The sequence below is a fragment of the Rhizobium sp. LC145 genome (assembly GCF_001005825.1).
Lineage (GTDB): Bacteria > Pseudomonadota > Alphaproteobacteria > Rhizobiales > Rhizobiaceae > Neorhizobium.
The window spans coordinates 1-115343 of sequence record NZ_LBHV01000009.1 but is presented as its reverse complement, the minus strand read 5'-3'; the positions used below and the strand labels follow the sequence as shown (position 1 = coordinate 115343).

The 115343-nt window shown below is 60.1% G+C and carries 104 protein-coding genes and 4 pseudogenes (1 of these 108 running past the window's edge); 42 read left to right on the top strand and 66 right to left on the bottom strand.

Going from position 1 to position 115343, the window contains the following annotated elements; translation table 11 throughout:
- Together YH62_RS22505 and YH62_RS22500 are read right to left on the bottom strand one after the other, a co-directional pair.
- Window positions 1-387: the start of an LLM class flavin-dependent oxidoreductase gene (locus YH62_RS22505; RefSeq protein WP_046796532.1), read on the bottom strand. It extends 951 nt beyond the left edge of the window; 387 of the gene's 1338 nt are visible here — the first part of the coding sequence; it begins with the start codon at window positions 385-387; its stop codon lies beyond the left edge, outside the window.
- Between the two features lie 18 nt (window positions 388-405).
- Window positions 406-1404 carry an MsnO8 family LLM class oxidoreductase gene (locus YH62_RS22500; protein WP_046796531.1) on the bottom strand — a complete coding sequence of 333 codons (999 nt, stop codon included), beginning with the start codon at window positions 1402-1404 and terminating at the stop codon, window positions 406-408.
- A gap of 439 nt (window positions 1405-1843) precedes the next feature.
- On the opposite strand from YH62_RS22500, the gene YH62_RS22495 reads away from it, so the two are divergent.
- Window positions 1844-2368: a flavin reductase family protein gene (locus tag YH62_RS22495; protein ID WP_245282162.1), complete on the top strand. Its 525-nt coding sequence runs from the start codon at window positions 1844-1846 to the stop codon at window positions 2366-2368.
- 129 nt (window positions 2369-2497) lie between these two features.
- Window positions 2498-3715, top strand: coding sequence for an SfnB family sulfur acquisition oxidoreductase (locus tag YH62_RS22490; RefSeq protein ID WP_046796529.1), 1218 nt, complete (start codon window positions 2498-2500; stop codon window positions 3713-3715).
- Window positions 3716-3719: 4 nt separating this feature from the next.
- On the opposite strand, the gene YH62_RS22485 is transcribed toward YH62_RS22490, so the two are convergent.
- From YH62_RS22485 to panC, 7 genes are all read right to left on the bottom strand, one after another.
- A complete protein-coding gene (locus YH62_RS22485) occupies window positions 3720-4181 on the bottom strand; it encodes an Rrf2 family transcriptional regulator (RefSeq protein ID WP_046796528.1) in 462 nt (153 codons plus the stop codon).
- Between the two features lie 94 nt (window positions 4182-4275).
- Window positions 4276-5130 carry a carboxylating nicotinate-nucleotide diphosphorylase gene (gene nadC, locus YH62_RS22480; RefSeq protein ID WP_046796527.1) on the bottom strand — a complete coding sequence of 285 codons (855 nt, stop codon included), beginning with the start codon at window positions 5128-5130 and terminating at the stop codon, window positions 4276-4278.
- 1 nt (window position 5131) lies between these two features.
- Window positions 5132-6673, bottom strand: a complete 1542-nt coding sequence (locus YH62_RS22475) for an L-aspartate oxidase (protein WP_046796526.1) — start codon at window positions 6671-6673, stop codon at window positions 5132-5134.
- A complete protein-coding gene (nadA, locus tag YH62_RS22470) occupies window positions 6670-7641 on the bottom strand; it encodes a quinolinate synthase NadA (protein WP_046796525.1) in 972 nt (323 codons plus the stop codon). Before nadA ends, YH62_RS22475 begins: the two co-directional genes overlap by 4 nt.
- 68 nt (window positions 7642-7709) lie before the next feature.
- Entirely contained in the window at window positions 7710-8636 is a 927-nt protein-coding gene (locus tag YH62_RS22465) for a hypothetical protein (RefSeq protein WP_348625781.1), read from the bottom strand.
- A gap of 72 nt (window positions 8637-8708) precedes the next feature.
- The gene (panB, locus tag YH62_RS22460) at window positions 8709-9530 is read right to left on the bottom strand and encodes a 3-methyl-2-oxobutanoate hydroxymethyltransferase (RefSeq protein WP_046796523.1); all 822 of its coding nucleotides are present in this window, start codon (window positions 9528-9530) and stop codon (window positions 8709-8711) included.
- Entirely contained in the window at window positions 9527-10402 is an 876-nt protein-coding gene (gene panC, locus YH62_RS22455) for a pantoate--beta-alanine ligase (protein ID WP_046796522.1), read from the bottom strand. Before panC ends, panB begins: the two co-directional genes overlap by 4 nt.
- A 313-nt stretch (window positions 10403-10715) precedes the next feature.
- Between panC and YH62_RS22450 the strand changes: the two genes are divergently transcribed.
- From YH62_RS22450 to YH62_RS22440, 3 genes are read left to right on the top strand one after another with little or no spacing between them, the layout of a single operon-like run.
- Complete coding sequence (locus tag YH62_RS22450; protein ID WP_046796521.1) at window positions 10716-12659, top strand: PrkA family serine protein kinase; 1944 nt, start codon at window positions 10716-10718, stop codon at window positions 12657-12659.
- A 22-nt stretch (window positions 12660-12681) separates the two neighbouring features.
- Complete coding sequence (locus YH62_RS22445; RefSeq protein ID WP_046796520.1) at window positions 12682-13962, top strand: YeaH/YhbH family protein; 1281 nt, start codon at window positions 12682-12684, stop codon at window positions 13960-13962.
- Complete coding sequence (locus YH62_RS22440) at window positions 13959-15515, top strand: SpoVR family protein (RefSeq protein WP_046796519.1); 1557 nt, start codon at window positions 13959-13961, stop codon at window positions 15513-15515. Before YH62_RS22445 ends, YH62_RS22440 begins: the two co-directional genes overlap by 4 nt.
- 22 nt (window positions 15516-15537) lie before the next feature.
- On the opposite strand, the gene YH62_RS22435 is transcribed toward YH62_RS22440, so the two are convergent.
- The 4 genes from YH62_RS22435 to YH62_RS22420 are packed head-to-tail and all read right to left on the bottom strand — an operon-like array spanning window position 15538 to window position 19900.
- Window positions 15538-16011, bottom strand: coding sequence for a DUF6152 family protein (locus tag YH62_RS22435; RefSeq protein ID WP_046796518.1), 474 nt, complete (start codon window positions 16009-16011; stop codon window positions 15538-15540).
- Window positions 16012-16071: 60 nt separating this feature from the next.
- Window positions 16072-18234, bottom strand: a complete 2163-nt coding sequence (locus tag YH62_RS22430; RefSeq protein ID WP_046796517.1) for a xanthine dehydrogenase family protein molybdopterin-binding subunit — start codon at window positions 18232-18234, stop codon at window positions 16072-16074.
- Window positions 18231-19247, bottom strand: a complete 1017-nt coding sequence (locus YH62_RS22425; protein ID WP_046796516.1) for a xanthine dehydrogenase family protein subunit M — start codon at window positions 19245-19247, stop codon at window positions 18231-18233. Before YH62_RS22425 ends, YH62_RS22430 begins: the two co-directional genes overlap by 4 nt.
- A complete protein-coding gene (locus YH62_RS22420; RefSeq protein WP_046796515.1) occupies window positions 19247-19900 on the bottom strand; it encodes a (2Fe-2S)-binding protein in 654 nt (217 codons plus the stop codon). The genes YH62_RS22425 and YH62_RS22420 overlap by 1 nt, the downstream gene beginning before the upstream one ends.
- Before the next feature lie 169 nt (window positions 19901-20069).
- On the opposite strand from YH62_RS22420, the gene YH62_RS22415 reads away from it, so the two are divergent.
- Window positions 20070-20981, top strand: coding sequence for an AraC family transcriptional regulator (locus YH62_RS22415; RefSeq protein WP_046796514.1), 912 nt, complete (start codon window positions 20070-20072; stop codon window positions 20979-20981).
- Window positions 20982-21123: 142 nt separating this feature from the next.
- Here YH62_RS22415 and YH62_RS22410 read toward each other — a convergent pair whose 3' ends face one another.
- The 9 genes from YH62_RS22410 to YH62_RS22370 form a co-directional block, all read right to left on the bottom strand.
- Window positions 21124-22005 (bottom strand): AraC family transcriptional regulator, encoded by an 882-nt coding sequence (locus tag YH62_RS22410; protein WP_170986326.1) that lies wholly within the window; start codon window positions 22003-22005, stop codon window positions 21124-21126.
- Complete coding sequence (locus YH62_RS22405; RefSeq protein WP_052760482.1) at window positions 21986-22699, bottom strand: formylglycine-generating enzyme family protein; 714 nt, start codon at window positions 22697-22699, stop codon at window positions 21986-21988. Before YH62_RS22405 ends, YH62_RS22410 begins: the two co-directional genes overlap by 20 nt.
- Before the next feature lie 3 nt (window positions 22700-22702).
- Window positions 22703-23740 carry an aldo/keto reductase gene (locus tag YH62_RS22400; protein WP_046796512.1) on the bottom strand — a complete coding sequence of 346 codons (1038 nt, stop codon included), beginning with the start codon at window positions 23738-23740 and terminating at the stop codon, window positions 22703-22705.
- A 130-nt stretch (window positions 23741-23870) separates the two neighbouring features.
- The gene (locus tag YH62_RS22395) at window positions 23871-24734 is read right to left on the bottom strand and encodes an AraC family transcriptional regulator (protein ID WP_052760481.1); all 864 of its coding nucleotides are present in this window, start codon (window positions 24732-24734) and stop codon (window positions 23871-23873) included.
- A gap of 155 nt (window positions 24735-24889) precedes the next feature.
- On the bottom strand, window positions 24890-26605 hold the full coding sequence (locus YH62_RS22390; protein WP_046796511.1) for an ABC transporter ATP-binding protein: 1716 nt from the start codon (window positions 26603-26605) through the stop codon (window positions 24890-24892).
- A gap of 8 nt (window positions 26606-26613) precedes the next feature.
- Window positions 26614-27789: an ABC transporter permease gene (locus YH62_RS22385; RefSeq protein ID WP_046796510.1), complete on the bottom strand. Its 1176-nt coding sequence runs from the start codon at window positions 27787-27789 to the stop codon at window positions 26614-26616.
- A gap of 19 nt (window positions 27790-27808) precedes the next feature.
- Entirely contained in the window at window positions 27809-28795 is a 987-nt protein-coding gene (locus YH62_RS22380; protein WP_046796509.1) for an ABC transporter permease, read from the bottom strand.
- Between the two features lie 27 nt (window positions 28796-28822).
- Window positions 28823-30931 carry an alpha-amylase family protein gene (locus tag YH62_RS22375; RefSeq protein ID WP_046796635.1) on the bottom strand — a complete coding sequence of 703 codons (2109 nt, stop codon included), beginning with the start codon at window positions 30929-30931 and terminating at the stop codon, window positions 28823-28825.
- Between the two features lie 107 nt (window positions 30932-31038).
- On the bottom strand, window positions 31039-32967 hold the full coding sequence (locus YH62_RS22370) for an ABC transporter substrate-binding protein (protein ID WP_046796508.1): 1929 nt from the start codon (window positions 32965-32967) through the stop codon (window positions 31039-31041).
- A gap of 234 nt (window positions 32968-33201) precedes the next feature.
- On the opposite strand from YH62_RS22370, the gene YH62_RS22365 reads away from it, so the two are divergent.
- Both YH62_RS22365 and YH62_RS22360 read left to right on the top strand, forming a co-directional pair.
- Window positions 33202-34200 carry a LacI family DNA-binding transcriptional regulator gene (locus tag YH62_RS22365; protein ID WP_046796507.1) on the top strand — a complete coding sequence of 333 codons (999 nt, stop codon included), beginning with the start codon at window positions 33202-33204 and terminating at the stop codon, window positions 34198-34200.
- 109 nt (window positions 34201-34309) lie between these two features.
- Window positions 34310-35170, top strand: coding sequence for a glycerophosphodiester phosphodiesterase family protein (locus YH62_RS22360; protein ID WP_046796506.1), 861 nt, complete (start codon window positions 34310-34312; stop codon window positions 35168-35170).
- Here YH62_RS22360 and YH62_RS22355 read toward each other — a convergent pair.
- The 7 genes and pseudogenes from YH62_RS22355 to YH62_RS22325 form a co-directional block, all read right to left on the bottom strand.
- On the bottom strand, window positions 35167-35991 hold the full coding sequence (locus tag YH62_RS22355) for an inositol monophosphatase family protein (protein ID WP_046796505.1): 825 nt from the start codon (window positions 35989-35991) through the stop codon (window positions 35167-35169). The two genes, YH62_RS22360 and YH62_RS22355, sit on opposite strands and share 4 nt — an antisense overlap.
- Window positions 35992-37011 (bottom strand): LacI family DNA-binding transcriptional regulator, encoded by a 1020-nt coding sequence (locus YH62_RS22350; protein ID WP_046796634.1) that lies wholly within the window; start codon window positions 37009-37011, stop codon window positions 35992-35994.
- Window positions 37006-37737: pseudogene (locus YH62_RS30545) on the bottom strand (glycerophosphodiester phosphodiesterase); the annotation flags it as partial. The gene YH62_RS22350 and the pseudogene YH62_RS30545, both read right to left, overlap by 6 nt.
- A gap of 2 nt (window positions 37738-37739) precedes the next feature.
- Entirely contained in the window at window positions 37740-38795 is a 1056-nt protein-coding gene (locus tag YH62_RS22340; RefSeq protein ID WP_046796504.1) for an ABC transporter ATP-binding protein, read from the bottom strand.
- The gene (locus YH62_RS22335; protein WP_046796503.1) at window positions 38795-39637 is read right to left on the bottom strand and encodes a carbohydrate ABC transporter permease; all 843 of its coding nucleotides are present in this window, start codon (window positions 39635-39637) and stop codon (window positions 38795-38797) included. The genes YH62_RS22340 and YH62_RS22335 overlap by 1 nt, the downstream gene beginning before the upstream one ends.
- A gap of 2 nt (window positions 39638-39639) precedes the next feature.
- Window positions 39640-40941 carry a sugar ABC transporter permease gene (locus YH62_RS22330; RefSeq protein WP_046796502.1) on the bottom strand — a complete coding sequence of 434 codons (1302 nt, stop codon included), beginning with the start codon at window positions 40939-40941 and terminating at the stop codon, window positions 39640-39642.
- Window positions 40942-41002: 61 nt separating this feature from the next.
- On the bottom strand, window positions 41003-42349 hold the full coding sequence (locus YH62_RS22325) for an extracellular solute-binding protein (RefSeq protein ID WP_046796501.1): 1347 nt from the start codon (window positions 42347-42349) through the stop codon (window positions 41003-41005).
- Between the two features lie 339 nt (window positions 42350-42688).
- On the opposite strand from YH62_RS22325, the gene YH62_RS22320 reads away from it, so the two are divergent.
- From YH62_RS22320 to YH62_RS22285, 8 genes are all read left to right on the top strand, one after another.
- Complete coding sequence (locus YH62_RS22320; RefSeq protein ID WP_046796500.1) at window positions 42689-43039, top strand: MbcA/ParS/Xre antitoxin family protein; 351 nt, start codon at window positions 42689-42691, stop codon at window positions 43037-43039.
- A gap of 9 nt (window positions 43040-43048) precedes the next feature.
- Entirely contained in the window at window positions 43049-43552 is a 504-nt protein-coding gene (locus YH62_RS22315; RefSeq protein WP_046796499.1) for an RES domain-containing protein, read from the top strand.
- 265 nt (window positions 43553-43817) lie between these two features.
- Window positions 43818-44708, top strand: a complete 891-nt coding sequence (locus YH62_RS22310) for a substrate-binding domain-containing protein (RefSeq protein WP_046796498.1) — start codon at window positions 43818-43820, stop codon at window positions 44706-44708.
- Between the two features lie 104 nt (window positions 44709-44812).
- On the top strand, window positions 44813-46327 hold the full coding sequence (locus YH62_RS22305; RefSeq protein ID WP_046796497.1) for a sugar ABC transporter ATP-binding protein: 1515 nt from the start codon (window positions 44813-44815) through the stop codon (window positions 46325-46327).
- Complete coding sequence (locus tag YH62_RS22300; RefSeq protein WP_046796496.1) at window positions 46324-47286, top strand: ABC transporter permease; 963 nt, start codon at window positions 46324-46326, stop codon at window positions 47284-47286. Before YH62_RS22305 ends, YH62_RS22300 begins: the two co-directional genes overlap by 4 nt.
- Before the next feature lie 10 nt (window positions 47287-47296).
- On the top strand, window positions 47297-48229 hold the full coding sequence (locus YH62_RS22295; protein WP_046796495.1) for a sugar kinase: 933 nt from the start codon (window positions 47297-47299) through the stop codon (window positions 48227-48229).
- A 15-nt stretch (window positions 48230-48244) separates the two neighbouring features.
- Entirely contained in the window at window positions 48245-49528 is a 1284-nt protein-coding gene (locus YH62_RS22290) for a D-tagatose-bisphosphate aldolase, class II, non-catalytic subunit (RefSeq protein WP_046796494.1), read from the top strand.
- Between the two features lie 106 nt (window positions 49529-49634).
- Complete coding sequence (locus YH62_RS22285) at window positions 49635-50651, top strand: LacI family DNA-binding transcriptional regulator (RefSeq protein ID WP_046796493.1); 1017 nt, start codon at window positions 49635-49637, stop codon at window positions 50649-50651.
- A gap of 135 nt (window positions 50652-50786) precedes the next feature.
- Here YH62_RS22285 and YH62_RS22280 read toward each other — a convergent pair whose 3' ends face one another.
- The 3 genes from YH62_RS22280 to YH62_RS22270 are packed head-to-tail and all read right to left on the bottom strand — an operon-like array spanning window position 50787 to window position 52931.
- Window positions 50787-51662, bottom strand: coding sequence for an amidohydrolase family protein (locus YH62_RS22280; RefSeq protein ID WP_046796492.1), 876 nt, complete (start codon window positions 51660-51662; stop codon window positions 50787-50789).
- Entirely contained in the window at window positions 51659-52126 is a 468-nt protein-coding gene (locus tag YH62_RS22275) for a MarR family transcriptional regulator (protein WP_046796491.1), read from the bottom strand. The genes YH62_RS22280 and YH62_RS22275 overlap by 4 nt, the downstream gene beginning before the upstream one ends.
- A gap of 10 nt (window positions 52127-52136) precedes the next feature.
- The gene (locus tag YH62_RS22270; RefSeq protein ID WP_046796490.1) at window positions 52137-52931 is read right to left on the bottom strand and encodes a crotonase/enoyl-CoA hydratase family protein; all 795 of its coding nucleotides are present in this window, start codon (window positions 52929-52931) and stop codon (window positions 52137-52139) included.
- A 147-nt stretch (window positions 52932-53078) separates the two neighbouring features.
- On the opposite strand from YH62_RS22270, the gene YH62_RS22265 reads away from it, so the two are divergent.
- The 6 genes from YH62_RS22265 (at window position 53079) to YH62_RS22240 (ending at window position 60720) form a co-directional block, all read left to right on the top strand.
- Window positions 53079-54935 (top strand): feruloyl-CoA synthase, encoded by a 1857-nt coding sequence (locus YH62_RS22265; protein WP_046796489.1) that lies wholly within the window; start codon window positions 53079-53081, stop codon window positions 54933-54935.
- Entirely contained in the window at window positions 54932-55693 is a 762-nt protein-coding gene (locus YH62_RS22260; protein ID WP_046796488.1) for an SDR family NAD(P)-dependent oxidoreductase, read from the top strand. Before YH62_RS22265 ends, YH62_RS22260 begins: the two co-directional genes overlap by 4 nt.
- A 283-nt stretch (window positions 55694-55976) precedes the next feature.
- A complete protein-coding gene (locus tag YH62_RS22255) occupies window positions 55977-57116 on the top strand; it encodes an ABC transporter substrate-binding protein (RefSeq protein ID WP_046796487.1) in 1140 nt (379 codons plus the stop codon).
- 83 nt (window positions 57117-57199) lie between these two features.
- Window positions 57200-58234: a branched-chain amino acid ABC transporter permease gene (locus tag YH62_RS22250; RefSeq protein WP_046796486.1), complete on the top strand. Its 1035-nt coding sequence runs from the start codon at window positions 57200-57202 to the stop codon at window positions 58232-58234.
- A gap of 3 nt (window positions 58235-58237) precedes the next feature.
- Entirely contained in the window at window positions 58238-60013 is a 1776-nt protein-coding gene (locus YH62_RS22245) for a branched-chain amino acid ABC transporter ATP-binding protein/permease (RefSeq protein ID WP_046796485.1), read from the top strand.
- Window positions 60010-60720, top strand: a complete 711-nt coding sequence (locus YH62_RS22240) for an ABC transporter ATP-binding protein (RefSeq protein WP_046796484.1) — start codon at window positions 60010-60012, stop codon at window positions 60718-60720. Before YH62_RS22245 ends, YH62_RS22240 begins: the two co-directional genes overlap by 4 nt.
- A gap of 93 nt (window positions 60721-60813) precedes the next feature.
- Here YH62_RS22240 and YH62_RS31040 read toward each other — a convergent pair whose 3' ends face one another.
- Window positions 60814-61134, bottom strand: a complete 321-nt coding sequence (locus tag YH62_RS31040; protein WP_046796483.1) for an MHYT domain-containing protein — start codon at window positions 61132-61134, stop codon at window positions 60814-60816.
- Between the two features lie 282 nt (window positions 61135-61416).
- Between YH62_RS31040 and YH62_RS22230 the strand changes: the two genes are divergently transcribed.
- Window positions 61417-62553, top strand: coding sequence for an alpha/beta fold hydrolase (locus YH62_RS22230; protein WP_046796482.1), 1137 nt, complete (start codon window positions 61417-61419; stop codon window positions 62551-62553).
- Between the two features lie 2 nt (window positions 62554-62555).
- On the opposite strand, the gene YH62_RS22225 is transcribed toward YH62_RS22230, so the two are convergent.
- The 8 genes from YH62_RS22225 to YH62_RS22190 are packed head-to-tail and all read right to left on the bottom strand — an operon-like array spanning window position 62556 to window position 71606.
- Complete coding sequence (locus tag YH62_RS22225) at window positions 62556-63440, bottom strand: ribokinase (RefSeq protein WP_046796481.1); 885 nt, start codon at window positions 63438-63440, stop codon at window positions 62556-62558.
- A gap of 14 nt (window positions 63441-63454) precedes the next feature.
- Window positions 63455-65260, bottom strand: a complete 1806-nt coding sequence (locus YH62_RS22220) for an ABC transporter ATP-binding protein (protein WP_046796480.1) — start codon at window positions 65258-65260, stop codon at window positions 63455-63457.
- Window positions 65261-65263: 3 nt separating this feature from the next.
- On the bottom strand, window positions 65264-66202 hold the full coding sequence (locus tag YH62_RS22215; RefSeq protein ID WP_046796479.1) for an ABC transporter permease: 939 nt from the start codon (window positions 66200-66202) through the stop codon (window positions 65264-65266).
- Complete coding sequence (locus YH62_RS22210) at window positions 66202-67176, bottom strand: ABC transporter permease (RefSeq protein WP_046796478.1); 975 nt, start codon at window positions 67174-67176, stop codon at window positions 66202-66204. Before YH62_RS22210 ends, YH62_RS22215 begins: the two co-directional genes overlap by 1 nt.
- Window positions 67177-67181: 5 nt before the next feature.
- Window positions 67182-68159, bottom strand: coding sequence for a nucleoside hydrolase (locus YH62_RS22205; protein WP_046796477.1), 978 nt, complete (start codon window positions 68157-68159; stop codon window positions 67182-67184).
- Complete coding sequence (locus tag YH62_RS22200) at window positions 68156-69115, bottom strand: nucleoside hydrolase (RefSeq protein WP_046796476.1); 960 nt, start codon at window positions 69113-69115, stop codon at window positions 68156-68158. Before YH62_RS22200 ends, YH62_RS22205 begins: the two co-directional genes overlap by 4 nt.
- A 39-nt stretch (window positions 69116-69154) precedes the next feature.
- Window positions 69155-70036 (bottom strand): dihydrodipicolinate synthase family protein, encoded by an 882-nt coding sequence (locus YH62_RS22195; protein ID WP_046796475.1) that lies wholly within the window; start codon window positions 70034-70036, stop codon window positions 69155-69157.
- Between the two features lie 19 nt (window positions 70037-70055).
- The gene (locus tag YH62_RS22190; protein WP_046796474.1) at window positions 70056-71606 is read right to left on the bottom strand and encodes an ABC transporter substrate-binding protein; all 1551 of its coding nucleotides are present in this window, start codon (window positions 71604-71606) and stop codon (window positions 70056-70058) included.
- Window positions 71607-71737: 131 nt separating this feature from the next.
- Between YH62_RS22190 and YH62_RS22185 the strand changes: the two genes are divergently transcribed.
- On the top strand, window positions 71738-72625 hold the full coding sequence (locus YH62_RS22185) for a LysR family transcriptional regulator (RefSeq protein WP_082118465.1): 888 nt from the start codon (window positions 71738-71740) through the stop codon (window positions 72623-72625).
- Window positions 72626-72643: 18 nt separating this feature from the next.
- Here YH62_RS22185 and YH62_RS22180 read toward each other — a convergent pair whose 3' ends face one another.
- Complete coding sequence (locus YH62_RS22180; protein ID WP_348625784.1) at window positions 72644-73885, bottom strand: type II toxin-antitoxin system HipA family toxin; 1242 nt, start codon at window positions 73883-73885, stop codon at window positions 72644-72646.
- Entirely contained in the window at window positions 73872-74468 is a 597-nt protein-coding gene (locus tag YH62_RS22175) for a helix-turn-helix transcriptional regulator (RefSeq protein ID WP_046796631.1), read from the bottom strand. The genes YH62_RS22180 and YH62_RS22175 overlap by 14 nt, the downstream gene beginning before the upstream one ends.
- A gap of 389 nt (window positions 74469-74857) precedes the next feature.
- Here YH62_RS22175 and YH62_RS22170 point away from each other — a divergent pair, with 389 nt between their 5' ends.
- Window positions 74858-75367, top strand: a complete 510-nt coding sequence (locus tag YH62_RS22170; protein WP_046796472.1) for a thermonuclease family protein — start codon at window positions 74858-74860, stop codon at window positions 75365-75367.
- Window positions 75368-75478: 111 nt separating this feature from the next.
- Here the strand turns inward: YH62_RS22170 and YH62_RS22165 are convergent, their stop codons facing one another.
- Entirely contained in the window at window positions 75479-75787 is a 309-nt protein-coding gene (locus YH62_RS22165) for a DUF982 domain-containing protein (protein ID WP_046796471.1), read from the bottom strand.
- 321 nt (window positions 75788-76108) lie between these two features.
- Here YH62_RS22165 and YH62_RS22160 point away from each other — a divergent pair, with 321 nt between their 5' ends.
- The 5 genes from YH62_RS22160 to YH62_RS30825 all read left to right on the top strand — a co-directional run bounded on the left by YH62_RS22160 (window position 76109) and on the right by YH62_RS30825 (window position 79179).
- On the top strand, window positions 76109-76558 hold the full coding sequence (locus YH62_RS22160; RefSeq protein ID WP_245282154.1) for a MarR family winged helix-turn-helix transcriptional regulator: 450 nt from the start codon (window positions 76109-76111) through the stop codon (window positions 76556-76558).
- A gap of 54 nt (window positions 76559-76612) precedes the next feature.
- On the top strand, window positions 76613-77359 hold the full coding sequence (locus YH62_RS22155; RefSeq protein WP_046796470.1) for an SDR family oxidoreductase: 747 nt from the start codon (window positions 76613-76615) through the stop codon (window positions 77357-77359).
- A 325-nt stretch (window positions 77360-77684) separates the two neighbouring features.
- A complete protein-coding gene (locus YH62_RS22150; protein ID WP_046796469.1) occupies window positions 77685-77924 on the top strand; it encodes a hypothetical protein in 240 nt (79 codons plus the stop codon).
- Window positions 77925-78161: 237 nt separating this feature from the next.
- The gene (locus YH62_RS22145) at window positions 78162-78341 is read left to right on the top strand and encodes a DUF982 domain-containing protein (protein ID WP_197082544.1); all 180 of its coding nucleotides are present in this window, start codon (window positions 78162-78164) and stop codon (window positions 78339-78341) included.
- 538 nt (window positions 78342-78879) lie between these two features.
- The gene (locus YH62_RS30825; protein WP_082118457.1) at window positions 78880-79179 is read left to right on the top strand and encodes a hypothetical protein; all 300 of its coding nucleotides are present in this window, start codon (window positions 78880-78882) and stop codon (window positions 79177-79179) included.
- 151 nt (window positions 79180-79330) lie between these two features.
- Here YH62_RS30825 and YH62_RS22140 read toward each other — a convergent pair whose 3' ends face one another.
- From YH62_RS22140 to YH62_RS22095, 10 genes are all read right to left on the bottom strand, one after another.
- The gene (locus YH62_RS22140; RefSeq protein WP_046796629.1) at window positions 79331-80641 is read right to left on the bottom strand and encodes an HlyD family type I secretion periplasmic adaptor subunit; all 1311 of its coding nucleotides are present in this window, start codon (window positions 80639-80641) and stop codon (window positions 79331-79333) included.
- Window positions 80628-82466, bottom strand: coding sequence for a type I secretion system permease/ATPase (locus YH62_RS22135; RefSeq protein ID WP_046796467.1), 1839 nt, complete (start codon window positions 82464-82466; stop codon window positions 80628-80630). Before YH62_RS22135 ends, YH62_RS22140 begins: the two co-directional genes overlap by 14 nt.
- A gap of 13 nt (window positions 82467-82479) precedes the next feature.
- Complete coding sequence (locus YH62_RS22130) at window positions 82480-83262, bottom strand: hemolysin (protein WP_046796466.1); 783 nt, start codon at window positions 83260-83262, stop codon at window positions 82480-82482.
- Window positions 83263-83352: 90 nt separating this feature from the next.
- Entirely contained in the window at window positions 83353-86082 is a 2730-nt protein-coding gene (locus YH62_RS22125; RefSeq protein ID WP_046796465.1) for a TonB-dependent hemoglobin/transferrin/lactoferrin family receptor, read from the bottom strand.
- A 128-nt stretch (window positions 86083-86210) separates the two neighbouring features.
- Window positions 86211-87227 (bottom strand): FecR family protein, encoded by a 1017-nt coding sequence (locus YH62_RS22120; RefSeq protein ID WP_046796464.1) that lies wholly within the window; start codon window positions 87225-87227, stop codon window positions 86211-86213.
- A gap of 78 nt (window positions 87228-87305) precedes the next feature.
- Entirely contained in the window at window positions 87306-87818 is a 513-nt protein-coding gene (locus tag YH62_RS22115) for a sigma-70 family RNA polymerase sigma factor (protein ID WP_046796463.1), read from the bottom strand.
- Between the two features lie 148 nt (window positions 87819-87966).
- A complete protein-coding gene (locus YH62_RS22110) occupies window positions 87967-89433 on the bottom strand; it encodes an FGGY family carbohydrate kinase (protein ID WP_046796462.1) in 1467 nt (488 codons plus the stop codon).
- Window positions 89430-90392 carry a transketolase C-terminal domain-containing protein gene (locus YH62_RS22105; protein WP_046796461.1) on the bottom strand — a complete coding sequence of 321 codons (963 nt, stop codon included), beginning with the start codon at window positions 90390-90392 and terminating at the stop codon, window positions 89430-89432. The genes YH62_RS22110 and YH62_RS22105 overlap by 4 nt, the downstream gene beginning before the upstream one ends.
- A complete protein-coding gene (locus YH62_RS22100) occupies window positions 90392-91213 on the bottom strand; it encodes a transketolase (protein ID WP_046796460.1) in 822 nt (273 codons plus the stop codon). The genes YH62_RS22105 and YH62_RS22100 overlap by 1 nt, the downstream gene beginning before the upstream one ends.
- A gap of 47 nt (window positions 91214-91260) precedes the next feature.
- Entirely contained in the window at window positions 91261-92241 is a 981-nt protein-coding gene (locus tag YH62_RS22095; protein WP_046796459.1) for a TIM barrel protein, read from the bottom strand.
- 431 nt (window positions 92242-92672) lie between these two features.
- Between YH62_RS22095 and YH62_RS22090 the strand changes: the two genes are divergently transcribed.
- From YH62_RS22090 to ugpC, 10 genes are all read left to right on the top strand, one after another.
- Window positions 92673-93614, top strand: coding sequence for a D-ribose ABC transporter substrate-binding protein (locus YH62_RS22090; RefSeq protein WP_046796458.1), 942 nt, complete (start codon window positions 92673-92675; stop codon window positions 93612-93614).
- Between the two features lie 68 nt (window positions 93615-93682).
- Window positions 93683-94306, top strand: coding sequence for a DUF2291 domain-containing protein (locus YH62_RS22085; RefSeq protein WP_052760478.1), 624 nt, complete (start codon window positions 93683-93685; stop codon window positions 94304-94306).
- Window positions 94303-95832: a sugar ABC transporter ATP-binding protein gene (locus tag YH62_RS22080; protein ID WP_046796457.1), complete on the top strand. Its 1530-nt coding sequence runs from the start codon at window positions 94303-94305 to the stop codon at window positions 95830-95832. The genes YH62_RS22085 and YH62_RS22080 overlap by 4 nt, the downstream gene beginning before the upstream one ends.
- On the top strand, window positions 95829-96905 hold the full coding sequence (locus YH62_RS22075; protein ID WP_046796456.1) for an ABC transporter permease: 1077 nt from the start codon (window positions 95829-95831) through the stop codon (window positions 96903-96905). Before YH62_RS22080 ends, YH62_RS22075 begins: the two co-directional genes overlap by 4 nt.
- A gap of 132 nt (window positions 96906-97037) precedes the next feature.
- Complete coding sequence (locus tag YH62_RS22070) at window positions 97038-97811, top strand: DeoR/GlpR family DNA-binding transcription regulator (protein ID WP_046796455.1); 774 nt, start codon at window positions 97038-97040, stop codon at window positions 97809-97811.
- A 404-nt stretch (window positions 97812-98215) separates the two neighbouring features.
- On the top strand, window positions 98216-99454 hold the full coding sequence (locus YH62_RS22065) for an extracellular solute-binding protein (protein ID WP_046796454.1): 1239 nt from the start codon (window positions 98216-98218) through the stop codon (window positions 99452-99454).
- Between the two features lie 92 nt (window positions 99455-99546).
- Window positions 99547-100446, top strand: a complete 900-nt coding sequence (locus YH62_RS22060; protein WP_046796453.1) for a sugar ABC transporter permease — start codon at window positions 99547-99549, stop codon at window positions 100444-100446.
- Window positions 100443-101318, top strand: a complete 876-nt coding sequence (locus YH62_RS22055; protein WP_046796452.1) for a carbohydrate ABC transporter permease — start codon at window positions 100443-100445, stop codon at window positions 101316-101318. Before YH62_RS22060 ends, YH62_RS22055 begins: the two co-directional genes overlap by 4 nt.
- 27 nt (window positions 101319-101345) lie before the next feature.
- Window positions 101346-102863 carry a DUF5060 domain-containing protein gene (locus YH62_RS22050; RefSeq protein ID WP_046796451.1) on the top strand — a complete coding sequence of 506 codons (1518 nt, stop codon included), beginning with the start codon at window positions 101346-101348 and terminating at the stop codon, window positions 102861-102863.
- Window positions 102864-102874: 11 nt separating this feature from the next.
- Window positions 102875-103960 carry a sn-glycerol-3-phosphate ABC transporter ATP-binding protein UgpC gene (gene ugpC / locus YH62_RS22045; protein WP_046796450.1) on the top strand — a complete coding sequence of 362 codons (1086 nt, stop codon included), beginning with the start codon at window positions 102875-102877 and terminating at the stop codon, window positions 103958-103960.
- Window positions 103961-103987: 27 nt separating this feature from the next.
- On the opposite strand, the pseudogene YH62_RS30820 reads toward ugpC, so the two are convergent.
- Window positions 103988-104225: pseudogene (locus tag YH62_RS30820) on the bottom strand (transcriptional regulator); the annotation flags it as partial.
- Between the two features lie 133 nt (window positions 104226-104358).
- On the opposite strand from YH62_RS30820, the gene YH62_RS22040 reads away from it, so the two are divergent.
- A complete protein-coding gene (locus tag YH62_RS22040; RefSeq protein WP_046796449.1) occupies window positions 104359-104826 on the top strand; it encodes a truncated hemoglobin in 468 nt (155 codons plus the stop codon).
- Here the strand turns inward: YH62_RS22040 and recX are convergent.
- The 8 genes from recX to YH62_RS22000 all read right to left on the bottom strand — a co-directional run bounded on the left by recX (window position 104813) and on the right by YH62_RS22000 (window position 112709).
- Window positions 104813-105367 (bottom strand): recombination regulator RecX, encoded by a 555-nt coding sequence (gene recX / locus YH62_RS22035; RefSeq protein WP_046796627.1) that lies wholly within the window; start codon window positions 105365-105367, stop codon window positions 104813-104815. The genes YH62_RS22040 and recX overlap by 14 nt on opposite strands.
- A 48-nt stretch (window positions 105368-105415) precedes the next feature.
- Window positions 105416-106108, bottom strand: coding sequence for an RES family NAD+ phosphorylase (locus YH62_RS22030; protein WP_046796448.1), 693 nt, complete (start codon window positions 106106-106108; stop codon window positions 105416-105418).
- Entirely contained in the window at window positions 106105-106515 is a 411-nt protein-coding gene (locus YH62_RS22025) for an MbcA/ParS/Xre antitoxin family protein (RefSeq protein ID WP_046796447.1), read from the bottom strand. Before YH62_RS22025 ends, YH62_RS22030 begins: the two co-directional genes overlap by 4 nt.
- A 59-nt stretch (window positions 106516-106574) precedes the next feature.
- Window positions 106575-108254, bottom strand: a complete 1680-nt coding sequence (locus YH62_RS22020; RefSeq protein WP_046796446.1) for an ABC transporter ATP-binding protein — start codon at window positions 108252-108254, stop codon at window positions 106575-106577.
- Window positions 108251-109147, bottom strand: a complete 897-nt coding sequence (locus YH62_RS22015; protein ID WP_245282153.1) for an ABC transporter permease — start codon at window positions 109145-109147, stop codon at window positions 108251-108253. The genes YH62_RS22020 and YH62_RS22015 overlap by 4 nt, the downstream gene beginning before the upstream one ends.
- Before the next feature lie 28 nt (window positions 109148-109175).
- Entirely contained in the window at window positions 109176-110090 is a 915-nt protein-coding gene (locus tag YH62_RS22010) for an ABC transporter permease (RefSeq protein WP_046796444.1), read from the bottom strand.
- Between the two features lie 69 nt (window positions 110091-110159).
- Window positions 110160-111668, bottom strand: coding sequence for an ABC transporter substrate-binding protein (locus YH62_RS22005; RefSeq protein WP_082118455.1), 1509 nt, complete (start codon window positions 111666-111668; stop codon window positions 110160-110162).
- Between the two features lie 288 nt (window positions 111669-111956).
- Entirely contained in the window at window positions 111957-112709 is a 753-nt protein-coding gene (locus YH62_RS22000; RefSeq protein ID WP_046796443.1) for a FadR/GntR family transcriptional regulator, read from the bottom strand.
- 211 nt (window positions 112710-112920) lie between these two features.
- On the opposite strand from YH62_RS22000, the pseudogene YH62_RS30815 reads away from it, so the two are divergent.
- Window positions 112921-113186, top strand: a pseudogene (locus YH62_RS30815) (type II toxin-antitoxin system prevent-host-death family antitoxin).
- Between the two features lie 649 nt (window positions 113187-113835).
- Here YH62_RS30815 and YH62_RS21990 read toward each other — a convergent pair.
- The 3 genes and pseudogenes from YH62_RS21990 to YH62_RS30810 all read right to left on the bottom strand — a co-directional run.
- Window positions 113836-114543, bottom strand: a complete 708-nt coding sequence (locus YH62_RS21990) for an AraC family transcriptional regulator (protein ID WP_245282152.1) — start codon at window positions 114541-114543, stop codon at window positions 113836-113838.
- Window positions 114544-114987: 444 nt separating this feature from the next.
- Entirely contained in the window at window positions 114988-115164 is a 177-nt protein-coding gene (locus YH62_RS21985) for a hypothetical protein (protein ID WP_245282151.1), read from the bottom strand.
- Between the two features lie 73 nt (window positions 115165-115237).
- A pseudogene (locus YH62_RS30810) lies at window positions 115238-115343 on the bottom strand (VapC toxin family PIN domain ribonuclease); the annotation flags it as partial.

Sequence of the window (115343 nt, the reverse complement as noted above, 5' to 3'; positions counted from 1 at the left end):
TTCAAGCGGCGTCGTCACCGCGTTCCAGCCCGCGCGACCGCCGCTCAGGAGATCGAGCGAGGCAAACTGCCGGGCAACGGTGAAGGGATCGCTGTAGGAAGTGGAGACGGTGCCTGCGAGGCCGATCTTGGAGGTGGCCGTCGCCAACGCCGAAAGCACCGTCAGCGGTTCGAACCTGTTGAGGAAATGCGGGATCGATTTTTCATTGATGTAGAGACCGTCCGCCACGAAAGCGAAGGCGATGCCGGCGGCTTCCGCCTTCAATGCCGTATTTTTGAAGAATTCCAGATTGACGCTGGCATCCACCGGGCTCGACGGATGGCGCCAGGCATTCATATGCCCTCCCGCGCCCTGCAGCATGATACCGAAACGGACCTTCTTGCTCATCTCATATCTCCTTAAAGATCATGCGGCTGCGGAAAGCGGCTTGCGCGCCAGAAGCTCGATGCAGGCTAGTCGCTCGTCAGCGCTCACCGCGGGCGGCTCCAGAACGAACTCCTCGATGCCGTGGAGTTGCGAAAGGCGTGAAAGCTCCTCGTGAATGCTCGCCGGCGTGCCGTGCAGCACGCTCGGCTTGCGTTCCTCGATGCGGTATTCCTTCGCGCCGGCCTGTCTGGCGAACTCCTCCGCCTGTTCTCGGCGCCCAAGACTCACCGACTGGCCGTTGTCCAGGAAGACCTTGAAGACCTTCAGCTCCCCGATCCGTGCTGCGGCATGTGCAGCGTTTTCGGATGCGAAAGCCGCAAGGGCCAGAATGGCCGACTTGCCGCCGCTTTCGCTTCGGAAGGTTTCGAGGCTGATGCGAAGGTTTTCCGGATCTCCGTTGAGATGCCCCGCGAAAACGAAACTCCATCCCCGCGCCGCGGCAAGGCGCGCGCTGTCCGGACTTGCCCCAAGCAGGAGACGCTCTGCCGTCACCGGGGGCTTTGGGCCTGCAAGCGGCACGGTGTCGTCCAAGTGGCTTGCGACGGCATCGTCAAGAAATGCGGTCAGATCGGCCAACTGCGCTTCGAATTCCGGCCGGGCGGTGCGATAGGCCTGCAGAGCGGCGGTGGATTTTGGCAGTCCGCCAGGGGTCTTCCCGATACCGAGATCGACGCGACCGGGCGCCAGCGACGATAGGAGGTTGAAGACCTCCGCCACCTTATAGGGGCTGTAATGCTGCAGCATCACTCCGCCCGAGCCAACCCGGATACGGGAGGTATTGGCGAGTATCCAGGAGATCAGAACTTCCGGGGCGGAACTCGCCAGCTCCGTGCTGCCATGATGCTCCGCCACCCAGAACCGGCGATACCCCAGCTCCTCGGCCCGCTTGGCAAGATTAACCGTATGGGTAAGAGCGGCAACGGCGCCCTCCCCCGTGGGAATAGGGCTTTTGTCGAGAAGGCTGACTGCGTACATCATGACCTCGCGGAGGCGGGTTGATCATGACCTTATTTGTCTATTAATTTAGTAGATAATGAAGGGAGATATTTCCGATTGTGAGAAAGAAGAGGGAAATCATTTTCCAAGTCGCGCCCACTTGCCACTCCTGGTTTTCCAATGAGCACGGCCTTCAAAAGGCTGGCCGCATATGACTCCTATCCGCAGCGGCGCGACATTCTCACGTCTTGAAGCCGTCGCGAACCCGCACCCGCCGCCATGATTTGGCGCCCGCCACGCCCTGGCAAGCGTTTCACCTTTTCTCCTCAAACAGCCCCGTGTCGCGGAAAAACCTTCTACGGCAACCGGGATCTTTATCATTATCTTGTTTGTCTACTTATTTAATAGACTTTAGCGTTCGACGGACATCAAGGAAGGAGCAGATTGCTCCCCATCATTTGCTGGAGGAATTGCCGTGGATTTGGCAGGAAGATTATCGATCGCACCCTCCCTTGCTCGGGAGAGCCTCGCGCCCGACGCCCTCAAGGCGGCAATGCGCCATGTCGCAGGAACCGTATCGGTCGTTACCGCCGGGGGAGAAGATGATCGGACGGGAGCCACCGTGACCTCCGCCACGGCTTTGTCGGTGGAGCCGCCGACGATGATCGTCAACATCAATCGCTCCTCCTCCACCTGGCCGGTCATCGAAAGGCATCGCCATTTTTGCGTGAACATCCTCACCGCGGAACATCAGGCCGTCGCCGACCGCTTCGCAGGCAAGGGCGGCGTAAAGGGTAAGGAACGTTACGCGAGCGCCGAATGGACCACGCTGGCGACCGGGGCTCCCGCCCTGATCGGCTCCCTGGCCGCTATCGATTGCGACGTCGAGGAAATCATCGAGCGGCATAGCCATGCCATCATCATCGGGCGCGTGATCGCGATTTCCCTGAGAGGCGGCTCACCCCTGATTTACAGCCATGGCCAGTACCGCAATCTGGAAGACTAGGGCGACTTCTCTCTACCGCAGCCTACTCGGGGCAAGATTAGTCGCCATCGGTCGCGCAATTGAAGATTTATTTCTTCTCGCGGCCTCTGCCGCATGGCTCAATGACGGGCTGGATCGGGGAGTAGAGCAATGAGCAGGGTTTTCCATTTGGCGGGAAAGATCAGGGCAGTCGCTCCATATCTTGCGACGGAAGACGAAGCCATCGAGGTGGCGAGCGCGCTGGCCGCCCGGCTTGCCGAAGGTTCAAGTCATCGCGATCGCGAACGCATACTTCCCTATGATGAGATGGAGCTTATAGCCCAATCGGGTCTCCTGGGGACCACCGTTCCATCCGAATATGGCGGCGCGGACATCTCAAACGCTTTCCTGGCCGAGGTGATCGCGATCCTGGCCGAGGCAGACGGCTCCATCGGCCAGATCCCTCAGAGCCATTTCTACATCCTCGAAGCGCTTCGGCTGAGCGGAACCGAAGAGCAGAAGAAATATTTCTTCACCCGCGCCCTTGCCGGCGAGCACTTCGCCAATGCACTCGCGGAAGCCGGAACGGGGGTAGCGGGAGATATCGAGACGCGGTTCGTGCCGGATGGCATGGGCTATCGCATCACCGGCCGCAAATACTACTCGACCGGCGCCCTTTTCGCCGACTGGATCGCGATCTTCGGCAAAGACCATCAGGGCAGGCTGGCGATGGGCATCGTATCGCGCCGGACGGACGGATTGACAATCACCGACGATTGGGACGGGTTCGGGCAAAGGACCACCGCAAGCGGTACGGTTCTCTTGAAGAATGTGTATGTCCCGGCCGACTCGGTCATCGGCTATCACAGCAGCCTGGAGCGGCATGCGCCACTCGGTTCCCTCGGACAGCTCCTGCATGCCGCGGTCGATCTCGGCATCGCGCGCGCCGCCTTTACCGACATGGTCGGCTTCGTTCGCGGAAAGTCCCGCGGAAACCGCAATATCGGAATTGAAACGGCGAGCGAAGACCCCTTGACCATAGCCCGGGCGGGTTCGATCGCCGTTAAGATCGAAGCCGCGACCGCGGTTCTGGAGCGGTCGGGTCGCAAGGTGGACGCGGCACAGATCAGTCCCTCGCCGGAAGCGGCCGTGGAGGCTTCACTCGCTGTCGCGGCGGCAAAGATCCTCACGACGGAAGCCGCACTCGAGGCAACCAACGGCCTCTTCGAGCTTGCGGGCACCTCCTCCACGAAGGAGAGCCTCAATCTCGACCGGCACTGGCGGAATGCCCGCACCCATACCGTTCACGACCCGGTCCGCTGGAAACACCACGCAATCGGGGATTTCCATCTGAACGGCAATGTTCCCCTGCCCAACGGGCAATTCTGAAACGCTATTTGCCGCCCGCGCGGATCTCGTCACCGTCCAGCAGGCCGCTCGAACGCTTGGCGACCATCTGTTCCAGCGTCATGTTGTCGAGGATGGATGCGATCGCGTCGCGCACGTCCGTCATGGAGTGCCTGATCTGACAATCTTCGGGATGATCGCAATCATCGCAGGGCTCGAAGGCGGTCTTGCTGGCACAACGGATCGGCGCCAGCGGACCGTCAAGGATGCGCACCGCCTGGCCGACATAGATCTGCGACGCGGGCTTTGACAACGCATATCCGCCGCCAGGCCCCTTTTTGGAGCGCAGGATGCCACCTTTGCGCAGCTCGAGAAGGATTGCATCGAGAAACTTCTTCGAAATGTTGTTCTGTTCGGCAATTTCGCTGATGAAGGCGGTCTTGCCAGGTTCGAGCTGTGCCAGGTGGATGAGCGCCTTGAGCCCGTATTTGCCCTTTTTTGTAAGCATCGACTATCGAAGTTCCATTTGGATATCTGCGGCCAGCCGGTCCGGCAAAGGCAGCTAACCGATACAGGAGCCGGCAGAAAGCTTCAACGACGCTTTATGGGGAAACAAAATCAAGCCCGATATCGAGTGTCGGCGCGCTATGGGTGATCCAGCCGATCGAAAGAAGGTCCACACCCGCCCCGGCGATTGAGGCTGCGCTCGAAGGGGTGATGCCACCCGAAGCTTCCGTAATGGCCCGTCCTTTGACGATCGCGACCGCTTCGCGCAACTCCTCCGGCGTCATGTTGTCCAGCAGCACGGCATCGACGCCGATATCCACGGCGTGGCGCAGCTGTTCGAGCGTGTCGACTTCCACCTCGATCTTGACCATATGGCCAGCCCCGGCTTTCGCGCGCCGGATCGCCTCGGCGACACCGCCGGCAATCGCAACGTGGTTGTCCTTTATCAACACTGCATCATGAAGCGCGAAACGATGGTTCATGCCGCCACCGGCGCGAACCGCATATTTCTCGAGAGCACGAAGTCCCGGTGTCGTCTTGCGGGTGCAGACCACCGATGCCCTCGTCCCGCTGATTGCAGCCACGATCTCCGCCGTGACTGTGGCGATGCCGGATAGATGACCCACAAAATTGAGAGCGGTCCTTTCCGCCGTCAGCAAGCCTCGCGAAGGGCCTTCGATCGTCGCGATGACGTCACCGGCCTTCACGCTTGCACCGTCCGGCACATGGCGGCTCATCACGATCGCCGGATCGATGAGCTGGAAGGCCAATTCAGCGGCATCGAGGCCGGCTATAACCCCAGGTTTGCGGGCAGCCATCACCACCGTCGAACGATGATCCGCAGGGATGACCGTCGCCGACGTGATATCGCCGGCGAGCCCCAGGTCTTCCATGAGGGCTGCGCGAACCGGCTGCTCCAGAATGAGCTTGGGAAGAGGAGAGAGAAGCATGTCAGGCGCTCCTGGCAAGCGAGTGGGAGAGGATGTCGTGGGCGGCTTCAAGCGCATCAGTGAGCCGCATGACGCGGCGCTGAGGCTTGGCGAGCTTGAGAGGAAAGTCCGTGCGCGCATGTGCACCGCGCGACTCCTGCCTGAGTTCCGCAAAGACACTTATCAGCAAGGCGACGATTGCCGGATCGGACGAAGGCCCCTCACACTCCGCCAGCGGCAGGAGCCCGGCAACCGCCTCGCGAATGGAAGCGGCGTTTCGCAGCACGCCCAGATGCCGTGACACAATGGGGCGGATGACAGCAAGGTCCGGCGAGGCCGGCAGTGGCTCCGATCGGAGGCCTCCTTCTGATTCCTGCAGCAGACCCGCGATATCGCGTGCGGCGCGCATGCCCATGACGGCCGCCTCGAGCAGCGAATTGCTGGCGAGACGATTGGCGCCGTGAAGGCCGGTGCATGCCGCCTCCCCCACGACCCAAAGACCGCGAACCGAGCTTCGGCCGCCGGCATCCGTCGCTACCCCGCCCATATGGTAATGGACGGCGGGACGGACCGGGATAAACTCTCGCGATGGATCGACGCCCGCTTCACGACAAAACCCGTCGATCGTCGGAAAGCGGCTTGAAAACCTCGCGCCCAGCGCCTTGCGAGCATCCAGAAACACCCGGCCGCCGCGGGCGATCTCGGCGCCGATGGCGCGCGCCACGACATCTCTGGGAGCAAGCTCGGCACCCGGCTCACGAGCGAGGAAACGCTCGCCCTTCTCGTTGAGCAGGACCGCGCCTTCGCCGCGGACCGCCTCGCTCACCAATGCCAACGGCCGCCTCGGAGAATCGAGCGCGGTCGGATGGAACTGCACGAACTCCATGTCGGCAAGCATGGCTCCCGCCCTTGCCGCCAGCATGATGCCCTGACCAAAATTACCGGTTGGATTGGTGCTTGCGTCATAGAGGCCGCCCAACCCGCCCGTCGCCAGCACGACCTGCGATGCCGGGAGGACCGCAGCACCGCTCGAAGTCGCGCAGAGCAGGCCCGCGACATGGTCACCATCCATGAGCAGCCGACGGACCTCCACGTCCGTCAGGATCGAAATTGAAGGCGTGTGCAGGACAGCCTGCACCAGAGCCCTGACGATAGCCGCACCGGAGGCATCGCCTTGTGCATGGACGATGCGGCGGCGGGAATGGGCCGCCTCTAGGCCGAGCATGAATGCACCCTTGCCGGCCCTATCGAAGCCGACACCGAATTTCTCCAGCAGGGCAATAGCCGCAGGTGCCTCCTTCAGGATCGATGCCGCAACGGCCGGATCGCAAAGCCCGTCACCGGCGGCAAGCGTGTCGGCCAGATGCAGGTCCACGCTGTCATCGGCACCAAGACTCGCGGCAATGCCGCCCTGCGCCCAGGCGCTCGACGTCCCGGCGCCGAGGCCAGCGCGGGTGACAAGCACGACCGGGCGCGGAGCGAGCGTCAGCGCCGTCATCAGACCGGCCAGTCCGCTCCCGACGACCGCGACGCAGCCGGCGAGATGATCGAGCTGCTCGGTCATACGGCGAGCATCCTTTCGACAGCGCGGCGCGCAGCGACGGCGACCGCCGGATCGACGATCACCTCGTGCCGGTTCTCCTCAAGCGCTTTGCGGATGTTGGAGAGCGTGATGCGTTTCATGTGCGGACAGAGATTGCAGGGCCGTACGAATTCCACATCCGGATGGTGGACCGCGACATTGTCGCTCATCGAGCATTCCGTCAGCAACACGACGCGGGCGGGCTTCTTTTGCCCGACATAATCGGACATGACCGCCGTGGAGCCGGCAAAGTCCGCCTCGGCCACCACGTCTGGCGGGCATTCGGGATGGGCAAGAACCGTCACGCCCGGATAGGCCTCGCGCAAATCCCGGACATCCTCAGCGCTGAACAGTTCATGCACCTCGCAATGGCCGTGCCAGGCGATGATTTCGACGCTCGTCTCCCGCGCAACGTTGCGAGCAAGATATTCGTCGGGGATCATCAGCACTTTCGGAACGCCGAGCGATTCGACCACCTGTTTTGCATTGCCCGATGTGCAACAAATGTCGGATGCCGCCTTCACCGCGGCCGACGTATTGACATAGGTGACGACCGGCACGCGGGGATGGGCCTGCCTCAGGAGCGCGATGTCCTCCGGCGTTATCGATTCCGCCAGCGAACAGCCCGCCTTCATGTCCGGGATCAGCACCGTCTTTTTAGGGTTCAGGAGCTTTGCGGTCTCCGCCATGAAATGCACGCCGGCGAGAACGATGACCTCGGCATCCACCTCGATTGCCTTGCGGGCAAGCGCCAGACTGTCGCCGACGATATCCGCAACGCCATGGAAGATTTCCGGCGTCTGATAATTGTGCGCGAGGATCACCGCGTTGCGGCGGCGCTTGAGGTCCAAGATGGCCTCGACATCGGCCTCATAGGCCATCCACTCGGCCTTGGGGATGACGCGGCTGACGCGATCGTAAAGTGAGGATGCCGAAATCGACGAGTTCATGCGCGACTCCTATTATACTCCAAGTGAGTATATCGAGAGCGCATAGATATTCTCAAACAGAGTTTATGTCAACTGCGTGAAAGAGGAAGTTTCGATCCCGATAGCGCCCGCTCTTCCAGCACCGCGTGGCGATAGCGGAACAGCTTGGCCGGCCGGCCGCCGGTCTCGCTTGTGACCTCGCCGGTTTCCTCGATGAGCTCCTGCTGATCGATCAGCCGGCGGAAGTTCGGCTTGTGCAAGGTAAGCCCGGCTAGAGCCTCGACGGTGCGCTGCAGTTGCAGGAGCGTGAAGCTTTCCGGCATCAGTTCGAAGACGACCGGCCGGTATTTGATCTTGGCGCGCAGGCGGGCAATACCGGTTGCCAGGATGCGGCGATGATCTGCGAACATCGCCCGGCCAGCCGAACCGGACCCCGGGGCCGCTTCGGCAACCAAGCCTGCTTCGTACATCAGTTCGTAGCGATGGAGGACAAGCTCCTCGTTCCAGGGAGCGCCCTCAAGACCGAAGGTGAACTCGACCCGGCGCTTCCGATATTCTCGGCGGGATGGTTCCGCCTCCGCCCATCTCTGCAGCCGGTCGGCAATTTCCGACAGGATTTCCGGCCTGCCCTTCCTATGGTCCTCCCAGGGAAAATATTCGTACCAACCATGCCAGCCGGGGTTTCCGGCACCCGGTGCCGCCTGCTCGCGCACAAGGCCGAGATAGCTGATCGAGATCGCCCGCCATCGGGCGCTTTCATGCGTGCGGTCGCGATCGGCAAATGTATAGAGCTGCTCCAGGTAGCCGACGGGATGACCCGTCTGGTCCTGCACCCATTCCCTCAAGCCCGCCTGCAGGCTCCTGTGGCCGAGCTCGAACGGTCCCGACGGCAGTGCCTCGCCCCGCCTCACGGTCATGACCTTCGGCTCCCCCTGGGTCGCTGCGATCAATACGGCTATGAGTTCAGCAAGGGCAAGTCCAGCCGTCACGCGGGTCACATCTCCAGTGGCAATCAAGCGCCTTTATAGCCGGCAACCGGCGAATTGACAGCGCGAACACATCGAGAGCCGGCATAGCGTCTTCGCCAGTCAGGACCGAGGCTTGAACGTATGTTCCGGTCCGGGAAACCGGCGGGAGCGGACGTCGGTAGCGTATTCCTCGGCAGCCCTGGAAATTCTCTGGCCGAGCTCGTCATAGCGTTTGACGAAGCGCGGCGTGAACTCATTGAAAAGCCCAAGCATATCGTCCGAAACCAGGATCTGGCCGTCGCATGCGGACGACGCGCCGATCCCGATGGTCGGAACATCGATCAACCCGGTCAGTTCGCGGGCGAGCGGCTCCACGGTCCCCTCGATGACCACCGCGAATGCGCCGGCGCCGCCAACCGCGCTTGCATCGCGCCGCAGCTTTTCGCCTTCCTGTTCAGAATGCCCAACCGAACGGTAACCGCCGGCCGTGTTCACCTGCTGAGGCATCAAACCGATATGTCCGAGAACGGGGACGCCACGAGCCGACAGGAAGCCGACGGTCTCGGCCATCTCCTCTCCACCCTCGAGCTTGATCGCGTCGCATCCCGTCTCCTGGAGTACGCGCACTGCGTTTCTGAAAGCGACCTCCTTGGATTCCTGATAGGTGCCGAAGGGCATATCCACGACCACGCAGGCCTTGCCCGCTCCCCGCATCACGGCCTGACCGTGCGCAATCATCATTTCAAGGGTGACGCCGACGGTGGTTTCCATCCCATAGAGAACCATGCCCAGTGAATCGCCGACCAGCAGCAGATCGCAATGGGGGTCGAGCAGACGCGCCGTCGGCGTTGTGTAGGCGGTCAGGCAAACGATCGGATCGCTGCCTTTCATCGCCTGGATATGCCGGGGCGTGAGGCGTTTTGGGCGCGTGGGAGCGCTCATCGCTCGGTCCTCCCTGTTTCGCCCTGTCGCGGATGAATGACCCTGTTGTCGAGCAGTCGAGTGGACCCGACGCGGACGAAAAGTGCGATCACCACGGGCTCGATGATGGAGGTCACGGGCCGCAGGGTCGTAGCATCCCTCACCGCGACGACCTCGGCGCTCGCCAAAGACTCGCGCGCCAGAAAAGCGCGCAGCTTCTCTTCCAGTTCCATGGGATCGGTCAAGCCATCCTCGACCAGTCGCTCCGCTTCGGCCAACGTCCGGGGCACGATCACGGCCGCGCGGCGCTCCGCCTCGCTCAGGTAGACATTGCGCGACGATAGCGCCAAGCCGTCGCTGTCACGCACCGTCGCGACCGCGACGACACGGACCGGCAGCGCGAGGTCTTCAACCATTCGTTTGATGATGACGACCTGCTGGTAATCCTTCTCACCGAAATAAGCGGCCTGTGGCTGGACGATGTTGAACAGCTTGCAGACGACCGTCGCCACGCCCGCGAAGTGTCCGGGCCGCACCGCACCTTCGAGTTCGATCCCAAGTTCCGGCACGTCTACGACCGTCTTCATCGGACGGGGATACATCTCCTCCACACCAGGGGCGAACAGGATGTCCACGCCGGCGCGTTCAAGCATTCCACTATCACGCGGCAGGTCGCGGGGATATCGGATGAGATCCTCATTGGCGCCGAACTGCAGAGGATTGACGAAGATCGACACCACCACAATGTCGCATTCGGCTTTTGCCCGTTCGACGAGCTCCATATGGCCGGCATGCAGATACCCCATGGTCGGGACGAAGCCGACGCTTTTTCCTGAAGCCGCAAGCTGCCGAAGATGGCCGCGTAACTCTTCGATCTTGCCGATAACACGCATGGCGTCTCCCCCCATGGCACAACTCTCAGTGCTTTAGTCAATTGAGGGGAGCTTCACAATCCGGTTCTGCCCGGTTCTGCAAGCTCGCGGCACGTCACGTCTTGAGGCCAAGAATTCCCTCTGAATGCGGTCAGAGACCATCAGGGGTATCTGAGCTGCACTGAATTTTTTTCCATCGATGCACTTTTTTGTGCATTGCCATTACACCGGCCCGGTTCTGTACTATCTTCATAATAATGATTCTCGGAAATTGCCGCATCACCTCTTATGGTTGCGGCATTGGGCTGTGGCGCAATCCTGACTGGAGGGGCCGATGCTAGGTGAATCCTTGTTGGACGCATTCACGCGCAACTACGAAGCGCGGCGCGAAGCCGACATGTCGATCGAAGAATACCTGTCTATATGCAAGAAAGATCCGATGGCCTATGCCAATGCCGCCGAGCGCCTGCTCGCGGCCATCGGAGAACCTGAAATCGTGGACACGGCGAAGGACGCACGCCTCGGCCGGATTTTCGCGAACAGAACCATCCGCACCTATCCGTCCTTCCCCGGATTCTACGGCATGGAAGATACGATCGAGCGGATCGTCTCCTTCTTCCGGCACGCGGCTCAGGGTCTGGAGGAACGCAAGCAGATCCTTTATCTGCTCGGTCCCGTCGGCGGCGGCAAATCCTCCCTTGCCGAGCGGCTGAAACAGCTGATGGAGGCCAATCCCATCTACGTCCTGAAGGCGGGCGAAGAGATGAGTCCGGTCTTCGAAAGCCCGCTCAATCTCTTCGATCCGGCCGCCATGGGCCCGCTGCTGCTCGAAGAATACGGCATTCCGACGCGGCGCCTCAGCGGCATCATGAGCCCGTGGTGCCTGAAGCGGCTCGATGAGTTCGGGGGCGACATATCGCGGTTCCGCGTGGTGCGGATCCAGCCCTCGAGGCTGCGGCAGATCGCGGTCGCCAAAACCGAGCCGGGCGACGAAAACAACCAGGACGTCTCGTCTCTGGTCGGCAAAGTCGATATCCGCAAGCTCGAGCACTATTCGCAGAATGACCCCGATGCCTATAGCTATTCGGGCGGCCTTAACCGGGCGAACCAGGGCATCCTCGAATTCGTCGAGATGTTCAAGGCGCCAATCAAGATGCTGCATCCGTTGCTGACCGCGACGCAGGAGGGAAATTACATGGGCACCGAGAATATCGGCGCCCTCCCCTTCTCGGGCGTCATCCTGGCGCATTCGAACGAAGCGGAATGGCAGGGCTTCAAGGCGAACAAGAACAACGAGGCCTTCATCGACCGCATCTGCGTCATCAAGGTGCCCTATTGCCTGCGCGTGACCGAGGAACAGAAGATCTACGAAAAGCTTATCGAGAGCTCGGAACTGGCGGCTGCCCCTTGCGCTCCGGCGACGCTGGAAATGCTGGCGCGTTTTTCCGTCCTCTCGCGCCTGCGCAAGCACGAGAATTCGACGGCGTTTTCCAAAATGCGGGCCTATGACGGCGAGAGCCTGAAGGAAACCGACCCGAGGGCCCGCAGTGTGCAGGAATATCGCGATGCTGCGGGCGTCGATGAAGGGATGGACGGCATTTCGACCCGCTTCGCCTTCAAGGTGCTTGCCTCGACCTTCAACCACGACACGACCGATCTCGGCGCAGATCCGGTCCATCTGATGTATGTCCTGGAACAGGCCATACGCAGGGAACAGTTCTCCGAGGAAACCGAGAAACGCTATATCGAGTTCATCAAGGCGGATCTGGCGCCCCGCTACGCCGAGTTCATCGGCAACGAGATCCAGAAGGCGTATCTGGAATCCTATTCGGATTACGGGCAGAACCTCTTCGACCGGTATGTGGACTATGCCGACGCCTGGATAGAGGATGTCGACTTCAAGGACCCGGATACCGGACAGCTTCTCGATCGCGAGCTGCTCAATCAGGAACTGACGAAGATCGAAAAGCCGGCAGGCATCGCCAATCCGAAGGATTTCCGCAACGAGATCGTCAAGTTCTGCCTGAGGTCACGGGCGAACAATGGTGGAAGGAACCCGCCCTGGACAAGCTATGAGAAAATTCGCGAGGTGATCGAGAAGCGGATGTTCTCGCAAGTCGAGGACCTTTTGCCGGTAATTTCCTTCGGTACGAAAAAAGATGGTGAAACCGAAAAGAAGCACAGCGAGTTTGTATCTCGTATGACCAGCCGCGGCTATACCGAACGACAGGTTCGGCGGCTTGTGGAATGGTACATGCGCGTAAAACAGGCAGGTTAATGCTCACGGACCAGGTACCGACATGCACATCATCGACCGGCGGCTGAACCCGCGCGGTAAAAGTCTGGAAAACCGGCAACGATTTCTGCGGCGAGCAAAGGACGCCGTACAGCAAGCGATCAAGCAATCTTTGCAAAACCGCGGAATCCGCGATGTACTCGATGGCGGCGAAATCCATCTTCCGATCGGCGGCTTGGGGGAGCCGGGCTTTCGCCGCGCCGCCGGAGGCCTGAGAGATTATATCCTGCCGGGCAACCGTACTTTTGTCGAAGGCGACATCATTCCGCGGCCCGTCGGCTCGGCGGCGGGCAGGTCGAGGCTTGCGGGAGAGGACGACGACAGCGAGGATAGCTTCCGTTTCGTTCTCACACGCGAGGAATTCCTCGACATGTTTCTCGACGAGCTGGAATTGCCCGATCTTGCCAAGCGGCGGCTGAGCGAGACGACGGAGGTCGTTCCGGTGCGGGCGGGCTATTCCGTTTCGGGGCCGCCCTCTAGCCTCGCGGTCGGCCGCACCACACGGCTTGCCATGATGCGGCGCATCGCTCTTCACCGGCCCAAGAAGGAGGATATCGAAGCCCTCGAAAGGGCCATAGAGGAATGCGACAGCGAGGAGGACCGCCTGGCGCTCAAGGCCGAATTGAAGCTGCTCACCGAAAAGAGCCGGCGCGTTCCCTATATCGATCCGCTCGACGTGCGGTATCGCCGTTTCGAAAATACTCCAAAACCGGTCGTCAAGGCCGTGATGTTCTGCCTGATGGATGTGTCCGGTTCCATGACCGAGCACATGAAGGACCTGGCCAAGCGCTTCTATCTCCTGCTCTATCTTTTCCTCACCCGCCGGTACGAGAAAGTGGAAATCGTCTTCATCCGGCATACCGAGAAGGCCGAAGAGGTCGATGAACAGACCTTCTTCTACAGTCCCGCAAGCGGCGGCACGATGGTTTCCAGCGCGCTTGCAGCCATGCGCGCCATCATCGGGGAACGTTACGATCCGACCGAATGGAACATCTACGCCGCGCAGGCTTCGGACGGCGACAATTCCTACTCCGACGGCAGCGTGGCAGGGCAGTTGCTGGAGCATGAAATCCTGCCGCTCTGCCAGTATTTCGCGTATATCGAGGTGGGCGACGAGGACGACGATTCCTCTTCGTCCTCCTCCACGCTCTGGCAGCTTTACCAAGATATCCATGCGGGTAAGCGCCCCCTTTCGATGCGCAAGGTCTGCCGTAAGAACGAGATATTTCCCGTCTTTCACGATCTCTTCCGAAAGGGTCAGGTACATTCCGAGGTGGTACCATGACGAAAGCGTCGGCTGAGCTCTTTCAAGGCGCCGACTGGGATTTCGGGACCCTCCAGCGCATCCATGACGCCTGCGAGGAGATCGCGCTCGGCGAGCTCGGGCTCGACGTCTATCCGAACCAGATCGAGGTGATCACCACCGAGCAGATGCTGGATGCCTATTCCTCGACAGGCATGCCGCTCTTCTACCGCCACTGGTCCTTCGGCAAGCATTTCGTCCATCACGAGGCGCTCTATCGGGGCGGCAAGCGGGATCTGGCCTATGAGATCGTCATTAACAGTTCTCCCTGCATCTCCTATCTGATGGAGGAGAACACGGCGACCATGCAGACCCTGGTGATCGCCCACGCCGCCTTCGGTCATAACCACTTCTTCAAGAACAACTATCTCTTCAAGCTGTGGACCGATGCCGAGGGCATCCTGGATTATCTCGAGTTCGCGAAATCCTACATCGCCCGCTGCGAGGCCCGCTATGGCGAAGCGGCCGTCGAAGCGACGCTCGACGCGGCCCATGCATTGATGTCGCATGGGGTCCACCGTTATGCCGGAAAGACCAGGATCGACCTGCGCGACGAAGAGCGGCGGCAGCAGGAACGGCGCGCCCACGAGGAGCAGATATTCAACGATCTCTGGCGCACCGTGCCGGGTACGCGCAAGCGCAGCGCCGCCGACGTGGATTTCGAGAAGCGCCGCGCAGCGCTGGGCCTGCCCCAGGACAACATCCTCTACTTCCTCGAAAAATCGGCGCCACGCCTGCAGCCGTGGCAGCGGGAAATCCTACGCATCGTCCGCCATATCGCGCAGTACTTCCACCCCCAGCGCCAGACCAAAGTGATGAACGAGGGGGCGGCAACCTACACCCACTACAGGATCATGCAGAGGCTTCACGAGCGGAAGAAGCTCAGCGACGGCAATCATCTGGAATTTTTGAAGTCGCACACGAACGTCGTCTTTCAGCCCACCTACGACGACCCGCGGTTTTCCGGCATCAACCCCTATGCGCTCGGCTTTGCGATGATGCAGGACATAGAAAGGATCGTGACAGACCCAACCGACGAGGACCGCGAATGGTTTCCCGATATCGCCGGCCAGGGCGAACCGATGGAGGTTCTGCGCGCGATCTGGGCCGATTATCGCGACGAGAGCTTCATCCGCCAGTTTCTAAGCCCGCACCTCATCCGGAAATGGCGACTCTTCCAGCTTCATGACGCGCCCGAAATCCACGAGGGCCTGCTGGTTTCGGCGATCCATGACGAGCGTGGGTACAAACGCCTCCGCCGCGAGCTTGCGCAGCAATACGACATAGGCTGGGGCGACGCCAGGATCGAGATCGTCGATGTGGATCTTGCCGGCAACCGACGGCTCGTGCTGCATCATCTCATGCTGAACGACTGTCCTCTCGACGAAAGCGAGATCAAGCTCGTGCTGCAGCATCTCGCGGATCTATGGAGCTATGAGGTCCTGCTTCAGGAAATCGACAGCGCCGAGAAGGTCATCAGAGAACATACGGCTCATCCGCGTGAAAATCTCTATAGAGCTTCCGCGACGTCTTAGCCTTGTTCCCGCGGCAAACCTTCTAGCTGCATCCATCCACCCGTCGATGCAGACCACCGCTATACGAGATGACCTGGCCGCTCGATAGCTGTATCCAGGAGCTGCGCAGTTCATGCGGCGGCCGGCAATTGCGCAGCGCCAGCACCGTTACCCGGTCGCCTACCCTGATCCGATCCCTAAGAGCATAGAATTCGCCCACCGGAGAGAACTCGACCTCGCGAACCTCGCCGATATCCTCCTCTCTAGCGATGAACGGTCCGGTGAACTCATCCGGCCGGTTCGGGTCGAGTGCGGGAACTTCACGGCCCTCCACGCGAACGGAGAGAACCGGATGCGGTGGCGCGAAGGTGGCGCGCGTGACCATGCCCGCGAGCACGATGGGGCTGGAGCTATCATATTGCCCGCTCACGCCGTGATGCGCCAACACCGCGGTGCCGGTCAGCCCCGCTGCGATGATCAAGCTGAACAGTATGCGATGCCTCAATGCCTTCAACATGGTGGTCTCCTTGCCTTCCGTACCTTCTCACCATGCTTCCTTTCCATGGTGAGCAGACTGTTAGAGGAGGTGCTCGATGCGGATCGGCAATTCCCGCAGCCGTTTGCCGGTGGCGTGAAAGATGGCATTTGCGATCGCTGGTGACGCTCCTACCATCGCGACTTCGCCGAGGCCCTTGAGGCCGGTGGAATTGGCGAGAGGATCGGGCCGGTCGATGAAGCCGACATCGATCTCGCGGATATCGGCGTTCACCGCCACGACATAGTCGGCAAGATCGTTATTCAGATAGCCGCCGTAACGAGGATCGATCTCGGTGGCCTCCCGCAGCGCCGCACTCAGTGCCCAGACAACGCCGCCTCGTACCTGGCTCGCCGCCGTGCGGGGGCTGATGACCCGCCCGCAATCGGCGATGCTGACGACGCGCGGCACGCGCACCCGGCGGGTACGCGGCTCAATATGGACTTCAACGAAATGGGCGATGTAGCTCATCGTTGTGAAGTTCGGGTATTCCGGTCCGGCGACGGCATAGGCGCCGCGACGCAAGGCCTGCAGCGCCTCAGGCCCCTGGCCCGGACCGACTTCAGACACTTCGATCTGCAGGAAAGGCCGCCGCACGGTCGAAAGCTGGCGGTGCAGATTGCCCGCGATCTCGCGTCCGGCGAGCAGCTCTCTCATCGCTTCCCGCATCCGCGCTACTGCCTTGGCCGTGGCGGGAATTGCGCCGGCGGTCCCCCAGGAGCCCGCGGTTATATGTTGGGGAGCGGCAGTGGTGTCGCCAATGACGATCTCCAACCGATCAGGATCGATCTCGAGACCTTCCAACAAGACCGCGGCAATTGCCGTGCGGATGCCCTGGCCCATTTCATGGCCCGAAACCGCGTATCGCGTGCTCCCATCCGCCCCGATGCGCAGCGTCGCGATCGCAGGCACCATCATAGACGGATAGGCCCCGCAGGCCACACCCCAGCCGATCTGCGTCCCATCCGAAGCCGTCATCGAGCCCGGTTCCGGCGTGCGTCGCGACCAGCCGAAACGCCGCGCCCCCTCTTCGAGGCACTCGTTGACGAAGCGCGACGAATACGGATTGCCGGTCCGGTGATCGATGCGGCTGTCATTGGCCAGCCGCAGCGTGACCGGATCGCGACCGAGCTTATGGGCGAGTTCGTCGACCGCGCTCTCGAAAGCGAAGCAAGCCGCCTGAGGATGAGGCGCGCGCATCCAGCCCGGCGGCTGTCGATCGATGCGGATGTCGGCTGCCGTGCCGCGATAGTTTTCGATGCCGTACAGCCGGCAGGTGGATTCGTGATATTCGGCGCAGGGGAAGAAGCCGTGGCGCGACTGCTCCTGCTCGGCGTCATAAACGGCGGCGGTCATCTTGCCGTTGGCGTCCGCACCCAGGCGAACATGATGCCGGCTGTGCGGCCGATAGGTGGCCAGATGGAATATCTGGCCACGCGGCATGACGATCTTCACCGGTCGGCCGAGCAGCATCGCCGCCTGCGCCACCAGAGCCGTCTGGCGCTGGCCGATCCCGCCTTTCTGCCCGAAGCCGCCGCCGATATAAGCGCTCTTCACGTCGACGATCGCCGGATCGAGCCGCAGCGCCCGCGCGGTCGCGCCTCTCGTTCCCGCGCTGCTTTGGGTGCATTCGTAGATCGTCAAGCGGCCGTCTTCCCATACCGCGGTCGTCACCAGCAGCTCGATGGGATTGTGATGCTGCGTCGGCGAGACATAGGTCGCTTCCACCGTTGTCGCCGCACTCGAAAGCGCCACCTCGGCATTGCCGAAAACGACGTCTTCGCCCGGATCACGCTCGCTATCCTCGCTGTCGATCAGCGCAGCGAAGGGCTCCGGCGCGTAGCTCGGTCGAACCGCTTCGGCGCCCTCGATCGCTGCCTCGAGCGTTTCGGCTACGACCAGTGCAATGGGCTGACCGCGATAGGCGATGCGCCATTCGAGCGTGGGCGGCGGTGGCGGAGGGCCATCCTCGCTCACCGGCGCCGGGGAAGGAAAATCATCCGGCGTCAGCACGCGTACCACTCCCGGCACGCGCATCGCCGCCGATGTGTCGAGTGCCGTCAAGGTGCCCTTGGCGATGCGAGACGGCACCGTCATCGCGTGAAGTATTCTCGCCACCGGCACGTCGCCGGGATAGACGGTTGCGCCGAGAACCTTGTCTCGCGCATCGACTCGGGCGCGGTCGGGAAACGATGCAGTGTTCATGAGCGGCTCCTCTCGGCGGCAATCAGAAGGGCATCGGCGACCGTGCGCGCGCCGAGTTCGAGCTTGAATCTGTTGTGGCGACCTGGCTGGGCCGTCCGGAACGCGGCTCGCCCGGCCTCGATGGCTCTCTCGGGCGTCAGGCGCTGTCCGGCAAGCACGGCTTCGGCCTCGGTAGCGCGCCACGGGCGCGTCGCCACCCCGCCGAGCGCGATCCTGGCGCGGATCACCTGATCGTCTTCGATTTCGAGCACCACGGCGGCCGAAGCAAGTGCGAAGGCATAGGATTCGCGGTCGCGGATCTTGTGATAGGTCGAACCGCGGGCCGTCCCCGCCTCAAGCGTTTCTCTGGGCACTTCGATCACCGTGATCAGTTCGCCGGGTGCCAGCGAGAATTCGATGTGCGGCGTATCGCCTGGCAGTCGATAGAGCTCGGCGATGGGCACGCGGCGTTGACCGGCTGGGCCGACGATCTCGACGCTGGCATCCATCGCTGTAAGTGCGACAGGCCAATCTCCGGGTGAGACTGCATTGCACGACCCGCTCGCCCCCAGCACGGCCTGCCCGCGGTCGAGCCCACCAATCGCGGCGCATCCGCTGCCTGGCTCGCGCTTGTTGCAGGGATAGACGCCGTCCACGCCGTTGCGGAAATACATGCAGCGGGTGCGCTGGAGCAGGTTCCCACCCACCGTCGCCATGTTGCGGAGCTGTTGCGAGGCGGCTTTCCACAGCGCCTCGGCCAGAACCGGGTAATCACCAGCCACGACCGGATCGGCGGCGACCGCGCTCATCGGGGCAAGCGCGCCGAAGCGAAGCCGGTCACCGCTCGTATCGATCGTGGCCAGCCCTCCGATCGCGGTCACGTCGATCAAGTGTGTCGGCCGTTCGATGTTGAGTTTCATCAGATCGTAAAGCGTCGTGCCGCCGGCGATGAAGCGGGCTCCTGCCTCCGCATCGGCAAAGGCGTTCACGGCTTCCTCGGCCGTCGTCGGCCGGATGTAGCTGAACGGTCGCATCAGCCCCTCCCCATCTTGGAAGCGGCATCCTCGATCGCGGCCACGATGCCGGCATAGGCGCCGCACCGACAGATATTGCCGCTCATATACTCGCGGATGCGTTCCCTGGATGTAGCATTGCCCTCGACGACGCAGGCGACTGCCGCCATGATCTGGCCAGGCGTGCAATAACCGCACTGGAGCGCGTCATGATCGATGAACGCCTGCTGCATCGGGTGAAGATTATCGCCGTCGGAAAGCCCCTCGATCGTGACGACCTCCCCGCCTTCCACCTTGGCCGCCAGGGTCAGGCAAGAGGCGACGCGCCTGCCGTCGACATGAACGGTGCAAGCTCCGCACTGGCCGTGATCGCAGCCCTTCTTCGCGCCGGTCAGTCCCAGACGCTCGCGTAAGAGATCGAGCACGGAAGTCCGGGTATCGATCTCGACTTCGACCATCTCGCCGTTGACGGTCGTTCGCACCAGCAAAGGGTATTGCGGCGTGACCGGAAGAGGTGCTGCGCGGTCGGCTGCTGCCTCGGCTGAATTCGGTCCTTGTGTTGAAAGCGACACTGCCACGATGGCGGCGCCGCTCTTCAACGTGTCTCGGCGGGTAAGGCCAAATCCGCTGCATTGGCCTTTATCGCTTTCCTCGACCCATTCGTCTTTTGACATCCGACGCTCCTTTTGCTGCGATCCAGGCAGGTTCTGGTCAATCGAAACATACTGCGCAGGCCGGCAGCACGCTTGCCAACAGCTGCGAAAAACTTGCCTGATTCTTCGGGAGCGGTGACGTCGCCGGACGATCCTGCTAGATTGGGACCTCACGTTCCGGAGACGTCGCATGGATGTACTCAAAGACGCCGTCCGCGCCTATGTCAGCCAGCATGGAAATCATGAAGGCCTTGCGCCGACCCCGGTGCCCGGCCTCCGGCTGAAATGCGTGGAAGCGCCTCACGGCGATCTGCATGCGATCACCCGGCCCCTGGTCATCATCGTGCTGCAGGGCACCAAGCGCATGGTTGTCGGGCGCGAGGAACGGATATTCTCCGCGGGGCAATCGGCGATCGTCAGCGCCGACATGCCGATCGTCACGCGCATAGAGCGCGCCAGCCCAAGCGAACCCTATATGGCCATCGCGATTGAGATTGAAATGGCGATGCTTTCGGAGGCCGCGGCCCATCTGGGGCCGGCGCGCCTAAAACGCCGCTCGATCATGCCAACCCTGTTTACCGAAGACACCGAAGCCGCGGCGCTGGACTGCGTCTTTCGCTTGATGCGACTGTGCGATCAGCCAACCGCCATTCCGCTTCTTCACCCCGGCATCATGCGCGAACTGCATTTCTGGCTTCTGTCGGGGAAACATGGTCCCGAATTGGCAACGCTCTGCGACCCCGCGAGCCACGCTAACCGTCTGGCCGCCGCCGTCGCCATTCTTCGGGCCGAATATCGCTCCCGAATATCCACCGAACGCCTCGCCGCGGCAGCAGGAATGGGCCTGACCGCATTTCACACGCATTTCAAGCGGATGCTTTCGCTGTCTCCGGGGCAATATCAAAAACGCCTGCGCTTGATCGAGGCGCGCCGCCTGATGCTGGACGAAGGCCTTTCGGCGAGCAGTGCTGCTTTTGACGTCGGCTACGAAAGTGTGTCGCAGTTCACCCGCGAGTACGGCCGGCTGTTTAAAGTGCCGCCGAAGCGCGACGTGCTACGCATTCGCTCCATGCCGACCGGCGTTGAAGAGTGGGCGCCTTAGCAACGGCTGTGGAGATGGAGACACTGTTCACAGCATCGCCGCCATGGGCGCTGGCTAAACGGCTCCTGGACATCTCAGACTTTTCCAACCGCGGTTGCTCTGATTTTCGAAGCTGCAACGCTCCAGAAGCCAGGATCTGCTTTCACCCAGAATCTAGCCAACCCTGCACGTAGTTTTGCGGTGTCATGCCAACCTGGCGCCGGAAATGGCGAATAAAGTGGCTCTGATCGCTGAACCCCAAATCATTCGCGATCGCGGCAGCCGGGTATCCGCTTCTCAAGAGCTGCTTGGCACGCTCGATGCGCAAATGGTTCTGGTAGGCATGCGGTGGCAATCCGAACGCCTGGCGAAAGAGCCTGCAGAAATGGAATGGACTTAAGCCAGCAAGGGCTGCCAGTTCCGCGAGCGAAGGATTGGCCGCAATCTGGTCGTTCAGAAAACAGCGAGCAAGTTGCAGTCCCCTGTCATGACGCTTAACCGGCCTCGGAGACTGCTTGACGTTCCTGATAAGTAGATCAGCAATCAAGCCGCGAAGGATCGAAGAAGACTCCAGCCTGCTCATCGGCTTTGTCAGTTCAGCGTGAACATGGGCGAATGATCGCCATCCCGGCGCATCTGGAACAAGATGATCCCGGAAATGCGGAGGGTGGGAGCGCCGCCCCTCAATCTCCTCATCAATGGTCGCAAGTGAAGCCGGGCTCACGACGATGACGCGGTAGCTTGCTTCGGCCTGCCCATCGAACGCGCAGAGGCTCGTTTCCCCAGGCTCTGCAAATTGCAGGCGACCCGGCGCCATGACGTGGTCTACCCCGCGATACCGACTGATCCAATATCCCGACGCGGAGATTCCGAAGCGGTAATCTTCGTGAAGGTGCCGAAGGGCCGATTTTTGGTCATTTGTTCCCCAGCAGATATCGACTGGCGGGTCGCAGTCGAGCCGCTTCAGGCCGAACTTCGATGCGGCGTCGACCGATGGCTGCGTTCGGTGGGTTTTCGGCCCGATATCAGGACGGCTGGTACGCACAACGAAACCCCACATAGACCGCGTAGAAGTCCGCCGGTTTCCATTGCATGGCCTCCGACGTCGTCTGATCGCCGCCATACCACCAGGAGCCGCCGGCGGTCAGCGCGTCTGCGCCGCGCCGATCGGCGATCCATTCCCAGACATTTCCTCCCATGTCGTAGAGGCCGTTAACGCCGGGAGGCGTCGATCCGACCGGTGCGTGGCGAGACCATGGGTCTGCGTCCCGCGTGTTCATGCCGTCGGGTGTCTCGCCGGAGGAATAGCGATAAACACGGCCGGTTTCGAAGCCGACCGGTGCCTCTCGCATTTCGTGGTAGGCGGCAAGACGCCATTCCTTTGCTGTCGGCAGCCGGCCGTTACGCCAACGGCAATAGGCGGATGCCTCATGCCAGCTGACATGAACGGCCGGTTCGTCGAGGGAAGCCGCATCGCTCCCGAAAGGACGATAGACCGTCCAGCCGGCACGTCGCTCCCATCCCGAACCCCATTCGAAACCTCCGCCGGACTCCTCGGCGGCAGTTTCGAGACCGGTGGCGTCGGCGAATTCCCGGAACTGGCCGATGGTGACTTCCGTCGCGTCGATCTCGAAATCTCCGACAGTTACACGCCCGCCCACTTCCGCGCGGACGGTGGAAACAAGTCCCATGACAAGCCCGGTTCCCAGAAGAAGATGGATTGCGCACCGAAGAGACATGGCTCAAGCTCTCCTGAACGGCCAAGTCACCACGCCACCATAGTTCTTGCCTGGATACGGCGGCTGCTTCAATGTCTCCGCGAAGCCTTCGATCCCTTCCATGTGCTGCACCATCCGCACGCGCATGGCCTCATCCGGCAGATCGCCATAAAGCGCACCCATATTGTCGCTCAGATGATCGGGGCTGCTGGTCGCCGGAACCACATTGGTCACCGCCGGATGGGAAATGATGAATTTCAGAAAGAATTGCGCCCAGGTCTCTGCTCCGAACTCGGTCGCGAATTCAGGTAGCGGCCTGCCCTGCACGCTGGTGAAGAGGCGCGCCTTCTCGAATGGAATGTTGACTTGCACGGCAACGCCATTGTCCGCGCAGGCCGGCAGAATGCGCTCCTCTGCCTGGCGCGAGAAGATCGTGTAATTTACCTGTACAAAGTCGAGGTTGCCGGTGCGGATCAGTCGCTCCATGGTGGCGTAGTATTCGGGGCTCCACTGCGTGACGCCGACATAGCGTACCCGGCCCTCGTCCTTCCAGCGCCGGAGGAGATGCAGCACCTGATCGTAGTTCTCCAGGCTGTGCACCTGCTGGACGTCCATCCTACTGCGCCAAAGCCGTTCCATCGAGCGGCGGAACTGGGCTTCCGAATGGCTGTCGTCGGAAAGCCATTCGCCAGTCGTCCAGGTCTTGTTGGTGATGAACAGGTCGTCGGCAATGCCGAGTTCGGTGGCGAAGTCTCCGACACTCACCTCCGACATGCCGTAAAGTGGCGAGGTGTCGATCACCCGCCCACCGGCCTCATGAAAGCGGCGGATGATCTCGCGGATATGCCCGCGCGGCTCGCCCGGCAGTATGTCGAAGGTCTCGAAAGTGCCGAGGCCGATAACCGGAACCTGCTCTCCGGTCTTCGGGATGGCCCGCCTGATAATGGGCCGATCGCCAGTCGCCTGGGCAAATGCGCGCCCGCCGCTCAGCGATCCGGTGGCGAGAGCGCCTATGGCTGCACCTGCCGCCTGCAAGATTGTTCGCCTTTGAATTCCCGTCATGTCAGTCTCCGTGCCTGTTGCAAAGGCCGCAGAATTAAGATCTTCGCGGGCAACCGTCGCTCACGATCCTGATCTCAACCGCACGGAACTGACATATTCGGAAGGCACCGCTTGCTTTCCATCACACATCTTAGTGAGGACGGTATTCGGATGGGAAACATCCGACCACTTTGTGGAACACGCGCGCAAAATGTGTCGGGCTTGAAAAGCCGACCGACAGAGCCAGTTCAGTGACGCTCGTCGGGCGCTCGCCCATTATCTGAATCGCCTTTTGTACCCGCAGCTCGTTTATGAATTGCAGCGGCGTTCGTCCGATCGTCGCGCGGAATGCGCGATGGAAATGACCTTCAGAAAGACCCAGTATATTTGCCAGCACCGCGACGCGGATTTCGCCCGGAAGCTGGGCTTCGACATATTCCCTAATCCGGCGGATCCCCCAGGAAGGAAGCTTTCCCGGTAGGGATACGATCGGAGCATTTTCATTTCCGTAGCGGAGCCTCAGGTGCTGGACGAGCGCCAGGGACATCGCGTCGACATATGTGATGTCCAGTTTGCCATCCTGCTCCTGGTACCAGGCGAGCTGACCAAGGAGCGAAACCAGGAAGGGATCTTCCCGAGTGCTGAAGGCGCGGATAGTCGCACCGTCGGTCAGTTCCCGGAACCGGTCGGGTGAGATCGCGATGCTCGCCCACCGCCAGGAGACTGCCTCCAACCTGAGACGGCGCTCCGTATGGGCCGGCAGAAGAGAGGCACAGCCTGCGGCATCGATCCCGTCATAACTGTATCCGCAATCGGTCACATAGCGGTGGCGGGCCGCGCCGCCTTCAAGTGTAGCCATGATGAGGTGACTGGAGGAACGGATGGCGCCTTCCACGAATTCCGTATAGCCGCGGCGTGCCACGTCGAAGCGCCCGTCAGACCACGAAAAAGTTCTGTGTTCGCCGGCGCGGGAGCTGAGATTCTGGAGATAACTGGCATGCGCAGCAACATTCATGGAACTCTCCGCTATGACTTTCACCGACTGGATGTCATCAGATATCCGCCGCCATCACGCGCAACGCAAGCAAGGCGCTCGATAAAAGATACCCGATTATTTGGTGCAAAGCATGAAGAGGATCGCGCCGGATTTCGGCATGCACTTTTCCAATTTCACGAGGACGCACGCATGCGGTGGAGCATGCGCTTGTTGCGAGGGTCCGGGTTGGGAACCGAGGAGATCAGCCGGCGCGTGTATGGCGCGGATGGATCGGTGCAGATGGTCTCCGCATCGCCTGTTTCGACGATATGCCCTTTATGCATGACCACCACGCGGTCGCAGAAATAGCGGACGACGGAAATATCATGCGAGATGAATAAGAAACTCAAGCCGAGCCGCTGCCTAATGCTCAGCAACAGATCGAGAATCTGGCTGCGAATGGAGACATCGAGCGCCGAGGTCGCTTCATCCGCTATGATGACGCGCGGCTCGAGCGCCAGCGCGCGGGCAATTCCTATGCGCTGGCGCTGCCCGCCAGAAAACGCATGCGGATATCGTTCCATGGCCAATGGATCGAGGCCGACCATCTTCAGCAGTTCGGCTACTTTCTCACCGGCCTGCTGATCCGTCATCTTGCCGGAAACGAGAAGCGGATCCGCGATGATCTGCCTTACCGTCATACGGGGATTGAGCGAAGCGAAAGGGTCCTGGAATATCAGCCTGACATCGCGATGATAGGCCCGCAGCTCCGCCTTATTGAGATCCGTTACATCTATCTCGCGCCCTTCGGCCGTTCTGTAGGTGATGCGTCCCGATGTCGGCTCCGTGATGCGAAGAACGAGACGACCGAGCGTCGTCTTGCCGGAACCGCTCTCACCGACGATACCGAGGCTTTCGCCTGGGTAAAGGTCGAAATCAACGTTATCGACCGCCTTCAGTGCGCCACCATTTCCGGAGCCGAAACCAAAGATTTTGCCGACCGAACCGTAGGACTTGGTCAGGCCGCGTACCGAAATCACGGGTTCGACCGCCTTCGCCTCGAACAACGCGGTCGCCGGAGATCCGGCCGCGCCTCTTTCCAGCTTCATCGTGGCATCGAGCAACTGTCTCGTATAGGGATGCGTCGGAGCGTGAAATATCCGGTCCACCGGACCGTTTTCCACGATCCGGCCATAGCGCATCACCGCCACGTCGTCGGCCGTCTCCGCGACGACGCCCATGTCATGGGTGATCAGGAGCATCGCCATGCCGCGCTCCTGTTGCAACCTCCTGATGAGGTCGAGGATTTCCGCCTGCGTGGTAACGTCGAGCGCCGTGGTCGGCTCGTCGGCAATCAGGATATCGGGGTCGCAGGCGAGCGCCATGGCGATCATGGCGCGCTGCCGCATACCGCCGGAAAACTCGAACGTGTAACGGTCAAGCATGCGTTCGGGATCGGGAATCTCCACCTGCCGCAGCAAATCGGCCGCGCGGACGCGAGCATCCTTTTTTGAGAGTTTCCGATGCTGCCGTATGGCCTCCATGATCTGCGAGCCAACCGTATGGACCGGGGACAACGAACTCATCGGCTCCTGAAATACGAGACCTATCCGCCCGCCACGCAAGGCAAGTATCTCGCGGCCGCGTTCGGGAAGGGCAGCGATGTCCACCACCCCGTCCGGGCCATCGAGAAGGATCTGCCCGCCGACAAGTCGGCCCGGTTTATCGATGATCCGCATCAATGCCCGGGCGGTCACGGATTTGCCCGATCCGCTTTCGCCGACCAGGCAGAGCGTCTTCCCCCGCCGCAGATCGAAGCTGACATCGCGCACGGCATGCAGAATGTGCGTCCTGAGGTGGAAGTCGAGAGAGAGGTTGCGAACAGAAAGCATGGTGTCCCGCATGGTCATGTCGCCTCTCAGCTCTCGTAAGGATCGGCCGCATCACGCAGCCCGTCGCCGAAGAAATTGAAGGAAAGCACGGCGGTCACGACCGCCAGGCTTGGCCAGATCAGAAGCCACGGAGCGGTGGCGACGGAGCGGACATTCTGCGCATCCTGCAAGAGAACGCCCCAGCTCACCACAGGCGGCTTCAGACCGACGCCCAGGAAGGAAAGCGAGGTTTCCGCGACGATCATCGTCGGCACCGCCAAGGTCACCACCGCCAATATGTGGCTGGTCAGCGACGGCAGAATATGACGGAAGATGATCCGGCGCTCCCGGGAACCGTCGAGACGCGCCGCGGTGACGAAATCCTCGCCGCGAAGGGCGAAGAAACGTCCTCTCACCTCTCTGGCGAGACCTGTCCAGCCGAGCAGCGAGACGATCAGCGTCACCACGAAGTAAACCGACAAGGGCGACCAGGTCAGCGGGATAGCAGCCGCCAGACCAAGCCAAAGGGGGATCGTCGGCATGGCGCTGACGATCTCGATGATCCGCTGAATAACGGTATCGACCCATCCGCCATAGAAGCCGGATATCGCTCCGAAGACGACGCCGAGCGTGAGCGAGATCGCGACGCCCACAAGGCCGATCGACATGGATATTCGCGTCCCATAGATCAGCCGGCTGAGCAGATCGCGGCCGAGCCGGTCCGATCCCAGCAGATACATGGGTTCACGGCTGTCGAGGGGACCCAGAAGATGCGTCTTCATGGGGATCATTCCCCAAAGCCTGTAGGCCGGCCCGTCGACGAAAAAACCGATGGGTATCACCTTGTTCTCATCGATGACGAAGGTCCGACGCAAGGCCTGCGGCTCGATCTCGATGCGGTAACCCTTCACATGCGGAAGAAATTCGTGCCCCCCGCCCGCCGTCGGAGCGAAGAAGGAGATGCGCTGCGGCGGTGCGAAAGTATATTGCGGCCGGGAGGCATTCGGCAGCCCAGGCGCCAGGAATTCGGCGAATGCGCCGACAAGGTAGAGAAGCAGGATAACGCATCCCGCGAATGCCGCGACCTTGTTGCGGAAAAAGCGGTGCCGGATGAGGGTCCATTGCCCGGCGGCGGCCTCCGACGTAATCGAACCTCCCGGTTTCAGGGGACTTATCGCCGGACCGGCATCAATGGACGGGAGAGGTCTGCTGTCAGCCAACATGGGTCAGATCCTCTCGATATCAGTTGAACCGGATGCGCGGATCGAGCACCGCAAGCAGGATGTCCGAGATGAGCATTCCGACCAGCGTCAGGACGCCCATCAGCAGGATAAAGCTGCCGGCGAGATACATGTCCTGGCCGACCAGGGCTCGAAGCAGCAGTGGACCGGCGGTCGGCAGATTGAGGACGATCGCGGTAATGGTGACCCCGGAAACGAGATCAGGCAGGACCCACCCGATCGAGCTGACGAACGGATTGAGCGCGATGCGAACCGGGTATTTCAGGATCACCTTGTACTCGGGAAGCCCCTTGGCGCGAGCGGTCACCACATAGGGCCGGCTCAGCTCGTCGGAAAGATTGGCGCGGAGCACACGGATCATCGCCGCCGTGCCGGACATGGCGATGACGATCAACGGAATCCACATATGGGACAGCATGTCCAGGAATTTGGCCATGCTCCACGGCGCGTCGGCATACTGAGGCGAGAATATGCCGCCGACGCTCTGACCGAAAAAACGATACCCGACATACATCAGCGTCAGGGCAAGGATGAAGTTCGGCACCGCAAGGCCGATGAAGCCGAGGAAAGTAAAGGCATGGTCGCCGAAGGAATGGCGGCGCACCGCCGAATAGATGCCGATCGGCAGGGATATCGCCCAGACGAGAAAAAGGCTCGCCAGCGAAATCAGAAGGGTCGAACCCATGCGCTCCCAGATGAGGGTCGATACGGGCTGGTTCCATTCGAACGAATAGCCGAAATCGCCGCGCGTCAGAATTCCCGTGATCCACACGAGATATTGGACATAGACCGGTTGGTCGAGGCCGTACTGACTGCGCAGGCGCGCGATCGTCGCCTCATCGAGATTCTGCCCGCCATCCGCCATCGTCGACAGGAGCGATGTCAGGTAGTCGCCGGGCGGAAGCTGGATGATCATGAAGGCGATCAACGACATGCCGAACAGTGTCGGAACCATGTAGAGTACGCGCCGGATGATGTAGGCGAGCATGATTTCTCCTCCCTCCTCGCATGCATCTCATTTCCAGGTGAGATGGACCACCTCCATGGCCTCGATTGAAGGTATTTCGATTTCGACCCGGCCGTGAACTGCGCTGCAGATGCACTCCTGGTCGCTGACGAGCAGCCGCGCGGAGGCGCCTTTACAGCCTTGCGGCAACGCCACCGAAACACGCTGCTGACCGATGGGGAAGATTTCCCGCAGCGGCCCTTTCATCATCATCGGGTTGGTCAGGTTGACAAGGCAGACCGCAAGCGCCTCCCGGCTCTCGTGAACCGCGATGTCGAGAACGCCTTTTCCCTCGACCGTGACGCGATGATCCTTCCCGAGTGCCCAGTTCACGGCATTGGCGATCAGCCTGCCATGGTCGGGGGCCAGGACCTCCCAGAATATTTCGCCGATATTCCACGGGATGTAGACGGTCCTGCCGCCGTAGCCGGTGTCGCGGGCGACCATTGCAGCGCCTTTCGGCTCCTCGCGTGGATAGACCTCCTCCATCGGCAGGTCCGGGAAATCCGGCACATAGAGGAACGGCGTGCTCACCCCTTCCTTCGGTTCCACCGCGATCAGCCGCGTGCCCCCGATGATGCGCGAGGCGCCTTCGTAGCCGTCATTCAGAGGATGAGTACTTGAAAGGGCGATATAGGTGTTCTTCACCGGGCCGCGCGCCGGTGCGGTCATCGACGCGGCGAAGGTTTCCGCCAAGCCGAAATCGGCACGTCGTCTTCCGGCGGCATCGTAGAGCGACGTCTCGTTGGCCGCGACCACCGAGCCGCCGCGCCTGACGTAGGCATCGATCGCCTCGCACTGCGCATCGGACAGATACGTGGCGTTGGCCAGGATGATCAGCTTGAACCGATCCAGTTCCTCCCGGGTCATCACCTGATCGGAAAGGAACTCGAACGGTATGCGGGCTTCTACCAGCGCATGATAGAAACCGAGATCGTTCCTTTCGGCGAGATGCCGCTCCTCGGGAGCCCAGTGGCGCAGTGTGGTCGAGGGATCGATAACGGCGATCTCGGCGGTTGGCTGCATGTTCTCCAGCCAAGGCTCTATATCCGCATGCAGATTGAAGGCCTCCACGACCGGCTTGACCCATCGCTGATCGGGAACGCAGGCGTTGAACTTCGTGAACCACGGAAAGAGCCCCTGGGCGATCCCGTCATGGATCCAAAGCTTGATTTCCTCTCCACTCTGCACGGAATCCTTCCAGCGATATTCCTCCTCCGGGCCGATGGAGGTGATCAGGCCGACAGGACGATCGCGAAACGTGCCGCGAATCCTCTTGCCGTTCCGGCCTGCCGACCAGCCCACTTCCACGCCCCGGCGCGCCTGGTGGTCGACGAAAAGGATCGGGCAGTGCTTCTGGATCAGCGAGAGATCGAATTCCATCAGCGAGGAGCCGCTCATGTTCGGAATGAAAGACGCATGCGGCCGGATCGCCTTGACCGTTTCGTCCCAGTGGATGACGAGGTCCGTGAGAATGCGCCGGCGCCACGCAGCCCATGCCTGCCATGCCGGATCCGTTGCATCGGCGGCAAGCGGCAGCTCGAAGCCGGTTTCGTCGCGGAAGCGCTTTCGGTTCTCTTCACTGTAGGAAATGCCATGTCCCTGCCAGCGATTGGCAAAAACCGCATCGATGTCATAGCGCTCGACGATCTCGCGGATGACGTCCGTGGTGAAATCGCGGTTATAGCTTCCCAGCGCATCGGTCACATAGATACCGGGAAACGCCCAGTGCTCCCGCGGATTTCCGTCCTTGTCGATCGCGACCCATTCCGGATGCGCCCATGCGGCCTCCTCATGTATGGCATGCGGATCCACGCGTGCCATGACATGCATGCCTAACCTGCGTGCGCCCTCGACGATCTCGCCGAAGGGATCGCTATCTCCGATGAACTTCGAAACGTAGTGCAGCGGAATATCGCTCGGATAATAGGCGATATAGCCGCCGGCCGACAGGCAAACCGCGTTGGATTTCGTCCTTCGGAAAAGGTCGATCCAGAACTCCGGATCGTAGCGCGCCGGATCGTCCTCCGCGAATGTAAGCTGGGTCCAGCGGGTTGCGGATCTGTACCATTCCCTGGAACGGCTTTCGGTCGGGGAGGAATTCGTCCTGTTCAGCATGATGCGGGTTTCCATGGCAAAAAGGTGCCGTCGCCGCCGTTTCCGACGCCGCCTGAGGTTAGGGGTTTCGCCGCCCGCCCACGGAGGCGAGCGGGCGGCGCGGGAGGTCAGGCCTTGAAGAAGGTCTCGGGATTGGCTGGTGCCGGCGTCGGATAGCCCCAGGAATTCGGCATGGTTTTCGCGACATTCACCATGTCGTTCTTGACCACACCGTAGCTGTCGCTTGGAAGGCAGATGCCGAATACGTAGAATTGGTCCGCCGCACTCTCGAGAATCTGCGCCATCAGCCGCTTCTGCTCTTCGGGATCGGGCGAGCCGAGAACCTGATCGTAGAGCGCCAGCGCCTCGCGAACCGGCTGCGGCGGCTCGACCGCACCTTTGGAGGACGGGTCGCGATACCAGAGTTGCCAACCCTTGGCATAGAGCGCCTCGGTGGTATTCGGCAGGAAGTAACGCGGGTCGAGGATGGCGGCAATTCCGCCATTTCCACCGAACCGGTGGGCCGTCGCATCGTATTCGATGCCTTGGCGCACCCGCACCTCCCAAAGCGAGCGATCCATCGTCCGCATCTGGACATCCACCCCGACCGCCTGGAACATCGGCAGAGCCAGCTGGAAAATATCAAGGAAGGTCGCGCGCGCCTGGTCGATCTCGAAAATCACCGTCACCCTTCGGCCGTTCTCGTCGAGCCTGAAGCCCTCACCGTCCTTGTTCGGCAGTATTGCATCCAGAAGCGCGTTGGCGGCGTCGGGATCGTATTGGGTATGTTGCGTTGCAAGCCGCTCATTGTAGAGCGGATCCTCCGGCCGGATCGCCGGCTGAGACACGGTTCCCTGCCCGATGAACACGGTGTCGATGATCGCCTGCCTGTCGAGCGACATGGAAAGTGCTGCGCGAAAATCCCTGTTGTTGAAAAGCTTCCGCTTTGCCTCGTCCGGATGGTTGAGGTTGAGCTGGAACACCATCTCGTTGGTTTCTGTGGAGTTCAGCGTATAGAAACCAAAGCCACCCTGCTGCTGCGCATCGTAAAGAACGGCCCGGTTGGCAGGAGTGGCGATATATTGGTCCATCAGGTCGATTTCACCCTGCATGGCCTTCAACAGAAGCACCTGCGGATCGGAGACCATCTGATAGACGATCCGGTCGAGATACGGCAGTTGATTGCCTTGCGGATCGACCTTCCAATAATACGGATTGCGCTCGGCAATCGCGCGGTCCGTGGTTTCGCCGGGCGCAACCGTCATCTTCCACGCATGGATCACCGGCCGCCTCGAATTCTGGAAGAACTCGTTGTCGACGACAAGGCCTGCCTCGCGCTGGAAAAGCTGGATCCAGCCCGAAGCGCCCTTGGCCTTGGCCTCTTCCTCGGCATTGGGATTATATTTCGCGTGGAACTGCTTCAGATAATGTTTCGGAGCGCGGGTCGTCTGATCGTCGTTTGCCCAGGCCAGACGCAGTGGAAACAAACCGTTGGGCTTTTCGAACAGGACCTTGAAGGTTACATCGTCCACCGCTTCGAAACGGGCACGCTTGCCCCCGGCCGTCAAATGGTTCTGCCCGACGTCGTTCAATCCCTCGTAGGAGAATACGTCCTCGTACCAGAACATGATGTCTTCGGTCGTGAACGGAGCGCCGTCCGACCATTTCATGCCCTTGCGCAGGCGGAAGGTGAATTCCGTCGCTTCCGCATTGCTTTCATAGTGCTCTGCAACGTTCGGCACCACGCCGGACCAATCGGGCGCATAGCGTAAAAGCGGCTCATAGGCCTGGTACCGGAACAGCATCGAAAGCGAGCCGCCGCCAACGATGGCGCTTTTCCAGTCTCCGCCATGCTTTCCGACCCTTTCCAGCGGCGTAACCACCATTGGATTGATCGGAAGACGATCGACGACCGGCGGAAGCTTACCCGCTTCAACAAGCGATTTCAGCGTATCCGGCTCCACGGGTTCGGCTGCAAAGCCATGAGACGGGAAGCAGGGCAACAAGGCGGCTGCGGTTCCCGCAGCCAGAAAATTACGACGAGTGAATTCGCGCATGGGTTCCTCCTCGACGAGGGTACGCGGCCATCCTCCTCATAAGACGCTTGCGTACCGGACTCGAAAACGGCGCTTTCGTTAGCTTCCTATTTCCGATAAAGTTAGCTTGCAGATATATTTTTGTTAGGTAAAGCGTTATGTTCAAACTTCGCCATCCTCTGTGGAAAGAGGGCTAAGCTGGGATTTCAGCGCCCGAGAATCCGCCCCGCAAAAAACCACCGCCGAGAAACCCTGATGACAAAAGTGACCTTGGAAATCATTGCCCGGCACACCGGGCTTTCGAAATTCGCCGTATCCCGATCGCTTTCGGGAAAGGATGGCGTCAGCGCCGAAACGAGGCGGAGGGTCGAAGCAGCAGCCCTGGAACTGGGATACAGGCGAAGCCGCTCGGCTGATCCGCAAAGCGAGATCGGCATCGTCTTCCATGATGTCGACATCATAAACAGCGAGCTGCGGCACATGATACAGGATGGTGTCCAGCGCGAAGCCCACCGCACCGGAAGACAAATTCGGCTGCAATGGACCCATGATGTGGAGCGCGTCGCCGAAATGGCCGAAACCAGCGCCGGGCTCATACTTGTCGGCCCGCATGAGAAGGCCACACTGGATATCGTAAGAGCGTCCGGCGTACCGGCGGTGCGCATGGGCTGGGTCGATCCCCTGGAGGCCGCCGACCATGTCGGGGGTACCGATCACGAGGCCGGTGCCGCGGTTGGGGATTATCTCATCGGCCTCGGCCACCGAAGCATCGCATTCATCCATGGAATGCCGGGCTACCGCGGTCGGCTGGAGCGATATTACGGCCTTCGGGAGCGCGTCGAGGCGCATGGCGGCATCGAGCTCAACCAGATGTGGTTCGACGAAAATGACGGGTTCGTCCCTGCGCTTCGAGATCTTCAAGCCAAAGGTGCGACGCCGACGGCGCTTTTCTGCGCCCATGATGGGTTGGCGCTCACCGCCGTCTCGGCATTGCTCGCTCTCGGCTACCGGATTCCGGAGGATATGTCGGTAGTCGGCTTCGGCGATTTTTCGGCGGCAACCCAGATTGCGCCCAATCTAACGACCGTGAAGGTGCACGGCGTGGAAATGGGAGAGGTCGCCCTGCGACTGCTCATCGAACGCATAAACGCCGAAAGCGAGTCCCTTCTGCCGGCCCGCCGGGTTCTGCTCGCCTCGACATTCGTCGAACGGCGCTCCTCCGGCCCCGCCCCCTCCAAGCCGAAACTGCTTTGACAGTCGCGGTTAGCGCATTCTCATGGATGCGCGATAGCTGTTACATGCATGACACATCCTGCGCCTAGAGCATTGCGCCGGATGAACATTAGCGAGATCGGATCTCATCATGACGGACTTTCCCGGCCTGACCATAACCCATTTGGGGCACCCGACCCGGCTGAAGTGGCATCGACTGCGCCGCAGCTTTTCCGATCCGCTGTTCGGCCGCCAAACCATGGCCGAAGGCTTCCGGCTCGGCGCCTCGATGGAGCTCGATCTGAGGGTCCGGGGCGACGGCGGTTTCGTGGTTCTCCACGATGAAGAACTCCAAGGCGAGACGACCGGGCACGGACTTGTCCGCATGGCCTCCGTATCCGAACTGCGCGGGTTGTGCATGATTGATGGCGGTCATGACCTGACACTGAGCGAGGACCTTGCGGCCATGCTCGATGCAGCGCATCCGGATGCATTGCTGCAATTCGATATGAAGGACGGTTTCGCCACGGTGAGCGAGAGCGGCATGGACCATATCGCAGACCATTTCCGCCATGCCGGATCGCAGATCATCATCAGCGCGGCGGACCTCGATCTCGTGCTCGCAGTGAAGGATCGCCTTCCCGGTCTCCGGCGCGGCATAGATCCGACCGACAAACTGGTGGAAATCTATCGCCACGAAGGACTGACGGCAGCCGAGCGCGAGCTTGTCGCGGATCTCGCCGGCCCCACCGAGCCGGATACGATCTATCTCGCCTGGCAGCTCGTTCTTCAGGCTGCTCGCGACGGGCTCGATCTCATCGGCCTCTGCCACGACCATGGTAAGCTCGTCGATGCCTGGACCTACAATCTGAAGAACCCGGAAACCGGATTCAGCGATGCGGAATGGCGCGAGTTTTCCGGGCTGATCGAGCTGAAACCGGACCAGATCACCACGGACGAAGCCCCCGCCACCGAACGCGCATGGAACAGTAAGCTGGCGGAAGCGGCCTAACCCGCCTCCTCCAAAAGGCCCTCCATCTCCATCAGGAAAGCGAATTCGGCTTCCAGCTGAGGAGCATAGGCGACCACCGGCCCGCCTCCTGTCAGAATTTCGGCAAGCGACGGAACCGCCACCTTCGCACCCGCCTCACGCGCGATCAGCACGCCGGCCAGCATGTCCCACACCGAAAGATGCCGCTCGTAATAGAGATCGGCGATGCCCTCCGCCACGCGAACGAGACCGATCGCCGCCGCCCCCATGCGCCTATAATCGATGCCGCGTTCGTAGAGCCGGCGGGAGATGGCAAGATAATCCTCGAACTCCGTGCGACGTGAGTGCCCCAAGATGGCGATCGCCTGTGTGGGATCGGTCGTCCTCGCGGCAGCGATCGGCACGCCTTCCTTGAAGGCGCCCTCGCCGCGGATCGCATGAAAAACACTGTCTTGCGCCGCGTCATAAATGACGCCGACCTGGATTTCGCCGTCCGAGACGAAGGCGATGGACACGCCCCAATGGCGGAAGCCGCGGATAAAATTGGTCGTGCCGTCGATCGGATCGACCACCCAGGTTCCGGCGTCGCCGGAGCGCCCTCCACCCTCTTCTCCCATGAAGGCATCCTCGGGAAAGGCCGCAAGCAAGGCGGAACGAATTGCCTCTTCGCTGCGGCGGTCCGCGATTGTCACAAAGTCCTGCGGGCCCTTGTTCTCCACCTCAAGCGTTCCGGGCATCGCCTCCCTGCGGAACCGCGCCACGTCCTTGCCGACCCGGCGCGCAACCGATACTGCGGTCTCGGCTCGCGCCCGAAGGGTCGAATTGTCGAACATGAAATCCATCTATGCGCTTCTTCGTTTGATGAGCGTGATCGGCGTGAACTCCACCCGTGCGACCGCCTCCGGTTCGGCGATCCGGCTGATCAGAAGATCGAGCGCCTGTTCCGCCTGCACTTCGCAAGGCTGCAGAAAAGTGGTGAGTTCATAGGCGCCCCAGCTCGCCTGGGGAATGTCGTCATGGCCGATGATGCGCACCGGCGGCGAGCCGCTTCGGTCGAGATCGCGCGCCAGCCGGTCCAACACCCCGCAGGCCATGTAGTCGTTGACGCAGAAGACGCCGTCGATTTCCATTTCCAGAATCCTCTCGGCCGCCTCGAAACCATCCCTGTAGCCGTTGATCGGGACCGGAACCAGCCGCGCCTCGATACCGAGCCCTGCGCAGCGCGCAAGGAAGGCTTCCGCCCGCCGCCGCGCGGAATAGGAGACGGCGGTGCCGGCCACGACCGCAAGCCGTTCGGCGCCCGCTTCGAGCAAATGATTGGTCGCCATCTGCCCCGCCATCCGGTCATCCGAAACAACCCGGTCGACGAAGGGGAAATCCTCTCCCTTGTTGATGAGCACGATCGGAACGCCTTCGGCGGCGCATTCCTCACAGATGTCGGAGGGCGGCGCATCGGAGGTGACGATGACACCCGAGACGGCGTAATGCAGCAACTGGCCGATTACGGCGGACGTATCCGCCTCCTTCGAGGTCGGCAGCAGCATGGGCCGGAAATTGCGCGCCAGAAGCGCCCGCGCCAGGTGCTCGATCTGCTGCATGCGAAAGGGATTGTCGAAGCCCGCCGCCACGAGACCGACGATATCGGAACGCTTGTTGGTGAGACTGCGCGCCAGATAATTCACCCGATAGCCGAGCTCCTTGGCCGCCTGGAAGACCTTTTCCCGCGTCTTGGGAGAAACGCTGGCATCTGGCGTGAAGGCGCGCGAAACAGCGGCGCGGGATACGCCCGCCGCACGCGCCACATCGAAGGAGGTAACCCGGCGCTGCTCCCGGATCGCGCCATTCGTCCCCTTCGCACGCATCAGGTCCGGCAGGTCGGTGCAGATGCCGAGAACCGGCAGCGCCATGATGTCCTTCAGCACCTCCGGCCGCTCCTCGTGCCAGAGCACCAGCTCCTTGCCATCGGCAAAAGCCCTTTCGATCAGTTCGCCGGTGACGAATTCCTGAGGCGTGTCGCTCGCCCTTTCCCAGCACAGATGCAGGATATCGGCGCCGGCCTCCTCGCCGAGCTCGTGCGGATCATGACCAACGCGGATCAGCACCGAGAGCGGATAGTCGCAGCCCATGTCCCGCAATTCGCGCACCTGCGCCACATCGAACGATCCGAGGCAGGCGAAGCGCTGCTCTACCTCCTTCAGGTGCCGCCAGCAGAGCGGGCCTGTGCTCGGCCGCTTCAGCTCCACATAGAGCCCGCAGCCCGTCTCACGGGCAAGCGCGGCAACCTCCTCGAAACTCGGCACGGCCGGCACGGCCGAGCGCAGCTCCGCGAATGTCATTTGCGAAATATGCAAATCCTTGCCGAAGACACGCTCCAGATGATCGTCGTGACAGACCACCACCACGCCGTCGGCCGTCATCTGGGTGTCGAGCTCCCACATCTCGGCGCCGAGCTCGGCCGCCTTGCGGAAAGCCGCGAGCGTGTTTTCCGTTATGTGGCCGCTCGCACCGCGATGACCGATGCAAAAGGGCAGCCTTCCCTTGTTTTCCGGCCAGCCAAAGCGCTCCATGAACACCGTGAAATCCCGCATGGTCAGAGCCTCCGGCCGTCTTCGGCAAAGACGAAGGCCGCCTTGCTGTCGAGGTTCCAGCGCACGTCGTCGCCCGGCTTCAGATCGCCGCGCACCGGCTGGATCGATCGCAGCACCGAGCCGTCCGCGAACATCACGTCATAGAGGTTTTCCCGGCCTTGCGTCTCCGCGAAGGAAATCCGTCCGGTGACCGGGACATCGCCCCCATTGCCGAAATGCTCCGGCCGCACGCCAAGCATCAGCGGCGTGCCGTCCGGCATGCCGGAAAGGGCCGCAAGCGGCAGTCTGATACTGCCATCGCCAAGCACGAATTCGCCCTGCTCCGCCGTGCCTTTCAGGAAGGAGATCGGCGGGTTGCCGAGGAAACCGGCGACGAAAGCCGTGCGCGGATCGTTATACATTTCGGACGGCGTGGCGATCTGGACGATCTCGCCCGCCTTCATGATGGCGATGCGGTCGCACATCGACATGGCTTCCACCTGGTCGTGGGTGACCAGTATGGCGGTGATGCCCGTCTCCTTCTGCAGCCGGCGGATTTCCGAGCGCATTTCGAGCCGCAGCTTGGCATCGAGATTGGCGAGCGGCTCATCAAGCAGCAGCACGTCCGGGCGGCGGATCAGCGCGCGGGCAAGCGCCACGCGTTGCTGCTGGCCGCCGGAAAGCTGCGATGGACGCCTGTCGAGCAGATTGTCGATATGGACGAGCGCGGCGATCTCCGCGACCCGCTTCCTGATCTCCGCGGTCGCCACCCGCCGAACCGTCAGGGGAAAGCCGATATTCTCGGCAGCCGTCATATGCGGATAGAGCGCATAGGATTGGAAGACGACGCCGACATTGCGCTCCTGGCTCGGCAAGTCGGTGACATCCTTGTTGCCGAAGAGAATGCGGCCGGAAGTCGGCCGATGGATGCCGCAGATCGAAAACAGCGTGGTGGACTTGCCGCAGCCGGAAGGGCCGAGCAAAGCCAGCATCTCTCCGGAGCCGACGTCGAGATCCATGTCCTCGATAACCTTGGTAGACCCGAAGCTTTTTGAAAACTTTTCGAGCAGGATACGCATCAGCCCTTGGTGCCTCCGCCGTAGATGTTCATGAGATGCTTCTGGAAGAAGACGTAGAGGATGAGGACCGGCACGACGTAGAAGACGCCAACGGCCTTGAAGGTCCCGAAATCGAAATTGTTGTCGTCGACGATCAGGCCTGCGAGATAGACCGACAGAACCTGCACCTGCGCCCCCGGCGCCAATACCTGCGGCAGGATGAATTCGCTCCAGCCGGTGAGGAAGGAGAAGAGGCCAAGCGCCATGATCGCCGGCTTGATCTGCGGCAGCACCAGCCTGCGCCACACCGTGAAGCGCGAAGCGCCGTCCACCAGGCCGGCCATCTCGATCTCCCAGGGGACGGTGTCGTAGAAACCCTTCATGAGCCAGATGCCGAGCGGCAGATCGATCGCCGCCTTGACCAGGATCACCCCGATCAGCGAATTGTAGAGCCCGATCCACTGCAGCACGACGAAGATCGCGATGATCAGCGTCACAGACGGGAAGGCGTGCAGCACCATGACGCCTGCGAGGAAGACGCCGCGCGCCGGCACGTTCAGGCGCGACAGCACATAGCCGGCCATCGAGGAAACGAGGAGGATGACCGCGGTGATGCTGCTGGCGAAGATGAAGGTGTTGAACGTCACGCGCCAGATGTTCGGCTTGCCCGTCTTGGTTTCCCAGAGGAAGCTCCAGTGGCGCAGCGTGAATTGGCTGGGGACCAGCGAACCTGCCTGAGAATCCGTGACAGTATCGATGAACAGATAGGCATACATCAGCAACAGTGGCAGGCTGATGAGCCCAAGCAGCAGGATCACCGGCAGGCTGGAAAAGTTCGCGGAGGTGCGGCGCTTTTGGGCCATCATCAATCCTCGATCAACGGCTTGGAGATCAGCGTGTCGTAGCGGAAGACGCGCAGGTAGATGAGGGAGAGGATCACACCGATCACCACCAGGACCAGCGCCATGGCGGCGCCAAGCCCGTATTCGAGATTGCCGGTATAGTTCTGGAGCGCGGTATGGTAGGCGGCGAGCGACCACACTTCGGTCGCCCGCCCCGGCCCGCCGCGGGTCGAAAGCAGGATTTCGTTGAAGGAAGCGAGCAGCGACAACGTCTGGTAACAGGTCACGAACAGGATCGGCCAGCGAAGCTGCGGCAGGATGATATAGCGGATCTGCTGCCAGCGGCTGGCACCATCCACCTCGCTTGCATGGAACTGCGCCTCGGGGATCGCCTTGATCGCCGAGGAGAAGACCAGCATGCCCATGGACGCGCCGATGAAGCCGTTGATCAGGATCACGAAGAACCAGGCGTTATAGGCACTGTCGAGCAGGTAGTTCTTGGGCGGATGGCCGAACTGGCCCATGAACATGGAGATGAAGCCGCTATCCCAGGTGAGCCATTTCCACATCAGCACGTAGATCACGACAGGCGTGATGCGCGGCAGGAGCCAGATGGCCCGGAAGATGGATGCGGTCGTCGCCGGCATGTAATGCGTCGTGACGGCGAGGAACAGCGCGTAGCCGACATTGAACAGAAGCAGCGTCACCGCGACATAGAAGGCGGTGTTGACAAAGACCTGGGCCATATCGGGAGAATTGCCGATGACCCGGAAATTATCGGTGGTCCAGACCCAGCCGGTATAGGTGGCTCTCGCCATTGCCTCCTGCTGCTCGGGCGTCAGCGTCACGCCGAGTTTTTTCAGCCCTTCCATCAGCGCTTCCCGGCTTTCAAAGCGGGTATTGATGACCGAGCGATTGAAGAAGTCCGAAATCTGCTTGGTCTGACGCGTCGATGGCCGCTCCTTGAGAGCCTTGATCATCCGCTCCGCCTCGCGCCGGGACGCATGAACCTCCCCCAGATGCTCCGTCCGCAACTCGGCGGCAATCGCCGAAGCAAGGCCGGCGGCCTCGACCGCGGCGATGCCTGCCTCGTCGATCACGAAACGCGGTTCGGAAATGGCGTCCGCGATCTCGGGCATTTCGGTGCGCAGCCGGTTCACCGCGCCCTGCGTGACCTGAAAGGCGCCACCGGAAATGCCCGTCGCGGTGCTCATATTGGTCATCGAGAAGACTCCGGTGAGAATGACCGGCATGAGGTAGAACAGCAGGATCATGATCGCCGCGGGCGCGATCATGACGAGGCCGAGCGTTCGCGATGTTCTCATGGAAAAAGCCCTGGAAGCAAAGCAGGCGGACGGCGGAGTAAGACGCCGCCCGCGGCCGGCGTCAGCGGATGATGATGGCGTCGCCGAGCGTCGACTTCAGTTCCGCCTCGGCATCGTTGACGGCAGCATCGACCGTCTTGGCGCCGGTCCAGCTTGCTTCGAAATTCTTCCACATGATCGTCCAGTATTTGCCGAAATCCGCATTGTTCGGCATGGCGTTGGCATGCGGCAGCAGGCGGGCGGTCGCCTCGCTCGCCCAGCGGTCGGCAGCATAGAGATCGACCTTCGTCTCGGCTTCCGAAATGCCGAGATGGGCGGACTTGATGGCGTGCAGCGCGTTGATGCGCGGTTCAGACGCGATCTTGACGAGATCGGCGGCGATCTGCGTCGTCTCCTCGTCGTGGCCGGCCATCAGGAGATAGGTCAGCGGGTGGGTGAGCGTATTGGCCTTGCCGCCCTCGCCCGCCGGGATCAGCGTGAACTGCACATTGCCGAAGAAGTCCTTAAGGCCTTCCTGGTTCACGAGGCGTGCATAGTGCCAGGTGCCGCCATGCCAGATGCCGGCCTTGCCGGACGCGACTTCCGCCCACCATTGATCGCCCGGCATGCCGATATGGTTCTTCTTGGTGACGCCGGCCGCGACGAGATCGACGAAATACTGATAGGTGCGGGCCATCGCGGCCTTGTCGAAGACGAGCTTGCCCTCCTCCTCCATCACGCCGCCAAAGGAAGTGTAGAACTGCCAATAGTCCGGGCCGTTGTTGGTGCGCGGATAAAAGCCGTAGCCCGCCTGGACGAGACCGGCATCCTGCATCTTCTTGGCGTCTTCCAGCACGTTCTTCAGCGAATATTCGCCGCTTTCGACCTTGGCCGGCAGGGCTTCGATATCGGCATCGCTGTAGCCGATCGCCTTCATGTGAGGCTTCCAGAAGAAGAACGGTCGGGATTCGGCGTCCTGCGGTATGCCGTAGACAGCGCCGTTGAAGGACGAGATCTCCATCAGGTTGGGATAGATGTCGCTGATCGGCCAGCTATCGAGATCGATATAGTCTTCGACCGGCACGATGAGACCCGCCTGTGCCCAGGGACCGATGTCTTCGTGGCCGGTGGCGACGATGTTCGGCGCCTTCTTGGCTTCGGCCGCAAGCGTCAGGGCCTGTTTGAACTCCTCCCAGCCCGAATAGGGCGTCTTCTGAACGGTGATATTCAGTTCTTCGCCACGCACGGCGGCTTCATGTTCGAGCAGGCCGGCGGCGATCTCGATCGCATCGACGCGGTAGTTGTCGTTCGGTCCGGAACCGCCCGACCAGACGGAAATGGTCACGTCCTTGGCAGACGCGAATGCGGCGGTCGAGGCCAACAGAACGGCCGCGAGCGTGACGGACTTGCATGTTGAAAGAACGGTCATAGCCAACCCCCGAGAAGAAAACGGTGTCTTCCGGGCCGCAAAGATCGGTCGTGCCGGGGCCGCGGAAGCGTTGAAAGGATCATCAACGAGGCTTGATTTACGGGCGCCGCATAACAGCCAAATGACAGAATGTACGCGTGTGCAATTTTCCTCAGAGGGAATTTCCGACAACACCGCGCCCCGATTTGCCTCCGGACAAGTGGCTGCAGAATTTAACCCGCGTCGAAACCGACTTAGAGAACCCGCTCTTTCCCGCCCTTCGCTGATTCAGTTGAATTCCGCCATTACTGACGCTATATAACGTCATAATAATTGGCAATCGAACATGGAGTGAGAGAAATGGGTCTCGCCCAATATGCAGACGACGGGCTCTTCGCGCCACGCAAGATTGCGGATGCTTTCCGGACGACAAGCGAGGAAATCGCCCGTACCACCGGGCTCGGCAAGGACGCTATCCAACGCAAGGACCGCATCCGCTCCGGCAAGACGCAACGGCGCCTGCGCGAGATGGTCGAGGTCGTCAACAAGGTCGAGCCGCGCTTCGGCTCTGCATTGATGGCCTATGCTTGGTACCGCTCCGAGCCCTTGCCCGGCTTCTCCGGCCAGACCGCCATGCAGCTGGTTCGCGATGGACGCGCTGACGAGGTCCTCGACTATATCGACGCGGTCGATGCCGGCGTTCATGCATAGCCCTGGCCGATGCGATATGAAGGAAAACTCTACCGGGCGCTGAACCCGGTCTATGCGCGGCAGCCGCTCTTAGGCCGTGGAGCGGAACTTTACGGCGGCCGGTTCAACCCCAAGGGAATGCCGGCGCTCTATACCTCCCTGTCGGTTCTTACAGCGTTGCGCGAAGCCAATCAGGTCGGCAATCTGCAGCCGACGACACTGGTCTCATATGAAGCTGTTTTCGAGCGCGTCTTCGACGGCCGCGACGAAGATGCCCTTCAGGCCGAAGGAATGGGTGCCGCCGCGATCTCAGACGCGACATGGCGCGATCAGATGAAATCAGGTGGCGAAGCCAGAACGCAGGGTTTTGCCAGACGGCTTGTCGCCGCCGGCTATCAAGGCCTGCTCGTCAGGAGTTTCGCTCCCGGCGCAACCAGAGAGGATCTGAACCTCGTTCTTTGGACCTGGGGTGAAAGTCTTCCCGCACTGCTCACCTTGATCGACGACGAGAACCGTCTCGGTCGGCCCGAATAGCCTCGAACGCACCGGAAAAGCCTCACCGGTCGCGCTAGCCTTCCTCATTAAACCGGTGTGCAACACCCAGCCTCCTGCCAGTGTGCCGGATCGGCAAACTTTAATGACAATTCGCTCGCGATCATATTTTTCTTTTCTCGTACATATTTAAAAGTTGACACGCGTAAACTTGATATTCTAATACTCCACCGCATTCGAGGTTGGGAGGGCCGCCTCGGGTGCAGAGTATCAAAGGCCCCGTGCCCATCTTTCCTGGGGAGGAAATATGTCCATTAAGAAAATCGCCGCTGCGCTCGCACTGTCCGCAGCATTTTCCATGTCCGCAGCCGCAGCCTATGCGGAAGGCATCGGCGCCTCGCTCCTGACGCAGCAGCATCCCTTCTATATCGAGCTCGCCAATGCGATGACGGCTGAAGCCAAGGCCAAGAACGTTCCGCTCGAGGTCTCAATCGCCAATCAGGATCTCAACAAGCAGCTCGCCGACGTCGAAGACTTCATTGTCAAGGGCGTCGATGTCATCATCATCTCGCCGGTCGACAGCCAGGGCGTCGTGGCCGCGATCGCCAAGGCCGAGAAGGCAGGCATCAAGGTCATCACCGTCGACGTGCCGGCCGCAGGCGTGAAGGTTACCTCGCATATCGGCACCGATAACTTCACCGGCGGCGTCAAGGCCGGCGAACTGATGGCCAAGGAGCTCGGCGATAAGGGCAATGTGGCGATCATCGACTATCCGACCGTCCAGTCCGTCGTGAACCGCATCGAAGGGTTCAAGAAGGCGATCGGCGAACATCCGGACGTCAAGATCGTCGCCCAGCAGACCGGCATCACCCGAGCCGAGGCACTCGCCGCCGCGCAGAACATGCTGCAGGCCAATCCCGACATCAACGGTATCTTCGGCTTCGGCGACGACGCCGCTCTTGCCGCAGCCGTCGCCGTCAAGGCAGCCGGACTGGAAGAGCAGGTCAAGGTCATCGGCTTCGATGGAATGGAAGAGGCGCGCAAGGCCGTCGACAGCAATCCGGTCATGGTCGGTGTGATCCAGCAGTTCCCCGATCAGATGGGCAAGACCGCCGTCGAGACTGCCGTCAAGGTCATTGCCGGCGAGGAAGTCCCCGCCGAGCAGCCGATCGTTCCGGGCGTCTATACCAAGAAATAACTTTCTCCCAAGACGGCTCGCCTACCGGCGATGACCGTTCGAAGCATGGCGGTCCCGCGTCCCAACCCGCGGGACCGCCGGCGAGGAATGAGAAGGAGGCCGCAATGGCTGCGCCCACCGCCGATACCATTCTCAAGATCACCGACATCTCCAAGACCTTCGGCCCCGTCGCGGCGCTCAAGAACATGCATCTCGACGTGCGCCGGGGGCGTGTTCACACGCTGCTTGGAGAAAACGGCGCCGGCAAGTCGACTCTGATGAAGATCCTGGCCGGCATCTACCAGCCGACGGAAGGCAGCATCAGCTTCGAAGGCAAGCCGTATCATCCGGCAAACCCGCAGGACGCCGCCGCTTTCGGGCTGACGATCGTCTTCCAGGAACTCAGCCTCTGCAACAACATGACGGTCGCCGAGAACATACTGGCGACCCGCGAACCGGCGACGGCCGGTTTCATCAACGACCGTAAGCTCAACGGCAGAGCTGCCGAAATCGTCCGCGAGCTCGGGCTGCCTATCTCGGTGGAAGCCAAGGTCGGCGATCTTTCGATCGCCCAGCGGCAGTTGGTCGAAATCGCCAAGGGGCTCAGCATCGAAGCCAAGATCGTCATCCTCGATGAGCCGACGTCTTCGTTGAGCGACAGCGAGGCGGAGATCCTGTTCGAGATCATCGCGCGCCTGAAAAAGCGCGGCGCAGCCGTCATCTACATCTCTCACCGCATGGAGGAGATCATGCGGCTGAGCGACGACATCACCGTCATGCGCGACGGAGAATACATCGCCACAAGAGAGCGCGACGACGTGACGATCGACGAGCTCATCTCCCTGATGGTCGGACGCAAGATGGAGGAAATCTACCCTCCCCGCATCTCGGCCGCGCCCGACATGGCGACTGCGCCCATTCTGTCCGTTGAGAACTTCCATCGCGATGATGAATTCGAGGAGGTTTCCTTCGAGGTCCGCCCGGGAGAAATCCTCGGATTTTTCGGCCTGATCGGTTCCGGCCGCTCCGAAATCATGAATGCGCTTTTCGGCATGCGCCAAGCGGCAGGCACTGTGCGTCTGAACGGTAAGCCCATCGTCCTCGATTCACCGGTGAAGGCAATCGAAAGCGGCTTCGGCTTCGTGACGGAAAACCGCAAGGAAGAGGGGCTCGTCCTCAGCCACAGCGTGGAAAACAACATCTCCATGGTGGCGCTGAAGGATTTCGCCTCGAAACTCGGCTTCCTGCGGCGCCGCGCCGAGCGGCAGGCTGCCGTTTCCGAAGTTGCCAGGCTTGCCATCAAGACCGGTTCGCTCGACACGCCGGCCGGGGCGCTTTCCGGCGGCAATCAACAGAAGATCGTGCTGGCCAAGTGGCTGCTCACCCGGCCCAAGGTGCTGATCCTCGACGAGCCCACCCGAGGCGTCGACGTCGGCGCCAAGTTCGAAATCTACAAAATCATCCGCCAGCTGGCGGCGGAGGGGACGGCCATCCTCCTCGTCTCGTCGGAACTGCCCGAAGTGCTCGGAATGAGCGACCGCATCGCGGTCATGCACGAAGGCAGACTTTCCGGCATCGCCGCGGGTGGTGACCTCAATCCCGAAAAGATCATGGCCCTTGCGACAGGTTTGACAGCATGAACCCGAACACGGCATCCAACGCGATGCTGCTGAAGATTTTCAAGCAGTATGGCGGCATCTTCCTCTCCCTCATCATCCTCTGCGTGATCTTCTCGGTCATGAACCCCCGTTTCATGTCGGTCGCAAACTTCATGAACGTGCTGCAGCAGGTCGCGGTCATCGCGATCGCTGCCTTCGGCATGACATGGGTGATCCTGCTCGGCGAGATCGACCTGTCGATCGGTTCGATCATCGCCGTTGCCGGCATGGTGGGAGCGCAATGCTTCGCCTTCGGCATGGGCTTTGCGCCGGCGCTTGTCCTGACGCTGCTTGCCGGTGCCTTCATGGGCCTGATCAATGGCGTGCTGACCGCCAAACTGCTTTTGCCGTCCTTCATCGTCACGGTCGCGACCATGGGTATCTATCGCGGCCTGGTCAGCTTGCCCACGAACGGCGCGCCGGCAATGATCATGGACGAGACCTGGACGGCGATCGGCACCGAAAGCTTCCTCGGCCTGCCGATCATCATCTGGATCGTCGTCCTTCTCTTCATCGCCAACCAGATCCTGCTCGGCAAGACGACGTTCGGGCGGCGGGCCTATCTCACCGGCGGCAACCGGGAGGCGGCACTTTATTCCGGCATCAAGGTGGACCGGTTGAAGATCACCATCTTCATGATTTCCGGCCTCATGGCCGCCGTCAGCGGCGTCCTGCTTTCCTCCCGCCTCTACTCGGCGCAGACGAATGCCGGCATGAGCTACGAGCTCGATGCGATCGCCGCTGCCGTACTCGGCGGCACCAGCCTTGCCGGCGGCGTCGGCACCATGGTGGGCACGCTCATCGGCGCGCTGATCATCGGCGTCATGAACAACGGCATGAACATGCTGTCGGTCCCGTATTTCTACCAGTTGATCGTCAAGGGCCTCGTGATCCTCGTCGCCGTCTGGCTGGACGTTCGCGCAAAACGCGCAAGGCAGTAGGCGACAGACAATGACCAAGATACTGACCATCGGCGAAATCCTCGTCGAGATCATCGCCACCGAGCGCGGCAACGGCTTCCGTTCGGCCACGCCCCTGATCGGCCCCTTCCCTTCCGGCGCGCCGGCAATCTTCGTCGACCAGGTCGGCAAGCTCGGGCACCCTTGCGCCATCATCTCGGCCGTCGGAGATGACGACTTCGGCCACGTCAATCTCGATCGGCTCACGGCCGATGGCGTGGACATCACCGGCATTGCCGTCGATCCGGACGGCACGACCGGCAGTGCCTTCGTCCGTTACCGGCAGGATGGCAGCCGCGCCTTCGTCTTCAACATCCGCCATAGCGCCTGCGGCAGGATAGAGATCACCGATGCGGCGGCGCAGCTGATCGACGAGGCCGGCCACCTGCATGTGATGGGCACCTCGCTTTACGCGCCAAGCGTCATCGACACAGTGCTTTGCGCGCTCCACTCCATCAAGAAGAAAGGCGGGACGGTCTCCTTCGATCCAAATCTCCGCCCCGAGATCCTCAACAGTCCGGGTATGCGAGAAGCGCTGCAGACGGTGATCGCCGAAACGGACATCTTCCTGCCGAGCGGCGAGGAACTCTTCCTGTTCAGCGAGGCGAAGACCGAGGATGCCGCAATCAAGGAGCTTCTGGGCAAGGGCATCAAGGCGATCGTACTGAAGCAGGGAGCTGCCGGTGCGACCTATCATGACGCCGAAAGCACGGTGCGGCTTGCGAGCATCCCCGTCGAGGAAGTGGACCCCACCGGGGCGGGCGACTGCTTCGGCGCCACCTTCGTCACCTTCTGGCTCGAGGGCGCGAGGCCGGAAGAGGCGCTTCGCTATGCGAACGCCGCCGGCGCGCTCGCCGTCACCAAAACAGGACCGATGGAGGGCGCATCCACGCGCGCCGAACTCCAAGCATTCCTTCAAGCTTAAGAGAACCAAGTCATTATGCAGCAGAACCATCTCCTCGACATTGCGACCTGGCGCAACCGCTCCGCCGGTTTCCGCGGCATACCGTCCATATGCTCGGCACATCCCTTCGTGATCGAGGCCGCCATGCTGCATGCGGCCAAGGCAGGCTCGCCGCTTCTCATCGAGGCGACCTGCAATCAGGTGAACCAGGACGGCGGCTATACAGGAATGACGCCCGCGCATTTCCATCGCTTCGTAAGCGAGATCGCGGCGAAGACCGGCTTTGCCATGGACCGGGTGATCCTCGGAGGCGACCATCTAGGACCCAATCCCTGGAAGTCCTTATCCGCTGCCGAGGCCATGGACAGGGCGGACGTCATGATCCGCGCCTATGCAAAGGCAGGCTTCACGAAACTCCACCTCGACACCAGCATGGGATGCGCCGGCGAACCGGTGGCACTTCCCGACGAGATCACGGCGGAACGCGCTGCCCGGCTTGCCGCCGCTGCCGAGGACGAGATCGGGAATACGACGACCACGAGGCCTGTCTATATCGTCGGAACCGAAGTGCCTATCCCCGGCGGCGCGATGGAGGAACTGGAGGTCCTGGAAGTGACCAGGCCCGAAGCTGCCATCGAGACGGTCAAGGTTCATGCGGAGGCCTTCGAAAGAGCCGGTGTGGGATCGGCCTTCGATCGCGTCGTCGGCGCCGTCGTCCAGCCGGGGGTCGAGTTCGGTAATCACAATGTCATCGCCTACAACCCCGAACAGGCGAAATCGCTCAGCGCATGCCTTAAAAAACTGCCGAACCTCGTCTTTGAAGCCCATTCCACCGATTACCAGACCCGAGCGGCCCTGAAGGCACTCGTTACCGATGGTTTCGCCATTCTCAAGGTCGGGCCCGGCCTGACCTTCGCCCTTCGCGAGGCGCTCTACGGTCTTGACCAGATCGCCGCTTTCCTCATGCCGGAAAGCCGCCGATCCACGCTGATGGCGGTCGCCGAAGCGGTCATGGTCGAAAACCCGGGCAACTGGAACAAGTACTATCACGGAAGCCCCGCCGAACAGCATCTGCAGCGGCATTACTCCTATAGCGACCGTATCCGCTATTATTGGCCGGAAGCTCGGATCTCAGAGGCCGTCTCGGCCTTGCTGTCGGTCCTTGGCGAAATTCCCATCCCGGAGACGATGATCAGCCAGCATCTCGGCGCGCTTTATCCCGGCGTTCGCGCCGGAAAGATCGCGCCGACCGCCAAGGGGCTCATCCTCGGCGCGATCGACCTCGTGCTCGAGGATTATTTCGAGGCGTGCCGCGCCTGACCGACCGGATCCGTCGGCCCGCGTTTCGCTTGACAGGCGCGGGCTTTCCAACGGAATTGAGGTTCAAGTTTTGGGGGAACGCGATTTGGAAAAGCCAATCAGGACGATGGAAGACTTCGCCGAATTCGTCGGTCTGTCGCGACCGACGATCTCGAAGTATTTCAACGACCCGAAATCGGTACGGGGCAAGACCCGCGACCTGATCGAAGTCGCTATCAAGCAATCCGGCTTCCGCCCGAATATCTTCGCCGTCAATCTTAACCGCCGGCGCACCAATATCCTCGGCATCATTATCCCGAATTCCACCGACCCTTTCTATATGGCGCTCACGCGCCGCATAGAACTGATCGCCAATGAAGCCGGTTTCCTGGCCTTCGTCCTGTCCTCTGATGGCAAACCCGAGATGGAGGATCGCGCCATCGAGACGTTCAAGTCCATGAATGTCGCCGGCGCGATCATCGCTCCACTAGGCGTCGATTCTCACAAGGATCGGCTGGCCGCACTCGGAGAAAGCATCCCGCTCGTCTATGTGGACTCGCCGCTGGACGGAACCTCCTATTTCGTCGGCACCGACAACAGGCAGAGCTTCCAATTGATCGTCGATTACCTGTGCCGTTCAGGCGAGCGGCCCTGCTATTTCGGGATGCCGACGGTCAACATGAACGCCCGCACACGCAAGCAGGCCTATCTGGACTCCATGGCCCAGCTCAACCTGGAACCGGTCACCATCGATCTTGATGAACAGAAGTCGTGGGATTTCGAGCGGTTCGGCTTCGAGCAGACGCAACGAATCCTGAAAGACGGCGGCTTTCCGACCCGCACGGTGCTTTGCGCCAATGATCGTGTCGCCTTCGGCGTAATCGCCGCTGCCTATCAAGCCGGTCTCAAGATAGGCCACGGCGCCGCTTGCGATCTCCGCGTCGCCGGCCACGACGACCACCCGCTTGCTCGCTATGCCTGCCCGCCGATAACCACCGTTGGGCAGAACTACAACGAGATCGGACGGCTGGCGATCGAGTTGTTGCTCCATAAGCTCGGCGAGATTGACAATCTCCCTCAGGGAGAACTCATGACGGGGCGGATTCTTCTCAAGGCCGAGCTACAACTCAGGCAGTCGGCCTGAAAGTGTCCTGCAGATACGGCAAACTATGCCCGGTCGCATCGCTTCCGCGCGTCCTGCTGAAGGACATCACCTTCCCCGCCGTTAGTCGTATGGGCACAAGCAAGCCAAAGGCTGCCCGGTTGCCGCGAAGCTTGCTTATAGCTTCAGCAGTGCGCGCGCATTCTCCTTGAGTATCAAAGGACGGACCTCGTCGCGGATATCGATCTTTTCGAAATCTGCGAGCCAACGATCCGGAGTGATGGCCGGCCAATCCGAGCCGAACAGCATCTTCTTCTTCAGAATCGTGTTGGCATACTGGACAAGGATCGGCGGAAAGTATTTCGGCGACCAGCCGGACATATCGATATAGACGTTGGGCTTGTGAGTAGCGACCGAGAGCGCCTCTTCCTGCCATGGAAAGGATGGATGAGCCAGGATGATGGGCATGTCGGGGAAATCGACCGCCACGTCGTCGAGATGGATGGGATTGGAAAACTTGAGCCGCATGCCCATGCCGCCCCGCAGCCCTGCACCCACCCCCGTCTGCCCGGTATGGAAGAGCGAGATGGCGCCTTCCTCCGCAATGGCTTCATAAAGCGGATAAGCCATCCGGTCATTCGGAAAAAAACCCTGCATGGTGGGATGGAATTTAAACCCTTTGACACCGAACTCTCTCACTAGGCGCCGAGCCTCGCGCGCACCTACCTTGCCCTTGGCGGGGTCGATCGAGGCGAAGGGGATCATGATGTCGCGGTTTTCGGCGGCGATCCTGGCCACCTCCTCGTTCTCGTAGCGACGAAACCCGGTTTCGCGTTCGGCATCCACGGGGAAGATGACGCAGCCGATCTTGCGTTCGCGGTAATAGGCTGCTGTCTCTTCGACCGTTGGCAGCATGCCTTTGTGACCCGCCGGATTCTTGAAATACGTCGCCATGCCGGCCTGGAAGTCGTCATAGCCGTCATCGCGTGGCCCGCAGCAGGGCTCCTCGGCATGGGTGTGGATATCGATCGCTACCAGTTCGTGGAGGTTCATAGGCCAGTTGCCTTGATGCCGATGAATTTCTTCAAGAGCCCGATGAGCCGCTCGCGCTCACTCGCCGAAAGATTTGCCCCAAGCGATTGCTCGTAAGCGAAGAACCATTGCGAGGCCGCCTCGACCGCCGCCCGCCCCTTGGTCGTCAGGGATAGCTCCACGGCACGGCGATCCGCGTCGGGAATACGCCGGGATACCAACTCCTGCTCCTCCAGCGCTCGGATGAGCTTGGTCATGTGCGCGCGCTTGATCATCAGCCGCTGGCCGAGCAGACTCTGGCGGATGCCTGGATTGCAGGAGATGACCCAAAGGACGGAAAATTCCCCAGGCTTTATGCGATGATCTCCTACCTGATCGAAAAACTGTTCGTAAACCTTGAGCTGAGCCATGCGAAGCAGGAAGCCTGGCGCATCTTCCAGCCGGCCGAGAGCCACTTCCTCCTTGGTGCGGACGGTCATATCCATGGAATTATCCTCAGGCTGAGCCCGGCGCCTTGACCCGCGCCACGCGCTTTTCGAGGAAGGCCCGCAGTCGCTCCTCCGCCTGCGGACTGGTCGCCGTGAAGGAGGCAATGAAAGATTCGACGAACAGGCCATCCTCCTTGGCCATGTCCTGGATCCGCGGCAACGCGTTGATGACCGCGTAGTTGGAAATCTCGGCGTTGCTTGCCGCAGCTTCCGCCAAACTATGTGCCTTTTCCCGCGCCTCGCCGGGATCCACGATATATTGCGCGAGATTCCATTGCTCTGCCTCGTCGGCGGAAACCACCCTTCCCGTCAGCATCATGTCCGTCATGCGGGCGACCCCGGTCAGACGTGCCACACGGACCGATCCGCCACCGCCGACGAAAATACCGCGCTGGCCTTCTGGAAGTGCAAAGAAAGCCGATCGATCGGCAACGCGAATATGAGTCGAGGCGGCAAGCTCCAGCCCGCCACCGATGACCGCACCGTGCAATGCGGATATCCAGGGGATGGCGCCATGCTCGATACCGGAAAAAACCGCATGCCAGCGGCGGGAGCCGCGCACGCCTTCCATCGGCGACTTTTTCACGTGCTCGGCAAGGTCGAGCCCAGCGCAGAAGTGCTCGCCATGGCCGAAGATCACCACGGCCTTTGCCTCACGCTCCGCCCGCGCGGCGGCTTCGGCAATCATCTCGACGAAACGGTCGTTGATTGCATTGCGCTTTGCGGTGCGATTAAGGCCGATATGCGCGATGTCGCCCCTCAACTCATAGGTGACGAAACCTTCCGCGCCGTCTGCCGCCATGCCCGATGATCTCCCGTTACGTCAGGCTCTCCTCGTCGCCTGTCAACTTGATTGTTTACAGGGAGATTGTTTCCTTGTAAACAAATTTCAGGAGGAGCTGTTGCGGCTCAAAGTTCGAATTCTCGCGATTGACGTCTGGGAGGAGTCATGACGGGGAAGGCTGTACGAGACGTCGAATTGTGGGCGCCGGTTCTCGAATGGGAGACCCGCCAGGATGGCACCGTACTCATCTGGCGCAAGGATCCGCTCAAGCCCTATCCCGCCAAGCTCAACGAGCGTCTTGTCCATTGGGCCTCGGTGGCTCCCGACCGCCCGTGGATGGCGGAGCGCAGGGAGGATGGAGGTTGGCGCAAGATCAGCTATGGCGAGGCCCTGGACCGGATACGACGGATCGGGCAGTCCCTCCTCGACTTCGGTCTTTCGCTCGAAAGCCCCCTGGCCATCCTGTCCGACAATTCCATAGAACACGCGCTGATGGCGCTTGCCGCCCAGCATGTCGGCATTCCTTCGGCAGCGCTTTCGCCCGCCTACTGCACGCTCTCCACCAACTTCGACAAGCTTAAGGATATCGCCCGGCAGATTACCCCGGGCCTCGTCTTCGCCGATGACGGAATGGCTTTCGTCGAGGCGGTCGATGCGGCCTTCGGCCCTGACATTCCGTTCGTCTCGGCGCGCAATCCCGTCCCTGACCGTCGCAATGCCGTGCGGTTCGATAGCCTCCTTCAGGCGGGTGCAGGCCCGTCTGTCGATGCGGCCTTCGAGGCCGTCGGTCCCAATACGATCGCAAAGTTCCTCTTCACCTCCGGTACAACCGGGTCGCCGAAGGCAGTGATCCAGACACAGCGGATGCTGTGCTCCAACCAGGAAATGGTCGCCGACTGCTATTCGTACCTGCGCAGCGAGCCGCCGGTGATCGTCGATTGGGCACCCTGGAATCATACCGCAAGCGGCAACAAGGTATTCAATCTCGTCATCTACAACGGCGGCACTTTCTATATCGACAGGGGCAAGCCAACACCGGCACTGATCGGCGAAACCGTCGCAAATCTCAAGGAGGTCTCGCCAACCTGGTATTTCAACGTACCTGCCGGCTACGAGATGCTCGTGCGGGCGATGCGCGAGGACGAGGCGCTGCGCCGCACCTTCTTCCGAGACCTGAAGATGCTGATGTATGCCGGTGCCGGCATGGCACAGCATACCTGGGACGCGCTGAACACGCTCGCCGAGACGACGCTTGGCCATCGCGTGCCGCTCGGCACGGGCCTCGGTTCAACGGAAACTTCCCCCTTTGCGATCTTCTGCACCGATCCGCAGCAGGGCCCCGGCAACGTTGGCATCCCAGCCCAGGGTGTCACGATGAAGCTTGTGCCCATCGACGGCAAGTATGAGCTGCGGCTGAAAGGCCCCAATGTGACGCCAGGCTACTGGCGCAATCCGAAGCTGACCGCCGAGGCCTTCGACCAGGAGGGCTTCTATCGAATAGGCGACGCGTTGAAGTTCGCCGCCCCCGGCGATCCGACCAAGGGCTTCTATTTTGACGGCCGGACCGCGGAGAACTTTAAACTGAATACGGGGACATGGGTCGCCGTTGGGGTTTTGCGCGCGCAGCTCGTCAACCAATTCGGCGGATTGATCCGTGATATGGTCATCACAGGTGAGAACAGAGCGGAACTGGGGGCCTTGGCGGTCCCCTTTATGCCCGCACTGCGCGAGCTCGTTCCACCCGATGCAGATTTGGACGACGAAGCTGTGCTTGTCCACCCAAGTGTACGCGCAGAGCTTGCCGCAAGACTTGCAGACCATCAGCGAAAGGCGAGCGGTTCGGCCACCCGCGTGATGCGCATGCTGCTGATGAAGGAGCCACCGCGCTTCGAAAAGGGCGAGATCACCGACAAGGGCTCTCTGAACCAGCGTGCAGTGCTCGCGCATCGAAGGGAACTGGTCGAGGCGCTCTATTCGGATACGCCCGATGTCATCTACGCCGGCAAGGAGCTCGCAGCATGAGAATCGAAGGATCGAGTGCATTGGTGACCGGCGGCGGTTCCGGCCTCGGTGAGGCGACCGCTCGCATGCTGGCAGCTCGCGGAGCAATCGTACATGTCTTCGACCGCAATGGCGAAGCGGCCGAAAAGGTGGCGCGCGGCATCGGCGGCGTGGCGCTTGCCGGTGACGTCATCAGCGAGGCGGATGCCGAAGAAGCGCTCGACCGCGCGGCTTCGGCCGGCGACGGACTGCGCATCCTCGTCAATTGCGCAGGCGTGGCTACAGCAGGTCGGGTGCTCGGTCGAGAGGGGCCGCTACCACTTGCCGATTTCGAAAAGGTGATCCGGATCAATCTCATCGGCACATTCAACATGATGCGGCTTGCCATCGCACGCATCGCCCAAGCTTCCGAGAGGGAAGACAAGACACGCGGCGTAATCGTCAACACCGCATCGATCGCCGCTTTCGAGGGACAAGTCGGTCAGGCGGCCTATGCAGCTGCGAAGGGCGGCATCGTTTCGCTGGCTCTGCCGGTCGCCCGGGAAGTCGCTCGCTTCGGTATTCGGGTGAACACCGTTGCACCCGGTATTTTCATGACCCCGCTGCTCCACACGTTGCCGCAGGAAACGCAGGAAAGCCTTGCCGCCGCCGTTCCGTATCCAGCGCGGCTCGGCGATCCAGCCGAGTACGCCGATGCGGTCCGCTTCCTCATCGAGAACCAATACGCAAATGGCGAGGTCATTCGGCTCGATGGCGCCATGCGCATGCAGCCGCGGTGACGAAACATGTCTCTCTTCGCAGGACAGGCCGCCGGAACTTTCGATTTCTTGCAGGCCATGCGCAGTTGGAGGCCATACAGGCGCTCAACCCCGGGACCACGGAGGAGGAGATGGCAATCGCGATACCGGGCATCCACCATCGACGGAGCGGAAATGCCCGCAACGCGATTACAGCTTTAGTGCGGTCGCCCGGCATCTCGGCGGCGCTCAAACAATATGCATGCGCCGCAATCTGATCGGTGACGGAAGGCTAGCCCTTTTCGGGCTTAAAGGGAGGAAGAACATGGCGAAATACATTGCTATTTGGACGGCCGGCGCGCTTGCCTTGTCCTTTGGGAACCCGACGCTCGCCGATGTGACGATCGGCGTCACGGTCTCGTCGACGGGATCGGGGGCGGCGCTCGGCATTCCGCTGAAGAACTCGGTCGAGCTCTGGCCCTCCGAGATAGCCGGCGAGAAGTTGAAGGTGATCGTGCTGGATGACGCCGGCGATCCCTCGATCGCCACGACCAATGCCCGGCGCTTCGTCAATGACGATAAGGTGGACGTGATCGTCGGATCGGCACTCACGCCCGCATCCATTGCGGTCGCGGGTGTGGCCGCCGAGGCCAGCACCCCGCATTTCTCGGCTTCACCCGTCCCGCCAAACATTTCCAAGGGGAAATGGACCTTTGTCTTGCCGCAGGACGCGGGCCTTATCGCTAGGACGCTTTTTGCAAAGATGAGGGCCGACGGGGCAAAGACCTTCGGCTATATCGGCTTTTCCGACTCCTATGGCGACCTGTGGGTCAACCAGTATAAGGCGATCGGCGCCGAATATGGCCTCGAAATGGTCGCCGACGAGCGATACGCGCGTCCCGACACGTCCGTTTCCGGACAGGTACTCAAAATCGTGGCCGCCCGGCCTGACGCCGTCCTCATCGGCGCATCCGGCACGGGCGCAGCACTGCCGCAGATCGGCCTTCGCGAGCGGGGTTTCATAGGCACCATCTATCAGACCCATGGCGCGGTGACCTTCGACTTCCTCAGGATCGCTGGCGCATCGGCCGACAATACCGTGTTTGCTTCCGGACCGGTGATGGTTGCCGAGGCACAGCCCGATACCGCCGAAACCAAGAAGGACGGCATGGACTACGTGACAACATATGAAGCCAAGTTTGGTGCGGGCACGCGGACGCAGTTCGGGGCTCACATTCATGATGCCATGGCGATCCTGAAGAAGGCGATACCGGTGGCACTCGAAAAGGCCAAGCCCGGCACATCGGAATTCCGCAATACGCTTCGCGATGCGATCGAAACCGGCGGTCCCTTCCCGGCCAGCCAGGGCGTCTTCGAATACAAGGCAGACGATCATCTCGGCCTTGACGAACGCGCCGTGGTGCTGCTGACGGCCAAGGATGGGAAGTTTGAGTTGATCGAGTAAGGGGTACCAAAGCAAGGCGCCTGGGAACCGGAATTCCGGATGCGGGACCTGATTGAAGCCACCAGCAAGGCGAGGGACTATCATTGGATGCAACGATCGCGACCTTCCTGATCCAGGACGGCCTCACCAATGGCGCAGTCTATGCGCTCTTGGGGCTAGCCCTGGTGCTCGTCTTTTCGGTGACCCGGGTCATCTTCATTCCGCAAGGCGAGTTCGTCGCTTATGGAGCGCTGACCCTTGCTCTCCTCGACGGTGGCCGCGTGCCGGCGACTGCGTCGCTGCTTATATGCTTCGGTCTACTTGCCTTTTTGGTCGACCTCTGGACGATGCGACGCGGGACAAGCACTGCTGCAATCTTGTGGAGCGTCCTCTTCAATCTCGCGCTGCCTGCCGCGATCTACGCCGTAACGCTTGGCATCGCTCCCCTCGCGCTTCCGTCCCTGGTCAAAGCTCTCCTGACTGTCGCCATCATTGCCCCCATGGGGTTTTACGTCTATCGCATCGCCTATCGTCCGCTTGCGGATGCTTCCGTGCTGGTACTGCTGATCGCCTCTGTCGGTGTCCATCTGGCGATGATGGGACTGGGCCTGGTCTTCTTCGGCGCCGAAGGATTACGCGCCCGTCCCCTTTCCGCCGGCAGTTTTGCGGTGGGCCCCTTGCTTGTTTCCGCCCAAAGCCTGTGGATCTATGGCGCGACGATCGCGATCATCGTCGGCCTCTATCTCTTCTTCGAGAAAACACTGCTCGGCAAGGCACTCCGCGCAACCGCGGTCAATCGGCTCGGTGCACGGCTCGTTGGCGTACCGACGCAATTCACGGGCGTGACGGCATTCTTATTGGCGGCAACGATCGGCGCAGTCTCGGGCGTGCTGATCGGGCCGATCACAACGATCTACTACGACACGGGTTTCCTGATTGGGTTGAAGGGGTTCGTGGCCGCCATCATCGGCGGTCTCGCGAGCTTCCCCGTCACCGCCATCGCTGCAATCGGCGTTGGCATGGTCGAATCCTTCACGTCGTTCTTCGCCAGCAGCTTCAAGGAGATCATCGTGTTCGGGCTGATCATCCCCGTATTGATCTGGCTGTCGCTCGGCGCCGGCCTGCATGAGGAGGAGTGAGTGATGACGGCAGATCTCAAGCACACCCTGCCCGGCGCGATCGCCATCGTCGTTCTTGCGCTGGTACCCCTATTGCCGGTGCCGCCCTTCTGGATCACACTCCTCAACAATATCGGCCTCGCCTCGCTGGTGGCGATCGGACTGGTGCTGTTGACTGGCGTCGGCGGCATGACCTCTTTCGGACAGGCGGCCTTCTGCGGCTTCGGAGCCTATACGACCGCCGTGCTGACGACGGCCTATGGGTTTTCTCCTTGGGCGACCTTGCCGCTTTCGCTGATCGCCGGCGCCGCCACGGCGCTGCCGCTCGGGCTGATCACCGTACGGCTCTCCGGCCATTTCCTACCGCTCGGCACGATCGCCTGGGGACTTGCCCTCTATTATCTCTTCGGCCAGGTCGAACTGGTCGGCCGCTACGACGGCATCTCCGGCATCCCTCCGCTGGAACTCGCCGGCCACCGCTTCCTCAGTGGCCAGTCGATCTACTATGTTATCTGGTTTTTTGTCATTGCGACGGCAATCGGCGCCCGCAACCTGCTCGATTCCCGTGTTGGTCGCGGCATTCGGGCGTTACGCGGCGGCGGCCAGGTGGCGGAAGCCTTTGGCGTCGACATCGTTCGCGCCAAACTCACAGTCTTCATCCTGGCCGGCATTGTCGCCGCGCTTTCCGGCTGGCTTTACGCTCACATGCAGCGCTCGGTGAATCCCACGCCATTCGGTCTCAACATGGGCATCGAATATCTGCTGATGGCTGTGGTTGGAGGGGCGGGCCATGTCTGGGGCGCTATCTTCGGTGCAGGGGTCGTCCTGATCCTCAAGGATCTCCTGCAGCGCTTCCTGCCGGATCTCATCGGCTCCTCGATCAATTTCGAGATGATCGTCTTCGGCGCGCTGCTCGTCACAATCCTCCAGTTCGCACGAGACGGCCTGTGGCCCCTTGTGCTGAAATTCGCTGCGAAGCGACCGACCCGCCAGCCTGCGGCGGCAGGTTCGCTGCCGCGACGCACCATGCCTGCGGTCGGCACCCCGTTGTTGCGCATCGACATGGCCAGAAAGGCGTTCGGTGGACTGGTCGCCGTGAACGACGTCAGTTTCGAGATTAAGGCTGGCCAGATCGCCGGTCTGATTGGACCGAACGGCGCGGGCAAGAGCACGACATTCAATCTCATCACGGGAATGCTGTCTCTGACGAGCGGCAGCGTTTTCTATGGCGGAGAGAAGCTTTCGGGCATGAGCCCGCGCCGCATTGCCAAACACGGCATTGCCCGGACGTTCCAGCACGCGAAGATCCTTCCGACGATGTCGGTTCTGGAAAACGTCACACTGGGCGCGCACCTGCGCGGTTCTGCGGGCGTGTTCAAGAGCTTTCTCCATCTGGAAAGGCAGGAAGAGGCAACACTTCTTGCCGAAGCGGCACGTCAACTCGAGCGCGTCGGCCTTGGTGCCAACATGCACCGCCCCGCCGGCGACCTGGCGCTTGGCCAGATCCGCATCCTTGAAATCGCTAGGGCTCTCTGCCTCGATCCGACAATCCTGTTGCTCGATGAACCTGCTGCCGGCCTTCGGCACGCCGAAAAGCAGGAACTTTCCGCTCTTCTGAGGAAGCTCAAGGAAGAGGGCGTCAGTGTGCTTCTCGTCGAACACGACATGGGGTTCGTCATGGGTCTGGTGGACCATCTGGTCGTGCTTGATTTCGGCACGCTGATCGCCGAGGGCAAACCTGCGGAGGTCCGGCAGCACCCGGCCGTCATCGCAGCATATCTTGGCGAGGTGGCGGCATGAATCTTCTCGAACTGAAGGACATTCGCGTCGCCTATGGCAGAGCGCCGGTTCTCCATGGAATTTCGCTCACCATGGCTCCCGGCACCATCGTGGCGGTGATCGGTGCAAACGGTGCGGGAAAAACGACGCTGCTGAATGCCGTTATGGGCGTGATCCCGAGCAGCGGGACCGCTCTTTACGACGGCAAGCCGATACCGCCATCGGTGGAGGCCCGTGTCGCCGCCGGCCTGTGCCTCGTACCGGAACGGCGCGAACTCTTTACCACCATGTCGGTGAAGGACAATATCGATCTCGGCGGCTTCCTTCGTTCTGCGGCAGAGCGGGCCGATACACGCGAGGAGGTCTATGGGCGCTTTCCGAGGCTTGCCGAGAGGCGCAAACAACTCGCCGGCACGCTTTCGGGCGGCGAACGCCAGATGCTGGCACTTGCCCGCGCCCTGATGAGCCGGCCGCGGCTCCTGCTTCTCGATGAGCCGAGTCTGGGCCTTGCTCCGAAGATCGTCATCGATATCCTCGAAATCGTCTCAGAACTGCGAAAAACCGGCGTCTCGATACTCTTGGTCGAGCAGAACGCACGCGCCGCTCTGGAAATCGCCGATCACGGCTATCTGGTCGAACTGGGAGAAGTTCGCCGCTCCGGGCCTGCTGCCGAGCTTTCGCATGACCCCGCGCTGATGGAAAGCTATCTCGGTCTGGTGCCCGAATGAACCACGAAGATGACGTACTCTCGTGCTGATCCACTTCAATCCGCAGCCCGCGCGCCTGGATCAACCCGTCCGCCGCTAAGGTCTGGGCCGAGTTCAAGACTTGCAAAACCTTAAGCTGCTTGTCCCGGTCGAGACCTGCCAGTGACGACAGCCGGCCCCAGACCGGGACGGCCAAAGAAGAAGCCCTGTGCATGCTTCCCAGAAGCCCAGAATGGCTATCCCGGCGGACAAAACGGTCGGCATGAACGCAAAGCTGATTGAGAGGCCCCCATCATAGGCAAGCATCGCAACAAAATGCGTGCCCCAGACGCCGAGGCCGCCGGCCAATCCGCTCAGACCCAGCCAAGAGGCGCGGCGTTCGGCACGGCATTCCTGGGCGCGTTCCAGTGCCAGGAAGAAGGCTATACTACCCATAACGCAGATTGCCGCTGCCAGCCCGACGGTAAGGTGATCATGCTGCGTCCAAACACATCGACAACTCGAAACATTAGGGCCTCCGTTCGCAACGGAAGTTCATCATGGACACCCTCGGGTTGCAAAACGGTAAACAGGAAATGAACATTTCAGCAGGTCGTTGTGGACAAGCTCATTCACACTTCAACCGGCAATGGCTGCGAGACTGAAATGGAGATCTCTTGCTTTTGTTAAACTGCTCCCAATTTTGACTGAATCGGCGGCATAAGCAGAAAGGCCTCCATGTTTACGATCGCCGAGCTCTTGAAAACAAAAACTCACATCGTGATCGCCGTCGCCATGATGTTCCTGGCGGGCTGCGCCACGAGACCTTCGTCGAGCGTCCTCAGTCCGGTTCATCTGGATAAGGCCGCCTCGGATCAGGTGACCATCTTGACCGCAACCAACAGGAATCGCGACGCCACAACCGGGGGATACGGAAGCACCTGGGCGGAGAACCTGACATACGAGCAGTACGAGTTCTCGGTGCCTCCCGACAGGAAGGGCACCACCATCACCTATCCGTCGGCGAGACCGAATCCGGAGCGCCAATTCGTGGTGACCGGGCGCAAACAACTTCCGAAGGACGCGTTCGTGCAGGCAGCGGCGCGCTCGGCACGATTTGACGGCTCGATCGGAATATTCGTTCATGGTTATAACTACAGCTATCAGGAGGCTTTATTCAGAACAGCGCAGATAGCCGCGGACGCCAATTTTCCGGGCACGCCTATCCTGTTTTCCTGGCCATCGGCTGCCGCGGTCGCCGGATACGTCGCTGATCGCGACGCGACCTTGTATTCGCGCAGCGAACTCGCAGACCTGGTGAAATCGCTCGCCGCTTCCAGGAGCCCGAAACGCATCATCCTCTTCGGACATAGCATGGGCGGGTTCCTGGTCATGGAAGCGGCACGCCAGCTCAAGCTCCAGCGCCGCGACGATATCCTTCAAAAGCTGGTCGTCATCCTGGCCGCTCCCGACATCGACGTGGATGTCTTCCGATCGCAGTTGAAGGACATCGGCAAGATGGCGACCCCGATCACTCTCCTCGTCTCGAAAGACGATCGTGCATTGACGGCCTCCAGCCTGATCGCCGGTGAGCGGGCCCGCGTCGGACGTCTGGATATCGACGACCCCCTTATCGAGGAGGTCGCCCTGAAAGAAAAGCTCCGGGTAATCGACATCACGTCCGTCCAAGGATCCGATGGGCTGGGACACGATCGTTATGCATCGCTCGCCAAATTCGGCGCGCAGCTTGCCACCTTCGAAAACAGCACGCGCTCCGGCGCCGGCGATGTCGGTGCCTTCGTGTTCGACACGGCTGGCGCGGTGGTCACAAGTCCATTCCGCATCGCGGGCAGTGTGATCCACTCACCACGGTAGCGTTATTGACTCGACGTGAAGCTATCCGTCTCGGTCCTGGTTGGAATGCTCGATTGACTGCCGGCGCGCAAGCAGGCGATGCCCGCGGCGATAACGGCACGCTGCATTGCCTCTTTCAGAGTCCGACCACGGTCGAGACATGCCGCGAGGACACCGACGAAACAGTCTCCCGCCGCGGTCGTATCCTTGACATCGACTTTGACGGCGGGGACCCGGACAAACTCCCCCTTGAAGACGGCTTCAGCCCCGTCTTCGCCGAGCGTTCGCAGCACGCCCGTGTTCAACCTGTGTGCGATTCCTTCTGCCGAAGGCTCACATCCAAACCAGCCAGCCAAGGCAACAGCCTCATCGTCGTTGACGATGATGAGATCGCAAAGCGAAAGCAGGTCGAACTCAAGCTCGGTGGCGGGAGCAAGGTTCAGGATCGACATTTTTCCCGCATCCCGCACGCGGCGAATGAGTCTTTCCGTCTCACCAATATTGTTCTCCATTTGCATGAGCACGATATTGGCTCGGTGCAAAAGATCATCGTCGACGGACCCGGCAGAGGCTGCGAGATTGGCGCCGGCCGCGACAGCAATGAGATTACGGCCTTGCGCATCGATGAAAATCGAGGCGCAGCCAGTCGGCTCCGAAACGCGGCTTACGCGTTTGACATCTGCGACTGTCGCAAGATTCGCAATTGCGATCTCCGCCAGCGGGTCACGACCGATCGCGCCAACGAACACCACTTCAGCTCCGTCGCGCGCCGCCGCCAGCGCCTGGTTTGCCCCTTTGCCGCCGGCTTCCGTGCGCAAACACTTCGCCAGTAGCGTTTGGCCAGGCTGCGGCATGGCCTCGAGCGAAAAGACGAGATCAACATTGAGCGAACCGAAGGTGACGATCATCACGCGATCTCCTGCTATGCGACCTGAACGAAGTGGCCTTCCCCGGCTTCCCGGTAGAGGCGCTTCGAAGGTACATAGTCGGCCGCACGGAACGGGCTCTTGATCTCCTCGTTGGAAATTCGCCGCGTCTGCCGTCGCGACGGATCGGCTATCGGCACCGCCGCCATCAAGCGCTTCGTATATTCGTGTTGCGGATTTTCGAAAACGGCCCGCCTTGGCCCGACCTCGACGATCTCCCCGAGATACATCACCGCAACCCGGTGACTGATCCGTTCCACGACGGCCATGTCATGGGAGATGAACAGGTAACCGAGTCCATACTTCTCCTGCAGGTCGAGCATCAGGTTGATGACCTGCGCCTTGACGGAAACGTCGAGCGCGGAAACGGATTCGTCGGCGATAATCAGCTTCGGCTCGAGCGCCAGGGCTCTTGCGATGCAGACGCGCTGGCGCTGCCCGCCTGAAAACTCGTGCGGGAAACGGCTCGCCATCGAAGCCGAGAGACCGACCCTTTCGAGCAATTCCCCAACACGTTCCTTCGCTTCGGCAGCGTTTGCAAGCCCATGTGCGATGATAGGTTCGGCGATCGCCTCACCGATGCGGATACGCGGATTGAGGCTTTCGAACGGGTCCTGGAAGATCATCTGCGCCTCACGGCGTATGTCGGCCAGTTCGGATTTGCCGGCGCCGAGCACATTCTTTCCGTCAATGCGGATTTCGCCGGCGGTCGGATCAGTCAGACGAATGATCGAACGACCGGTCGTGGATTTGCCGCAACCGGACTCGCCGACGAGCGACAAGGTCTCACCCTGCCGCAGTTCGAGTGACACGCCTTCCACGGCATGAATGCGACCCACCGTCTTGCGCAGGAAGCCCTTCTTGATATTGAAACGCGTCACCAAGTCATCGACCTTGAGGATCGGGCCGGCGTTCAGCTTCACCGTGTCCTCGGTTTGCTGCACCGGCTGGATTTCACCCGTCGCCATGTCGACCTGCGGAAAACGAAGCGGCCGGTCCGTTCCCGTCATGGAACCGAGCTGGGGCACTGCCGACAGAAGCGCACGCGTATAGGGATGTTTCGCGGCTTTGAAAATGTCGCGGGTCGTTCCGCTTTCCACCGCCTCTCCCCGATACATCACCACGGTCCGGTCGGAAATTTCGGCAACCACACCCATGTCGTGGGTGATGAAGAGGACAGACATGCCCTCTTCCTCCTGCAGCGTCTTGATCAATTCCAGAATCTGCGCCTGGATGGTGACGTCCAGCGCGGTCGTCGGTTCATCGGCGATCAGGAGTTTCGGATCGCAGGCAAGCGCAATCGCGATCACCACACGCTGGCGCATGCCTCCGGAGAAGCTCATCGGATATTCGTTGAGGCGCGACCTCGCCGAGGGGATGCGGACCTTCTCCAGAAGCCTGACGGCTTCGGCTTCTGCCTGCGCGTCCGACATGCCGCGGTGCTGGACGAGAACCTCGGTGATCTGCTGACCGATCTTGAGCACCGGATTAAGACTCGTCATCGGCTCTTGGAAGATCATGCCGATGCGGTTGCCGCGAATGGACTGCATATCGCCAAGCGGAAGGTCGAGCAGGTTTTTCCCCTCGAATTCGATCCTGCCGGTAACCCGGGAATTGGCCGGAGAGAGCAGTCGCATGATCGACATGGCCGTCACGCTCTTGCCCGAGCCGGACTCCCCGACGACCGCGACCGTTTCCTTTTCGCCGATGTCGAAACTGACGTCGCGCACGACATTCTGCCACTCGCCGTTCACGCGGAACGATGTGGTGAGATTGGATATGGAAAGTGTCGGTTTGATCATGGCTCAGCCCTCCCGCCGAGGATTGAGGATGTCGCGCAGGGCATCACCGATCAGGTTGATCGCGACGATAAGCAGCAACAGCGCAAGACCGGGGAAGAAGCTGATCCAGTAATCCCCGGAGAGAAGATATTCGAAGCCGTTCGAGATCAGCAGGCCGAGCGAGGGTTCCGTCACCGGCAGGCCAATGCCCAGGAAGGAGAGCGTCGCTTCCAGCATGATGGCATAGGCGACACGCATGGTGGCCACGACGATCAGCGGCGGCAGGCAGTTCGGCAGGATGTGCCGGAAGAGGATGCGCCTGTCGGGAAGCGCCATGGAGCGGGCCGCATCCACATAGGCGCGCTTGCGCTCGACAAGCGCGGAACCGCGAATGGTGCGGGCATAGTAGGCCCATTGGGTGACGATCAGGGCGAGGATGATCTTATCGACGCCTTGGCCAAGGATGGCGAGAAAGATCAACGCGATCAGGATCGCCGGAAAGCTGAGCTGGATATCAACGATGCGCATCAGCACGGAATCGACGCGACCGCCCGCATAGGCACTGATCAGGCCGATCGATGCGCCGATGATCAGCGCGATCGCCGCGCTCGATATGCCGACGAGGATGCTCGTGCGAAGCCCGTAGAGGATGGCGCTCAGAAGATCGCGGCCCTGGTCGTCGGTACCTATCACATAGACCAGCCCGTTCATGCTTTCCGAACCGGGCGGCAGGCGCCCGTCGAGGATATCGAGCTGCGACAGATCATAGGGGTTCTGAGGCGCGATGACCGGCGCCAGAATTGCCGCGACGACGAAGATCAGCACCAGAACGATGCCGAGAAGCGCCAGCTTGTCATTCAGCAGGGCCGAGATCGCCTGGCGGAACGGGGAGCGGGATGCGGTCGGCTTGCCGAGATTGTTGCCGACATGGACCGAGCTGGTCGTGCCTGTCTCCTGGTTCATCACGAATTCCCCTCAAGTCGAACGCGCGGATCGACGATCGAATACAGAATGTCGACAAGCAGGTTGATGATGCTGAACATCACGACGGTGATCATCAGGTAGGCCAGGATGACCGGGCGATCGAGAACGCCGATGGCGTCTATGATCAGCTTGCCCATGCCGGGCCAGGCGAAGATCGTCTCGGTAACGACGGCGAAGGCGATCAGCGATCCGAGCTCGAGACCAATCACGGTAATCAGCGGGATCAGCGTATTCCTGAGAACATGGACCAGGACGATGCGGCGCTCCGGAAGCCCCTTGGCCCTGGCGAAACGCACGAAATCGAGCTGCATCGTTTCCATCACCCCGGCGCGGGTGAGGCGGATGACGAGGGAGATTTTGAACAGCGCCAGGTTGAATGCGGGCAGCAGGAGATGGGAAAGGCCATCCAGCGTGAGGAGGCTCACCGGAACACCGAAGACCGGCACGGTATCGCCGCGTCCAGAAGCCGGCAGCCAGCCGAAATGCACGCTGAACAGCATGATCATCACCAGGCCGATCCAGAAGGTCGGCAGGCTGAAACCGAGGATCGAGAAGGTCATGATCGATTTCGAGATCAATCCCTTCGGCTTCAGGCCGGCATAAACGCCGAGCGGAATTCCGACGATCAGCGCCATAACCAGCGCGACAAAGGCAAGCTCCAGCGTCGCCGGCATGCGGTTGAGGATCAGGGTCAGCGCCGGCTGGTTGAAGACGAAGGAATTGCCCAGATCACCGGAAAGCGCCCGCGTCAGGAAAAGCCAGTATTGCTCCCAGACGGGTTTATCGAGGCCGAAGGACTGGATAACCTGAAGGCGCTCGGCCGGCGTTGCCGTCGGGCTCAAGAGGACGTCGACCGGATTGCCGACCAGATAAAGGCCGACGAAAACCAGAACCGACATCACAAGCAAGGTCAGAACAGTCTGTATCGACCGGCTCAACAGATAACCGCTCATAGATATCAGCCTCCCAGCGATTGGGCGTCGGGCGGAGCAACGCGCCCATAGCGCGATATCCGCTCGACCATCAGGTTGATGAACCCTTCTTCATCGACATCGGTGACGATGGTCGCCTTGGCAGCAAGGTTCATCTTTTGGTGGAAATCGGCGTAGGTATAGCCTTTCGTGAAGCCAGTGACCTGTACGCCGACGGTGGCCTTTCGACTTTTGAAAAGATCGGGCCGGATGAGCCAGGCAATCGTCGTGGCATCGTGAATGGGGCCGCCCGGACGTCCGAAGCGGTCGACATCACTACGATCGAAGGTGGTGAACAGTTTGAAAAGCGCGGCGCCGGCCGGCCCGCCCTGCTCGGCAAAGCGCTCGAAATGCCTTTGAGTGAATAGCGCCTGGAACGTCATGTCGAGCGGCATGACCACGACCGGCACGCCGGATCGATAGACGATCTCGGCAGCATGCGGATCGGCATAGACGTTGAACTCGGCCCATGGCGTACGGTGCCCGAGCGCCGCGAACGCCCCACCCATCGACACAATCTGGCCGATGCCGCGCGCGACATCGGGATGCTGCATCAGGGCAAGCGCAATATTTGTGAGCGGCCCGATCGCGCAAATCGTCACCTTCTCCCCGCTTGCGGCCGCTTCGCGCGCCGTGCAGACGATGAAATCGACTGCGTGCCCGCCGGCTGGCATGATATTGCCATCGGTAACGAAGTCATGGCCGAACGGGCCGATGCGCGCGTATTTGCCGAAGACCTGGTCTCTCACCAGCGGACCCGGCGCGCCCGCATAAACAGGAACGTCATCACGGCCCGATAGATCGACGACCTTGCAGGCGTTCGCGACCGCATCGCTCAGCGGAACGTTGCCGGCCACGACGGACAGGCCAAGTAGGTCGATCTCCGGCGAAGCAAGCGCCATTAGGATGGCGGCGGCATCGTCGACTCCCGGATCCGTATCGATGATGACCTTCTGAAGGCTCATGCCACGACCTCCTCGGCATAACGCGAAAGCCGGTCGAGGAAGAGCGCGATCACGCCGTCGGCATCCACCCGGGTGACGATCTCCGCATTCGGCTCCAGACCGCTCTTGCCGTACCAGTCGGCGATCGTCTGTCCCATACACAACTCGCTTTCATGCTCCACGAACACGCGAGCGGGTTGCGTCTCGAAGAGATCGGGGGAGAGCAGGTAGGCGATCACGAGCGGATCGTGCAGCGGCCCGCCGCGCGAACCGTAACGACGGACATCGTTACGGTCCCAGAACGCCATCAGCTCCGCTAGGGTTTCGGAGATGCGTCCGCTGACCTTGGAAAACTGCGCAACGTGCTCCGGCTTGAGCATGACCTGATGTGTCGCATCGAGCGCGAGCGCCACGATTTTTATGCCACTGGCAAAGACCACGTGCGCGGCATGCGGATCAGCCAGCACGTTGAACTCCGAGGTGATCGTCCGGTTGCCGGGCTCGCGATAGGCCCCGCCCATCATGACCACCTGCTCTATGCCTTCGGCGATCTGCGGCTTCATCCGCAAGGCGACCGCCAGATTGGTCATCGGGCCGAGACAGCAGATCGTGACGCGCTTTTGCAGTACGGCTGCGGCAGTCAGCGTATCGATGAGAAAATCGACCGCCGATTTGCTTTCGGCAACTTTGACCGGTTCCGGCAGCGTGGTGTTGCCGAGCCCGTTCTTGCCATGGAACTGGCCATAAATGGGGTCCCGGAACATCGGCCGGAAACAACCGGCATAGACAGGGATATCGGTCCGGTCGCCGAGTTCGCAGACCTGGAGGGCATTCCGGACCGTCCGATCGAGCGGCTGGTTGCCGCAGACAGGGGTGATGCCGAGGATTTCGAGTTCGGCCGAGACGAAGGCGGTCAGAAGCGCGATCGTGTCGTCGATACCGGGATCGCAGTCGATGATGATCGGAATTGCAGTCATTCTATGGTTGCCTGATGTATCGATCGGGAAATTGACAGTTCAAAGCGCGCCGACATCGCGCAGCACCGCGCTGATTTCAGCACGGGCGACTTCGCCGAGCGGCGATTGCGGCACGATCGGCGCTCCGACCGGAAAGCCTTGCAGGTCGAGCGCCGTCTTGATGCATCCCGCGATCGAATATTTCGCGAAGATTTCGTTGACCCGCCAAAGGGGCCGCTGAAGCTCCATGGCTCTCGCCCAGTCGCCTGCCTTCGCAGCCTCGTAAAGGGCGATGCTCTGGCGCGGCACGATGCAGGCTGGGCCCGCCATCCAGCCGACCCCGCCGATCATCATCACGCAGGCGGGAATATGGGCGGAGGCAGCGAACACCTCCATCCGGCCCCGCGTCCGCTCGATGATGGAAAGCAGACGACCAGTATTCGTGGAAGCGTCCTTGATATAACGGATGTTCTCAATATGGCTCAGACGCTCGATGACCGGCAATGTCAGGTCCGAGCGCTGAAACTGGGGATTGGTATAAAGAACGACCGGACGCCCCTTCGCAGCCTTGGCAATCGCCGTGAAGTAAGCTTCGACACCCTCGTCGCCGATCGGGAAATAGGCCTCCAGGACCGCCAGAATGCCGTCGGCTCCCGACTCAATCATATATTCCGTCTGCGCGACGGCATCGCTCGTTGACGTCGACGCCACGCCGGCAACGACGGGAACCCGGCCACGACTGGCCGAGATCACCGTGTCGACGACGTGACGCCGCTGCTCCTGGGAGAGATAGGCAAATTCACCGGTACTGCCGAGCGGCGTCAGGCCATGGACACCCGTCTGAACGAGGTGATCCACCAAATCCGTCAGCACGCCTTCCATGACCGCGCCGGAGTGATCGATCGGCGAAACGAGGTAGGGAAACACGCCGCTGAAAGACATGGTGGACGTCCTCCCGCGATTAGTTCGGCTTCACGTAGTAGGGAAGCGTGTAACCGTCCGAACGGCCCTCGTACGAAAGGCCATTTTTGACCGCCCAGGTATTGGCCAGATAGAAGACCGGAATGACGCCGAGATCGGTCATGGCGATTTCCGTCGCCTTCCTCAGCTGTTCCTCGCGCTTGACATCGTCCAGCGTGCGACGGGCATCGCTCAAAGCCTTGTCGAACTCCGGATTGGAATAACGGCCGCGGTTGCCCTGCCCCGCTTTCTCGCCATAGGTCTCCAGGATAGGCCCAAGTACGCCGGAAGCTTCGCCGGTTTCGACGGCGGCGCCACCCATGATGAAGCTGAATTCAAGCGCGGAAGCGCGGGTGAAATAGACGCTGCCGGGAAGCGTCGCCACTTCCGTCTTGATGCCGATGCGGCTGAAGAACTGACCGATCGCCTGCGCCACCTTGGAATCGTTCGGATAGCGGTCGTTCGAGGCATGAAAGGTCAGCGAGAAACCGTCCGGATAACCCGCATCGGCAAGCAGCTGCTTGGCCTTGTTCGGATCGTAGGGATCGACCTTGATCGCCGGATCGTAGCCGAAATAGCCCTCCGGAACGACCTGGCCGGCCGGTACGCCCTGCCCATCCATGATCCGGTCGACAAGCGCCTCACGATTGATCGAAAGCGAAAGCGCACGGCGGACTTCCGGCTTCAGAAGCGGGTTCTTGCCGTCCGGCCCCTTGGCGAACGGCGATTCCTCCCGGTCCTGATCCATGTGCAGATACATGATGCGGTTGCCCGCGACATTGACGACTTTCAGCTTGTCGGATGCTTGAAGCCTGCGGGTATCGGCGGTCGGAATGCTCTCGATCATATCGACATCCCCGGCGAGAATGGCGGCCACGCGAGCGCTGCTATTCTTGAAAACCCGGAAGGTAACCTTGTCCCAAGCGGGCTTCTCGCCCCAATAACCGTCATTGCGCTCGACAACGACGTTATCGTCCGGTGTCCAGGAGGCGAATTTGAAGGGACCCGTGCCGATGACGCCCTTGCCGGAATTCATCTCTTCCGTCGTCGTCTTTTCCATCTCCGCCGGAAGGATGGCGATGCGGCTGAGATTGTTGAGGAGCAGCGGCGTGGGGCCGTCGGTCTTGATGCGAACCGTCAGCGGGTCAACCGCCGTCACTTCGGTGATCGCCTTCACATAGGCCGCAAACGAACTTGGGCTGTTGGTCGATGCGAGCGGGATGCGCTTGATACTGGCCACGACGTCGTCGGCCGTGAAATCGCTGCCGTCATGGAATTTGACGTCCGGGCGCAGCTTGAATTCCCAGGTCGTCTCGTCGATCGTCTTCCAGGAGATGGCAAGCGCCGGCTGAATCTGCTGCTTGGCGTCCTGATTGACGAGGCCATCGAAGATGTTGCGCGCCATCGCGCTGTTGGGGCCGACCACATAAAACTGCGGGTCCATGGACGTCGTGGACGCGGCGAGACCGACGGTCAGATCCTCTGCGTGGACTGCAAGCGGTGCGGCGAAGACGGAAGCGGCCAAAGCGGCGGAAAGGGCAAAGAGTTTCATAAACAGGGCTCCTCCATGTTTTGGGATCCGCGCTCTCCTCGCGGTTAATGGTCGAATACCCCTTTCACTCAGCAAAGAAAAATTGCATTTAGTACTCCCTTCATGCTCAAATGTTATGGAGATAAGTGGAAGTGCGCTTGAAACCACGCCAGATGGAAGCGTTTCGAAGCGTGATGATGACAGGCGGGATTACCGCGGCAGCCGACGTCATGAACGTCACGCAGCCGGCCGTCAGTCGGCTGATCCGCGATCTGGAAGATGCCGTTCAGATCATTCTCTTCGAAAGGCAGGGCACGCGCCTGGTACCCACCGCGGAAGCCGCCCAGCTTTTTCGTGAGGTCGAGCGCCTCTATCTCGGCCTGGACCAGATCGCCCAGGCGGCCGACGACATCCGAAAACATAAGAATATTGTTTTGCGCATCGCGAGCGTGACGTCGCTCGTGAGGCCCTTTCTTCATCAGGCCATCATCGATGTCGTCGGAGACCGGCTGGATCTGCCGCTGGTCATCGATGTCGAAAATAGCCGCCATATCTGGGATATGGTCGAGAAGAACCGCTATGACCTCGGCTTCGTGTTCAGTTCGCCGCGCATGGCCGACAAGAATGCGGTTCTGCTGCACAGTTCGCACGCGGTGGCGGCGATGGCTCCCGGCCATCGACTGGCGTCGCGAAGCGCCATCTCGCCGGCCGACCTCCAGGACGAACGTGTACTCATCCCCGGCCGGAATTCACCCCTGAGGTTGACGCTCGACCGCGCCTTCTCGCACGAAGACCACCCGCCGGTATCCACGATGGAAACCTCGATGCTGAACTGCTGCTATTTCGCCGCTTCCGGGATGGGAGTGGGAATTGTCGACCAGACGAGCATCCGAGCCTCCGGAGCTGAAGTCGTGACAATCCCCTTTGAGCCACGCATCGACGTATCTTACTTCGCCATTCGTCCGTCCGGCGGACAACGCATCTCCGTCCTCGACGACATCATCAGCCGGATGGCCGAACTGATGAGGCAGCTCAATTGAGCCAGCGCACTCCGTGTATCAGTTTGCACCTGTCACAATGGGCAGCGTTGCAAGGTGCTTGTCGATGGTTTCCGTCACCGTGCTATCCATCGGCAAGTGGCCTTTTTCCTTGCCCCATTGCTCCATGAACAAAGCCACCGTTTCCTCTGCCGTGCCTATAACGAGCTTGCGCGGCAACGCGGCCTTCGCCGCCAGGTGCTCAAGCTCATCGAGCGTGTATCCGGTAAAATCCTTTGTTCGGCTGAACGTCAGGGCCGACTTGTCATTCGATATATATGGAATCGTTGAGACGAAATCATATGCGGGTGATAGTCGGGCATGGCGTTGATCGGGATAGATCAGTGACCAGTTTTTCAGATGCATGTCGCCGTTCCCGATCAGGACATTGAATGTCACCCTGCGGATGAACTCGGCTACGTCGGCGTGATCCGACTCGGCTGCGATAACCGAGGCGAGATTGCGCAAGCTTGCCTTCTTGTATTTGTCTTCGGGATACACGTCGAAGACCTGCGCAAAATCCTCAATGTGAACCGCGCCGCCATCCTCCATGCGGTCGAACCGCTCAATGATGAATGCCTTGGGGCCAAGCCGTTCGATGCCGTCCGGCAGATTGCGGATCGAACTTACATCGACCAGATCAATCGCCGGTACGTCCATGCCGACCATTCTGGCCAGCGTCATCATCGAGAATTCGTTTTCGGGAACATGAGCAAACTCCCGTGAGGGAAGTTTCACAATCCAGTCACCGCCAACGCCGCTGTCCGGAATGATCAGCCCTGCGCTTGCGTCGTTCACGGCCGAAAACTTGAGTTGCACCCCCGCCAGCGAAAACCGCAAGGCGTCTTCCCTTACCGCCTGAACAGCGTCTTCATCGAGCTTCTGGTGTGCGTCTTCCGGCCATGCCTTGCCATCGGCGGGTTCTACGCTAATCGCTCCTGCCAAATCCTGCCCGAGTACCCATAACAAAAAGAACTCGCGATCAGCATGGATATCCGCCTTCGCGGCAAGGTATTTGCGCAAATGCCCTTCCGGGAGAAGGTTGGAGAAGAATGGCATCAGCTTGATCTTGTAGGGGCGGAAATCCGTGAGCAGCTCCCCGAACTGATCCTTGAACCGCAGGCCGAGCGTCGGCTTGTCAGGATTTTCAATATAGCCGTCATTGAAGGCAAACAGTGTCTTCTCGCCGCCAACATAGGTGATGGTGCCGATCTCTTGGCCGTGCAGGCGTATTTTTAGAACGGAAACGTCAGGCATCGTCATCATCGTCCAGCGTGTAGGCGGGGCGCGGCCCATCCTGAATTTCCGGTGACGGACGTGTGTGGATAATCTGATTGCGGAGATGCGTCATGCTTCGCGCGACTTCCGCGATCTTGGCCCAATCTTTTTGTGATCTTTGTATTCGCTCCAGCGTAGTCCGAAGCTCGCGCAGGGGCTGCAAAAAACTCATGTCGATCTTCAGCGGCTTTATCGCAGCGTGAGCTTTGCGCAAGGCGTCCAGATTGGGAATTTCGGGTATCTTGACCTGCATCGCACGGATTGCCTCCTGAACACGTTGCAGTTCCTTGCCGATGGCAGCGGGCTGGACAGGCGGATGTTCGGAGGTCTGGCGCGTGATGGATTTTACGGCAGGTACGGCCTTGCGGGGAACGAGCGCGACTTCTAGGTCAAGGGCGTGCGTTAGGGCTGCGAGGCTCGACAGCCGAATATCAACGCCGCTTGCCTCAATCCTTGAAATTTGAGCCTGCGGCACGCCCGACAGCTTGCTTAACTCGGTCTGCCTCATACCTTTGGCAAGGCGCGCCTCGCGCAGAGCCTTGATGATCTTCTGTGCTTCGTAGTTCATATTTATGTCGAATTCTGCATGCAACCCCATATTCTATGTATAATAGTGCATAACTGATGCACCCGCAACTACCTATGTCGAATAATGCATAGATACGCCTGTTACATGTAGTTTTCTGCATATTTTCGGAAAAACCCTACATCGAAATCACCGTCGAAGAACTGGCGTGGCTGGTCGAGCGTGTGAAGGTGCCGCAAGAAACCACCGCCGCAATCTGTGCTGCACACCTCAATGGTTTGGACTGTACTTAAAAAATGAGCCCCGCCATGACCACCAGAATGGCCGAGCGTCGATCGCCGCTATGAATCAAAGTCCGAGCCCCTTCCCCTCATGGGGATCATTCAGATACTCACTAGGGTGCGCAACGCCCGGCGATTAACGACAGCGAGATGCAAGCAGTGAGCGACAACATCATTAAGTTCCAGAAACCGAAACCACCGAAGCAGCCGAGGCAAGTGCCACCGTGGCTTAAGCGCTTGCTCCTTGTTCTTGCAATCATGGCAGCCTTCGCAGCGACCTATATTTACTTCGCTCTCACCGGCACTCCAGCGCAGGCAGCGGGTTTCCAAAGGTGTGGCGCGGTCAAGCGGGACTGCGTCGTTGATGGGGACACCCTCTACGTCGGAGCAGATAAGGTCCGGGTCGCTGACGTCGACACTCCAGAGGTGTCGCAACCACAATGCGCCGACGAGAAGGCATTGGGTGACAAGGCTACCGCACGCTTTGTCGAACTGGTGAATAGTGGGCCTTTCGAGATGCGAACCTGGCAAGGACGTGACGAAGATCAGTACGGCCGCAAGCTGCGTGTTCTCATACGTCACGGAAGAAGCTTGGGCGATGTCCTCGTTGAGGAAGGCTTGGCTCGCACCTGGTCGGGACGCCGCGAGTCTTGGTGTTGATCACAATCACAGGCAGGAGGCGGTGACCGCTCCGCACCGCCTCTGGGTCATTCAGACCGAACCATCAGCAGTGAACTGCACCCCCTTTCGACCTTGAAGGGGGCTTTAAAGCTACGCTGACGCCTGGCGGGCCGGCATAACTGATGCGGGGTGAAAGCTCATTGCTCCCGTCACAATCATCGGCATGCCGGCTTCCAAGCACGCAGCGATAAAGGCTTCGCGCGCCATTTCAGCAGGAACCATTCGACGCAATGCGGCACCGCATTTTCGGACTGCGCGCTCATAGCGCTCCCCGCGACGGAGTGGCCATTCGGTCTCAAGGAAGTCGAGAGCATCGTGAACGCTGAGAAAAGTGCGTTCCAGACCGCACTGCAGCCGAACTTTGACGGGAGCTCTCCAAGGAATATCCGGAATGTTCATGTCTTCCTCCTTCAGTGGACAACCGGATGAAAACAAGCATCAAAGGATATCGGAATCGCGCAACGGGCATTCAAGATGCCCCGATAAAGCCAATCCAAACGAGAGCATCGAGCGTGATGAACTCTACATTCGGCCCATTCCACTGGCGGGGTGAACAGGACGCTCTCAATGTCGCATCCAATAACGGGCCACGCTTTTCCTCACGCTGGATCAGGAGCAGTTTTCACACGCTCGCGCGATTATCGATCGGTGAACTCCCGGGGAGAAACGCGTTCATTACCGTCTGTCCGTTCGGTGATGACTTACGTTCGGGAAGCGGAAATGCTTAAAAAAGGAATGACAAAACCGACGCCTGAACAAATTGAACAACTCACCCTCGCTTTTGAACGGTTCACCCGTCGCTTCAAAGTTGCCGAGGCCGCGGCGGCGATGGAAAATTCGCTCAACGCACTCGACGTTCAGGCCCTCCTATTCGTCAGTGAGCATCCTGATTGCACCTTAGGGGATGTTGCCCGAAACCTCCAAGTCGCGCTTACGACGATGTCTTCCTCCGCCGACCGGTTGGTCCGTAGGGAAATGATTAGGCGGCAGCGACCCGAGGCGAACCGACGGTCCGTTGCGCTGACGGTAACCCCGAAAGGGAAGGAAGCAGTCGCAGGCTATATGGCGGGATATCACGATGCTTGTCGCGCGATGCTTGAATCACTTGATGCTGCAGAGCGGGCCGAATTTGTCCGCCTGACGCAAAGAATTGCAGACTACGAAGGTTGAATATTACGAAAATCGTAGTATTTCTCTGCGGTCGAAACGAGCAGGGAAATCATCATGACTCGCACACCACTCACAGCGCTTGTTACCGGTGCGAATAAAGGCATTGGTCTCGCGATTGCGCGCCAGCTCGGCGCAAACGGTCACTCGATCTGGCTGGGATGTCGAGACTTGCAGAAAGGCGACGCCGCAGCACGTGGGTTGCGCAATTTAGGTATCGACATTCGCGCAGTGCAACTCGACGTCACGAGCGACGCCAGCGTGGCTGGTGCCGTCACGACCATAGAGCGCGAGGCCGGCAAACTGGACGTGCTGGTCAACAACGCCGGTGTCATGTCCAGCCAGCCTCCTTCCCTGGCCGAGGAATCGATCGATGAGATCAGGCAAATGTTTGAGACCAACGTGTTCGGCGTCCTTCGGGTGACGCAAGCTTTCCTGCCGCTGCTGCGCAAGTCCGAAGCGGCGCGGATCGTGATGATGAGCAGTGGCTTGAGTTCACTCGGCGATGCCTTAGACATGCGGAGCGAAACCTGGACGGTCGGCTTCGGTGGATACTGCGCTTCGAAGACGGCGCTGAACATGCTTACGGTAAAGCTAGCCAAGGAGCTGGACCCAGAAGGGATAAAAGTGAATGCGGTGGACCCGGGTCTGACATCCACCGACATGACGGGGAACGGACCCGGCCATTCGCCCGATGAGGGTGCTCGCCCGGCCGTTGCCTTGGCGACGACGCACGCGTTCGGCCCCTCGGCAGGCTTTTACGCCTGCTCGGCATCTGGCGACTTAGTTCAGAAGAGATGGTGAAACGGCGGGAGTTCTGAAAGGGAAACGAGATCGCGGCGTGTCTCGTTTCTCGATCGTTTTCTGAGAAAGCCGACTACCCAATGGCAGCTTCGGCACTGACCCTTTGAAAGCTGACCGGCGGGAAGCCACCCAAATCTCAGCCGTTTATGGGTTCGCGGCCTACCGAGATAGCTGGCCTCTTACCCTGCTTTGAGACTGTAGCGGTGATAATAGCCAACGGCGCCTGTGCGAGGCACTTAATAACAATATCAGCCTTTTGGCCGTATTAACGGCACAGCGTAACCGTGGCAAATTCCTTCGCCTTATGGTCTCAGGAGGTCACGGAATGAAAACTGGACGCGATGAGCAGTTGATGGGAGCGATCAATGCAGAAGCTGATCGTTTTTTACCGGACGGAGCCTGTGAGACGAACCTCGGTCAGATCGCTGCGCGCCTGCACGAGCGCTATCCTCATAGGACCGGACAAGAAATTGAAAGCCGGTTGCGACTGGTGATGTGGTCCCGTGGCCAATTCTCAGCAATCCGGCCAGACAGGCACGGACTCACTGCCGCCACCAAGGGATGAAGCGAAAGCGACCGAGGCGCGTGGTTCCTCCCGTATTGGGAGGGCAAAGCTGCCGGGCAGGCACTGACGGCTGCGACCGATAATTATGATATCAGCGGCCTGTAAAAGCCCAGCACCGCCGGCTATTGCTGGACTCGGCATATCATAGATGCCACTGTGCCGCTGCTAGGCAGTGATGGGAAGCACATGACAACTTTGTTCTGGGACCGGCCTGTTCGGGTTGGGGAAATCATGATCATGGGACCGCTCAACGCCTACGATTTTATGACATCGAGCTGGCCACTTCTGAAAGATTCACATTTCATGGCAGCCTCAGAAGCAATCCTTGCCGCACTCGATGGACGTGGCAGCCCTGATCTCGCCCGCGAGCGTTTCGAGATGGCATTGGCATCGGCGGAATTGGCGGTAGACGGTTAACCGAGGAACAAACCCTTCTGCACCGAGGTTTGTTGGCCATCTGTAACCGGAGGCCATCCCATGAAATTTCCGCTCATTGCGACAACCGTCGCCCTAGCTGTATCCAGCGGTGCGTCTTTAGCCCAAACTCCCAACACCCCGCCGAGCCCTCCGCCACAGACAGAGGACGACCGCTCCCCGCCAGCTCCATCACCAGCGGGTGCTCCCGAGATGAATGGGAGCGATTGGCGAATGCATCCATCACCACGAGAACGAGGCGCGCGTTTTCGGATCGAGACCGGCCGAACCTCGATCGATCTGCGTTGTGCGGAGGGCGAGACGACGAAAGAATGCGCAGACTCGCTTCTGCAAGTGCTTGACAGGCTGCAAGGCTCCCCATCGGACGATCGGAGCCGGCGAGATGACGTCAGAGAGCGTCCACGTGATTGGTGAGCGGGCCCAATAGCTCCCATCGAAATCTTTCGCAAAGCTGAACGAGGACTTCAGCCATCATTCAGCGACACGGGCGCTAAATGTCTTCGTTAGAGGAGGCATTGACATGCGAAAGATCATCATTGCTGCCACCCTGCTGATCGGCTCACTGCTAGGTACCGGCGTGAATGCCATGCCGCTCGGCGGGATAAACGTTCCATCGGCGTCTCCTATCGTGAACGTCGATTGGGCATGCGGTCGAGGATGGCACCTGAACCGGTGGGGCGAGTGCCGGCCGAACCGTTGGCGGCCGCCGCCGCGACGTCATTATGGATGGGACCGCCCACGCGGATGGCATTACGACCGCCCTCACCGCCACCATCGGCACGAGCATGGCTGGCGAGAACGCCGGTGGCGAGATTGGTGATTGGCAACCTTGCCGTTCTTGCTCTTCTCAAGGGGATGGGTTCCGAGACCCATCCCTTCATTAGAACGGCAATGCATTTCCGTCCTGGACGAGTGTCAGACGGATGAGCGAGCTGATGAGGTAACCGATTGAGCCCGCGGCTGGCTAGGAATTATTCCTCGCGGAATGCGCGTCTGATCTGATCTGAAAGCGGCTTTGCCAGATAGGAGAGAGCCGTGCGCTCGCCGGTTTGAATGAAGGCCTCTGCCGGCATTCCGGGAACCAGTACCAGGCCATCCAGCCGCAGCAGTTCATCAGCAGGAAGCAAGAGCCGCACAAGATAATAGGAAAAGCCGGTGCGGGGGTCTTCCGTCAGGTCGGCTGCAACACGCGTCACCGTGCCGTTCAGCTCTGGTGTCGTACGCTGATTGAAGGCAGACATCCTGACGACCGCCTTTTGACCGACCGTGATCTGATCAATATCCTGGGGAAGGATGCGGACCTCGAGCGCCAGCTTGTCGCTCTCGGGAACAATGGACATGATCACATCTGCCGGCGAAATCACGCCGCCGATGGTGTGGACCGTCAGCTCATGCACCGTCCCCTCCTGCGGTGCCGGGATATCGATGCGCCTCAATTGATCTTCAGCAGCTATCTTTCGCTCGACGAACTCGCCAATCTGTCCCTGCACTTCCCGTAGCTCCCGGCCGACTTCCGTCTTCAGGTCCTGATCGATCTGGGCGATCTGGAGTTTCGTTTCCGAGATGCGGCCGGCGGCCTGTGCCTGAAATGCGATCTTTTCGCCCCGCTCGCCGCCGAATGTTGCCGCCTGTGTTTCCAACCCGTTCAGACGCTGAACCGAGACGATGCCTTTTTCATGAAGCGCGCGAAGCGAGGCGATCTCCGCCTCAAGTACCTTGAGCCCGCGGTCATAGGCAAGCTCCTGCGCCTTGAGACCTGCAATTTCGTGCTCGAACTGCGTGATCCGTTCGAGCAGTTGCGACTTGTTTCCTTCCCTGGACTTCCTGCGGAACTCGAACAGACGCTCCTCGCTTTGCAGGACCAGGTCGACATCGCTGTTACCTCGACGTTGCAGAAGCGAAGCCGGAAAGCTGATTGTCGCAAGATCATCCCGTTCGGCCTCCAGCCGGGCAAGCCGGGCATTGAGTTCATCCAGACGCTTGGTCACGATGGCGAGATTGGCTCGCGTCTGGGTGGCATCGAGGCGCATCAGAACCTCTCCGGCAGCGACGCGTTGCCCCTCGCGAACGAGAATTTCTCCGACGACCCCACCTGTCGGATGCTGTATTCGCTTGACGTAGGAGTCGACCACGAAATGGCCCGAAGCCATGACGGCCCCCGCGAGATGGGTTGTCGAAGCCCAGGCGCCTGCGCCGAAGATCAAGGCAATCCCGACCACAAGTCCCGCGAAAAGGTGTTGGTGGATCGATCGTGAGACGGGGTCCGCTTTACTGTTCAACATCGCTGCCATCCTTGCTCGCCGCCGATGTGATCTCCGACGACGCTGCCACTACCCGAAAGGGCGTGATCGTGCGGCCGCTCGCCTGAAAGGGGTGGCTCTCCCCGGCACCCCCTACACCGCGCGAGCGCGCTTTCAAAACGCGGGAAAGAACCTCATCCTTGGGGCCAAACGCCGCCATTCGCCCATTGTCGATCATCAGCACGAGATCGACCGAACCCAGGGCACTTGGGCGATGGGCCACGACGACTGCGATCCCGTTGCGCGCCCGAATCGCCGCAATGGCTTTCACGACCGCAGCTTCTCCTTCGGCATCGAGATTCGCATTCGGCTCATCCAGGACAACGAGAAAGGGATTGCCATAAAGGGCCCGAGCCAGGCCGATGCGCTGTCGCTGCCCGGCGGAAAGCATCGACCCCGCTTCGCCGATTTCCGTTTCATAACCCTTTTCGAAACGCAGGATCAATTCGTGGGCTTCCGCTGCCCTCGCGGCTTCCACGATGGCTTGCGGATCGGCGTCTTGATCAAAGCGTGAGATGTTCTCACCGATGGTTCCCTCGAACAGCTCCACCCCTTGCGGAAGATATCCGATATGCTTTCCAAGAGCGTCACGGTCCCATTGGTCGAGGCTTGCCCCATCGAGCCGCACTTTTCCGCCAACGGGTGACCAGGCGCCCACGATCACCCGGCTGAGCGTCGACTTGCCGGAACCGCTTGGTCCGATGACGCCGACCGCGCTACCTGCCCACAAGGAAAAGCTCACCCCCGCGATAGTCGGTATCTTCGCCGAACCGGGCGGAACGATCGTCAGGTTTTCGACCGTCAGACTTTCAGTCGGGGCGGGAAGCGCCATGACCGCAGGCGTTTCCGGCATCATCGAAAGCAGGCCGCTCAACCGGTCCCAGCTCTGACGTGCCATGAGGAACGGCTTCCAGCTCCCGATCGCCAGATCCACGGGCGCCAGCGCACGGCCCATCATGATCGAACTGGCAATCATGACGCCTGCCGTCACCTGCTGCTCGACGACGAGCCATGCCCCCACACCGAGGATGGCGGATTGAAGGATGAGGCGAAGCGAGCGGGAAACCGCTCCAAACTGACCCGCCACATCGCCCGCCCTTCGGTTGGAGGCGAGATATGCCGCATTCACCTGCCGCCACCGCATCGAAAGGCGCTCCTGAAGGCCAAGCGCGCGGACGACTTCCGCGTTTCGGCGACCCGCCTCCATGGCGGCACTCCTCACCATCCCATGCCTTGTTGCCTCGCGGATCGGGGTCCGGGAAAGAAAATCGGTCAAGGCTGTCATCGTAATCAGCGCAATGGCACCAACCGAGGCCGTCACGCCGATCCAGAAATGGAACGCAAAGCAGATGGCGAGATAAAACGGCATCCAGGGAAGATCGAAGAAAGCCGCAGGTCCCTGCCCGGAAAGGAAGCCTCGCACATTATCGAGATCCCGCAGGGGCTGAAGCCCGTCGCCGGGCATTTTCGTCTCAAGGGGCAGGCGGAGCACTGCCTCGTGGATGCGGCCCGAAAGCTGGTGATCGAAGCTCTCCCCGATCCTCAGCAGGATGCGTGAACGAATGATGTCGAGGCCCGCCTGCACGAGGTAAAGAATAAGAGCCAAGACAGCCAGGCCGATAAGGGTAGGAATGCTCCGGCTCGCGAGCACGCGGTCATAGACCTGCAGCATGAACAAGGGCGAGGTCAGCGCCAGCAGGTTTACAACGCCGCTGATCAACGCTACGCCCGTGATCGCCGCTCTGGCCGTCGGGACGACCGCCGCAGCCCTAAGCTGCGGCGACGCCTTCTTTGGTGTGGTGACCAAGAATTTCGTTCCCTTAGAAGACGAAATTGCCGGAGGTCAGAGCGGACCTGTTCACGCCTTCAAGCGTGATCGTTCCAAGCCCTCCAAAATCGATGACGGTATTGGCGCCAACCTGCGAAGATGCCGCAAGGACTTCCGCATAAGTGTCGAAAGCCGTGCTGGCGAGGCCGGAAAGGTCGATGAAATCGCCATTGGCGCCGGCAACGAAGCCGGAAACGCTGTCATTGCCGATCGATGATGCAAGCGAGCCGGCAATATCCCGATCGAAGACGAAGGTATCCCTTCCGGCGCCGCCATTGAGATCATCGTTTCCGTCGAAGCTGTAGAGGCGGTCGGCCAGGGCCGTTCCGTTCTGAACCGTGCCGACTTGACCGAAATAGTCGTAGAGGCCCGGCTGCGCGTTGCCACTCGGCGCCGTGACGCCGGTGAAGCTACCGCCATGCGAGAGCGAATAGATCGCACCGTTGAGCGCTGCGTTCGGGGCATCGCCGATCTGGACGGTGAGGCCGGCGGTCGCAAGGCTGAAGCCCGAAGCGGTCGAGCCGTTGAGATCCGTGCCGAACTGCAGGTTGTTCACCGTGCCGGTAAAACCGCCCGGAGGTACATAGGCGAAGTTGCCGTTCATGATGACGCCGCTGTTGGTCGTGCCGGCTACATTTCCGGCTGCCCACTGCGTTGCAGCCGCGAAGCTCGGGCTGAATTCACCATTGCCGTTGTAACCGAAGTTAGCTGTCCAATTAGTGAAATAGCCAACCAGATCACGATTGGCCACAGTGAGATTGATAGTCGCAACCATGTTCATCTCCTTAGTTTTCTGGATTGCCCGCCAACTTGGCGAACCTGGGTTTCACGGCGGCTCCGCCGCGAATGTCTCGTTTGCACCGCGTCAGAAGTTCATTTTCAGCGATGCAGTGAAGGTTCGGCCCGCCGCAGGGTAGGATTGGATGCCGAGCGAGGGAACGTATCGCTCGTCCGTCAGGTTGGAGACACCGAACCGCAGCTTGGCTTGCGGGGTTACATCGAAGGACCCATAGAGGTCGTAGGTCGTGTAGGCCGCATTGGTGTAGCCACTGAGCTGGCCGAACCCGGTCTCCGTTTCACTCACGTGATTGACGCGCGCGCCAAGCACGAGCCGCTCATCGAACAGGCGTATGCCGGCATCGAGGGTGAACTTTTCGCGGGGTGGCAGGTAGAGAACGGTGGGACGCGGCGTATTGCCGAATCCCGCGTCGGGTCCGTCGATCGTATAGGTGTCGGCCCAATCCGTATCGACGTTCGTGTAAGAGCCGCCGAAATAGACATAGCCAAGATCGTAGCTGGCCTCAATCTCGAGGCCACTCATCTTCGTCGTGCCGTCGAGATTGACGCTGCTCGTATAATATCGCCCGGCCGGCTCGAAATACCGGTAACCCATCGAGATGTAGTCCTCGATATTCCTGCGGAAATAGACGGCTTTCATCCGGAAGGCATCGTCCGCTGTGAAAACGGCATCCTGCGAGATATTGACGCCCAGCTCCCAGGTTTCGCCCTTTTCCGGCTTCAGGTCCGGATTGGGTGTGTTCTCGAACGGCAGCCCCGGATGCCCACCCGAGATGAGCGCTTCAAAAACCGCGGGCGGGCGATAGCTGCGCGAATAGCTGACGAACGGTTGCAACCATTCGAAGGGTTTAACCGCGATCGTGGCGGAAGGCAGCCATGCGCCCCCCGACTTGTCGACCTCGACCGGAAAAGCGTCATACACGGTCTCAAAGCCATCAGAGGGAGAGTCCCACTCTTCACAAGCCGGCGTTGCGAATTCCCATCCGGGACCGGGATTGGGAACGGCACCATCCAGCAAGGTCGAACCATCCGGGCTCACCCAAAGCCCGTTCGGATCGGGCGTACCGTCTGAATCGATATCCTGCCATCGCACGCAATTGCGGGGTGTTACGACGGTTCTTTGATTGTGGACAACCGTTGAACCCCGCAAGCGATAATAATCATAGCGCAAGCCGCCCGTCAGGGTCAGCCAGTCCTCGTGCTGCAAGGTGGCGCTGGTGAAGCCGCTGGCCATCAGGCGTTTGCCCGGCGGGTTGGCGCCGCGCAGGCCCCACGCACCGTCATATCCGATATCGGCTGCCGGGATCGTCAGGCTCCTGGTATTGCCGTTGTCCTGGTATCCCTCGACGCCGTAGTGAAGCGCCAGATCGCCGAAAGGCAAGGTGAGGCGGCTGGTGTTCTCAAGGCTGCCACCGAAGCTTTCCATTCCGTAGGAGTAATCGTCCGTGGTACCGGTGCCGTAATCCCGTTTCTCGTCGTTCACCGTGTCGTTGTACCAGAGCCGCAGTCTGGCATTGACCAACTCCGACTCAGGATCGTAGTCCCAAGTCGCCGTGAACGTATCGTTGAAATAGTCCTGTTCGTTGGTTCGCAGTCCCCCGACTATGCCACCATAGCCGCCGGTGGCTCCCGTAGCCTTGTAATGCATCCAGGACCCCTGAAAGGTCAGGTCGTCGGTGATCTCCCATTCGGCCTTGAGAAGCGTGTTGAGTATCTCGCGGCGCGAAAAGAGCACATCGTCATCGACCACCGTCAGGCCCGGCAGCAGTGACGCGATTTCGCCATGGCTACCGATCTTGTAGTCGCCGATGTTGCGGATAGCGACGCCACCGAGCAGCGAGAACGTGTCCGACAGGCGCACCGCACCGATGGCCGAACCAACGAAATTGTATGCGTTGGTGCCGGTGCCCGCCTCGATCTCCGCGCCAATGTCCTTGCCAGATTCCAGGATATCGTCCACGCCGACCGATCGGAAATCGACGAGACCTCCGAGCGAACCCGCCCCGCCGACGCCCCTGACCGCGCCCTTTTCCACTTCGATGGAGCGAATGAAGGCAGTGTCGACAAACGTCTGCTGATATCCGCCATGGCCGGATCGCTGGAAATTCTGCCTGGCGCCATCGATGCTGGTCGTGATCCGGCTCATGTCCTGAAGACCGCGTATGTTGACAGCGATACCCGGTTTTTGTCCTTCCGCACGATTGGTGATAACGCCGGCAACATTATCGAGTGCGTCGGAGGCGCTGCGCGTCGCGGGATTGTTCTCGATTGCCTCTCTGGAGACGACACTGACGCTTCGGGGTTCTCCGTAAACCCAATCCGGCGTGCCTTGATAGCCCGGACCTCCATTGGCATTGCGACCGGTTTTGCCCCTGACGACGATCGTGGGCAGTGTGGTTGCCGCATCATCCGAGCCCGTCACGGACGAGCTTAGAATCGCCTGATCGACGTCGCCGATCTGGTAGGAAACGCCCGTTCCCACGAACATTCGCTCCAAGGCGATTTCCGGACGATAACTGCCCTTGACGGGGTTGGTTCTGATATTAGAGCCGACGCCGGCCGGCAGGGTTATCTGAAGACCGGACTGCCGATTGAAGGCGCTGATGGCGCTCAATATCGGCAGCGAAGGAATATCGAAACGCCGCGCGCCTTGATCTGTCTGTGCCTGGGATGACCCGGCGTCACCCTGTTGCGCATAGCCGATCCCTGCACCCAGCAGTATCGCCAGCGCGGTCGTACCCCATAAAAACGCTCCGGTGCGAACCCCTCGCACCAAACCCAATGCCCCACCAGTCATTTCGTCCTGCAATCTCCAAAGGCGCCCCCAATCAGGCGCTTCCAGAAACTAGACAAACTGGCGAAGGATTTTTTCCGATGTTTTTCTCCGAAATTCGAAAAAGCTGATTCCGATCATGTTGAAGTTGATCATAGCCGCGTGATCATCCGGATCGCGGAAGAAATATCCCGGACCTTTCCTCCATGCGCGCTGACCAGCGCCCGCAGTGCCTTGTCGGGCTCCGACAGGTCGTAAACACCGGTGACGCGTGAAGCCGCCAGCCCTCTGTCGGGCATAAGGATCCATGCCGGGTGATAACGCTGAATCTCGGCCACGACTTCACCGATAGTGGAATTTGCCACCAACAGCCGTCCCGCGCGCCAGACCCCGATGTCATCCGCGGAGACCTGATCGACCGACATTTTCCCCGTTTGCCTGTCGACGATCAGCAGATTGCCCGCAGACAGTGTCTGCGTCGCCGTGGTCTTTCCGGAATGGACGGAAGCGCGAATTGAACCCCGTGCAAGACCGATATCGGTTTGCCCTTCTCCCAGCCGAACATCGAACGCGGTGCCCAGCACCTCTATCTTCACCTCGGAAGCATCGACAATGAATGGACGTGCCTCATCGTGGGCCACATCGAAAAAGGCTTCCCCCTCGAGCAGGGTAACCTTCCGGTATCCTCCAGAAAAATCCGTCCGGATTGCCGAAGAGGCCCCCAGTTGAACCGTGCTGCCGTCTTCGAGAGCGATCGAGCGGGTTTCGGCCGTCGTCGTCAGATAATCGGCCTGCCATTCGATCGCCAAGCGAGGAACCACCAGGAACGCCGCAAAACAGAGAAGGGCCGACGTTATCCCTCCAACGAGCATCCTCCGGGTAAAGCCCTTGATCGCCTTCTTCCTTGCATGCGGCGATGACGGACTGGCCTTGTCGGCAGTGGGGGAACGAGGCGCGCTGATCCGTTTATAGTGCAACGGCGCCGCGCCGAGGGCTTGCCACATGAGGCGGGTTTCTTCCCACACCCGCCGGTGCTCGGGCGAGCGGTCCAGCCAGGCATTCAGGCCATCGAAGTCACGACAGTCCGGTGACTGGAGGTCGATCAGCCACCTTGCCGCTTCTTCTCTGATGGCATCGATGTCATTTTCATGCGGGACAGTCGGCTTCATGCACTCTTTGCCTCGGCGAACAGATTTTGTTTGTAACCAATTAGACAAATAGCTCGGGCGTTTTTTCCACCTGTCCGGTCATGTAAGGTGCCTGGTCAACCGTTTGGTCAACTGGCTCATCGCGGATGTCAGGGTTCTATGCACCGTCGTTACCGACAGGTCGAGACGATCGGCAATCTCCTGGAGCGTGTATCCATCGAACCGGTGCATTTCGACAATGACACGCGTCTGGTGAGGGAATTCGCTTAGCGCCTGCGCGATGATCCTCACCTGATCGTTGAAAACAGCTTCCTGCTCCGGCGTGGGAACTTTGAGAGGCTGAATCCACTCAGGCGCATGTTCGGTGGCCTGTGCCAGCTCGTATCTTTGCCGTCGGCGCCTGTTGAGTGCGAGATTTCTGACGACCCGCCGAAGATATGCGCTCGGGGTCTCCACGCAATCGAGGTTTTCCGCGGAAAGCTTCGAAAACGCCTCCTGGACGATTTCTTCCGCTTCATCTCTCGAACCGACGAAGGATGCGGCATAGGAAATCAAAGAGGCGCGATGCGTGGCGTAGAGGCCGTTACGTCTGTCGTCCCTTTCCATGCCCATGAAATCAGATCGCCGTGTATTGCAACGAGTCAGCTCTATACGCTTCAGGTTGCGAATAGCACAGAAAAATATGAGTTACACAATCATGTTTTGCATGCCCGATTTTCGATGGACTGCGGCGACATCGCTTCCTTGGGCAGCAATAGCTTCAAGCCGCCGTCAGCAGTGCCAGCAGCGATCGCCAGTTCCGAATGACTTGCGAACGCCACGCGGCCGAATCCTGGCGAGGTTCAAACAGCTCCTGCCGCATATTGGATAAAGACGAAGGCTCTCCCAAACCGGTCAACACCATTGCTGCGGCACCGAGAGCCCCCACCTCGGCCGCGCCGCTGCGCGTGACGGAGCGATCAAGAACATCTGCCTGCAATTGCATGAGAAAGTCGTTTGCGGATGCACCGCCATCGGCCAGCAGGCCATGCAGTTGCGCGCCTATGTCTTTCTCCATTGCCAGGAACACATCGCTCACCTGCAGCGCTATGGCATCGAAGGTTGCACGAGCGATGTGAGCCCGGGTCGTGGCCAGCGTCATGCCGGAGATTGTACCCGATACCCTGTCATTCCAATGGGGAGCACCGAGCCCCGCAAGGGCCGGTACGAAGACGACCCCAGCCGAATCCGCTACCGTCTGCGCGAGGTCGGAAAGAGCGCCGGCATCGGCAAGCCCGAGCACATCGGCGGCGAAGGCGGCCGCCTGAGCGGATACGGTGATATTGCCTTCCAGCGCATAGGCTACTCCGTTCTTGTCGCTCCAGGCGATCGTGCTGGAGAGCCCGCTATGCGACAGCACGCGGCTTGATGTGAGGGTCATCAGCGAGGAGCCGGTGCCATAGGTGGCCTTGACCAGGCCCGGCGCGCGGACGCCATGGCCATAAAGGGCGGCATGGCTATCGCCCATCATGGCGAGAATTGGGACCCCGCCCTTGAGCGCCGTTGTCCCTTCCGCCACCTCACCGAAGCGGCTGTCGGATGGTCTTACCTCCGGCAATACCGATAACGGCACCTCGAATAGGTCGCAAAGGCTCTCATCCCATTGAAGGTTGCCCGTGTGGAAAAGCTGCGTACGCGAGGCGTTTGAATGGTCCGTGGAAAATATCGCTCCGCCGGTCAGCTTGTACAGGAGCCAGCTGTCGACCGTACCGGCACGGAGCCGACCTTGCGCGGCGAGCGGCGCAGCCTCGGACACGTTTTGCAGGATCCAAGCCAGCTTGGAGGCCGGAAACAGGGCATTGATGGAAAGGCCAGTCGCTTCCACTACGCGCGTGTTCGCGCCATTGGCGATCAGTGCTTCGCATGCCGGAGTGGTGCGCCGGCACTGCCAGAGAATTGCCGGCGCGATTGGGTTGCCTGTTTTTGCGTCCCAGACGACGAGCGTCTCGCGCTGGTTGGCGATTGCAAGTCCTTCGATCTCGAAGGTACCGCACCGGACGAGATCGGCAATCGCGGTCTGAACACTGGTCCAGATATCTTCGGCGGACTGCTCAGCCCATCCCGGGCGAGGATAATGAGACCTCAAAGGCGCCGAAGCCTTGGCAACCAAGCCGCCGGCGGCATCGACCAGAATGGCTTTCGTGTTGGTCGTGCCCTGGTCGATGGCGATGACATACCCGCCACTCATCCGCGTTTGCGCCCGATCGCCTTCCGGGCCGTTCTGGCGATGCCGGCGGCCGTTAGGCCGAAATGCTCGAACAGCCATTCCACCGACCCGGTCGGAACGAAGCCCGGAAACCCCATCCGCTCGACCGGAACCGGCAGATTGCCCGCCGTATGTTCGGCAACGGCACCGCCGAGGCCTCCATGGATGCTGGCCTCCTCGACCGTGACGATTGCCCCCGTTTCGCGCGCTGCGGCCAAGACGGCCGATTCGTCGAGAGGGGAGATAGTGGCCATGTTCAAGACACGTGCCGAGATGTCTCCTGCCTCCAGTTCGGCCGCCGCCGCGACCGCCAGGTGAACCATGGTGCCGCAGGCTATGATGGTCACATCACTGCCCTCGCGAACGAGTTCAGCTTTGCCAGGCCGGAATACACGGTCTGGAACGGCAATATCCGGCACCGGCATGCGGCTCAACCGGATATAGACAGGACCGTCGTGGACGGCGGCCCATTTGACAGCCTCGACCGTTTCCCAAGAATCTGCGGGAACGACAACGGTGATGCTGCCCAGTGGTCGAAGCCAAGCGAAGTCCTCGATAGAGTGATGGGTCGGCCCCAGTTCGCCATATGCGACGCCGGATGATTGGCCGATGAGCTTGACGTTGAATTTGGCATAGGCGATGTCCGCCTTCAGCTGTTCGAGCGCACGGCCCGTCAGGAAGCAGGAAGCGGCGGAGACGAAGGGGATCCGACCGCCATTGGCAAGACCTGCCCCGACACCGACCATGTTCTGCTCGGCAATGCCGACATTGACCAGGCGGTCCGGATACTTCTTCTGAAAGCCCCCAAGCTTCGACGAGCCGACGGAATCGTTGACGACGGCGACAATGCGTGGATCTTGCGCCGCAAGCTCTTCGAGCGTGCGCGCCCAGGCGTCACGACAATCGTGGGTGCCTTCGTGTTTTACAGCGGGCGCGGCCATCACACCAGTTCCTTCATTGCCGTTTCAAATTGGTCCGCATTCGGCACCCCATGATGCCACGAAGCCTTGTTTTCCATGAACGACACGCCCTTGCCCTTGACGGTATTGGCAATCACGCAGAGCGGCTTCGACCGTCCGCTGGGCGGCGTCGATAGCACGTCCAGCAACGCTTGCACGTCATGGCCATCGACGGTTTTCACATCCCATCCGAAAGCGCGGAACTTGTCGTCCAGAGGATCGAGACCATTTGTCTCCTCCGTCCCCATCCCCTGTTGCAGCCGATTGCGATCGACGATCAGCGTGAAATTACAGAGCTTGCGGTGGCCGGCAGTCATTGCCGCTTCCCAGTTCGAGCCTTCCTGCAACTCACCATCACCGGTCAGGACAAAGGTGCGATAATCGCTGTTGGTCAACTGTCCGGCAATCGCTATGCCGACACCGACGGGCATGCCGTGACCAAGCGGGCCGGTATTGGTTTCCACGCCCGGGAGATAGTTGCGGTTCGGATGGCCGTTCAGCTTCGAGTTCGGCTGCATATAGGTGGCCAGCCAGTCTTCCGGATAATAACCGGCGGCGCAAAGGGCGGTATAGAGCGCACCGGTTGCGTGTCCCTTCGACATGATGAAGCGGTCCCGCTCCGGCATATCCGGCTTCCTCGGGTCATAGTGCATGACGCCGAAATAGAGTGTTGCGATGATGTCGATCGCCGAGAAATCCCCACCCGGATGCCCGAGCTGTGCATCGAACACCATGGTGAAGGCGCGGCGGCGCATCCACAAGGCTTTCTGCCTGATCGTGTCGACGATATCGTTCTTCAACATGGTAATAGGCCTTTCAATGCCGATCTGGCTCCTGCCGTTTCCCGCGCCTACATCGCCCCGAACAGGGCTTTCTGAGCGATCTTCAGCGCGCCAATCGCGTCATGGCGGCTTTGCGCCTCCTTGAGCGCATCCACGTCCAATGCATCGAGACCTTTCGCTGCAGCCTTGAGAAAGTCGATGGCGTGATTGGCGGTGGCGACGCTGTCCTCGCGGAAGGGGAACTGATCAAGTTGCCACACGCCCTCCCACTTGTTCTTCCGAAGCACGTGGAAAAACTCGAAGATCTCGATCGGGTGCAGGCTGCCGGCAACCAGGTCGTCGTCCCAGGAGCGATAGTTGTCGTTGACATCCATGCCGAACAGCCGCCCATAGTCGATCGCGAGCTGAGCGCTGTCGGCAGCCGATTCACCGCCCATGATGGCGTGGCCGAAGTCGAGCAGGATGCCGACATTGGGCAACCCAATCTTCTCGATGCCAAGAAGCGTGCGAGCGACAGAACCGAAACTCATTCGCACCCGCGGCTCGCGCGGCTTGTACTCGATGACAAATTTAAGATCCGGGTTCTCACTGGCGAGCTGGCCAACTCCATCCAGCGAATGCTTCCAAAGTGTGCCGTAGTCGACCTGGAAGGGATAATCCCAGCCGTCCTGCCCCGGCCACAGCTTCACGTAGTCGGCGCCGAAATAGCGAACCTGATCGCAGGCTTCGGTCACCAGCTCATGGGTGCGACGGCGGACGCCCGCATCGGGATTCGTGAAGGAGCCCTTGACGAATTCACGCGTGTAGATTTCCGGCGTGATGCCGATGACACCGAGCTTGTTGCGATCCAGCGCCTCCTTGATCTGGGCATTGGAGAAGTCGCCGCCGAAAAAAGGATAATTGATGTCGACCACCGAAAGGTCCCGGACCTGACCGGCAAGGTCTATGGCCTCGATGACGCTCCGCGGGATGCCATAACCGTCAGTGGCGTAGCGGTCGAGGTAGGTGGCAAAGTGCCAGATTCCGGCGCCGAAACGTGGGGTGGTCATAAGGTTCCTCCATTTGACTCAGTTATTGGAAAGGACAAGGCACCGACGGCAGGAGCGGAGAACTGCAGTGGCGCGATTGAGCTCGGCCCAAGCTTCCTCCAGTGCACTGCCGCGGCAAGCTCAGGCAGTTGCTACGAGCCGGCACATCTCCTCCTAAGGCCGCGTTCTCAAAAAAAGCCGCCTTTTGAATACTTTTGATCTCTTTCGTTTGTTGCGTTTCATCGCATGTATCATGACTGGGTTCAAGAAGTTTTTCCCCTCGCGGCCAATTCCACGCACTCTAGCCTCGTGTATGCGCCGCCGCACGCCAATTTTCCACCTTCTATGCGGCGCATAAATCGACCTAGATTAAAAGAATATTGACAGGAAACGAAAGCAATCGATAGAATATGAAAACCACTGGAGGGTGGGTTCGTTAAAGGGAGGTCCACATGCTTATTACCAAACGTCTACTTATGTCCGCAGTAGCTCTCGGCATGCTCGGACTTGCGTCCGGCACCGCGCTTGCCGCCGACACCATCGCCATCATCACGCCCAGCCACGACAATCCGTTCTTCAAAGCCGAGGCTGATGGCGCCGCAGCAAGGGCGAAGGAACTTGGCTACGAGACGATGGTCATGGTCCACGATGACGATGCCAACAAACAGAACGAGCTGTTCGATTCGGCGATCGCCGCGGGCGTCAAGGCCATTATCCTGGACAATGCCGGCGCAGACGCGTCCGTCGCAGCGGTCCAGAAGGCAAAGGACAAGGGCATTCCCTCGTTTCTGATCGACCGCGAAATCACCGCGACCGGCGTCGCTGTCTCGCAGATCGTCTCCAACAATTATCAAGGAGCGCAGCTCGGTGCGGAAGAATTCGTCAAGCTGATGGGCGAAAGCGGAAATTACGTGGAGCTGGTGGGCAAGGAGTCCGACACCAATGCGGGTATCCGCTCGCAGGGCTATCATGACGTGATCGACCAGTATTCCGACATGAAGATGGTTGCGCAGCAGACGGCAAACTGGTCGCAGACGGAAGCCTATTCGGTGATGGAATCGATGCTGCAGGCACATCCGGACATCAAGGGCGTTATCTCGGGTAACGACACGATGGCGATGGGCGCCTACGCGGCACTCGAGGCGGCCGGACGAAAAGACGTGATCGTGGTGGGTTTCGACGGTTCCAACGATGTTCGCGACTCCATCAAGAATGGAGGCATAAAGGCGACCGTGCTTCAGCCGGCCTTCCAGCAAGCCCAGCTTGCGGTGGAACAGGCCGACAAGTTCATCAAGACCGGATCAACGGGCCTCGAGGAGAAGCAACTGATGGACTGCATTCTCATCAATAGCGAGAATGCGTCGAAGCTCGAGACGTTCGCACTGGCTGAGTAAGCAGCGAAAGCGCCACCCGGACCACCAACGGTCCGGGTGGGTTTCTAACCAGATAAAGTCGACACGTCATGAAGATGAGAACTCTGCTCGCTGCAAGCGTGCTCGCCTGCATATCGCTTGCCAGCTGCAAGCTGGTGAAGACCAACCAAGGCGAAGGAGGTGCGCCCGTCGACCCGATTGCCGAGCTCGTGGAGACGACATTCGAGGCAAAGCTCGTCCCCGCGCTCAAGGAGAAGGCCGTCGAGCTCACAGCTTTGCAAGAGGCGATTGCACGTGGCCTCGATGAAGCAGGCGGACAATACGGTATGCGTGTCGGTGGCGCAGGCGGCGGCTGGAACTTTCCCGTCAAGGGTACGGCCACCGTGGTGGATGAAAATCGCGCTTCCAAGGCCGCGGTAGCGGCTATCGACCTCGATGGTGACGGGCAGGCGGATGCGACGCTCCAGCTCGGGCCGGTGGTCAAGGGAACCGCGCTGCGCGATACGACCAATCTCTACGATTTTTCAACCTTCCGGGATCAGATCGAGTACGCGAAGCTCGGCCGCGCCTTGAACGACAAGGCGGTTTCCAAGCTTTTCGGACCCGATATCGCCCTGAAAGGCAAACGCCTGAACTTCCTCGGCGCCGCCGTGATACGCTCCGCCAGCGAGAAGCCGACCATTATGCCGGTATCCATCGAGGTTGCGCCATGAACGAGGCCCACCCGGTCGGTCTGTCAATCCGCAACGGCTCAAAAATCTATCCTGGCACGCAGGCGCTCAAGAGCGTCGATTTCGATCTGCGCATGGGCGCTGTGAACGTCCTGGTTGGCGAGAACGGCGCGGGCAAGTCGACGCTTATGAAGGTGATCGCCGGTGTCGAGCAGCTCAATGGCGGCACGATTCTCCTCGATGGTGAACCAGTGGTTTTCGCCGACAAGAACGACGCTGCCCGGCATGGCGTGGGCATCGTCTTTCAGGAGCTTAACCTCTTTCCCAACATGACTGTGGCCGAGAATATCTTCGTTGGCCATGAGAAGACGTTCGCAGGGGTGCACATCAACAAGAGCGCTCAAACCGCAGCCGCCCGTGCGCTAATGAAGCGCCTCGAGCAGGATATCGATCCGGATACGCCGCTTGGAAATCTGCGAATAGGGCAGCAGCAGATCGTCGAAATCGCCAAGGCTCTGGCGGAAAATGCGCGCATTCTTATTCTTGATGAACCGACCTCCGCGCTGTCGGCAGCCGAGGTTGAGGTTCTGTTCCGGGTGATTGAGGACCTGAAGCGGCAGGGCGTCGGCATCGTCTATATCTCGCACCGCCTGGAGGAGTTGATCCGCATCGGTGACTACATCACGGTGCTGCGTGACGGAGTAGTTACAGGTTCGCGGTCGATGGAGGGTGTCGACATCCCCTGGATCGTCACCAACATGATCGGCAGCGCCTCCAAGGACTTCCCAAAAACGGTACAACACGAGCTGGGCGACGAGGTTTTCCGGGTCGAGGAAATCTGCCTGCCCCGTGCCGCCGGCGGTTACGCGGTCGATCATGTCTCGCTCTCCGTCCGCAATGGGGAGATCGTCGGGCTCTATGGATTGATGGGCGCAGGCCGTTCGGAACTCCTTGAATGCGTCATGGCCCAGCATCCCAATTCCTCCGGGCGCATCTTCATTGGAGGCCAAGTGGTCCGCGAGAAAAGCGTGTCCGGCCGCATTCGCAAAGGTCTCGCCCTCATTCCCGAAGACCGCAAGCGTGACGGCCTGGTTCAGATCATGACGATCCGGGAGAACCTGACGCTTTCGTCGCTGCGCGACTTCACGCGCATCCTGCACCTCAGTCTGCGGGCAGAGGCTCTCAAGGCCGCCGAATCCGTAAAACAGATGGCGATTAAGGTCGCCAGCCTTGAACATCCTGTCTCCAGTCTTTCGGGAGGCAATCAACAGAAGGTCGTGATCGGGAAGGCGCTGATGACGAAACCACGCATCCTCCTGATGGACGAGCCCTCGCGTGGCATCGATATCGGAGCGAAGGCCGAGATCTTTCGCGCCATGCGCCGTCTGGCAGCCAGCGGTCTTGGCATCCTCTTCGTGACCTCGGATCTGGACGAGGTTCTCGCCTTGTCTGACCGTATTTTGGTGATGGCCAATGGCAGACTGACCGGAGAGTTTCCGGCCGGCGCCAATGCGTCCGACGTAGTGTCCGCGGCAACGCCCAATTTCAACAGGGTTGCAATTCAATGAGCAGCATCAACACGGTGAGCAGCGAGAAAACGGTACCCGGTGGATCGAAGACGTCCGGACTTCTGCTGCTTTTGCACATGCGTACATTCGTTGCCTTGATCCTGGTTTTCGGGTTCTTCGCCATTTACGCGCCCAACTTCCTGACGGGCGCCAACATGCTGATCATCTCGAAGCATGTCGCGCTGAATGCCCTGCTCGCGATTGGAATGACCTTCGTCATCATCGCCGGCGGCATCGATCTTTCGGTTGGTTCCATCGTCGGCCTTTGCGCCATGGTGGCCGGCTATCTCGTGCTATACGGCATCGACCTTGGCTTCATCGGTATTGGATACAGTATCCAGTTCAACACGATCGAGATATGTTTTCTCGTCCTGCTGGTCGGCGTCTTTATCGGGCTGATCAACGGCCTGTTGATCACGAAGCTCAACGTTGCGCCCTTCATCGCAACGCTCGGTACGCTCTATGTTGCGCGCGGCGCAGCACTTCTCTTTTCGGAGGGTCGTACCTTTCCGAACCTGGCCGGCAATCCGGAATATGGTTCCGATACCTTTCGGCTCATCGGCTCCGGCAGTTTCCTCGGCTTTCCCCTATCCGTCTGGATCATGGCGATCGTGGCTCTTCTTGCGGCCTATCTCGCAACGCGCACGCCGCTGGGGCGTCATATCTATGCCGTCGGGGGTAATGAACGGGGTGCCGCCCTCTCCGGCGTCAACGTCGATCGGACAAAGCTGTTCGTGTACATGTTCTCGGGGATTTGTGCGGCGCTGGTCGGATTGATCATCTCTTCTCAGTTGCAGGCAAGCCATCCGGCATCCGGCGAAACCTTCGAGCTGAACGCGATCGCCGCGGCCGTTCTCGGCGGCACGTCCATGTCGGGTGGCCGCGGACGCATCGCAGGGACGATCGTCGGCGCCTTCGTGATCGGTATTCTCGCCGACGGCCTCATCATGATGGGCGTCTCTTCATTCTGGCAGACGGTGATCAAGGGCGTCGTCATTATCGCCGCCGTCGTCGTCGACCAAATTCAGCAGAAGCTTCAGGCACGTGTTGTCCTGCAACAGCAGGTCAATTGAGCATTTGAAGCTTCACAGGGTTGCTGTAAGGATATTATGGAAAGGGAACCGAAGATTTTCGAGTAATTGCGATTCTTTCAGTTCAGGCAGGTCCCTATGGAAGCGAAATACGAGCAGGCTACCCCAGACTCGATGGTCGGACTCCTGTCCGAGCCAAGACGCCGCCGTATTCTCGAATGGCTCCAGGAGGAAGGTTCCGCCCGCGTCCGGGAGTTGGCCAGCGCCTTCCGCGTATCTGAAGCGACAATCCGGCAAGATCTGGAAAGACTCGAAAACGACGGGTTCATCACCCGCGAGCACGGCGGCGCCTATCTCAACACCGCCCCGCCTCAAGCGGGAAGCATGACGCTCCACCACCAGGAGAACATGGACAAGAAGCGCCGGATTGGGGCTCTTGCAGCAAGCCTGGTGAAGGACGGCGAGACGCTGATCCTCGACGCCGGAACAACGACAACCGAAATCGCCACGCGGCTGACCAATCGGCGCGACCTCACGGTGATCACCAACGCCTTGAACATCGCCATCATACTGGGATCCGTGCCAACGATGGCAGTGCATATGCCGGGCGGCCAATTCAAATCGCCGACGCTTTCGCTCTCCGGTGACAAATCAGTCGAGTATTTCCGCAACATCTTTGCCGGCAAACTGTTTTTGGCGACCGCCGGTGTCGCCCTCGATGCCGGACTGACCTATCCGAGCTTCGCGGACCTTCAGCTCAAGGAAGCGATGATCAAGGCTGCGGCACACGTCTATCTCGTCGCTGACTCCACGAAGATCAACCGGTCGTCGTTCACGCGCCTCGGCTCGCTCGACGTCATCAATTCGTTCATCACGGACGATGGCATCGCCGACCGGGATGCAAAGGAATTCGAAAAGCGCGGCATAGAAATATTGATAGCAAAGTAGCGCCTATCACCCCCAACTGCATGCTCTCCTTGCACCCTGCTTGAGAATTGCATTCAAGCAGAGGCCGAATTCCGCTGTGCCCAGCACGGAGGTTGGACCATTCCCAAGTGCGGATGAGCCAAGCTGACGGCATGCTTATGAGATCAATCCGGTGATTGCTGCCTGGCACCCGTTTTTCGTGCTGCTTGCCGCAGCGCGACGGCATTTTGCTGCTCCACGGTGAGTTACCCAGCTCGCAATTCACGAAACTATCGATATCGAAGCGAAATGAGTCTCGGGGAAATACGAGGCCGACGCTGGCATTTTCGGCGCCAAACAAAATCATTCGAAAGAATTTGACATCAAACAAAAATATCTGAATAGTCTCTCGCGAAGGCTTGTACGATCTACGGGAGGAGATCCACGTGAAGACTTTGAAGAGGCTACTGGCTGTATCCGCGCTCGCCATCGCCACCACAGGGACGGCACAGGCTGAAGATCTGACGGTCTGGATCATCAGCTATTCCGCCGAATCCCAGGTCAAAGCGCTGCAGACCGCTGCGGAGCGCTTCGAAAAATCGCATCCCGACGTGAATGTTGAAATCGTTCAGCGCGGCGTCGACGAACACAAGACTGCGTTGCGGGTCGCCGCTGGTTCCGACAAGGGACCCGATGTCTACATGAGCTGGGCCGGGCTTGGTCTTGGCGGTGAATACGTCAAGGCTGGCCTGAGCAGGGACCTGACGCCCTATTATTCCCAATATGGCTGGGACAACCGCCTGACCGCCCCCTCTCTTGCCTTTGCAAGCAGCTATGGATCCGGCAAACATGGCGTGCCCTTCCGCTTCTCCGGCGAGGGTCTCTACTATAACAAAGCCATGTTCGAGCAGGCCGGCATCACCGAAGAACCCAAGAGCTATGAGGAACTCGTCGAGGCCGCAAAGAAGCTGAAGGAAGCGGGCATTCCAGCCTTCACGTTCGGGGGTTCCGTCAACTGGCATCTCATGCGTCTGATGGACGAGCTCCTGGAGACCACATGCGGCGCGGAGCTGCACGACCAACTGAAATCGCTGCAGGCAGACTGGAGCAAGACGGAGTGCGCGACCAAAGCGTTCGCCGAGATGCAGATGTGGGGGCAGAATTACATCCTGTCACCATTCATGGGTGTCGATCAGAAGCAATCCTTCACCCTGTTCCTGGCGAAGCGCGCGGCGATGATGCTCGAGGGCGACTGGCTGGTGTCCCAGATCAAGGAAGGCGGCAACCTCGACGATTACGGGGTCTTTCCGTTCCCGAACGGCACAGGTCGCCTCTATGGTTTCGCCGAGTATTTCTACATCTCATCCAAAACCAGCAAGCCTGATCTGGCGGCGGAATTCATCGACTCTTTCACCTCCACCGAGTTCCAGACTGAAATCGCGGGCGTCTTCGGAGCTCTTTCCGTGAACAAGGAGGTCAAGCTCAAGGACGACGCATCCGCCATGCATAAGGAATGGACGGAAATCTTCGCGGAGGCGACGGGCACCTTCGTCAACGGCGATCAGGCCTTTCCCCTGGATGTCACGACAGAATATTTCCGCGTCATCAACGACGTCGCCGCCGGCAGGCTCGAGCCGCAAGCTGCGGCCGGCGCGATGCAGACCTTCATCGGTAACCGCAAGTAAGCTGGCTACGACCTGACGTCTGCGCGTCCAACATGCGGCGCGGAGACCGCTACCCGCACGCGGGATCGGGGATTTGGACAAGCGGAACTCTCATGTTGAAATCGAAAGCCATGCAGTCCCCACGGACTCAAGCTCTCATGTTGATCGGTCCTGCCTTCGCCGTCTATGCGACGTTCGCGATCTGGCCGATGATCGAGGTCGTCATCCTGAGCTTTCAGCATTGGAACGGTCTCGACCCCCAACGGGAGTGGGTCGGTCTTGAAAACTATCGCTACATTCTGACCAGCGACACCGTCTTCTGGGTTGCGCTGCGCAACACGATAACCTGGACGATCCTGGCGGTCATCTTTCCGCCCACGATCGGCCTTCTGCTCGCGCTCGGATTGAACGAGCAGCTTTTCGGTCGCGTGCCGATGCGCGCGATCTACTATCTTCCGGTCATCATCGCGCCGATTGCGGTCGCAACGATGTGGCGGTGGATGTACGATCCTTTTTTCGGGCTTTTCAATCAGGTACTGACAAGTCTGAGCCTCCAGGCCTGGATCCAAGACTGGCTCGGCGACCGTGAGATCGCCCTCTATTCCATGTTCGTCGCCTACACCTGGCAATATGTCGGCTTTTCCATGGTGCTTTTCCTGGCTGGCCTGCAGGGGGTCGACCGCTCGCTCGTAGAAGCGGCGCGCATCGACGGCGCCAACCGGTGGCAGGTCTTCCGGCATGTAACGCTGCCCGCTCTACGCGTCACGCTGGCGATCGTCCTCGTCCTGTCGACCATTTCGTCCTTGAAGGCCTTCGATATCGTTTATGGGATGACCGGTGGTGGACCGGCACAATCGACCCAGATGCTCGCGCTGTGGGCGTTCATGCAATCGATGCAGATCTTCGATTTCGGCCGGGGCTCCGCCATCTCGGTCATTCTCCTCTTGGTCACCCTGACGATCGTCGTCCCCTATCTGCGCTGGTCGCAACGCGATGAAGGAGCCGCCGAATGACGGTTATGACAACGCATCTTGAAACCGATACGGTTGAGATAAAGCGCCGGCGGGATCCCTTCCTCATCCTTCTATGGCTGGTGCTGGTCGTCTTTGCCCTGCTTTGGGTTGCCCCGGTCGTGCTCATCGCCTTCACGGCGCTGAAATCCAATGCAGAGATTATGGCGACCAATGCCTTCACGCCGCCCGAGACCGTGGCCTGGAGCAATTTCTCCGGCGCCTGGGAGCGCGGCAATTTCGCAACGACATTCCGAAACAGCGCCATCATCACCGTCATCAAGGTCCCGCTGGGGCTGATGTTCTCGGCAATGGCCGCTTATGCGCTGGCGCGGATTAAACTGCGGTTCAGCAAGCTGCTCCTGCTGTTCTTTCTGTTCGGCGCCATGATCCCGTTTCAGGTCATGCTGGCACCGATTTTTACGCTGGTGAACGGTTTCGGGCTCATCGACACTTATCCGGGTGTCATCCTGCCCTACCTGGCGTTCGGGGTTCCCTATCAGGTCTTCATCCTGCACGGCTTCTTCAAAGCGGTCCCGAAGGAATTGTCGGAAGCGGCGCTCATCGACGGTGCCTCGCATCTGACCGTTTTCCGCAGGATCTTCCTGCCGATTTCCCTGCCGGTCCTGGCGGCTCTGCTCATCCTGGATTTTGTCTCCACCTGGAACGAGTTCGCCATGGCATTGGTCCTGCTTCAGGATCGCAACATGTGGACGCTGCCGCTGGGGCTCATGTCCTTCCAGGGACAGTTCTCGACCGACTACGGCCAGTTGAACGCAGCCATCGCCATGACCGTATTCCCTGCCGTCGTCGTCTACATGATCTTCCAGAGGTACTTCGTCAGCGGCCTGACATCGGGCGCCGTCAAGGGCTGAACATCATAGCATATTGAGGAGTGAACTATGGCTGAGCAACGAAGCCGCTGGGACGTTTTCGAATTTTCAGCAACTGGTCCTTCCAGTGGCAACCCCTATCTCGACATTTCGTTCGGCGCGACATTCTCGCTCGACAACCGTGAGATAAAAGTGCCCGGCTTCTATGACGGAGACGGTGTCTACAAGGTGCGTTTCTGCCCTGACACGGAAGGGGAATGGCGGTTCGTGACCGCATCCAGCGCCAATGAGCTTTCCGGGCTCCAGGGGACGCTGTCGGTCGGACCAGCCAGGAACGGGGTCCATGGACCTGTCAGGGTCCGCAACCAGTTTCATTTCGCTTATGCCGACGGCAAGCCTTATCTTCCTTTCGGAACGACCTGCTATGCCTGGACCCATCAGACGATGGAACTGCAAGAGCAGACGCTTGAGACCCTGAAGACAGCGCCGTTCAATAAGATCCGCATGGGAGTTTTTCCCAAGGACTACATCTACAACACCAACGAACCGCTGCACGACATCTACGAGAAGCGCGCCGACGGCAGCCACGACATGGATCGGCCGAACTTCGAAAGCTTCCGGCACTTCGAGACGCAGATCGGACGTCTAATGGAAATGGGCATCGAAGCGGATATCATCCTCTTCCATCCCTACGACCGATGGGGCTATTGCACCATGACCGAGGAGCAGGACTTCCGCTATCTCCGCTATATCGTCGCCCGCATCGCCGCCTATCGAAACGTCTGGTGGTCACTTGCGAACGAATATGATTTCCTGCTGGACACCAAGCCGATGGAGCGCTGGGACCGGTTCTTCCAGATCATCGAGGAGGGCGATCCGCTTCGCCATCCAAAATCGATCCACAACGGTGACGTGGACAAGAATTACGATCACCGCAAGCCATGGGTCGACCACGTCTGCATCCAGAACTGGGATGTCAAGAAAACTCTCGATTGGCGTCAGGCCTACGGCAAGCCGGTTATCAATGACGAACCGGAATATGAGGGCAACATTCCCAAGGAGTGGGGCAATATCCACGGCCATGAGCTGGTCAACCGGTATTGGCTGACGCTTTGCCGCGGCGGCTATATCGGCCATGGTGAAACCTTCATGCACGAGAATGACGAACTCTGGTGGGCAAAGGGCGGCACGCTCCGCGGGGATGCGCCACCCCGGATCGCATTCCTGCGCCGGTTGCTCGAAGAGGATGCCGTCAACGGATTGACCCCGCTGCTCGAACGGGGCACGCCGTTCAAGCGCGTCTCGGCAGTCCGCGACGGTGATGTGCGGTATATCTATTTTTCCGAGCATCAGCCGGTGGAGTGGGCGCTTGGCCTGCCCGAGGAAGACGGCGAATGGGACATTGATCTGATCGACGTCTGGAATATGACGATCACGCCGCTGGAGAAGGCGGCACTTCCGAAAGTCCATCCGCAGCGCATTACCGGAGGATCGCACATCACCAACCAGTTCGCGGCGGCGTTTGGATTGAAACTGCCGGGCAAGCCGTATCTCGCGGTACGAGTGCGTCCCCGCAAGAAGCATTGAGGAGTTGCAGCATGGCACCGGTTCAGGTCTCCAATCTGCGCAAGAGCTTCGGCGCACTGGACGTGATCCAGAACGTATCCATCGACATCACGGATGGAGAGTTTCTCATTCTGGTCGGCCCCTCCGGCTGCGGGAAATCCACACTTCTGCGAATGATCGCCGGACTTGAGGACATTTCCGACGGGCGGATCAGTATCGGGAACCGTATCGTGAACGCGCTCTCCCCGAAGGATCGCAACATTGCGATGGTGTTTCAAAACTACGCGCTCTATCCGCAGATGACGGTTGCGCAGAATATGGGCTTCTCGCTGGAGATTTCTGGCGTGAAGAAGGCCGAGATACAGAAGAAGGTGGCCGAGGCGGCGGAAGTTCTTGGCCTGACGTCGCTCCTGCAGCGAAAGCCCTCGCAACTGTCCGGCGGTCAGAGGCAGCGTGTCGCCATGGGGCGCGCCATTGTTCGCGATCCTGACGTTTTTCTCTTCGATGAGCCGCTTTCGAACCTGGACGCCAAGCTGCGCGTGCAGATGCGGGGGGAAATCAAGGCGCTCCACCAGAGACTGGGCTCGACGATTATCTATGTCACCCACGACCAGATCGAGGCCATGACAATGGCCGACCGGATCGTGGTCTTGCGCGGAGGCCGTGTCGAGCAGATCGGTACTCCGCTCGAACTCTACGATCGTCCCGCCAACATGTTCGTGGCGGGGTTTCTCGGCTCGCCGTCGATGAATTTCCTTAAGGGCACTATAGAGGGGCAATCGATGCGCCTGCCGGGAGGCGAACGTCTGGCGCTTCCGGCCGTTCCAAGCGGACACGCTGGCGAAGTCGTTATCGGCATTCGTCCGCAGAACGTGATCGTCAATGCTGAAGGAGGCACAGCGGCGGTTGTGAAGGTCATCGAACCGACCGGCGCCGAGACGTATGTCCTCGCCGAGATCGGAGGCATCGAAATCACCTGCGTCGTCAATGATCGCGTTGACTTCGAGCCAGGGCAGCAAATTCCCATTTCGATTGCATCGCCGAACCTTCACTTCTTCGATGCGGCAAGCGAAAGGCGTCTCACCGACGACACTGTCAGCCGAGCCAAGCTGGCCTAGTCAAAAAGATCGACCCAAGGCCGTTTCTCACGCCTCGACGGGTGCGGGCGCGGTGGATTCCCGCAAGATGAGCTCCACGGGCCAGAGCTCACGAATCTCTTCCGCTGGGACGGCCGGCAAGCATCTGCGGGACCAGCTCGGCCGATCTTACGCCCGCCGCCCGCATGGACGACCGGGTAGCGGAAAGCGAAGGCACCATGTTCTCCGCCGTCATCATCGAACCGGCAACGAAGGCGGTGGATCGCAGAGACTGCTCCAGAAAGGCTGATCTAAGAACATGGGGAAGGCAGGCCGGGAAAGACGCTTGCCACCTCGATACACCTCGGGAATTGCTCGGTTCGGCCTTGGGCACGACGCCCGCCACGACTATATGAGAGCAGCAGAGCACGGGGTATGAAATGAACAATGAACTGCAGGGCCGCGCCGCCCATGTCGCTGGGATCCGCGAACGCGCAGATGCGGAGATGATGGCGATCGGCATTGATGAAGCCTTCATCGGCTTGCTGGTCGAAACGTTTTATGGCCGCGTACTATCGCATCCGGAACTCGGACCCGTCTTTGACGCAAGGCTTTCGGGACGCTGGCCCGAGCATATGGAGAAGATGAAGAGCTTCTGGTCCGCCGTGGCTTTCCGCAACGGCGCCTATGGCGGCAAGCCGGTTCAGGCCCATCTCGGCATTGCCAACATGACGCCCGAGCTTTTTCCGAAATGGCTCGAACTGTTTGCTGCGACGCTCGACGATATCGCCCCGAACAAAGAGGCAAAGGCCTGGTTCATGGCGACAGCAGAGCGTATCGCCAGAAGCCTGACACTTTCGCTTTTCTACAATCCGGCGCTCGACGATCCGGCCCTTAAACGCTCCTGACCGCAGCTAACGCTTCTTCGGCATCCTCGAGCGACATCTCGAAAACCTTCCTGCCGATCTCGAAGCCGAACCCCGCCCTGGCAAAGGCGGAAAGCTCCTTTGCCTTGCGTTTTTCATCGAGATCGGCCTTTCGGAACGGCCCGAGGGCGCGCTTGCGGGCAAGGACAACCGCCGCATAGAGGTCGTCCGCGTCCGCAACGGCAGCGGCGATCGTGGTCCTTGCAACACCCTTTTGCGACAGTTTCTGCGCGATCGCGCGCTTCGACTTACCGCCTCGCATGCCACTTCGAGTGCTGATTTCAGCATAGGCGTTGTCGTCCAATGCCCTGTTGTCATAGGCAAACTGCACGGCGAAATCAGCCAATGCCTTTACCTGGGCTTCGCTGATCGGGTCGAATTTCTCTCGTGCCTTGCGGGCAACGCCGTCGAACAGCTGCTTTTCCGTGTGCATTCGGCGCTCAAGGCGGTAGATCGCCGAGTTGCGCGCCCATGTGAACATCCGCGCCGTAGGCACATCGGATTGCTGCGTCTCTTCATCCAAGTCCAAACTACACTCCGAAACGGCTGAATCGTTGAGCGCCGGCATGAGTTAAAGAGCGAAGATCGCATTGGTCCGGCAATTGCGCACCTTGTCGACCCGCCTTCCATCCCAATGAAAATCGAAATGATCCGCCTGCACCGGAATATCCATGAGATCCGGCCAGAAGATCGCGACGCATTCGCCATCCAGACAGCGCACACTGCGATAGATGATGCCGTTGGCTCCTCCAGCCCTCAGGCTCCGCCCCAATGCTTGCGAAGACTTGTAGGAATCCGGATCGTGATACTGGCTATGCGGCCTTGCATCATGCAGGTCGAGATCGAGCCGGTTGATCAGCATGCGGAATTGCGAAGTCCATCCCGGTTCCTCACCACTGTTTGCCATTGCCCTTCCATGGTGATGAGCCACCTCCCGAATGGCCACCTCCTCCCGATCGCCGGCACTATAGACCCCATAGGTACCGTCGGTGAATCGCCCTGGCCGATCGGTGCTGATATGGACGAACGGAGCCATAAGGTAGCTGGCGCCCGGCCCGCTTACACGCCGTTCCGCCGGCACCAGATCGAGCCTGCCGATATGATCCCAGATGCGCGGATTGGTCTTCGATTCCGCCGAAACCAGCGCCTCCCAATCCTGGGGTTCGGCGATATCCTCGAAAAGGTCGATGGGCGGGTGGATGGAGCGGATGATCCGGCAGGCCTTGGGCCACTGGACGCGGACGACCGAAAGGCGATCGTTCACCAGCCGCCACGCTCCGCATCAAGATAGGCTCGCACACGGGCCAACGAGAAGATATCCCCTTGCGCCATGACCTCGACCGGGGTGCGGCCGCCAAAGGCCTGGTTCGGCTTCTTCACCCAAGTGTAACCTCGCTCCGGATCTGAAAAGAGATAGCGGAGCCCCTTGTGGATACCCATGAGCAGTGAAAGACGCGTGGCGAGATCACGGTCGATGCGCCCGAGCTCACCGGCTTTCCACCGGGCATAGGTGCGAGCGGCAAGCCCTCCGAGTATCTCGCGGGCGTCTGCGTCGGATACCTGCCATTTTTCAAAAAGCCTGATAACCGCGCGTACCATCGCCTCCGCCTCGCGAGTGGTGATCTGCGGAATATCCGGAACGGCTTCCGTGCGCGGGATTTCCTGCAACATGGCAAATCTCCTTTCGGCATAAAATAGGAGAGTTTTTGCCATATGGCAAGTTTTTCGGGTCACCCCTGCTGTATGGCGCCCTCGGACGTACTTTGAAGCGCCGCGTCACCCCGCAACCACTTTGGCCTTGGAACCGATTGCAGCAGCGCCTGGGTATATTCGTGCTGCGGGGACGCAAACAGCGCTTCGGTCTCATTCTCCTCGACAACCCTTCCCTGCTTCATGACAAGAATTCGGTCGGCAAAGTGACGGACAATCGGCAGGTCGTGCGTGATGAAGATATAGGCCAAACCCAGGCGCCGTTGAAGATCGGCAAGAAGCTCGACCACCTGCATCTGAATCGAAACATCCAGCGCGGAGACCGCCTCATCACAGACGATCATCTCCGGGTCGCTGGCCAAAGCCCGTGCAATGGCGATGCGTTGACGCTGTCCTCCGGAGAACTGGTGCGGATACCGGTTTGCATGGTCCGGCTTGAGGCCGACCAGTTCAAGCAGCTCGACGACCCTGCCGGCCCACTGCGCGCGTGGAAGAATGTCGGGATGAATCGCCCACGGTTCCGAAATAATGGTCCGGACATCCATTCGTGGGTTCATCGAACCGAAGGGATCCTGGAACACCATCTGCACTCGTCGCCGGAACCTGCCGAGCGCCGGTCCTTCGAGCTTGAAAATATCCTCTCCCGCGAAGAATGCCTTACCAGCCGTGGGCTCGTTCAGCCGCAGCAGCATTCGTGCGATACTGGATTTACCGGAACCCGACTCACCGACGATGCCAAGGGTCTCGCCGCGACGAAGCGTAAAGTTGACATCGTCAACGGCTCGGAATTCCCGTTTTTCCGCAAAAAAACCAGCCTTCAGCAGATAATGCTTGCTCAGGTGCTTCACCCGCAGAAGCGGTTCACCTTGTATGGCGGATCGCCGCCGTTCCACCGCTGGTCGGCTATGCGGTACCGCTTCAATCAGCCGACGGGTGTAGGGATGTTTCGGCTCCTGGAAGACATTCTCCGCTTTCCCCGCCTCGACGATCTTGCCGGCATTCATCACGATGACACGGTCAGCCATGGCCGCCGCAACTTCGAGATCGTGCGTGATCATGATTATCGCCATTCCGGTCTCACGCTGAAGATCACGCAGCAGATCGAGAATCTGGGCCTGAACGCTCACGTCGAGCGCCGTGGTCGGTTCGTCCGCAATCAGGATATCGGGCTTCAGCGCGATGGCCATGGCGATCATCACCCGTTGCCGCTGGCCGCCCGAAAACTGATGCGGGTAAAAATCGGCACGCTTTCGAGCGTCCGGGATACCAACCCGTTCGAGCAATTTCACCACTCGCTCCCGAACGCTTCCCTCACCCGCGTCACCATGGCTCTCGAAGACCTCCGCGATCTGCCTGCCAACCGTGTAGACGGGGTTGAGATAGGCGAGCGGGTCCTGGAAGATCATTGCGATGCGTCGACCATTGAGATCCCTTCGCATTTCGGCGTCCAGGCACATCAAATCCATGCCGTCGAAACTGCAGGTTCCTGCGACGATATCGCCGGGAGGACAATCGATCAGTCCCATAATGGTGCCGGTACTGACGCTCTTACCGGAGCCGCTTTCCCCAAGAATGACAAGTGTTTCGCCCCTGCGAACCTGGAAGGAAACTGAATCCACTGCTCGGACCGGCTCCTCCTCCGAGAGGAAATCGACCGTCAGGCCCTTGAGGTCCAGAATGATGTCGCGTGCTGCGCTCATCGAGCCGCCTTTCTCAATGCCTGAACGCGCCAACGCTGTTGTGGATCGGCAACCATGCGGGCCCAGCTCGCCAGGATGTTGAGCGAGAGCGTGGTGAGCATGATGGCAAGCCCCGGCCAGAATGCGATCCACCACGCCGTGGTGAGATAACCCCGGCCATTGGCCACCATGGCGCCCCAGGTGAAATCCGGTGGCTGAATGCCGAGGCCGAGAAAGCTCAGCGCCGACTCCGCCAGGATAACCGTTGCGAAATCGACAGCGGCGATTGTCATCAGCGTCGGCAGAACCAAAGGAGAGATATGCCTAAAGAGGATGCGCCCGGAGCCCGCCCCCATCGATCGGGCAGCGCTTACGAACATTCGCTCGCGCAACTCGAGCACTTCTGCCCGACACGTCCTCAGATAGATCGGCACACGGGTAATGGCCAGCACGATCACCAGATTGATGATACTTGGCCCCAGGGTATAGAGCACGATCAGAGCCAGCAGGAGAGACGGGAAGCTCATCACGATATCCGCCAAACGCATGATCAACTGACTGTACCAGCGTTCGGAATATCCGGCGAGGAGGCCAAGGGCGCCGCCGATCGTCATCGAGCAGACGACAGCAGCCGCGGCAATCGCCAAGGTATTCTGGGCTCCAACAATAAGTCGCGCCAGGATCGGCCGTCCGAGTGTATCGGCGCCCAGGACATAGAGCCATCCCTGCTCGAAATCGAACGGAGGCAGATTGCGTTGGCGCAAACCCAGCCGGCCGGCCTCATCACCGACCCACAGAGGACCGAAGATGGCCAATGATATCAGCAGGACCAGAAAAAGAGCCGATGCCAGGGCGAATTTGTCCCGCATCAAATAGATCAGGACGACCTGCAGGCGGCTTTTCGGTCTGGTCATAGGTGCGTCAAGAGCCATGATCTCAGCCTTAGTAACGGATACGGGGATCGAGAGCTGCGTAAAGAAGGTCGATCGCTATGTTCAGGACGAAGATCGCGATGGCGGTCACGAGGATGGTCGATTGCACGACAGCAAAGTCCCGCTGGATGATGGAGTCGATCATCAATTTGCCGATGCCCGGCCAACCGAAGATAGTCTCGACCACGACAGCCCCGTTAATCAAACCGGTCGCCAGGTCTCCGGCAACCGTGATCACCGGCAGCAGCGAATTTCGTAGTGCGTGACCAAAGATGATCTTCCGCCGCGCCATACCCTTCGCATGCGCCGTCCGGATGTATGGTGAGGCAAGGGCCGAGAGCATCGTTCCCCGAACCACCTGTACAAGCAGTCCAAACGGCCGCAGCATCAGGACGAAGACCGGCATCACCCAATAGGCAAACCCGCCGGTGCCGGAGGTAGGCAACAGTTCGAAGCCGACAGCAAAGATCAATATCCCGACAATGGCGATCCAAAAGTCGGGCGCGCTTGCCCCTCCCAACGACACGATGCTGGCAATCCTGTCGAAACGGCTGCCGGGACGAGCGGCGGCAAGAGAGCCGACGAGCACGGCAAGCAGCGTCGACAGGGTCATTGCGACGAAGGCCAGTTTCAGCGTTTGAGGAAACGCCTCGAGCGCGACTTCCATGGCCGAGCGGTTTTGGCGCAGTGATTGGCCGAAGTCCAGATCCAGCAGGTCCTTCAGATACTGCAGGAACTGCCAGTAGATAGGCTGATCCAATCCGTTCAGCCGCGCGAATGCCGTCCTTGCTTCGATGCTTGAATCGAGCGGCAGATAGAGGGCGGAAGGGTCTCCCGTCAATCTGGTGAGAAAGAAGACGAGGGTCAGCAGGCCAAGGACTGAAACAAGGCTGTGGAACGACCGCCGCCCGAGATAACTGAGCATTCAACGCCCCTAGGTATTTGTCATCTGAGGAAAGAACGACGCGGGATCGCCACTCCCGCGTCTGCTTCGTCAATCTTTCAAGGCTATGTTGGCGAGCGGAATCTCGCTGTTCGTGGTAATATCCGGCTTCCAGTCAAGCCGTGGGCCGACGCGCGTATATCCGATCATGTGGAACATCGGTATGTCTGCCACGACGTCGTTGCGTACCTTTGCAAACAGCGCCTTGAATTTGGCCGTGCGGTCCTCACCCGTCGCCGCCATTGCAGCATCGACTTCCTGATCGAGCGCCGGATCGTGGAGTGTCGAATAGCTGCCGTTGGAGTGATAGAAGATGGGCACGGTAAAGGCGGCATCGCCCTTGTTGTTGTCGTGCATCATCTGCAGCAGATTGGGACCGCGCCCCTCGGGGAATGGCTTTTGCAGGTATCTCAGCCAATCTGCCACGTCGAGCATCGTCAATTTAACGTTCAAACCGGCTTCCTGCCACATGGCCATCATGGCTTCCATGGCTTCCGCCCCATTGGGATAGATGCCGTTGCGCCCGATCAGTTCGATTTCGGTATCGACAGGCACGCCGGCGGCGCGGGCTTCCGCGATCAACGCCTTGGCCTGTTCCGGATCGTAGGCCCAGGGCTCAAATTCGCTATTGTGGCCGTTGATGCCGGGCACCACCATTTGCGAGGCACGCTTGACGTCGTCACCGAATAGCTGCGCAAGCCCTTCCCAGTCGATCGCAAGATTGAGAGCCTTGCGAATGCGGACATCGTTAAGGGGAGCGAAATCGGTGTCGATCCGAATCGCCGTGGTCTCCGAGTTCAGATAGGCGAAGTCCGTTTGGGGATTATTGGCATCCTGGATGGCGATGGATGGCGTCAAATCCGCCTCACCGGTTTCAACCATGGCTGCGCGGATCGAAGATTCCGATCTCCAAACATAGGTGGCCTTGGTTATATCCGGATCTTCACCCCAATAGCCGTCGAAGGCTTCCAACACCACCGTTTGGGGTGAGAAGGTAGTGAGTTTGTAAGGACCTGTGCCGATCGGATCGTTGACTGCTTTGTCAGCGGGCGTCTTCGGTGACACCACCATGACGACGCTCAAAAGCGTCGGCAAGATCGGCTGTGGCTTGTCCGACTTGATCTCGACCGTCCGGTCGTCGACGGCCGTGACCGTCAACTTGGCATCACCGAACTTGGCGATATTGCTGCAGGTTACCTTGCCGCCGGTCATGCGCTCGATGGAAAACACCACCGCTTCGGCGTTAAGGTCCGTACCGTCGTGAAATTTCACGCTATCTCGCAGCTTCAAATGCCAGGTGTTCGGATCGACCTGGCTCCATTCGGTCGCCAGCCTCGGTTGCGGCTGACCGCTGGTCGGGTCGATGACCGTCAAGGGTTCGACCACATTCTGGCTCAGTATCTGGCCGACATTGGTGATGATCGTGCCGCATGGCTCCAGGTTTGCCGGCTGCTCCGGCAATACGATGCGCACTTCGGATGCTGGTTGAGCCGCAGCTAGCGCTGCAGATGCCCCCAAAAACACAGCGCCGGCGACGACGCGGATGCTCATTTTTCTCATTGCACTCCTCCCGATTGTACAACTCGATGATTTCAAATGCGGGCGGAAGCTCCGCCTGCAGATCCAGAGCGCCCCAATCGGCGCGTAGCATCTCCTACTTCCTCCAACCTCTGACTTGCCAAGGCAGCCGTACCGATGGCCGTGTTCCGTGAACCACACAGCCTCCCGATATGCTTCTGGCCACCGCCGCTGAAGGTTTATGCGCCATTTAATTTATTGAGCGGCAACCAGCCCTTCAACGACATCATACATACTGACATAATGTCGTATGATGACTATAAGGATGAGTCAACCCTTTAGGGCGCCTCCGCCATCGTCGCGCGAATTCCTCAACGCTCGATACCGCTCGATACCGGTCACTAGATGGCGCCGCATCGCCTCGCGCGCCCTGTCCGGGTCCCGGACAAGAATGGCCTCGCCAATCTCCCGATGCTCATCAAGAATCGGTTCGTCACGGTTTGGTAGCGGTTCGACGCCGCCCATAGCCGACCGAAACTTGACGCGAGGGATCATTCTTCGCCCCACATGCTCGAGAAAGGCGCGAAACCGGCCATTATTGGAGGCTGCCGCAATCGCCATATGGAATTGGAAGTCCGCGTCGTCCGTTGGCAGGTTCTGCGACGCCAGTGCCGCGAAACGGTCCACCTGAGCCTGAATCTCGGCCTCCTGAGCTGGCGAACTTCTGAGCGCAGCCAAGCCGGCCGCCTCCACCTCGATGCCTATCCTGAATTCCAGTTCCTCGATGATGTCGGAGATTTTGCAGGTTCTGCCGGTGAACAGTTTCAAGCCGCCATCCGACTGGCTCGGCCCCAACACGAAGACGCCCGCTCCCTGCCGGGATTCCACCAGACCATCCGCCCGCAAAGCCGCAATCGCTTCCCTGATCACCGTGCGACTGAACCCGAAACGGCCAACAAGAGCCGGCTCGGTAGGCAACTTGTCGCCTGGAGCATAATAGCCCGCCTCGATTTGGCTCCTGAGAGCTTCGGCAGCCTGGGAAGACAAGGAACGACGAAAGGTTTTTGGTTCAGCGACTGCCATAAGCCCTCCGGGAGATCTGGAATAGACATATTATGACAATCACTCCATCATACCATCTCTATAACAGGAGTGCACAAAGACACCAAGAGGCTTTGTCAATCTCACGAAAGCAGCTGGGCTTTGAACTTCCCGCCCTATCGTTGAACGACTTACAGCTCGGCCGATTCCGGCTTATATCGTCACAATGGTCATTCTAGTCAGGAGAAGAAGAATGCAGGCGTCGACGCATAACGATGAAAGCTGGACCGACGCCCGCGCGAAAGCAAAACTACCTGAGATCATCGAACGTGCGCAGTCCGCGCCGCAGACGATTATCCGAAATGGAAGCCAAGCGTCGTCGTGGTCTCGGCCCAAGAGTGGCAGAGGAAGATCGCATGCAAGGGTACACTTGCAGAATTTCTGATGGAATCACCACTACGCGGCGCAGACCTGGACCTTGAGCGCCAATGCGACGAACCACGTGACCTGCCGCTGTGAGACTTCTGCTCGACACCAGCGTTTGGTCAGAGGTGGCAAGGCCCCGCCCTGAAGTTCGCGTTGTGGAATGGCTAAGATGCGCCCTAACCGTGGTGGATACCTTCCCGCGCTCCTCGCCTGCCGTTGATCAGGCGTCTTTGCGCTTAGCAGATCGTCATGGCTGAAGCGTAACGATCTGGGGTTCATCATCCGCGGACTCGGGGCCTTGCCGGGGCCAGTTTCGAGGATCGGCAAGTCTTACGATGCGCTGCTGGCAGTCTGGGCATAGTTCAAATGCCTCATTCAGACGCGATGTCTCACCGATCGATGTAATCTCGACGCGCAGGACACGCCACTCATCGATCTTGCGCGTCGTAAACTGTACGTCGCACCCTGCGCATATCCAGGTTGGCTTTGCCATACCTGTTCCTCTCCTCTTTGTTCCCAATCTATATTGCACGAAAGGGTGCCGAACGCGAGCTACCCCTTTTGGGGGATAGCTGGAGCAATGGGCGTTAAAATGGTCATTTGAACGGCCATTGCTCCAGCTAAGTAGAAGCTTCGTCGGGAATGCCAAGGGAGGAAAAAGTTCGACAGGAATGCCCCCGGCTCGGGGGGACGCGGGGCGGAGCTGCTTGAATCTGGCGGGATGTAAGGTTCCGGCGGGCCGCTAACGCAACTGGCTGGGAGTTTTATGCCTATGGGTCTTCATCATATTCGTGAGATGGCTTTGGCTTGAGAACCCGCTCAGAAACGCCACCTCCGCCACCGGCATCGTCGTTTCGGAGAGCAGTTTTTCCGCAAAGTCGAGACGACGTTCCAGGACGTAGCGATAAGGCGGGCAGCCAAAAGTTTTGGAGAAAGCCTGTGTGAAATGCCCCGGCGAAAGACCGCAGATGGCGGCGAGCTCCGACGTGGTCAGCTTCCGGCTGAAATGCTCGTGCAGATAATCCCTGATCCTGGTGGCAGCGGCCGCCGAAAGGCCACCCTTGCCCACCTTTTCCGGCTTTCCGGCATTCGAATAGTTGCGAAGCACGTGAACACCCAGCACTGTTATGAGGGAGTCGAGATAGAGTTCGTTCGAATGATCGGGCCGATTCAGTTCCGCCTTTATCATTTTGGCGAACTGCAAGGCCGTGTTGTCGGCAGTATAAGAAACCGGTCTCAAATTGACTTCCGGGCGATCGAACTCCTGGCCAGCAAGCTCGAGCATGCTTTCGGCCGAGATTGCAATAACAACGCCGTCAGTGGTGGACGACCAGTTGGCTTTCCCCTCTACTCCAAACGGTCGGACTGCGATCATGCCGGGTGTGACATCGAAGGTTCGATAGGGCTCGGATTCGAATGCGAAGCTGAATTTGGGTGAGCCGGCCAGCATGATTGCGATACTGTGTCCGGTTGAGGGGAATTCCTGCGATCCCGGTGGCTGTCGCCAATGAACCGCGCCACCCCGAAACGCCATCTTCCGCGGCCCGACGTCGTCGGGCACATGCCTCAGCAGACCAGCGTCTGCAAGATCTCTGTACATTTCAATGAATAACCCGCCCCACAACAAGCCGCCCCCAAGCGGCATAGAAACGTTAGCAACGCCCGGTAGCTAAAACCATTACTAATTTTCGCATGCGCACACCTTGAGGTTATCGCATGGCAAATATCCCACAGATCTCCGTCAGCTCTGTAACGGATCGGGATTTTTGCGGGCAGAGCCGACGCAATCATGCCCACCGCCGCAGCCGGCTACCTGTCGCGTACTTTCATCCGGCGTGGTAGTGTCCCCTGAAATGAAGATGCTTCCCGGCGACGGCGGGAAGCATGTTTCAGCTCAAAATTTCCCGACGAGATTGAGGAAGACGCCCTGATCGTCGGGGGTGAGGTCTCTCAGGTCATCGGAGAAACGGCCGAAGTTATAGCCGACGCCCACCCTGAAGTTGTTTTCGACATGACGGTAAATCGCGGCGAGCGCACCATAGTCGATGGTGTCGACCTCAGGCGTGTGCATCACCCATCCTTCGAGAAGGATATCCCAGCTCTTGAACGGATGCGAACCTACGACACCTGGATCCACACTGTCGTTATCGGGACCAGGGATTGATCACCTTCAACCCAGCAGCCTCGAACGGGCTTGTGTCGCGAGTGGCGATTGCAAGACCATTCGCTGCTGCTATGGCGGCAATGTAG

Coding starts and splice junctions, on each gene's coding strand:
- YH62_RS22050 (WP_046796451.1), top strand. CDS start 101,346: ATGGCTGAGCAACGAAGCCGCTGGGACGTTTTCGAATTTTCAGCAACT.
- YH62_RS22390 (WP_046796511.1), bottom strand. CDS start 26,605: ATGACCATGCGGGACACCATGCTTTCTGTTCGCAACCTCTCTCTCGAC.
- YH62_RS22020 (WP_046796446.1), bottom strand. CDS start 108,254: ATGAGCGCAGCACGCGACATCATTCTGGACCTCAAGGGCCTGACGGTC.
- YH62_RS22420 (WP_046796515.1), bottom strand. CDS start 19,900: ATGTCAAAAGACGAATGGGTCGAGGAAAGCGATAAAGGCCAATGCAGC.
- YH62_RS22295 (WP_046796495.1), top strand. CDS start 47,297: ATGACCAAGATACTGACCATCGGCGAAATCCTCGTCGAGATCATCGCC.
- YH62_RS22210 (WP_046796478.1), bottom strand. CDS start 67,176: ATGAGCGGTTATCTGTTGAGCCGGTCGATACAGACTGTTCTGACCTTG.
- YH62_RS22015 (WP_245282153.1), bottom strand. CDS start 109,147: ATGACCAGACCGAAAAGCCGCCTGCAGGTCGTCCTGATCTATTTGATG.
- YH62_RS22485 (WP_046796528.1), bottom strand. CDS start 4,181: ATGCTTACAAAAAAGGGCAAATACGGGCTCAAGGCGCTCATCCACCTG.
- YH62_RS22040 (WP_046796449.1), top strand. CDS start 104,359: ATGAACAATGAACTGCAGGGCCGCGCCGCCCATGTCGCTGGGATCCGC.
- YH62_RS22025 (WP_046796447.1), bottom strand. CDS start 106,515: ATGTTGCAGGAAATCCCGCGCACGGAAGCCGTTCCGGATATTCCGCAG.
- YH62_RS22350 (WP_046796634.1), bottom strand. CDS start 37,011: ATGCGTGCGAAGGGGACGAATGGCGCGATCCGGGAGCAGCGCCGGGTT.
- YH62_RS22265 (WP_046796489.1), top strand. CDS start 53,079: ATGACGGGGAAGGCTGTACGAGACGTCGAATTGTGGGCGCCGGTTCTC.
- YH62_RS22140 (WP_046796629.1), bottom strand. CDS start 80,641: ATGTTGAACAGTAAAGCGGACCCCGTCTCACGATCGATCCACCAACAC.
- YH62_RS22330 (WP_046796502.1), bottom strand. CDS start 40,941: ATGAGAACATCGCGAACGCTCGGCCTCGTCATGATCGCGCCCGCGGCG.
- YH62_RS22285 (WP_046796493.1), top strand. CDS start 49,635: ATGGAAGACTTCGCCGAATTCGTCGGTCTGTCGCGACCGACGATCTCG.
- YH62_RS22055 (WP_046796452.1), top strand. CDS start 100,443: ATGACGGTTATGACAACGCATCTTGAAACCGATACGGTTGAGATAAAG.
- YH62_RS22315 (WP_046796499.1), top strand. CDS start 43,049: ATGCGATATGAAGGAAAACTCTACCGGGCGCTGAACCCGGTCTATGCG.
- panC (WP_046796522.1), bottom strand. CDS start 10,402: ATGCGTGTTATCGGCAAGATCGAAGAGTTACGCGGCCATCTTCGGCAG.
- YH62_RS22375 (WP_046796635.1), bottom strand. CDS start 30,931: ATGCTGAACAGGACGAATTCCTCCCCGACCGAAAGCCGTTCCAGGGAA.
- YH62_RS22150 (WP_046796469.1), top strand. CDS start 77,685: ATGAAAACTGGACGCGATGAGCAGTTGATGGGAGCGATCAATGCAGAA.
- nadA (WP_046796525.1), bottom strand. CDS start 7,641: ATGAACTCGTCGATTTCGGCATCCTCACTTTACGATCGCGTCAGCCGC.
- YH62_RS21990 (WP_245282152.1), bottom strand. CDS start 114,543: ATGCTGGCCGGCTCACCCAAATTCAGCTTCGCATTCGAATCCGAGCCC.
- YH62_RS22450 (WP_046796521.1), top strand. CDS start 10,716: ATGCTAGGTGAATCCTTGTTGGACGCATTCACGCGCAACTACGAAGCG.
- YH62_RS22090 (WP_046796458.1), top strand. CDS start 92,673: ATGCTTATTACCAAACGTCTACTTATGTCCGCAGTAGCTCTCGGCATG.
- YH62_RS22010 (WP_046796444.1), bottom strand. CDS start 110,090: ATGCTCAGTTATCTCGGGCGGCGGTCGTTCCACAGCCTTGTTTCAGTC.
- YH62_RS22200 (WP_046796476.1), bottom strand. CDS start 69,115: ATGACTGCAATTCCGATCATCATCGACTGCGATCCCGGTATCGACGAC.
- YH62_RS22415 (WP_046796514.1), top strand. CDS start 20,070: ATGGATGTACTCAAAGACGCCGTCCGCGCCTATGTCAGCCAGCATGGA.
- YH62_RS22400 (WP_046796512.1), bottom strand. CDS start 23,740: ATGACGGGAATTCAAAGGCGAACAATCTTGCAGGCGGCAGGTGCAGCC.
- YH62_RS22310 (WP_046796498.1), top strand. CDS start 43,818: ATGTCCATTAAGAAAATCGCCGCTGCGCTCGCACTGTCCGCAGCATTT.
- YH62_RS22130 (WP_046796466.1), bottom strand. CDS start 83,262: ATGGTTGCGACTATCAATCTCACTGTGGCCAATCGTGATCTGGTTGGC.
- YH62_RS22075 (WP_046796456.1), top strand. CDS start 95,829: ATGAGCAGCATCAACACGGTGAGCAGCGAGAAAACGGTACCCGGTGGA.
- YH62_RS22105 (WP_046796461.1), bottom strand. CDS start 90,392: ATGGCCGCGCCCGCTGTAAAACACGAAGGCACCCACGATTGTCGTGAC.
- YH62_RS22405 (WP_052760482.1), bottom strand. CDS start 22,699: ATGTCTCTTCGGTGCGCAATCCATCTTCTTCTGGGAACCGGGCTTGTC.
- YH62_RS22365 (WP_046796507.1), top strand. CDS start 33,202: ATGACAAAAGTGACCTTGGAAATCATTGCCCGGCACACCGGGCTTTCG.
- YH62_RS22115 (WP_046796463.1), bottom strand. CDS start 87,818: ATGGGCATGGAAAGGGACGACAGACGTAACGGCCTCTACGCCACGCAT.
- YH62_RS22275 (WP_046796491.1), bottom strand. CDS start 52,126: ATGGATATGACCGTCCGCACCAAGGAGGAAGTGGCTCTCGGCCGGCTG.
- YH62_RS22245 (WP_046796485.1), top strand. CDS start 58,238: ATGACGGCAGATCTCAAGCACACCCTGCCCGGCGCGATCGCCATCGTC.
- YH62_RS22435 (WP_046796518.1), bottom strand. CDS start 16,011: ATGTTGAAGGCATTGAGGCATCGCATACTGTTCAGCTTGATCATCGCA.
- YH62_RS22180 (WP_348625784.1), bottom strand. CDS start 73,885: ATGACGATGCCTGACGTTTCCGTTCTAAAAATACGCCTGCACGGCCAA.
- YH62_RS22280 (WP_046796492.1), bottom strand. CDS start 51,662: ATGAACCTCCACGAACTGGTAGCGATCGATATCCACACCCATGCCGAG.
- YH62_RS22380 (WP_046796509.1), bottom strand. CDS start 28,795: ATGCTCGCCTACATCATCCGGCGCGTACTCTACATGGTTCCGACACTG.
- nadC (WP_046796527.1), bottom strand. CDS start 5,130: ATGCTTCTCTCTCCTCTTCCCAAGCTCATTCTGGAGCAGCCGGTTCGC.
- YH62_RS22360 (WP_046796506.1), top strand. CDS start 34,310: ATGACGGACTTTCCCGGCCTGACCATAACCCATTTGGGGCACCCGACC.
- YH62_RS22500 (WP_046796531.1), bottom strand. CDS start 1,404: ATGATGTACGCAGTCAGCCTTCTCGACAAAAGCCCTATTCCCACGGGG.
- YH62_RS22260 (WP_046796488.1), top strand. CDS start 54,932: ATGAGAATCGAAGGATCGAGTGCATTGGTGACCGGCGGCGGTTCCGGC.
- YH62_RS22060 (WP_046796453.1), top strand. CDS start 99,547: ATGTTGAAATCGAAAGCCATGCAGTCCCCACGGACTCAAGCTCTCATG.
- YH62_RS22320 (WP_046796500.1), top strand. CDS start 42,689: ATGGGTCTCGCCCAATATGCAGACGACGGGCTCTTCGCGCCACGCAAG.
- YH62_RS22305 (WP_046796497.1), top strand. CDS start 44,813: ATGGCTGCGCCCACCGCCGATACCATTCTCAAGATCACCGACATCTCC.
- YH62_RS22475 (WP_046796526.1), bottom strand. CDS start 6,673: ATGACCGAGCAGCTCGATCATCTCGCCGGCTGCGTCGCGGTCGTCGGG.
- YH62_RS22080 (WP_046796457.1), top strand. CDS start 94,303: ATGAACGAGGCCCACCCGGTCGGTCTGTCAATCCGCAACGGCTCAAAA.
- YH62_RS22100 (WP_046796460.1), bottom strand. CDS start 91,213: ATGTTGAAGAACGATATCGTCGACACGATCAGGCAGAAAGCCTTGTGG.
- YH62_RS22445 (WP_046796520.1), top strand. CDS start 12,682: ATGCACATCATCGACCGGCGGCTGAACCCGCGCGGTAAAAGTCTGGAA.
- YH62_RS22385 (WP_046796510.1), bottom strand. CDS start 27,789: ATGTTGGCTGACAGCAGACCTCTCCCGTCCATTGATGCCGGTCCGGCG.
- YH62_RS31040 (WP_046796483.1), bottom strand. CDS start 61,134: ATGGGTAGTATAGCCTTCTTCCTGGCACTGGAACGCGCCCAGGAATGC.
- YH62_RS30825 (WP_082118457.1), top strand. CDS start 78,880: ATGCGAAAGATCATCATTGCTGCCACCCTGCTGATCGGCTCACTGCTA.
- YH62_RS22325 (WP_046796501.1), bottom strand. CDS start 42,349: ATGACCGTTCTTTCAACATGCAAGTCCGTCACGCTCGCGGCCGTTCTG.
- YH62_RS21985 (WP_245282151.1), bottom strand. CDS start 115,164: ATGCACACGCCTGAGGTCGACACCATCGACTATGGTGCGCTCGCCGCG.
- YH62_RS22085 (WP_052760478.1), top strand. CDS start 93,683: ATGAAGATGAGAACTCTGCTCGCTGCAAGCGTGCTCGCCTGCATATCG.
- YH62_RS22000 (WP_046796443.1), bottom strand. CDS start 112,709: ATGGCAGTCGCTGAACCAAAAACCTTTCGTCGTTCCTTGTCTTCCCAG.
- YH62_RS22120 (WP_046796464.1), bottom strand. CDS start 87,227: ATGAAGCCGACTGTCCCGCATGAAAATGACATCGATGCCATCAGAGAA.
- YH62_RS22095 (WP_046796459.1), bottom strand. CDS start 92,241: ATGACCACCCCACGTTTCGGCGCCGGAATCTGGCACTTTGCCACCTAC.
- YH62_RS22170 (WP_046796472.1), top strand. CDS start 74,858: ATGCAAGCAGTGAGCGACAACATCATTAAGTTCCAGAAACCGAAACCA.
- YH62_RS22370 (WP_046796508.1), bottom strand. CDS start 32,967: ATGCGCGAATTCACTCGTCGTAATTTTCTGGCTGCGGGAACCGCAGCC.
- YH62_RS22215 (WP_046796479.1), bottom strand. CDS start 66,202: ATGAACCAGGAGACAGGCACGACCAGCTCGGTCCATGTCGGCAACAAT.
- YH62_RS22175 (WP_046796631.1), bottom strand. CDS start 74,468: ATGAACTACGAAGCACAGAAGATCATCAAGGCTCTGCGCGAGGCGCGC.
- YH62_RS22155 (WP_046796470.1), top strand. CDS start 76,613: ATGACTCGCACACCACTCACAGCGCTTGTTACCGGTGCGAATAAAGGC.
- YH62_RS22195 (WP_046796475.1), bottom strand. CDS start 70,036: ATGTCTTTCAGCGGCGTGTTTCCCTACCTCGTTTCGCCGATCGATCAC.
- YH62_RS22145 (WP_197082544.1), top strand. CDS start 78,162: ATGGGACCGCTCAACGCCTACGATTTTATGACATCGAGCTGGCCACTT.
- YH62_RS22395 (WP_052760481.1), bottom strand. CDS start 24,734: ATGAATGTTGCTGCGCATGCCAGTTATCTCCAGAATCTCAGCTCCCGC.
- YH62_RS22490 (WP_046796529.1), top strand. CDS start 2,498: ATGAGCAGGGTTTTCCATTTGGCGGGAAAGATCAGGGCAGTCGCTCCA.
- YH62_RS22225 (WP_046796481.1), bottom strand. CDS start 63,440: ATGATCGTCACCTTCGGTTCGCTCAATGTTGATCTCGTCTTTTCGCTC.
- YH62_RS22160 (WP_245282154.1), top strand. CDS start 76,109: ATGCTTAAAAAAGGAATGACAAAACCGACGCCTGAACAAATTGAACAA.
- YH62_RS22300 (WP_046796496.1), top strand. CDS start 46,324: ATGAACCCGAACACGGCATCCAACGCGATGCTGCTGAAGATTTTCAAG.
- YH62_RS22255 (WP_046796487.1), top strand. CDS start 55,977: ATGGCGAAATACATTGCTATTTGGACGGCCGGCGCGCTTGCCTTGTCC.
- YH62_RS22270 (WP_046796490.1), bottom strand. CDS start 52,931: ATGGCGGCAGACGGCGCGGAAGGTTTCGTCACCTATGAGTTGAGGGGC.
- YH62_RS22440 (WP_046796519.1), top strand. CDS start 13,959: ATGACGAAAGCGTCGGCTGAGCTCTTTCAAGGCGCCGACTGGGATTTC.
- YH62_RS22290 (WP_046796494.1), top strand. CDS start 48,245: ATGCAGCAGAACCATCTCCTCGACATTGCGACCTGGCGCAACCGCTCC.
- ugpC (WP_046796450.1), top strand. CDS start 102,875: ATGGCACCGGTTCAGGTCTCCAATCTGCGCAAGAGCTTCGGCGCACTG.
- YH62_RS22335 (WP_046796503.1), bottom strand. CDS start 39,637: ATGGCCCAAAAGCGCCGCACCTCCGCGAACTTTTCCAGCCTGCCGGTG.
- YH62_RS22110 (WP_046796462.1), bottom strand. CDS start 89,433: ATGAGTGGCGGGTATGTCATCGCCATCGACCAGGGCACGACCAACACG.
- YH62_RS22125 (WP_046796465.1), bottom strand. CDS start 86,082: ATGACTGGTGGGGCATTGGGTTTGGTGCGAGGGGTTCGCACCGGAGCG.
- YH62_RS22240 (WP_046796484.1), top strand. CDS start 60,010: ATGAATCTTCTCGAACTGAAGGACATTCGCGTCGCCTATGGCAGAGCG.
- YH62_RS22005 (WP_082118455.1), bottom strand. CDS start 111,668: ATGAGAAAAATGAGCATCCGCGTCGTCGCCGGCGCTGTGTTTTTGGGG.
- YH62_RS22340 (WP_046796504.1), bottom strand. CDS start 38,795: ATGCGTATCCTGCTCGAAAAGTTTTCAAAAAGCTTCGGGTCTACCAAG.
- YH62_RS22355 (WP_046796505.1), bottom strand. CDS start 35,991: ATGGATTTCATGTTCGACAATTCGACCCTTCGGGCGCGAGCCGAGACC.
- panB (WP_046796523.1), bottom strand. CDS start 9,530: ATGAGCGCTCCCACGCGCCCAAAACGCCTCACGCCCCGGCATATCCAG.
- YH62_RS22220 (WP_046796480.1), bottom strand. CDS start 65,260: ATGATCAAACCGACACTTTCCATATCCAATCTCACCACATCGTTCCGC.
- YH62_RS22190 (WP_046796474.1), bottom strand. CDS start 71,606: ATGAAACTCTTTGCCCTTTCCGCCGCTTTGGCCGCTTCCGTCTTCGCC.
- YH62_RS22165 (WP_046796471.1), bottom strand. CDS start 75,787: ATGAACATTCCGGATATTCCTTGGAGAGCTCCCGTCAAAGTTCGGCTG.
- YH62_RS22430 (WP_046796517.1), bottom strand. CDS start 18,234: ATGAACACTGCATCGTTTCCCGACCGCGCCCGAGTCGATGCGCGAGAC.
- YH62_RS22205 (WP_046796477.1), bottom strand. CDS start 68,159: ATGAGCCTTCAGAAGGTCATCATCGATACGGATCCGGGAGTCGACGAT.
- YH62_RS22425 (WP_046796516.1), bottom strand. CDS start 19,247: ATGCGACCGTTCAGCTACATCCGGCCGACGACGGCCGAGGAAGCCGTG.
- YH62_RS22070 (WP_046796455.1), top strand. CDS start 97,038: ATGGTCGGACTCCTGTCCGAGCCAAGACGCCGCCGTATTCTCGAATGG.
- YH62_RS22230 (WP_046796482.1), top strand. CDS start 61,417: ATGTTTACGATCGCCGAGCTCTTGAAAACAAAAACTCACATCGTGATC.